The sequence below is a fragment of the Nocardia sp. bgisy134 genome (genome assembly GCF_057708325.1).
Map to the genome: position 1 here is coordinate 1 of NZ_JBYIRW010000023.1, position 115,343 is coordinate 115,343.

Annotated in this window: 91 protein-coding genes; 38 read left to right on the top strand and 53 right to left on the bottom strand. The window is 68.8% G+C overall.

Annotated features, from left to right (window positions below; genetic code table 11):
- Positions 1-221: 221 nt before the first annotated feature.
- Positions 222-1,625: a lipase family protein gene (locus AC3ERS_RS31255; RefSeq protein WP_431971724.1), complete on the top strand. Its 1,404-nt coding sequence runs from the start codon at positions 222-224 to the stop codon at positions 1,623-1,625.
- Between the two features lie 56 nt (positions 1,626-1,681).
- Entirely contained in the window at positions 1,682-2,722 is a 1,041-nt protein-coding gene (locus AC3ERS_RS31260; RefSeq protein ID WP_431971725.1) for a fused (3R)-hydroxyacyl-ACP dehydratase subunits HadA/HadB, read from the top strand.
- Positions 2,723-2,728: 6 nt separating this feature from the next.
- Here AC3ERS_RS31260 and AC3ERS_RS31265 read toward each other — a convergent pair whose 3' ends face one another.
- On the bottom strand, positions 2,729-4,015 hold the full coding sequence (locus AC3ERS_RS31265; protein WP_431971726.1) for a hypothetical protein: 1,287 nt from the start codon (positions 4,013-4,015) through the stop codon (positions 2,729-2,731).
- A gap of 400 nt (positions 4,016-4,415) precedes the next feature.
- On the opposite strand from AC3ERS_RS31265, the gene AC3ERS_RS31270 reads away from it, so the two are divergent.
- Positions 4,416-5,273, top strand: coding sequence for a helix-turn-helix domain-containing protein (locus AC3ERS_RS31270; protein WP_431971821.1), 858 nt, complete (start codon positions 4,416-4,418; stop codon positions 5,271-5,273).
- A 306-nt stretch (positions 5,274-5,579) separates the two neighbouring features.
- Here AC3ERS_RS31270 and AC3ERS_RS31275 read toward each other — a convergent pair whose 3' ends face one another.
- On the bottom strand, positions 5,580-7,685 hold the full coding sequence (locus tag AC3ERS_RS31275; protein WP_431971727.1) for an AMP-binding protein: 2,106 nt from the start codon (positions 7,683-7,685) through the stop codon (positions 5,580-5,582).
- 463 nt (positions 7,686-8,148) lie between these two features.
- On the opposite strand from AC3ERS_RS31275, the gene AC3ERS_RS31280 reads away from it, so the two are divergent.
- Entirely contained in the window at positions 8,149-8,796 is a 648-nt protein-coding gene (locus AC3ERS_RS31280; protein WP_431971728.1) for a TetR/AcrR family transcriptional regulator, read from the top strand.
- Positions 8,793-9,395: an Rv1733c family protein gene (locus AC3ERS_RS31285; protein ID WP_431971729.1), complete on the top strand. Its 603-nt coding sequence runs from the start codon at positions 8,793-8,795 to the stop codon at positions 9,393-9,395. The genes AC3ERS_RS31280 and AC3ERS_RS31285 overlap by 4 nt, the downstream gene beginning before the upstream one ends.
- A 278-nt stretch (positions 9,396-9,673) precedes the next feature.
- Here AC3ERS_RS31285 and AC3ERS_RS31290 read toward each other — a convergent pair whose 3' ends face one another.
- Entirely contained in the window at positions 9,674-11,224 is a 1,551-nt protein-coding gene (locus tag AC3ERS_RS31290; protein WP_431971730.1) for an acyl-CoA carboxylase subunit beta, read from the bottom strand.
- A 430-nt stretch (positions 11,225-11,654) separates the two neighbouring features.
- On the opposite strand from AC3ERS_RS31290, the gene AC3ERS_RS31295 reads away from it, so the two are divergent.
- From AC3ERS_RS31295 to AC3ERS_RS31310, 4 genes are all read left to right on the top strand, one after another.
- Positions 11,655-12,632 (top strand): RsbRD N-terminal domain-containing protein, encoded by a 978-nt coding sequence (locus tag AC3ERS_RS31295; protein WP_488186875.1) that lies wholly within the window; start codon positions 11,655-11,657, stop codon positions 12,630-12,632.
- 57 nt (positions 12,633-12,689) lie between these two features.
- A complete protein-coding gene (locus AC3ERS_RS31300; RefSeq protein WP_431971732.1) occupies positions 12,690-13,640 on the top strand; it encodes an acyl-ACP desaturase in 951 nt (316 codons plus the stop codon).
- Positions 13,637-14,686 carry an alpha/beta hydrolase gene (locus AC3ERS_RS31305; RefSeq protein WP_431971733.1) on the top strand — a complete coding sequence of 350 codons (1,050 nt, stop codon included), beginning with the start codon at positions 13,637-13,639 and terminating at the stop codon, positions 14,684-14,686. Before AC3ERS_RS31300 ends, AC3ERS_RS31305 begins: the two co-directional genes overlap by 4 nt.
- Positions 14,687-14,827: 141 nt before the next feature.
- Entirely contained in the window at positions 14,828-15,850 is a 1,023-nt protein-coding gene (locus AC3ERS_RS31310; protein WP_431971734.1) for an LLM class flavin-dependent oxidoreductase, read from the top strand.
- Here AC3ERS_RS31310 and AC3ERS_RS31315 read toward each other — a convergent pair.
- The gene (locus AC3ERS_RS31315; protein ID WP_431971735.1) at positions 15,810-16,778 is read right to left on the bottom strand and encodes an FAS1-like dehydratase domain-containing protein; all 969 of its coding nucleotides are present in this window, start codon (positions 16,776-16,778) and stop codon (positions 15,810-15,812) included. The genes AC3ERS_RS31310 and AC3ERS_RS31315 overlap by 41 nt on opposite strands.
- A gap of 512 nt (positions 16,779-17,290) precedes the next feature.
- Here AC3ERS_RS31315 and AC3ERS_RS31320 point away from each other — a divergent pair.
- Positions 17,291-18,487: an esterase/lipase family protein gene (locus AC3ERS_RS31320; protein ID WP_431971736.1), complete on the top strand. Its 1,197-nt coding sequence runs from the start codon at positions 17,291-17,293 to the stop codon at positions 18,485-18,487.
- 120 nt (positions 18,488-18,607) lie between these two features.
- Here AC3ERS_RS31320 and AC3ERS_RS31325 read toward each other — a convergent pair whose 3' ends face one another.
- Together AC3ERS_RS31325 and AC3ERS_RS31330 are read right to left on the bottom strand one after the other, a co-directional pair.
- Entirely contained in the window at positions 18,608-19,648 is a 1,041-nt protein-coding gene (locus AC3ERS_RS31325) for an endonuclease/exonuclease/phosphatase family protein (protein ID WP_431971737.1), read from the bottom strand.
- Between the two features lie 62 nt (positions 19,649-19,710).
- Entirely contained in the window at positions 19,711-20,919 is a 1,209-nt protein-coding gene (locus AC3ERS_RS31330; RefSeq protein WP_431971738.1) for a S8 family peptidase, read from the bottom strand.
- 52 nt (positions 20,920-20,971) lie between these two features.
- Here AC3ERS_RS31330 and AC3ERS_RS31335 point away from each other — a divergent pair, with 52 nt between their 5' ends.
- Positions 20,972-21,175, top strand: coding sequence for an aldolase/citrate lyase family protein (locus AC3ERS_RS31335; RefSeq protein WP_431971739.1), 204 nt, complete (start codon positions 20,972-20,974; stop codon positions 21,173-21,175).
- Here AC3ERS_RS31335 and nicT read toward each other — a convergent pair.
- The 17 genes from nicT to AC3ERS_RS31420 all read right to left on the bottom strand — a co-directional run bounded on the left by nicT (position 21,138) and on the right by AC3ERS_RS31420 (position 36,595).
- Positions 21,138-22,301 carry a Nickel transporter NicT gene (gene nicT, locus AC3ERS_RS31340; RefSeq protein WP_431971740.1) on the bottom strand — a complete coding sequence of 388 codons (1,164 nt, stop codon included), beginning with the start codon at positions 22,299-22,301 and terminating at the stop codon, positions 21,138-21,140. The genes AC3ERS_RS31335 and nicT overlap by 38 nt on opposite strands.
- Positions 22,302-22,311: 10 nt before the next feature.
- Entirely contained in the window at positions 22,312-23,022 is a 711-nt protein-coding gene (locus AC3ERS_RS31345; protein WP_431971822.1) for a DUF6390 family protein, read from the bottom strand.
- A gap of 88 nt (positions 23,023-23,110) precedes the next feature.
- Positions 23,111-24,187 carry a hydrogenase expression/formation protein HypE gene (gene hypE / locus AC3ERS_RS31350; protein ID WP_431971741.1) on the bottom strand — a complete coding sequence of 359 codons (1,077 nt, stop codon included), beginning with the start codon at positions 24,185-24,187 and terminating at the stop codon, positions 23,111-23,113.
- Positions 24,180-25,292, bottom strand: a complete 1,113-nt coding sequence (gene hypD / locus AC3ERS_RS31355) for a hydrogenase formation protein HypD (protein ID WP_431971742.1) — start codon at positions 25,290-25,292, stop codon at positions 24,180-24,182. Before hypD ends, hypE begins: the two co-directional genes overlap by 8 nt.
- Positions 25,289-25,615 (bottom strand): HypC/HybG/HupF family hydrogenase formation chaperone, encoded by a 327-nt coding sequence (locus AC3ERS_RS31360; RefSeq protein WP_431971743.1) that lies wholly within the window; start codon positions 25,613-25,615, stop codon positions 25,289-25,291. Before AC3ERS_RS31360 ends, hypD begins: the two co-directional genes overlap by 4 nt.
- An 18-nt stretch (positions 25,616-25,633) precedes the next feature.
- Positions 25,634-27,946, bottom strand: coding sequence for a carbamoyltransferase HypF (gene hypF, locus AC3ERS_RS31365; protein WP_431971744.1), 2,313 nt, complete (start codon positions 27,944-27,946; stop codon positions 25,634-25,636).
- Complete coding sequence (locus tag AC3ERS_RS31370) at positions 27,946-28,188, bottom strand: HypC/HybG/HupF family hydrogenase formation chaperone (protein WP_431971745.1); 243 nt, start codon at positions 28,186-28,188, stop codon at positions 27,946-27,948. Before AC3ERS_RS31370 ends, hypF begins: the two co-directional genes overlap by 1 nt.
- A gap of 3 nt (positions 28,189-28,191) precedes the next feature.
- The gene (locus AC3ERS_RS31375; protein ID WP_431971746.1) at positions 28,192-28,653 is read right to left on the bottom strand and encodes a hydrogenase maturation protease; all 462 of its coding nucleotides are present in this window, start codon (positions 28,651-28,653) and stop codon (positions 28,192-28,194) included.
- A 110-nt stretch (positions 28,654-28,763) separates the two neighbouring features.
- On the bottom strand, positions 28,764-28,883 hold the full coding sequence (locus tag AC3ERS_RS31380; RefSeq protein WP_431971747.1) for a DUF6893 family small protein: 120 nt from the start codon (positions 28,881-28,883) through the stop codon (positions 28,764-28,766).
- 15 nt (positions 28,884-28,898) lie between these two features.
- Positions 28,899-30,251: a hypothetical protein gene (locus AC3ERS_RS31385; RefSeq protein ID WP_431971748.1), complete on the bottom strand. Its 1,353-nt coding sequence runs from the start codon at positions 30,249-30,251 to the stop codon at positions 28,899-28,901.
- A complete protein-coding gene (locus tag AC3ERS_RS31390) occupies positions 30,248-30,895 on the bottom strand; it encodes a DUF6084 family protein (RefSeq protein WP_431971749.1) in 648 nt (215 codons plus the stop codon). The genes AC3ERS_RS31385 and AC3ERS_RS31390 overlap by 4 nt, the downstream gene beginning before the upstream one ends.
- Positions 30,892-31,524 (bottom strand): DUF5947 family protein, encoded by a 633-nt coding sequence (locus AC3ERS_RS31395; RefSeq protein ID WP_431971750.1) that lies wholly within the window; start codon positions 31,522-31,524, stop codon positions 30,892-30,894. The genes AC3ERS_RS31390 and AC3ERS_RS31395 overlap by 4 nt, the downstream gene beginning before the upstream one ends.
- Positions 31,521-32,450, bottom strand: a complete 930-nt coding sequence (locus tag AC3ERS_RS31400; RefSeq protein WP_431971751.1) for a NifU family protein — start codon at positions 32,448-32,450, stop codon at positions 31,521-31,523. Before AC3ERS_RS31400 ends, AC3ERS_RS31395 begins: the two co-directional genes overlap by 4 nt.
- A 3-nt stretch (positions 32,451-32,453) precedes the next feature.
- Positions 32,454-34,250 (bottom strand): nickel-dependent hydrogenase large subunit, encoded by a 1,797-nt coding sequence (locus tag AC3ERS_RS31405; RefSeq protein WP_431971752.1) that lies wholly within the window; start codon positions 34,248-34,250, stop codon positions 32,454-32,456.
- A gap of 10 nt (positions 34,251-34,260) precedes the next feature.
- Complete coding sequence (locus tag AC3ERS_RS31410) at positions 34,261-35,316, bottom strand: NADH-quinone oxidoreductase subunit B family protein (RefSeq protein WP_431971753.1); 1,056 nt, start codon at positions 35,314-35,316, stop codon at positions 34,261-34,263.
- Between the two features lie 83 nt (positions 35,317-35,399).
- Complete coding sequence (gene hypB / locus AC3ERS_RS31415) at positions 35,400-36,263, bottom strand: hydrogenase nickel incorporation protein HypB (protein WP_431971754.1); 864 nt, start codon at positions 36,261-36,263, stop codon at positions 35,400-35,402.
- A complete protein-coding gene (locus AC3ERS_RS31420; protein ID WP_431971755.1) occupies positions 36,221-36,595 on the bottom strand; it encodes a hydrogenase maturation nickel metallochaperone HypA/HybF in 375 nt (124 codons plus the stop codon). Before AC3ERS_RS31420 ends, hypB begins: the two co-directional genes overlap by 43 nt.
- Positions 36,596-36,789: 194 nt before the next feature.
- Between AC3ERS_RS31420 and adh the strand changes: the two genes are divergently transcribed.
- From adh to AC3ERS_RS31435, 3 genes are all read left to right on the top strand, one after another.
- Positions 36,790-38,307 carry an aldehyde dehydrogenase gene (gene adh, locus AC3ERS_RS31425; RefSeq protein WP_431971756.1) on the top strand — a complete coding sequence of 506 codons (1,518 nt, stop codon included), beginning with the start codon at positions 36,790-36,792 and terminating at the stop codon, positions 38,305-38,307.
- Entirely contained in the window at positions 38,307-38,729 is a 423-nt protein-coding gene (locus AC3ERS_RS31430; protein WP_431971757.1) for a DUF779 domain-containing protein, read from the top strand. The genes adh and AC3ERS_RS31430 overlap by 1 nt, the downstream gene beginning before the upstream one ends.
- A gap of 203 nt (positions 38,730-38,932) precedes the next feature.
- Entirely contained in the window at positions 38,933-40,150 is a 1,218-nt protein-coding gene (locus tag AC3ERS_RS31435; RefSeq protein WP_431971758.1) for a transcriptional regulator, read from the top strand.
- Positions 40,151-40,443: 293 nt separating this feature from the next.
- On the opposite strand, the gene AC3ERS_RS31440 is transcribed toward AC3ERS_RS31435, so the two are convergent.
- Positions 40,444-40,635, bottom strand: a complete 192-nt coding sequence (locus tag AC3ERS_RS31440; RefSeq protein ID WP_431971759.1) for a hypothetical protein — start codon at positions 40,633-40,635, stop codon at positions 40,444-40,446.
- A gap of 170 nt (positions 40,636-40,805) precedes the next feature.
- On the opposite strand from AC3ERS_RS31440, the gene AC3ERS_RS31445 reads away from it, so the two are divergent.
- Positions 40,806-43,787, top strand: coding sequence for a tetratricopeptide repeat protein (locus tag AC3ERS_RS31445; protein ID WP_431971760.1), 2,982 nt, complete (start codon positions 40,806-40,808; stop codon positions 43,785-43,787).
- 209 nt (positions 43,788-43,996) lie between these two features.
- Here AC3ERS_RS31445 and AC3ERS_RS31450 read toward each other — a convergent pair whose 3' ends face one another.
- Positions 43,997-44,932, bottom strand: coding sequence for a helix-turn-helix domain-containing protein (locus tag AC3ERS_RS31450; RefSeq protein ID WP_431971761.1), 936 nt, complete (start codon positions 44,930-44,932; stop codon positions 43,997-43,999).
- Between the two features lie 71 nt (positions 44,933-45,003).
- On the opposite strand from AC3ERS_RS31450, the gene AC3ERS_RS31455 reads away from it, so the two are divergent.
- Positions 45,004-45,663: a maleylpyruvate isomerase family mycothiol-dependent enzyme gene (locus tag AC3ERS_RS31455; RefSeq protein WP_431971762.1), complete on the top strand. Its 660-nt coding sequence runs from the start codon at positions 45,004-45,006 to the stop codon at positions 45,661-45,663.
- A gap of 167 nt (positions 45,664-45,830) precedes the next feature.
- On the top strand, positions 45,831-46,907 hold the full coding sequence (locus tag AC3ERS_RS31460; protein ID WP_431971823.1) for an alpha/beta hydrolase: 1,077 nt from the start codon (positions 45,831-45,833) through the stop codon (positions 46,905-46,907).
- Between the two features lie 38 nt (positions 46,908-46,945).
- Here AC3ERS_RS31460 and AC3ERS_RS31465 read toward each other — a convergent pair whose 3' ends face one another.
- On the bottom strand, positions 46,946-47,542 hold the full coding sequence (locus AC3ERS_RS31465) for a carboxymuconolactone decarboxylase family protein (protein WP_431971763.1): 597 nt from the start codon (positions 47,540-47,542) through the stop codon (positions 46,946-46,948).
- 39 nt (positions 47,543-47,581) lie between these two features.
- On the opposite strand from AC3ERS_RS31465, the gene AC3ERS_RS31470 reads away from it, so the two are divergent.
- Positions 47,582-47,929: a winged helix-turn-helix transcriptional regulator gene (locus AC3ERS_RS31470; RefSeq protein WP_431971764.1), complete on the top strand. Its 348-nt coding sequence runs from the start codon at positions 47,582-47,584 to the stop codon at positions 47,927-47,929.
- A 33-nt stretch (positions 47,930-47,962) separates the two neighbouring features.
- Here AC3ERS_RS31470 and AC3ERS_RS31475 read toward each other — a convergent pair whose 3' ends face one another.
- Positions 47,963-48,658, bottom strand: coding sequence for an NAD(P)-dependent oxidoreductase (locus tag AC3ERS_RS31475; RefSeq protein ID WP_431971765.1), 696 nt, complete (start codon positions 48,656-48,658; stop codon positions 47,963-47,965).
- Between the two features lie 182 nt (positions 48,659-48,840).
- Here AC3ERS_RS31475 and AC3ERS_RS31480 point away from each other — a divergent pair, with 182 nt between their 5' ends.
- Complete coding sequence (locus AC3ERS_RS31480) at positions 48,841-49,737, top strand: RNA polymerase sigma-70 factor (protein WP_431971766.1); 897 nt, start codon at positions 48,841-48,843, stop codon at positions 49,735-49,737.
- Positions 49,738-50,264: 527 nt separating this feature from the next.
- On the opposite strand, the gene AC3ERS_RS31485 is transcribed toward AC3ERS_RS31480, so the two are convergent.
- Positions 50,265-51,038, bottom strand: a complete 774-nt coding sequence (locus AC3ERS_RS31485) for a TIGR03084 family metal-binding protein (protein ID WP_431971767.1) — start codon at positions 51,036-51,038, stop codon at positions 50,265-50,267.
- Between the two features lie 277 nt (positions 51,039-51,315).
- Here AC3ERS_RS31485 and AC3ERS_RS31490 point away from each other — a divergent pair, with 277 nt between their 5' ends.
- The gene (locus AC3ERS_RS31490; RefSeq protein ID WP_431971768.1) at positions 51,316-51,948 is read left to right on the top strand and encodes a maleylpyruvate isomerase N-terminal domain-containing protein; all 633 of its coding nucleotides are present in this window, start codon (positions 51,316-51,318) and stop codon (positions 51,946-51,948) included.
- A gap of 58 nt (positions 51,949-52,006) precedes the next feature.
- Here the strand turns inward: AC3ERS_RS31490 and AC3ERS_RS31495 are convergent, their stop codons facing one another.
- Entirely contained in the window at positions 52,007-52,771 is a 765-nt protein-coding gene (locus tag AC3ERS_RS31495) for an SDR family oxidoreductase (protein WP_431971769.1), read from the bottom strand.
- A gap of 157 nt (positions 52,772-52,928) precedes the next feature.
- Between AC3ERS_RS31495 and AC3ERS_RS31500 the strand changes: the two genes are divergently transcribed.
- From AC3ERS_RS31500 to AC3ERS_RS31550, 11 genes are all read left to right on the top strand, one after another.
- Positions 52,929-53,822, top strand: coding sequence for a helix-turn-helix transcriptional regulator (locus AC3ERS_RS31500; protein ID WP_431971770.1), 894 nt, complete (start codon positions 52,929-52,931; stop codon positions 53,820-53,822).
- Between the two features lie 98 nt (positions 53,823-53,920).
- Positions 53,921-54,346, top strand: a complete 426-nt coding sequence (locus tag AC3ERS_RS31505) for a hypothetical protein (protein WP_431971771.1) — start codon at positions 53,921-53,923, stop codon at positions 54,344-54,346.
- 261 nt (positions 54,347-54,607) lie between these two features.
- On the top strand, positions 54,608-55,282 hold the full coding sequence (locus AC3ERS_RS31510) for a SnoaL-like polyketide cyclase (protein ID WP_067834173.1): 675 nt from the start codon (positions 54,608-54,610) through the stop codon (positions 55,280-55,282).
- Positions 55,283-55,631: 349 nt separating this feature from the next.
- Entirely contained in the window at positions 55,632-55,916 is a 285-nt protein-coding gene (locus AC3ERS_RS31515; protein ID WP_431971772.1) for an acyl carrier protein, read from the top strand.
- On the top strand, positions 55,913-57,043 hold the full coding sequence (locus tag AC3ERS_RS31520; protein ID WP_431971773.1) for an acyl-CoA dehydrogenase family protein: 1,131 nt from the start codon (positions 55,913-55,915) through the stop codon (positions 57,041-57,043). Before AC3ERS_RS31515 ends, AC3ERS_RS31520 begins: the two co-directional genes overlap by 4 nt.
- 5 nt (positions 57,044-57,048) lie before the next feature.
- Complete coding sequence (locus AC3ERS_RS31525) at positions 57,049-58,065, top strand: 3-oxoacyl-ACP synthase (protein ID WP_431971774.1); 1,017 nt, start codon at positions 57,049-57,051, stop codon at positions 58,063-58,065.
- A complete protein-coding gene (locus AC3ERS_RS31530) occupies positions 58,053-60,923 on the top strand; it encodes an HAD-IIIC family phosphatase (RefSeq protein WP_431971775.1) in 2,871 nt (956 codons plus the stop codon). The genes AC3ERS_RS31525 and AC3ERS_RS31530 overlap by 13 nt, the downstream gene beginning before the upstream one ends.
- Positions 60,920-65,284 carry a condensation domain-containing protein gene (locus AC3ERS_RS31535; protein ID WP_431971776.1) on the top strand — a complete coding sequence of 1,455 codons (4,365 nt, stop codon included), beginning with the start codon at positions 60,920-60,922 and terminating at the stop codon, positions 65,282-65,284. Before AC3ERS_RS31530 ends, AC3ERS_RS31535 begins: the two co-directional genes overlap by 4 nt.
- On the top strand, positions 65,281-66,135 hold the full coding sequence (locus AC3ERS_RS31540; protein ID WP_431971777.1) for a 3-hydroxyacyl-CoA dehydrogenase family protein: 855 nt from the start codon (positions 65,281-65,283) through the stop codon (positions 66,133-66,135). Before AC3ERS_RS31535 ends, AC3ERS_RS31540 begins: the two co-directional genes overlap by 4 nt.
- Positions 66,122-71,107, top strand: a complete 4,986-nt coding sequence (locus AC3ERS_RS31545) for an amino acid adenylation domain-containing protein (RefSeq protein WP_431971778.1) — start codon at positions 66,122-66,124, stop codon at positions 71,105-71,107. The genes AC3ERS_RS31540 and AC3ERS_RS31545 overlap by 14 nt, the downstream gene beginning before the upstream one ends.
- Positions 71,104-75,558 carry a non-ribosomal peptide synthetase gene (locus tag AC3ERS_RS31550; protein WP_431971779.1) on the top strand — a complete coding sequence of 1,485 codons (4,455 nt, stop codon included), beginning with the start codon at positions 71,104-71,106 and terminating at the stop codon, positions 75,556-75,558. The genes AC3ERS_RS31545 and AC3ERS_RS31550 overlap by 4 nt, the downstream gene beginning before the upstream one ends.
- On the opposite strand, the gene AC3ERS_RS31555 is transcribed toward AC3ERS_RS31550, so the two are convergent.
- Positions 75,512-75,958, bottom strand: coding sequence for an SRPBCC family protein (locus tag AC3ERS_RS31555; RefSeq protein ID WP_431971780.1), 447 nt, complete (start codon positions 75,956-75,958; stop codon positions 75,512-75,514). The two genes, AC3ERS_RS31550 and AC3ERS_RS31555, sit on opposite strands and share 47 nt — an antisense overlap.
- A 252-nt stretch (positions 75,959-76,210) precedes the next feature.
- Between AC3ERS_RS31555 and AC3ERS_RS31560 the strand changes: the two genes are divergently transcribed.
- The 3 genes from AC3ERS_RS31560 to AC3ERS_RS31570 all read left to right on the top strand — a co-directional run bounded on the left by AC3ERS_RS31560 (position 76,211) and on the right by AC3ERS_RS31570 (position 79,075).
- A complete protein-coding gene (locus AC3ERS_RS31560; protein ID WP_431971781.1) occupies positions 76,211-77,155 on the top strand; it encodes an RNA polymerase sigma-70 factor in 945 nt (314 codons plus the stop codon).
- A gap of 81 nt (positions 77,156-77,236) precedes the next feature.
- On the top strand, positions 77,237-78,427 hold the full coding sequence (locus tag AC3ERS_RS31565) for an NAD(P)/FAD-dependent oxidoreductase (RefSeq protein WP_431971782.1): 1,191 nt from the start codon (positions 77,237-77,239) through the stop codon (positions 78,425-78,427).
- Between the two features lie 447 nt (positions 78,428-78,874).
- Positions 78,875-79,075: an ATP-grasp domain-containing protein gene (locus tag AC3ERS_RS31570; protein WP_431971783.1), complete on the top strand. Its 201-nt coding sequence runs from the start codon at positions 78,875-78,877 to the stop codon at positions 79,073-79,075.
- 51 nt (positions 79,076-79,126) lie between these two features.
- On the opposite strand, the gene AC3ERS_RS31575 is transcribed toward AC3ERS_RS31570, so the two are convergent.
- The 18 genes from AC3ERS_RS31575 to AC3ERS_RS31660 form a co-directional block, all read right to left on the bottom strand.
- Positions 79,127-80,734 (bottom strand): AMP-binding protein, encoded by a 1,608-nt coding sequence (locus tag AC3ERS_RS31575; protein WP_431971784.1) that lies wholly within the window; start codon positions 80,732-80,734, stop codon positions 79,127-79,129.
- Between the two features lie 215 nt (positions 80,735-80,949).
- Positions 80,950-83,301 carry an arylsulfatase gene (locus tag AC3ERS_RS31580; RefSeq protein ID WP_431971785.1) on the bottom strand — a complete coding sequence of 784 codons (2,352 nt, stop codon included), beginning with the start codon at positions 83,299-83,301 and terminating at the stop codon, positions 80,950-80,952.
- Between the two features lie 222 nt (positions 83,302-83,523).
- Positions 83,524-85,941 carry an ATP-binding cassette domain-containing protein gene (locus AC3ERS_RS31585; protein ID WP_431971786.1) on the bottom strand — a complete coding sequence of 806 codons (2,418 nt, stop codon included), beginning with the start codon at positions 85,939-85,941 and terminating at the stop codon, positions 83,524-83,526.
- A 226-nt stretch (positions 85,942-86,167) separates the two neighbouring features.
- A complete protein-coding gene (locus AC3ERS_RS31590; RefSeq protein ID WP_431971787.1) occupies positions 86,168-86,578 on the bottom strand; it encodes a VOC family protein in 411 nt (136 codons plus the stop codon).
- A gap of 5 nt (positions 86,579-86,583) precedes the next feature.
- On the bottom strand, positions 86,584-87,027 hold the full coding sequence (locus tag AC3ERS_RS31595) for a helix-turn-helix transcriptional regulator (RefSeq protein WP_431971788.1): 444 nt from the start codon (positions 87,025-87,027) through the stop codon (positions 86,584-86,586).
- 88 nt (positions 87,028-87,115) lie between these two features.
- Positions 87,116-87,895, bottom strand: a complete 780-nt coding sequence (locus AC3ERS_RS31600; protein WP_431971789.1) for an SDR family NAD(P)-dependent oxidoreductase — start codon at positions 87,893-87,895, stop codon at positions 87,116-87,118.
- On the bottom strand, positions 87,892-88,845 hold the full coding sequence (locus AC3ERS_RS31605) for a diacylglycerol/lipid kinase family protein (RefSeq protein WP_431971790.1): 954 nt from the start codon (positions 88,843-88,845) through the stop codon (positions 87,892-87,894). Before AC3ERS_RS31605 ends, AC3ERS_RS31600 begins: the two co-directional genes overlap by 4 nt.
- The gene (locus tag AC3ERS_RS31610; RefSeq protein ID WP_431971791.1) at positions 88,830-89,567 is read right to left on the bottom strand and encodes an HAD family hydrolase; all 738 of its coding nucleotides are present in this window, start codon (positions 89,565-89,567) and stop codon (positions 88,830-88,832) included. The genes AC3ERS_RS31605 and AC3ERS_RS31610 overlap by 16 nt, the downstream gene beginning before the upstream one ends.
- Positions 89,564-90,964 carry a nucleotidyltransferase domain-containing protein gene (locus AC3ERS_RS31615; RefSeq protein ID WP_431971792.1) on the bottom strand — a complete coding sequence of 467 codons (1,401 nt, stop codon included), beginning with the start codon at positions 90,962-90,964 and terminating at the stop codon, positions 89,564-89,566. Before AC3ERS_RS31615 ends, AC3ERS_RS31610 begins: the two co-directional genes overlap by 4 nt.
- A complete protein-coding gene (locus tag AC3ERS_RS31620; protein WP_431971793.1) occupies positions 90,961-92,253 on the bottom strand; it encodes an aminotransferase class I/II-fold pyridoxal phosphate-dependent enzyme in 1,293 nt (430 codons plus the stop codon). Before AC3ERS_RS31620 ends, AC3ERS_RS31615 begins: the two co-directional genes overlap by 4 nt.
- 104 nt (positions 92,254-92,357) lie before the next feature.
- Positions 92,358-95,099, bottom strand: coding sequence for a PEP/pyruvate-binding domain-containing protein (locus tag AC3ERS_RS31625; protein WP_431971794.1), 2,742 nt, complete (start codon positions 95,097-95,099; stop codon positions 92,358-92,360).
- A 61-nt stretch (positions 95,100-95,160) separates the two neighbouring features.
- Positions 95,161-96,546 carry a cytochrome P450 gene (locus tag AC3ERS_RS31630; protein WP_431971795.1) on the bottom strand — a complete coding sequence of 462 codons (1,386 nt, stop codon included), beginning with the start codon at positions 96,544-96,546 and terminating at the stop codon, positions 95,161-95,163.
- A complete protein-coding gene (locus AC3ERS_RS31635) occupies positions 96,543-98,264 on the bottom strand; it encodes a fatty acyl-AMP ligase (RefSeq protein ID WP_431971796.1) in 1,722 nt (573 codons plus the stop codon). The genes AC3ERS_RS31630 and AC3ERS_RS31635 overlap by 4 nt, the downstream gene beginning before the upstream one ends.
- Positions 98,261-98,512, bottom strand: a complete 252-nt coding sequence (locus tag AC3ERS_RS31640) for an acyl carrier protein (protein ID WP_431971797.1) — start codon at positions 98,510-98,512, stop codon at positions 98,261-98,263. The genes AC3ERS_RS31635 and AC3ERS_RS31640 overlap by 4 nt, the downstream gene beginning before the upstream one ends.
- Positions 98,509-99,354 (bottom strand): hypothetical protein, encoded by an 846-nt coding sequence (locus AC3ERS_RS31645; protein ID WP_431971798.1) that lies wholly within the window; start codon positions 99,352-99,354, stop codon positions 98,509-98,511. The genes AC3ERS_RS31640 and AC3ERS_RS31645 overlap by 4 nt, the downstream gene beginning before the upstream one ends.
- Positions 99,351-105,347, bottom strand: coding sequence for an aminotransferase class III-fold pyridoxal phosphate-dependent enzyme (locus AC3ERS_RS31650; protein ID WP_431971799.1), 5,997 nt, complete (start codon positions 105,345-105,347; stop codon positions 99,351-99,353). Before AC3ERS_RS31650 ends, AC3ERS_RS31645 begins: the two co-directional genes overlap by 4 nt.
- A 4-nt stretch (positions 105,348-105,351) precedes the next feature.
- The gene (locus tag AC3ERS_RS31655) at positions 105,352-105,609 is read right to left on the bottom strand and encodes an acyl carrier protein (RefSeq protein WP_431971800.1); all 258 of its coding nucleotides are present in this window, start codon (positions 105,607-105,609) and stop codon (positions 105,352-105,354) included.
- Positions 105,610-106,577: 968 nt separating this feature from the next.
- Positions 106,578-107,135 carry a hypothetical protein gene (locus AC3ERS_RS31660; RefSeq protein ID WP_431971801.1) on the bottom strand — a complete coding sequence of 186 codons (558 nt, stop codon included), beginning with the start codon at positions 107,133-107,135 and terminating at the stop codon, positions 106,578-106,580.
- Positions 107,136-107,235: 100 nt separating this feature from the next.
- Between AC3ERS_RS31660 and AC3ERS_RS31665 the strand changes: the two genes are divergently transcribed.
- A complete protein-coding gene (locus tag AC3ERS_RS31665; RefSeq protein ID WP_431971802.1) occupies positions 107,236-108,057 on the top strand; it encodes a helix-turn-helix transcriptional regulator in 822 nt (273 codons plus the stop codon).
- 108 nt (positions 108,058-108,165) lie between these two features.
- Here AC3ERS_RS31665 and AC3ERS_RS31670 read toward each other — a convergent pair whose 3' ends face one another.
- Together AC3ERS_RS31670 and AC3ERS_RS31675 are read right to left on the bottom strand one after the other, a co-directional pair.
- Positions 108,166-109,314 carry an NAD(P)/FAD-dependent oxidoreductase gene (locus AC3ERS_RS31670; RefSeq protein ID WP_431971803.1) on the bottom strand — a complete coding sequence of 383 codons (1,149 nt, stop codon included), beginning with the start codon at positions 109,312-109,314 and terminating at the stop codon, positions 108,166-108,168.
- Between the two features lie 212 nt (positions 109,315-109,526).
- Positions 109,527-110,132, bottom strand: a complete 606-nt coding sequence (locus AC3ERS_RS31675) for a TetR/AcrR family transcriptional regulator (RefSeq protein WP_431971804.1) — start codon at positions 110,130-110,132, stop codon at positions 109,527-109,529.
- Positions 110,133-110,308: 176 nt separating this feature from the next.
- On the opposite strand from AC3ERS_RS31675, the gene AC3ERS_RS31680 reads away from it, so the two are divergent.
- Positions 110,309-110,980, top strand: coding sequence for a hypothetical protein (locus tag AC3ERS_RS31680; RefSeq protein ID WP_431971805.1), 672 nt, complete (start codon positions 110,309-110,311; stop codon positions 110,978-110,980).
- A gap of 226 nt (positions 110,981-111,206) precedes the next feature.
- On the opposite strand, the gene AC3ERS_RS31685 is transcribed toward AC3ERS_RS31680, so the two are convergent.
- Positions 111,207-111,836, bottom strand: coding sequence for an HAD family acid phosphatase (locus AC3ERS_RS31685; protein ID WP_431971806.1), 630 nt, complete (start codon positions 111,834-111,836; stop codon positions 111,207-111,209).
- Between the two features lie 82 nt (positions 111,837-111,918).
- Between AC3ERS_RS31685 and AC3ERS_RS31690 the strand changes: the two genes are divergently transcribed.
- Together AC3ERS_RS31690 and AC3ERS_RS31695 are read left to right on the top strand one after the other, a co-directional pair.
- The gene (locus tag AC3ERS_RS31690) at positions 111,919-112,779 is read left to right on the top strand and encodes a hypothetical protein (RefSeq protein ID WP_431971807.1); all 861 of its coding nucleotides are present in this window, start codon (positions 111,919-111,921) and stop codon (positions 112,777-112,779) included.
- Positions 112,780-112,793: 14 nt separating this feature from the next.
- A complete protein-coding gene (locus AC3ERS_RS31695) occupies positions 112,794-113,000 on the top strand; it encodes a hypothetical protein (RefSeq protein ID WP_431971808.1) in 207 nt (68 codons plus the stop codon).
- A 53-nt stretch (positions 113,001-113,053) separates the two neighbouring features.
- Here AC3ERS_RS31695 and AC3ERS_RS31700 read toward each other — a convergent pair whose 3' ends face one another.
- Together AC3ERS_RS31700 and AC3ERS_RS31705 are read right to left on the bottom strand one after the other, a co-directional pair.
- Positions 113,054-113,776: a helix-turn-helix domain-containing protein gene (locus AC3ERS_RS31700; protein WP_431971809.1), complete on the bottom strand. Its 723-nt coding sequence runs from the start codon at positions 113,774-113,776 to the stop codon at positions 113,054-113,056.
- Positions 113,777-113,922: 146 nt separating this feature from the next.
- Positions 113,923-115,143: a PucR family transcriptional regulator gene (locus AC3ERS_RS31705; RefSeq protein ID WP_431971810.1), complete on the bottom strand. Its 1,221-nt coding sequence runs from the start codon at positions 115,141-115,143 to the stop codon at positions 113,923-113,925.
- Between the last annotated feature and the right edge of the window lie 200 nt (positions 115,144-115,343).

Consider the following 115,343-nt stretch of genomic DNA (forward strand, 5'->3'; position numbering starts at 1 on the left):
ACGGCAACCGAGCCGAATCCACCTCGCGGCGGACCGAATTCGGCTCGGTTGTTGCGATTCGGCGTCATGACACACACAACTCGAGCACGAGCGGACATCCGTCTCGGCGCGTCCGGCTAGCCTGAGTCCCTGGCCCCGGCGCGACAGGGGGCATTTCGGGGTGGAAGGCCGCATCTCCCGGGCGCCAGGCGAACCCGACGTCGCACCCAGAGGCGTGTGCCATGAGATGTTTGCGTGCCCTTTTCCTGACGGTGCTGCTCGCCGGTTCGGTGACGATGGGCCACGCAGCGGCCCAGCCGCCCGCACCGCCCGTGCCGCCGAGCCTGCCCGCACTGCCCGATGTTTCGGGATCGTTGCTGCCCGGCCTGCAGGAGTTGATCGATCGGGTGATCCCGCCGCCCGCGATCGTCACCGCGCCGCGACAGGACGGCGCGGTGCTGGAGACCGCGGGCCTCTCACCGACGCTGGCCGCGCTGCGCGAGGCGGTGCTGCCCGCGCCGGTCGGCGATCCGATCTTCGACGCGTGGCCGCCCGGCCTCGCCGACTACACCGAGGGCCAGATCATCGAGGTTCGGGATGTCACCGCCACGGCGGGGCTGCTGGTGCTGGTGCCGTTCCGCCGAGCGCTGCTGATGAAATACCGCACCACCGACGCGCACGGCAGGCCCTCCTTCGCCACCGCGACACTGGTCGTGCCTCCCGGCGTGTGGACCGGCCCCGGCGATCGCCCGGTGGTGGTGAACAACCTGCCGATCGACGCGCTCGGCCGCGACTGCACACCCGGATACAGCCTGGCCAACGGGTGGACCGACAACACCAGCGTCACCGACTTCATTCCGCCCACAACGCAATTGGCGCTGTTGCGGGGCTACGCGGTGCTGATTCCCGATCACGAGGGTCCCTGGATGGCCTACGCCGAACCGTATGTCGCGGGCCACGCGGTGCTTGATGCCATCCGTGCCGTGCGCAACCTGCTGCCCGAGGAGTTCGGCGCCAGCGGGTTCGGCATGTTCGGCTACTCCGGCGGCGCCATCGCCACGCACGGCGCGGTCAAGCTGATCGCGGACTACGCGCCGGAACTGTCCGAGGTCGTCGTCGGGGCCGCGCTGGGCGGGGTGCCCGCCGACTACGAGATCCTGGCGCGCAGCATGAACGGCAATCTGGCCTCCGCGGTCTTCATGGCCGCGGTGTTCGCCATCGGCAGGGAGCGCCCCGAGATCCTGGGCCGGATGAACAACCTGGCCCAATGGATCGCGACCTCACCGGCGAAAGATCTGTGCGGCAGCGTCTTCGGGGCCGCGGGCGTGCTGATGCTACCCATCGACATCGCCGCCAACTTCGCCGATCCGCTGGATTCGGACTTCGCCGCCGAGATCTACCGGGTGACGCGAATGGAAGGCAGGCGCTCGGCGGTGCCGCTCTACATCTTCAACGGCGACCAGGAGTTCTGGATCCCGGCCGAGGGCGCGCGCAACCTCTATCGCGAGCAGTGCGAGCTGGGGGCTTCCGCGGTCTATCGCGGGGTGTTCGGCGAGCATCTCATCGGCGCGGTGATCGGCTATCCCGAGGCAATGTTGTGGCTCGACGAACGTCTGCGCGGCGCCCCCGCGCGAAACGAGTGCTGACCTGCCACTTCTTTCCTCCGGCGTTGCGCTGATGCGCCGCCACGCGATTAACTGACATGACGCTGTACCTCGACACCCCATCCGCCGCCCAGCAAGCCGAGGCGCTGGTCGGGCGGCATTTCCGGCTCGCCGACCACTACGAAGTCGGCCGCGAGAAGATCAGAGAATTCGCCCAGGCCGTGCAGGACGATCACCCGGCGCACTGGAGCGAGGACGCGGCGGCGGCCCTCGGCTACGACGGTCTCGTCGCGCCGCTGACCTTCCCGGCAATCGTCTGGCTGCAAATGCAGCGAACCCTGTTCGAAACGGAGCTCACCGGCTACGACATCAGCCAGGTGCTGCACACCGAACAGCAGGTGCGGGTGCACCGCCCGATCGTCGCGGGCGACGATCTGGTCAGCGAGTGCTCGTTCGAGTCGTTCCGCCAATTCGGCGCGATGGACATACTGGTCATGCGTAGCCTGCTCCGCGACGGCGCAGGGCGGCCGCTGCAAACCGCGCACAGCACCGTCGTCGCGCAGACCGGCGTCGAGCTGGTCGGCGATCTCGCCGCGACGGTGGCGGGCGTCGTGCAGCCGCCCGCCACGCGGGGCGATACCGGCCGCCCCGGCGCGGCGCGGATGGCCGAGTGCGCCGAAGGCCCGGCGGAGGTCGCGGAAACCAGCGACCGGCCCGGCCGGATTCGCTTCGAGGACCTGCGCGTCGGTGATCGACTGCCCGAGCATCGGGTGGCGCTCTCGCGCGGCGGCCTGGTCAACTACGCGGGCGTCTCCGGCGACACCAATCCCATCCATTTCAGCGACGAAATTGCCAGGGCGGTGGGGTTGCCCGACGTCATCTCGCACGGTCTGCTGACCATGGGCTTCGGCGCGGGATACCTGACGCGGTGGCTCGGTGATCCCGGTGCGGTGGTCGACTACGGCGTGCGCTTCGCCGGATTCGCGCCGGTGCCCGCGGACCGCAACAGCACGATCGAATTCGGCGGGCGCGTCAAGGAATTGGATCCGGTCGAACGCACCGCGACCGTGCTCGTCACCGCCACCTGTGGTGACCGCAAGCTGTTCGGCAGGGCCAGCGCGCGGGTCCGGCTCGCCTGAACCCGCTCAACCTCCCTGCATCCAGATCTGCTTCAGGCGCAGGTGGTTCTCCCACCAGGCCGAGATGGCCGCGGGATCGGAACCGACCGGGGGAGGCGGTGATTCGCCGGGGAACAGGCCGTCGCCGTTCGGCGCGCCGACCGCCGTCGTGGTCGGTACCTCCGGTGTGGCGGCCGGCTCCTGACCCGGCGCCGCGGCTTCTCCACCGGGTGTCGCCGGTCCGTCGTACTGTGTCGGTTCCACTGTCCTCGTATGAGTCTCTGGACGCGGGTCGTTCGGATCGTACGGATCGGCCGGGTCGCCGGGGTCGATAGGCCGCGCGGCCGGACGCGGCGTCGGCCGCCCGGGGTTCTGCGGCGCGGCGGAGGTCGGCGCCTGAATGGTGGACTCGATCACGATCGGCGGTGCGGAGGGGTCGGCCGGGTCCGGCGTGGCAGGGGCCTGGGCCTGGGCGGTCTTGTGGTCCGGTTGGCGTGCCCACACCCCGTTGTCGGTGACGTGGGCGACCGCGATGCCGGACGCGGCGAGCACCGCGGCCGCCGCCGCGCCGACCGGCAGCATGACACCGGCTCGCCGCCGCTCGCGGGTGGCGAGCGCCGTGGCGCCGCTCGGCTCGTGGCCGTGCTCATGTCCGGAATCCTCGGGCAGCTGTGCGGCCGCGATGCGGGCGGCGCCGAGCGCGGCCGCGGTGTGCGGCTCGTCGACGATCTCCGCGGGGACACCGAAGGCGCGCTCGCACTCGCGGCGCAGTTCGGCCGTGACGGGTGCGCCGCACAGCGCGACGCCGTCCAGCGTCAGGCCCTGGGACAGCAGCGCGGGGCGCACGCGGTCGTGCGCTTCGGCCGCGGGATCGGATCCGGCGCGCCACGTGCCCGAGCCGAGAATCCTGGAACGTGCGGCGTCCGTGAGGATGAAGGTCAGATCACGGTCGGCGACCTCGAGTACCAGAATGGTTTCGAATCGGTAGAGACTCGGGACGTCACGGACGAAAGCGAGCAGCGCCGAGCGCACCGAGACCAGCGAGGACGTCCGCCACCGGCCGGTGGCCAGGTGGGTGACGATCGCGCGTCGCTCGTCCACCGTCCGGTACGTCAGCGCTATGTTCTCGATGAGCGAGAGCGTCCGGTCGGCCAGCGCTTCGAGAATCTCAGGGATCGTCTCGGCCACGGTGGCCGCGCCGATCTCCTGTTCCACCTCCTCGAGCGGGGCCGATGATGGTTCGTCCGCTGTCGGATGGGAGAGCAGTACTCCGCGGACCGACCATCGGTCCGCTGAAACGCCAACGGTTGCCATACAGATCACCTCTGCTTACGCGACTCCTGAAGATTCGTCGCGGGCCCGTGCGCCGATGGGTCCGAGACCTGTCCGCTGCTTACTCGATATAGCGGCGGGATGCGCGGAAACGTTAGCTCGCCGGATGCCGCGCCCGGTCCGAGCGCGCTGCGCGGGTCCCAGCCGTGCACGTCCCGCCGGGGTTGCCCCGGCCCGCGAAGCCGTTGCCACGCGTGCCCCGGCCGTCGGCGTGCACAGACAACTGTGCATGTCTTACGCACGACACCAGCCTATGCCCTGGAGAGTCGGCACGAAATCATGGCAAACTCGGTGAATGCGTGCTCCGGAAGTGCGACATGCGGCCGAATCTCCTTTTCCAGGAAAGCATCCCGGCGTCGGCGATGGCCCGACGGTGTTGCGGATGCTGCTCGGCGGGCGGTTGCGGCGATTACGCGAGGCCGCGGGCATCTCACGCGAGGACGCGGGCGAGTCGATCCGCGGCTCGCACTCCAAGATCAGCCGCTTGGAGCTGGGGCGCACCGGATTCCGCGAACGGGATCTGGTGGATCTGCTCACGCTCTACGGGGTGGCAGACCCGACCGAGCGGGAGGAGTTCCTCGCGCTCGCCCGCCAGGCCAACGCCTCCGGCTGGTGGCATCGTGACAACGACTGGTTGCCCAAATGGTTCGACACCTACCTCGGGCTCGAACAGGCGACCAGGTTGATCCGCTGCTACGAGCCGAGAGCCGTACCCGAACTGCTCCAGACCGCCGACTACGCGCGGGCGCTGCTGTCGCTGGCGCACCCGAACGAGTCGTTCGCCGCGATCGAACGCCGGGTGGCGTTGCGTATGCGCCGTCAGCACATCCTCACCAAGCCGGAGCCGCCGCGGATCTGGCTGATCGTGGAGGAGGCGGCGTTGCGCAGGCGCATCGGCGGTTCCGCGGTCTGGCTCGAGCAGCTCGACCGGCTGCTCGCGGCGGTCGACCAACCCAACATCACCCTGCAGGTGCTCGCCGACCACGTCGGCGGACCCGCGCTGGCCGACGGCGCGTTCACCATGCTGCGGTTCACCGAGGCCGACCTGCCCGACATCGTCTACCTCCAGCAACTGACCGGCGCGCTGTACCTGGACAAGGAATCCGACCTGGCCGCGTATCGCGCCGTCGCGAATCTGCTCTCGGTGCACGCCGCGCCGCCCCAGTACACGCGCGGTTTGCTGGAAGCGCTGCGCGACCGTCAACCGCCGACCGTGGACCAGCCGACCGGATCGGTCTAGCCCGGCTGCCGCGCGGGCGCGACCGAGCGGCAGCCGAGACGAGCAGACCGCCCCGGCGGTGCGACGGTGTTGGGAGCGATGTCACGCCGACCGGGACGGTCTGCCACAGCGGCTCCGGTACTTGTCGCGCGGCAGGCCGCTGCGGGTCGGCCTGCGCCGGAGCCGTCCCGGCGAGCATAGCCACGGGCTCGGTGGACCGGCAGGTCGGCGAGCGGAATCTGGGGCATGCCCAGCCGCGGCCACGTAGCGCGTTGAATTCTCACAACGCCGCGCCGGAGGTCCGGCCGCGCCCGCGTTCGCCGGACGTCAGAACGAGCCCGGCGCGATCGTCCCGATGATCGGATGCGGCGCCGCGTCCTCGGCGCCGCCGGTGAGCAGGCGCTTGAGGATCTTGCCGGTCTCGCCGCGGGGCAGCGCGTTGAGGAAGGTCACGTCGCGCGGCACCGAGAAGCGGCTCAGCCGATTGCGGATGTAGTTCCGGACCATATCCGAATCCAGGCCCGCCCCTTCGCGTTTCACCACGAAGGCGGCCAGGCGCTGGCCGTACTCGCGATCGGGAACCCCGACCACCGCGACCTCGCGGACCTGCGGCAGATAGGCCAGCGCCTCCTCGACCGGGCGCGGGAAGACGTTCTCGCCGCCGGAGATGATCATCTCGTCATCGCGGCCCGCGATGAACAGCTTGCCCGTGGCGTCGAGGAAGCCGAGGTCGCCGGTGTCGAGCATGCCGTCGGCCTCGTCCGGCGGCGCGGCGTTGACGTAGCCGTCGAAGAGCATGTGGTTGCTGACGAAGATATGCCCCGTCGCGCCGACGGGCAGCGGCTTGCGGTCCGGGCCGAGCACCGCCACCTTGGTGCCGAGCGGCGGCTTGCCCGCGGTGGTCGGCGCGGCGCGCAGGTCGGTGGGATCGGCGATGGTCGCCCAGGACACCTCGGTGGAGCCGTACACGTTGTAGAGGACGTCACCGTAGGTGTCCATGAAGTCGAGCACGGTGCTGGCGGCGAGCGGCGCGCCGCAGCTGGCGACCACCCGCAGGCTCGAGGTGTCGTAGCGGGCGCGCACGTGCGCGGGCAGCTCCAGGATGCGGTGGACCATGATCGGCACCGCGATGAACGTGCTCACCCGGTGTTCGGCGATCAGGCGCAGGCAGTCCTCGGCGTCGAACTGCGCGGGAAGCACGACGGTGGAGCGCAGCGCGGTGCTCAGCTGTAGCGCGGCCAGCCCCCAGGTGTGGAACAGCGGCGCGGGGATGAGCATCGTCTCGTCCATCCGCAGCGGAATGCGCGACAGCAGCGCGGCGATGGTGCTGAAGCCCTTGGCGTGTGGGCGGCGCGCGCCCTTCGGGGTGCCGGAGGTCCCCGAGGTCAGCACGATGAGCTTGCCGGGATGCGAGGGCTTGCGAAAGTTGTTCTGCCCCATGGCCGCGAGATCGTCGAGGGTCGTTCGCCCCGGCACCGGCTTGGTCCGGTCGGTCGCGTAGCGCGGCAGATCGGCGTGCAGGTACTGCACGAGATGGTCGAATTCGCCGTCCACGAACAGCGCGGTGAGCTTGTCGCGCTGCACGACCTCCTCGATGCGCCGGGCGGGCAGGCCGGTGTTCAACAGGGCGACGTCGATGCCGAGCTTGCCCGCGGCGACCATGATCTCCACCATGCCGCCGTGGTTGCGCGCGAGCAGGCCGATGGCATCGCCTGCTCGCAGCCCGAGCGTGGCCATGGCGCCCGCGATGGCGTGGGTGCGCTCGTGCATCTCGTCGAAGGTGCGTGCGCCGTGCGCGTCGATGAGTGCCGTGCGCCCCGGTGCGAACGCGGCCGCGGCGGCGTAGCCGCCCGCCAGGTTGAATCCCCATTCCGAGAGCCTGCGCAGCTGTTTGAGGCCGAGGTCGGGCCGGTGGGCGCGCAGTACGCCGGTGGTCATCATCTGCCTGGCCACCTCGGCGCGGCGGCGGACGGGGGAGTTCTCGCCATTGACCACGACCGAGGTCGCCGCGCCGCGCACCAGATCGGCGATCCGGCGCAGGCCGCGCTCGGTCCAGGCGATGATCGCGCCGTTGCCCGCGTCCGCGACGGACGGATGGATGCGGCCGGGGCCGAAGAAGGTGACCGAGATGCGGGTGCGTTCCTCGGTGCCGCGCAGCCGGATCGAGGCGAAGCTGCCCAGCGTCGGGCTGACCAGCTCGAGGCTTTCGTACCACCGCCCGATGCGTAGCTGGATCACCTGGGTGCGGACGCCGACCCGGGCGGTGCCGACCCGGAAGCGCAGCATCTGGTGTCCGCCAGCGGATTCCAGCGGTTCGCACGCGCCGATTCCGGGAAAGACGCGGGGATAGGTCTGCGGCTCGCGGAGCAGGTCCCACACCGCCTGGCGGGGGATCGGAAATTCCGCGGTCACATCGATGACGTCGGTAACCACTGGCTTGCAATTCTCGTCGGCCGGTTCGAACAGCTCGGGTCGGCGGAGATTTCATTTGTAGCTCCCGGCGCAATCTTGGTCAAGAGTCCGGTGTTTGGCCTGGTGGTCGACTGTTTTCTCGCCTATTAACAAGCGAATTCGGCTGTGGTCGAACACAACTCGAAGCGGCGCGACGGCTTTCTGAGACGGCAATTCCCGAGATGCACACGGGGTGGATTTCCGGGCAATTTTGGACAGCTTTGTGAGAACTCATAACCGGGCGGCGTGAATCGCGGGCGTTTCCCCGGGTCGCCCCGTGTTCGCGTCCGGTGGTGGTCGCCGCGCAAGCGAACGCCGGGCGCCCTCGCCGTCGGGTGGGGCGGTTCCGGGCGCTCGTCCGCGGGTGGTGCCCGGGTATGAGGTCGGGGTTCGCGATCCCGGGGAAACTAATGTCCCAACGGGACAATATTGATAGGATGGGTTCATGGGCACCGGCGACGACGTCGACCTGGACGGCCGCAGGCTGCGCACCCGCCGCAGCCGCGAGGCGCTGTCGCGGGCCGCGTTCGATCTGCTGACCGAGCGCGGTCTGGTCGCGGTGAGCGTGGAGGACATCGCCGAGCGGGCCGGCGTCACCCGGCGCACCTTCAGCCGCCACTTCCCGTCCATCGAGGCGGCCATTCTCGGCGACATCGACCAGGACATGCATCTGCTGAACGAAGCGCTGGCCTGCCGCCCCGCCCACGAGCCGCCGCTGCGGGCCTATCGCCACGCGGTGCACGACTGGCTGACCGCCGAATACACCGGGGTGCGGGCCGGGCTGCTGACCCGGCGGTGGGCCCTGTTCCAGCGCTTCGACGACGAACCGGCCCTGCTGGCCGGCTATCAACGCATCCGCAACGAGGGCCAGCGCGAATCGGTACGAATCCTGGCCGCGCGCCTCGGCGTGGACCCGGCGGAGGATCTGCGCCCGGCGACGGTCGTCGCGGCCTGCTCCGGGCTCATCGTCGCGGCCTTGCAGACCTGGGCCGCGGGGGTCGACCCGGACGGCCTGCCCGACCTCATCGAGGGCTTCTTCGACACCCTCGCCGGGTTGGCCACCGACATCGAGTACGAGGAGTCAGCGTCATGACCAGGGAGCGCCCGGTCGGATCGGCGGGCATCGTGCGCCGGACCTGCCGACGGATGGGATGGGACCGCAATCCGATGCGCCGCCGCGAGGACCGGCTCCAATCCGGGGTCGGCATGCTGCTGACGCTGTTGTTCTTCGTCGTCGTCCCGGTGGTGGCGATCGTGCTCGGCGGTCGGGTCTACGAGACGGAAACCCTTGCCACCGAAAGCCGTATCGCCGAGCTGCATCGCGTCGACGCCACTGTGATCGAGGTGGGCAAGGCGCCGCTGTACGCGCCGATCACGCCCGCGCGGGTGTCCTGGGTGGACGGCCAGAATGTCGCGCACGTCGAGGACTACCGCTCCAGCACACTGGTGAAACCCGGTGCCACCGTGAGCATCTGGCTCGACCCGAGTGGCCGGGTGGTGGAGCCGCCGTCGGAGACCCAGGCGCTGAGCCGCGCGGTGCTGATGTCGGGCGCGGTGTCATGCGCGGTGCTGGTGTGCTTCGCGACCGGGTACTACCTGCTGCGCGCGAGTTTGGACCGCAGGCGTGCGCGCCGGTGGGAAACCGAATGGGCGACGGTGGGACTCACCTGGGGCGGTCGCGGCGCGGTCTGAGTCCTTCCCTGTCGCAGGCATGAATTCCGTTGCGAGAGGTGCGATCCGGCGAGCGGGGCGTCCGGCGCGATGAAGTGCGGCGTGCCCGCCGGGTAAGGGTAGGGAACAAACCTCGGCAGGCACGCCACTGTGTCCGGCCGCTGCGCGGCGAACGAGGGCCGGACACGAATCCGAGGTTAGGCGATGGGATCACCCGATGTCGTCGTATGGACGAACATCCGGCGATCCCACGACCCATCACCGGATGTGTTGTGAGACAGCACAACCGGCGTATTCGGCTAGACGGGGAAGAGGCTGTGCTTGCGCGGATTGTGCTTCGGCTTGGGATCCTTGTCGCGCAGCAGCCGCAGCGCCTTGCGGATCTCCAGGCGGGTCTGCGAGGGCTCGATCACCGCGTCGATGTAGCCGCGCTCGGCGGCGATCCACGGCGTCGCCATGGTGGCGTTGTAGAAATCGATCATCTGCTCGCGAACGGCCGCGCGCTGCTCGGCGGGCGTCGCCTCCAGCTGCCTGCGCCCGATGATGCCGACCATGCTCTCGGCGCCCATCACGGCGATCCTGGCGGTCGGCCAGGCCAGGCTGATGTCGGCGCCGAGCTGCTTGCAGCCCATCACCGCGTAGCCGCCGCCGTAGGCCTTGCGGGTCACCACCGTCACGACCGGCACGGTGGCCTCGATCACCGCGCGGAAGAACCGGCCGCCGCGCTTGATGACGCCGCTGCGCTCCTCCTCGATGCCTGGCAGCACGCCGGGGGTGTCCACGACGAACACCAGCGGCAGGCCGTAGGCGTTGCACAGGCGGATGAAGTGGGTGGCCTTGTCGGAGCACCGCGCGTCGAGGGCGCCGCCCAGCACCATCGGCTGGTTGGCGATCACGCCGACGCTGCGGCCGTCGACCCGCGCGAAGCCGGTGATGAGGTTCTGCGCGGTGCCCGCGCTGACCTCGTGGAAGCCGCCGTCGTCGAAGATGCGCACGAGGATGTCGTGCATGTCGTAGCCGACCTTGTCCGAGTCCGGGATGATCGAGTCCAGCTCGAGATCGTGCTTGGTCATCTCCGGCTCGAGCCCCGGGTTGACGACCGGCGGCTGCTCCAGGCAGCTGGAGGGCAGGTAGCCGAGGTACTCGCGCACCCAGTCGAAGGCGGCGCGCTCGCTGTCCGCGACGTGGTGCACGGTGCCGTTGGTCGCCTGCACGGCCGCGCCGCCGAGTTCTTCGGCGCTCACGCTCTCGCCGGTGACCGCCTTGATGACCTCGGGGCCGGTGACGAACATGTAGGACTTGTCGGTCGCGACCAGCACGTCCATGTTGACCGGGCCGTACACCGAACCGGCGGCGCATTTGCCGAGCATGATCGCCACCTGCGGCACGAAGCCCGACAGGTCCTCCTGGCGGCGGCACATCAGCGCGTACCAGGCCAGCGAGGCGACCGCGTCCTGGATCCGGGCGCCGCCCGAATCGTTGATCGCGATCACGGGGCAGGCGTTCTCGTAGGCGAACTCCATGGCCGCGGCCACCTTGCGGCCGAACATCTCGCCGACCGAGCCGCCGTGCACGGTCTGATCGTGCGCGATCACCACGACCGGCCTGCCCTCGATGTAGCCGCGGCCGGTCACCACGCCGTCGCCGTACATCGCGTTGCCGGAGCCGGGCTGGCGCATGAGCGCGCCCATCTCCACGAAGGTGCCGGGGTCGAGCAGCATCCGGACGCGCTCCCGGGCGCTGGGGATCTCCTTGGCCTTGCGTTTCGCGATCCCTGCCTCGCCTGCGGGCTCCTCGGCGAGCTCCAGGATGCCCCGGAGCTGCTCCAGTTTTTCTCGCGTACCGGTCATATGTCTGGGTAGTCCTTCCCACTCGACGTTGCGCCCGGTCCGCGGTACGGAGGCGCGGCGCTCGATGCTATCGGTGATGAGACGCCCGGCACACTCCGGCCACCCTTCTCACACGACAACTCGCAGCGGGCTTCGCCGCGCGCTTGGTCGGATGTCCTATCGTTCCCGCGACGCGCGGGGTTACGCGTCCGAGCGCAATTGCCGACCGGTCCGGAAAATATTCTGCGCGCCCGTGCGTCCCGAGCCCGTGACATTTTCATCCGGCACCGTTCGGGTCGGTCGGAGCAACCATGCCGTGCGACGGTCGTCGCGCGAAAAGCCGTGATCTGCTTGTGATTACGCCCAACTCCTCCTGTGCGATCTGATGAAAAGCCCGGAACTCGGTAACGCGCCGGGATATCGGCGCGATCGCCGCTATTGTTCGACAGTCATGGCGGGCACACAGGCCGGTTCGGGCTTCAAGACTCTGCGTACCAAGCTAGTGGAACACCTGAGATATCCGGCGCGCGGAGTGCCTCCCGGTGATCTCGCGACGATAACGCGGAGTTGTCTCGCCGAGGCGATGGAGGTACTCGATCCCGGCGCATTTCCGGCACCTCCGGAACCCGCGGAGATCGCCGGAACCGCAATTCGCTGGGCGCGCGAGGGCATCGGGCTGGAAACGGTGCTCGAGGCGTATCACGACGGGATTCGCTCCGGGCTGGAATTCCTCGCCGCGCAGGCGGGCGACGGCGACTCCGACCAGGTGATGGCCGGGGCCACCCTGATCGTCCGTGCGCTGGAGATGGTCACGGTGGCGGCCTCGGCGGCCTACGTCGAGGAGCATCGGCTGGTCGCCAAGGAGCATCAGACCGCGGCCCAGACCCTCGTCTCGGCGCTGTTGAGCGGGCACGGCGTGGCCCAGCTCGCCCGGCAGACCGGCATCGCCCTCGCACCGGCTTACCAGGTGGTAGCGGTGTCCATCCCGCAGCACGGCGACGAACTGCGCCCCGGCGGCGGGGCGACGGCCGGGCGCCGCAAGCTGCGCAGAGTGCAGGCCGCCCTCGCCAATCCGCTGGGCTCGCGAGCGCTGTCGCTGTTGTCCACCGAAGGCGGCACCGTGCTGGTGCCGATCGACGAGGCGTCCGCGCTGACGCCCCTGGCGATGACGGCCGAGGTGCTCGAGGTGGTGAGCGAGGCCGCCGAGGTTCCGCTGACGGCGACCGTCACCGCCGGAGCCCGTTGCCGCATACCGGAATTGGCCGGGCGTGCACACGATCTGCTCGGCCGGATCCGCGCGGCGAACCGCCCTCCCGGCCTGTATCCGTTGGCCGATCTGGGGGAATCGATCGGTTGTGACTCGCCCCAGCAGGCCGACGGGACGGCAGTCACCTCCCCCAACAAACGGCGAATGGGGCGTTCGGCCTGAGTTTTCGGCCCTATCGTCGAAGGCGCCTCGACCTTCGAGGCGGGCAAGGAGTGACCAGTGACCACCGCGTCGACCGATCTGGACCTGCTGCGCGAGTTGGAACCGGTCGCCGAGCGGCTGCTCGACGACCATCTCCGCAAGGCGAAGGACTGGAATCCGCACGACTACGTGCCGTGGGACGACGGCCGCAATTTCGCGGCGCTCGGCGGAATCGATTGGGAGCCAGGACAATCCACACTGTCCGAGGTCGCCCGGGTCGCGATGATCACGAATCTGCTCACCGAGGACAACCTGCCCTCCTATCACCGGGAGATCTCGGAATCCTTTTCGCTGGACGGCGCCTGGGGCACCTGGGTGGGCCGGTGGACCGCCGAGGAGAATCGGCACGCGATCGTGATGCGCGATTATCTGGTGGTCACCCGCGCGGTGGATCCCGTTGCGCTGGAAGCGGCGCGGATGCAGCACATGACCGCCGGTATCGCGAAACCCGTGAAGGGGCCGCAATTTCTGCGTTCGGTGGCGTATGTGACATTGCAGGAATTGGCGACCAGAATCAGCCACAGGAATACCGGGAGCGCGTGCGATGAACCCATCGCGGAGCGTATGCTGCAACGAATCGCGTCCGACGAGAACTTGCATATGATCTTCTACCGGAACCTGAGCGCCGCGGCGCTCGACCTCACGCCCAATGCGATGCTGCGTGCCATCACCGACATCGTCACCCAGTTCCAGATGCCCGGCCTGACCCAGCCCGGCTTCCGCCGCAACGCCGTGCTGCTCGCCAAACACGGCATCTACGATCTGCGACAGCACCTGGACGTGGTGATACGCCCCGTGCTGCGTGCCTGGAACGTCTTCGATCGCACCGATCTGTCCGGGGACGGCGAGCGAGCCCGCGACGAACTGCACGCCTACCTCGAGGACCTGGAGGCGCGGGCGCGCCGTTTCGAGGAACAGCGGGAACGCGCCGCCGCCCGCCGAGCGGAGGGAGCCGCCGCGATCTCATGAGACGAGTGTCGATCACCGCGGCGGCGCTGGCCCTCATCGCCGCCGCGACCACCGCGCCCGTGCTCGGCGAGGTGCTCAGCGCACCCGCGGGCTCCGCGGCCGCGCCGACCCAGCCGCCCGCCGTCGATCCGAAGATGACCAGAACCGGTCTGCTGACCATCGAGACCGTCGGTCCCCGCCGCGACCGCCTGCACATCGCCTCGGCCGCGATGCGGAGGGTCATCGTCGTCGACGTCCTGCGCGGGTCGGGCGAGGGGCCGCGGCCCACGCTGTACCTGCTCGACGGGGTCGACGGCGAGCCGACCTCCGGCTGGCTCACCAAGGGCGGCGCCGAGCAGTTCTTCGCGGACAAGCCGGTCGACGTGGTGCTCACCACCGGCGGCACCGGCAGCATGTACAGCGACTGGCAGCGCCACGACGCCGCGCTCGGCCTCAACCGCTGGGAGACCTTCCTCACCGAGGAGTTGCCGCCGATCGTGGAATCACTGCTCAAGGCCGACGGCCGCCGCGCGATCGCAGGCGTCTCCATGGGCGCGCAGGCGGCGATGATGCTCGCGCAACGCCATCCCGGCCACTACCTGGCGGTCGCGGGGATGAGCGGCTGCTACTCCACCGCCGATCCGCTCGGTCACGCGGTCACCACCATCACGGTGGCCTCGCGCGGCGGCAACGCGGAAAACCTCTGGGGCCCACCGAGTTCCCCGGAATGGGTGGCGCACGACAGCCTGCTCGGCGCGGACCGGCTGCGCGGCACCGCCATCTATCTGTCCGCCGCCTCCGGCGCCCCCACCGGCGCCGATCTGGCCGCGGTGGCGGCGGCGCCGTCGGTCGTCGACGCGCTGCGCCTCGCCGGGGGAGGCGCAGCGCTCGAGGCGGGCGCCCGCGCGTGCACCGAGCGCTTCGCCGCCCGGCTCGCCGAACTGCGGATTCCCGCCGAGATCGAGTACTCGGACGCGGGCATGCACACCTGGCCGGATTTCGAGGCTCAGCTACCGCGCGCGTGGCGGGTGCTGGCGGAGGCGCTTGGGGTGCCTCGAGCTGGCTGAGTGTGCCCCGAGTCGGCTGAGTGTGCCCCGAGTTGACTGAGCGTGCCCCGAGTTGACTGAGTGTGCCCCGAGTTGACTGAGCGTGCCCCGGTGGCTGAGCGCCGCCGGAATGGGCGAGCGGCGGGCGCGTTGAGAAGAGATATGACCGCAGCACTGCCCTCCGTCCGCTTCTCCATCCTGGACCGCTCGCGGGTGCGGCGCGGGCAGTCGCACCCGGCGGCGCTGCGCGAGACAGTCGAGTTCGCGCGGCTGGCCGAGGAGTGGGGCTATCATCGGTTCTGGGTGTCCGAGCATCACAGCGTGCCCGGCGTCGCCGGGTCGGCGCCCACCGTGCTCGCCGCTGCCGCGGCGGCCGCGAGCTCGCGCATCCGGATCGGCACCGGCGGGGTGATGCTGCCGAACCATCAGCCGCTGGTCGTCGCCGAGCAGTTCGGGGTGCTGGAATCGCTGTATCCCGGTCGCATCGATATGGGCCTCGGCCGGTCGGTCGGCTTCACCGACGGGGTCCGCCGCGCGCTGGGGCACGACAAAGCCGACGCCGACGATTTCGACGATCAGCTCGCCGCGGTGCTCGACTACTTCGCGCACGGCAAGCACGGCGTGCATGCGTGGCCCGCCGAGGGCCTGCGGGTGCCTGCGTTCCTGCTGGCCACCGGCTCCGGTGCGGATCGCGCCGCCCGATTCGGGCTGCCGCTGGTCGTCGCGGCGGTGGCCGGAACCGATCGGATGGTCGAGGCGATCGATCGGTACCGCGCGGGATTCCGCGAAACAGCCTGGGGGAGTGCGCCGTACGTGGTGGTGTCGGGAACGGTCCTGATCGCCGACAGCACCGAGGAGGCGCGACGGCTGCTGCTGCCCGAAGCCTGGGCAGGAGCTTGGTCGCGGACCCGAGGTGAATTCCCGGCCTTGCTGCCGCCGGAGGAGATCGAGTCGGCGCCGATGACCGAGCGCGAGCGTCGCATGGTCGCGGAATCGATGCGGGATCAGATCCACGGCACCGAGGACGAGGTCGCCGAGGCGCTCGAGCAGCTGGTCACGCGGACCGGAGCGGACGAGATCCTCGTGCACACCAGCACCTACGACCGCGTCGCGCGCCTCGAATCGCACCGGCGGCTGGCCCGGCTCACCGGTTTGCTTCCCGCGGCGGGGCGCAGGGCGGCTTAGCCGCAGACGCCTCGCGCTCGAACCGCGCCTCGGCGGCGGCGTACCCGAACAGCCGACGGCCCTCGCAGCGCAGGTCCACGGCCAGGGTGGCGGTGCGGTGGCGCCGGTCCAGCCCGGTGACCCGGCCGCGGAGGGCCAGGCGCACGCGGTGGCCGGGCCGGATCCGCAGGCCGTGGACGCCGGGTGCGACCTGGGTGCGCAGCCGGGTGAGGGCGGCGGGATCACCGAGCCAGTCGGTGAGATATCCGGTGGCGAGCCCGAGTTCGTACATCCCCGGCGCCTCCGCGCTCGACAGGCCGGTCACCGCGGCGTATTCCGCGAGGTCCGCCGCGGCGACCTCGAGCAGCTGGACCGGAAGTTCGTCGCCGACGCCGAGGGAAGCGAAATCAACTGCGGTGCACGGCATTCGGTCGGGTACGGGAGGTGGGGCCGTCTCGATCGGGCTCCGGTCGGCGAAGGTCTCCGCGACCGACGACGCGGCTGCTGCGGTGCGCGCCCGCCCGAGCAGCGTCGTCGTCCCGGTCTGCCGCGCGTGACCGTCCTGATCGACGAGCGCGCTCCGGATCGTGAGCACCTCGTAGTCGGAGAAGTATCGCGAGGATTCGACGTGCACCCGGCAGTCCAGGTGATCGCCCGCCACCAGTGGCCCGGCCAGGTCGAGCACGTGGTCGGCGTGCAGGACGCGCGCCGCTGCGGGGCCGGTGCACGCGGCATCGAGCAATTCCCGGTGCACGTGGCCGAGGAATACCGCGGAGAAAGTCGGGGGAGCGACGAGGCCGGAGAAACCGAGTCGATGCGCGGCGTCCTCGCGCAGATGCGCCGGATGGAAATTGCGGACGGCGCGGGCGAATTCGCGAATTGTCGTGGAGCGCACCACACAGCGCGACGATGATCCGTTGCGAGACAGGGGTGTGACGAGGTCGTTCATATTTGCTCCCATATTGCTCGTCCGTCGAGGATCGTCGGTGGGTCAGGCGGGTGTGCCGAAAGGGGAAGCTGGCACGCGCTCGGAAAGACCGTGTCCAGCATGGTATCTCCAGTGATCGGCCATCGAGTGGCCCTCGATGGCGTTGAAACGTCGCTCCATGATTGCGCGGGATCGGCCCGATACCTCGTGATGGTGGCGATATCTGGAGATCTCATCGTTGGGCGACCGCCCGATTGGAGGGTTGCACGCCTGATCGGGAGGCATACCGGAAATTCGTCCTGCGGCTCCGCTATCGATCCGGCGAAAGCCTGCCCGGCGCGGACTGTGCACGTTCCCTATGGCCGTGGCGAACGCTTCGTGAAGTGTCCAGATACCCGTTCGCAGTGTGGGTTTCGCCGTTCATCCGGTCCTAGCGTTGGCGCAGTTTCGGCCCCGCCGACCGACACGGCGGCGCTGCGAACCGAAGGACCCGCGAACGAGGGGACGACGTCGTTCCTACCGAAAGGCATTCGATGAAACGAAGTACCTGCGGCCGTGCGCTCGGCGCCGCGGCGGTGTCGATCGTCTCGGTGCTCGCCATGAGCTTCACCGGCGTAGCAGCCCAGGCCGACCCGGCGCCCGCGCCGACCGAACAGGCCCTTGCGGAGCTCATCGCCGCGGGCCGCGTGGCGACGCCGGTCGCCGGGCCGGGTGGGTCCGGTTCGGCGTGCACCTCCGGCAGCGGTGCGGGTTCGGGCAACGGCTCGGGTAACTGCTACGGCGGATCGGGAAGCAGCTCCGGATCGTCCGGCGGATTCGCCAGCGACACAGTCGGTTACGGCCCGTCGAAGACTTCCTGGGTCGAGGCGTTCGGCTACGGCTTGGCGAACCCCGACGTCGCCCCGCCCGGCGCCAACGACTGGAAATGCAAGCCGACGGCCGAACACCCGCGCCCCGTGGTGCTACTGCACGGCACCTGGATGAACGCCTACAACGGCTTCGCGTTCATGGGCCAGCCGATCAAGGACGCCGGTTTCTGCACCTTCACCTTCAACTACGGCCGAGCCAACCTGCTCGAGGGCGGCGGTCTCGGGTCGGTGCTGCCCGGCGTGATGGGCACCGGCTACATCCAGGACTCCGCCAAGCAGCTCGCCACCTTCGTCGACCGGGTGCTCGCGGCCACCGGCGCCTCGGAGGTCGACATCGTCGCCCATTCGCAGGGCGGCTCGATGGCCAACTGGTACACCAAGTTCGAGGGCGGCGCCGCCAAGGTGCAGAACCTGGTCACCTACGGCGCCACCCATCACGGCACCAGCCTGGACGGTATCGGTGCGCTGGGCCGGGCGATCAACAACCTCGGCATCGACATCCTGGGTTTCATCGAGATCTTCGTCGGGCATGCCGGCATCCAGCAGACGATCGGATCGGATTTCGTCAACAAGCTCAACGCGAACGGCGACACCGTGCCCGGCGTGGACTACACGATCGTGGGCACCCGCTACGACGAGGTCACCAACCCCTACGAGCTGACCTTCCTGCGAGCGGGCCCCGGCGCGACGGTGCACAACATCACCCTGCAGGACGGATGCGAGCAGGACCTCTCCGACCACCTCATGATGATGTACTCGCCGCGGGCGCTGTCGATCGCCTTGCGCACCTTGGATCCGGTGGGGCATCCGCAGCTCGAATGCGCGCCCAACCCCTGGCTGATCGGAGGTGGCGGCCGATGATCTGATGACCGGCCGGCGCTCGGGGATGGCAACCCGACGCCCGCCACCGCGCCCACCGAGCCGGTAACGCATGCACCGTCGCTCGGTGGGTTTCGGCTGTCCCGGCGTCCTCGGTCGTGCTCAGCGCTGTGCGCGCAGGTATTGGGTCCCGTCGTCGATGCCGAATTCGATCCACATAGGCAGGTGGTCGCTCATCCGGTAGGTGCGCCAGTCCTTGAAGCTGCGACCGGGACGTTCGGCGCGCTCGCCCGCGTAGTCGGCTTCCTGGTCGAGGGTGTAGACGTGGCGGTAGAAATCGAACACGCCCGCGCGACCCGTGGGTTGGAGGGCGGTGAGTTTCTCGTAATAGGCGATCTGGTCGTAGTGCCTGTCCTTGGCGACATTGCTGCCCGGAACCGCCTGCAGTTCGTCGGGGACCAGGAACCCGGCATCGGTGATCGCCCGCATGGTGACGTCACGACGGTTGAAGATGTTGAAATCGCCCAGTATCAGCACATTTCCCGGGCGCGGCGGCTGCCCGGGCTCGTATTGCGGGGCGCCCGACAGCCCGCGCGCGTTCTTCGCGATCAGCTTCGCCAGTGCGGTGATCTCCCGCAGTCGCCGCGGATCGTCGGCGGTGCCCGTGCCGTAGTAGATGTGCACGGTCGCCAGCGTCAGATACGCCCAGCCCGCGCGGAAACTCGCCACGTACGGCGACCGCGCGAACTGCACCACGTCGTCCGTCGCGCCCGCTGGCTCGGGCAACACCAGTTCCGCGGCGAGCCCGGTGAAATCCACCTTGCGCCGGTCGAACAGATACGCCATCCGTTCGGTGTTGCCCGATCGCCCCAGCGTCACATCGGTGACCAGGAAATCCCACCAACTCCCCAGATGCCGCCGGATTCGCTGGAGCGGATACAGCCCGTCGCGCACTTCCTGCACCGCCACCAGATCGAAGCGACTCATGATCTCGGCGAGATAGAAATACGACTCCACGGGCCGGAAACCGTACTTGCCTGAGTCGAACTCGCGAATGTTCCACGTCGCCAGCAACAGCGAGTCGGTCGCCGACCGCGCGGGCACCTCCGCTGCCAACCCCTCCCGAAGCCGCAACAGCCCGTCGATCACGCGACCACGCGCTCCCGCGTCGGTGATGTGCTTCAAGTCGGTGTAGTTCGGCACAACGGCCTCCCCTCAGGGCGCCTCGGAACGACGAGGGCGTTCGGGCCGGGACACCGCGCGGGCTATGCCTGCGGTGCGTGCACCAGTCCGGCGCCGACGTCGGCCGGATCGGTATCGGGGGACAGGTCGTCGAAGCGAGCATCGCCGATCAGCTTCGCCTGCAGGAAGATCGGTGCGAGTTGCCCCTGAGCGGTGAGCTTCTCCGCCCACAGTGCCGCGACGCCCGCCGCGTGCGGAGTGGCCATGCTGGTACCGCTCATCGTCGCCGTACCCCCACCGACTCCGGCGCTGATCACCCCGACTCCCGGCGCTGACACCGTCGCCCGCGTGTTGGAGAAGGGCGCGACGGTGAGACGTCCGGGGGTGCCGCCGAGTGCGCCGACGGCGATGATGCCTGCCGCCGCGGCGGGCGGTGCGACACTGATCTCGAACGGCGGCCGCTTGTCCCTGCCGCTTTCGTTCCCGGTGGCGGCGACCACCGTGGGCTGTCCGACACCGGCGTTGAGGAATTCGATCAGCTTCTCGAAGAGCTTCACATTCGCCGTGTACGCGTCGAGCGCTGCCGATGTGGCCACGGGTATCGACACACCGCGCTCGTTGACGAGCTTCTCGACGAACCCGGGGAAGTCGATGCCCAGCGACATCGAGATCACGTGCGCGCCGTTGTCCCGCGCCCAGATCATCGCCTCGGCGAGCATGTCGCTTCCGCCGCCGTTCGGGCCGAGTACCTTGCCGATCAGCGCCCTGGTGATCCCCTTGGCGACGCCGATCCGGAGGCCGTTTACGTCGCGGCCGAAAATCGTTCCCGCACAGTGCGTGCCGTGGCCGTCCTTGTCGTTCGCGCTGCCGCCGCCGGTGAAGTCGTTGGTGATCAATTCGACGCCGGAGAAGGCCGAATGCGACGAGTCGATGCCCGTATCGAGGACCGCCACCGTGATCCCCGCGCCGGTGAAGGGCGAGGTGGTGGCTCCGACGGCCCTAACGCCCCAGGTCGCCCTGCCCGCCTCGGCGGCTTCGCCCGCCGCCCGTTCGGTCGGTTCGACGAGCTTCATGGGCATCGCGGGGCAGAAGCCGATCACGGTCGGATCGTTCACGACCGTGCGCAGCCGCTCGCCGCTCGCGCCTTCGTCGATATCGATCGTGATGTCAGCTCCCGCGTCCATGGGTATGGCCGCCGCGCCTGCGTTCAGGTCACGCAGCACCGAGCGCGCGGGCGCGCGGAGAACGACGAGCTTCTCTTCCGCGAGAAGATGCGCTTTTCGCTTGGTCATGATGGCTCCCCGAGTGGACGAGATGGGTGGTCGATGACGAAAAGCCTGGTCCGTGCGGGCACGGAAGGCGCGAGTAGCCGACTACTCGTTTTCCGGCGCCGACGCCCTGATCCTCGACCTCGAGGACTCGGTGCCGCTCGCCGAGAAGGCCGAGGCCCGCGGTACCGTGGCTGCCACCATCGACCGCCTCCGCCGACGGCGTCCGTCGGCCGAGGGTGTCATCGCGCTGGCGGAGGCGATGTCGGCTCACGCGTGACGGGACAGGCCACACGGTCGGCAGGGGTGGGCGCACCGATCGCCCACCTCTGCTCGATCCGTCCGTAGCGCCATACCAGCAGCGCCGCCGCCCAGGTGGCGACGAACAGCCCGACCACGACATAGCCGAGGACGGTGAGGTCGAGTCCGGTGATCCAGCCCCAGAAACCGCCGGACCAGCCTCGTTGTTCGGCGAGCAGGCCGAGCAGTTCGACGGTGCCGACGAGCAGCGCCACCGTCACCGACAGCGCGGTGACGGTGATGTTGTAGTAGACCTTGCGGACGGGTTCGGCGAAGGCCCATCCGTAGGCGAAGTTCATGAACGTCCCGTCGACGGTGTCCAGCAGGCTCATTCCGGCGGCGAACAGGACGGGCAGGCAGAGGATCGCGTACCAGGGCAGCCCGGCGGCGGCGCTCGTTCCGGCGAGTACCAGCAGCGCGACCTCGGTGGCGGTGTCGAATCCGACTCCGAAGAGCAGGCCCACCGGGTACATCTGCCACGGTCTGGTGATCGCCTTCAGCACCGGCCCGAGGAATCGGTTCATGAATCCCCGTTTGTCGAGCTGGTTTTCGAGTTCCGCCGCGTCGTATTCCCCGGCCCGGGCGCGCTGCAGGACACGGATGACGCCGATCAGCACGGCGATGTTGACGATGGCGATGAGGTACAGGAACGTGCCGGAGACTGTGGTGCCGAACAGTCCGGTGTAGTGCTGCAACCCGGAGGACTCGTCCTCGATGGGGCCCGCGAGCGCCCTGATCCCGATCGACAACAGGAACGCGAGTCCGAACACGACGGTCGAATGGCCGAGCGAGAAGAAGAATCCCACCGAGAGCGGCCGCTGCCCGTCGCCCATCAGCTTGCGGGTGGTGTTGTCGATCGCGGCGATGTGATCGGCGTCGAAGGCGTGGCGCAAACCGAGCGCGTAGGCGGTCAGGCCGACACCGAGTCCGAGTGTCTGCCCGCCGATGTCGAGATTCCGCGGGACGACGAAAGCGATCAGGGTGATCCAGCCGATCAGGTGCAATGCCGCGATCACGGCGAACATGCCTGCGACGCCGAACCATTCGGAGCGGGTCAGCGCGTGTCGTACGACGTCGAGGCGGGATCGTCCGGAGGAGCGAGTCATCGCGGCGCCACTACTTTCGGGACAGCCTGTCGTTCGTCACGCGCAGCTGGCGAGCCGTGCTGTCGGCGAGCACGTCGACTTGGTTCGCCTCCAGCGGTCCGCACAGCCGATCCCAGTGGAGCGCTACGAGATCGTGCGCGCGCACCTGCGGCGCGGGAGAGTAACCGTCGACCCACACCGGGATCTGCCGTGGCTGCGGCGCGGACAGCGCGAGCCGATGTCCGTCCCATTCCAGGCGGCGCGCCAGCACCGTGAGCTCGTCCCCGGTCCGGGCCGCGACCGCTCCCCAGGTGATGCGGCAGTTGTCGAGCACGCGCACGGGGTGTTCGTCGTGTCCTCGCCCGAGCAGCCGGGTCCACGGATAGACGCCGAAGACGTGGAAGCAGTGGTTGGCGGCGGCTTCGGGCGCCAGGTCCGGCGTCAGATGCGCCCAATAGTGACCGGCGACCGGCTCGATGACGGACAGGAGCTCCGCGAGGAACTCCGCCGAATCCAGGCCCGCGCCGATTCCGCCTCCGAGCCAATACGATTCGACGAGCCGACGGTCCAGCGGGTCGTCGATTCCGGTCAGCCGCGACATCACCCGAAGGTACGGCCACGCGCCGGAGAACTGGCGCGCCATCGCCCTGACCGCCGCGGGCGGCAGGGTGGCCATCGGTGCGGTCTCGGCGGGTCCGCAATAGCCGAGCGCGTTGGGCGCGTGGGCGTATCGGGCGAACATCTCGGTACCGTCGATGCCACCCGCGTCGCGTCCGGTGCGCCCGCCGCCTTCCGTCGTCTCGGCTACCGGTGCCGGATCATGGCCCATGTCAACAGATTCGCGGCAGCTGCTCGCCGGCCGGGAGGTCGACCACGCGGGTGCCGCCCAGCGCCGTGCGGGCGACCACCATGCCCGGGTGCTCCTCCACGCAGACCCCGATCGCCTCGGCGCGTCCGCCCAGCGGGTGCCCGCGCATGGCCTCGAGGACCCGCTCGGCGTCCTCCGGCGCGACGAAGGCGATCAGTTTGCCCTCGTTCGCGACGTACAGGGGATCCAGGCCGAGTAGTCCGCAGGCATCGCGAACCGGCGCGGAGACAGGGATCTTCCGCTCGTCCAACGAGATGCCGACCTGCGCCACCCCCGCGATCTCGTTCAGCGTCGCGCCCACCCCGCCGCGCGTCGGATCCCGCAGCACGTGCACGTCGGCCCCGGTGGCCAGCATCGCCGCGACCAAGCCGTGCAGCGGCGCGGTGTCGCTGCACACCGTGGTGCCGAACTCCAAGCCTTCGCGACAGCTCAGCACCGCCACGCCGTGCAGTCCGATCTCCCCGCTGACCAGGACCGCGTCGCCGGGCCGTGCGCGCTGCGGGCGGATGTCGACTCCGTCGTCGATCAGCCCGATACCCGCGGTGTTGACGTAGACGCCGTCGCCGTGGCCCGCGTCGACGACCTTGGTGTCGCCGGTGACCAGTTTGACGCCCGCCCCGAGGGCCGCGGTGCCCATGGCCGCCGCGATGCGGGCGATGTCGGCCAGCGCGGTGCCTTCCTCGAGAATGAACGCGGTCGACAGCACCATCGGCCTGGCGCCGGACATCGCCAGGTCGTTGACGGTGCCGTTGACGGCGAGCTCGCCGATCGAACCGCCGGGGAACTCCATCGGCTTCACCACGAACGAATCGGTGGTGAACGCCAACCGGGCGCCGCCGAGCGTGACGACCGCCGAATCGCCGAACCCCGCTTCGGCCGCCGACCCGAACGCGGGCAGGAACAGATGCTCGATCAGTTCGCCCGACATCGCCCCGCCTCCGCCGTGCCCCATCACGATGGTGGGCGAATCCCGCAGCGGCATCGGACAGACCCAGCCGTCCATGTCGATGGCCGCGGGCGGCTCGGTCTCGTCAAGCATGAGCGGCCTCCGCGGGTAGGTCGAGCCGCCGGTACAGGTAGTAGGCGGCGCACGCGCCCTCGGACGAGACCATGGTGGCGCCCAAGGGATTCCGTGGCGTGCACTGCTTGCCGAAGGCGGCGCATTCGTGCGGCTTGATCAAGCCCTGCAGCACCTCGCCGGACCGGCAGATAGAGGATTCCTCGGTATGCAGATCGTCGACGGAGAATCGCTGCTCGGCGTCGTACTCGCGGTAGCGCTCGGACAGCCGCCAGCCGCTGCCGGGAATGACGCCGATGCCGCGCCAGGCCCGGTCGGTGCGCTCGAAGACGTCCTCGAGCATCGCCTTGGCGGCCGGGTTGCCCGCCGCGGCCACCGCGCGCGGATAGGCGTTCTCCACCTCGTGCCGCCCGGACTCCAGCTGGATCACCGTCCGGCGGATGCCCTCCAGGATGTCGAGCGGTTCGAAACCGGTGACCACCACGGGAACCCGATACTTCTCGGCCAGCGGCGGGTACTCGCCGGTGCCCATCACGGTGCACACGTGACCGGCGGCGAGGAACGCCTGCACCCGGCAGGCGGGCGATTCCATGATCGCCGCGATGGCCGGTGGCACCAGCACGTGCGAGACCAGCAGCGAGAAGTTGGGCACGCCGAGCCGTTTGGCCTGATACACGGTCATGGCGTTGGCGGGCGCGGTGGTCTCGAAGCCGATGCCGAAGAACACCACCTGCCGGTCCGGGTTCGCGCGAGCCAGTTCGAGCGCGTCGAGCGGTGAGTAGACCACGCGCACGTCGCCGCCTTCGCTCTTGACCCGGAACAGGTCCTTGGAACTGCCGGGCACGCGCAGCATGTCGCCGAACGAGCAGAAGATCACGCCCGGCCGCGCGGCGATCTCGAGCGCCTTGTCGATCACCTCGAGCGGTGTGACGCAGACCGGGCAGCCGGGGCCGTGGATCATCTCGATCTGGTCGGGCAGCAGCTGATCGATCCCGTGCCGGATGATCGAATGCGTCTGTCCGCCACAGACCTCCATGATCGACCAGCGTCTGGTCGTGACGGCGCGTATCCGGTCGAGCAGGCCTTTGGCGAGCTGGGGATCGCTGAATTCGTCGAGGTATTTCACGACGTCACCTCCGGATCGTCTCGCTGTGGGGTCGTTTCGGGATTCTCGACTCCGGCCTGCTTCGCGGCGATGGCGAAACCGTCGCCGAACTCCTCGTTGAGCACACCGAGGTGTTCGAATTCGGCCAGGGTCTGCAGCGCGGACTGCTCGTCCAGGCGCTGGATCGCGAATCCGACGTGGACGACGACGTAGTCACCGACCGCCGCGTCCGGTATGTATTGCAGGCATACGTCTTTGTGCACGCCGCCGAAGTCGACGACCGACATCATCGTGCCGTCTCGCTCGTGCAGGCTGAGCACCTTTCCGGGAACCGCCAGGCACATCGTCGCTTCTCCTTCCGCTCATCCCGCTCCGATGGCGAGTAGCTGGCCGAACGCGAGGCCGCCGTCGTTCGGCGGCAGCCTGCGATGACACAGGACTTGAAAGCCGTTCTCCCGCAGCAATCTCCGCGTCGCGGAGAACAGCAGCGCGTTCTGGAACACCCCGCCCGACAGGGCGACCGGCAGCGACGCCGTTCCGTATTCGACGGCGAGGGCCAGAATCAGGCGCGCGACCGCCGCGTGGAAGCGCGCGCCGATGACATCGGCCGGTACCCCGGCCCGCACATCGGCCACGACCGCGGCGATCACCGGCGCGGGGTCGATCGCGGTGACGCCGCGATCGCGCGGGGCATCGATCGCCGGGACAGCGAACTCGTAGAGCCCTGTTCCGGGATCCGCACCGCGGGACAACCCCTCCAACTCGATCGCCGCTTGGGCCTCGTAATCCACTTCGTGGCGCACCCCGGCCAGCGAGGAGACCGCGTCGAAGAGCCTGCCCATGCTCGAGGTCGGGACACATCCGAAACCGGTGTCCAACTGGTGCGCCAGCACCTTTCGCTCCCCGGCCGGGCACGCACGCACCGAGGGGATGTCCTCGGTCCAGTCGATGCCCGCGGCGCGCAAGTGCGCCAGGGCCATGCGGTAGGGCCGCCGGACGCTCAGGTCGCCACCGGCGAGGGGGACGTAGCGCAGATGAGCGAGCCGCCGGTATCCCTTGTAGCCAGCGGCAAGGACCTCGGCGCCCCAGATCGCCCCGTCCGGCCCGAACCCGGTGCCGTCGAAGGCGATTCCGAGCACGGTCGCGGCGGGGTCGAGACCGTTCTCGCCCATCACCGCGGCGATGTGGGCGTGATGGTGCTGCACCGTCCGTAGCGGACGCCCGTCCGCGTGCTGCTCGGCCCACGCGGTGGATCGATACCGTGGATGGGCGTCGGCGGCCAGCTGGATCGGCCGCACGGCGGTGAGCTCCTCGAGATGCCGCTCGGCCTCGGTGAACGCGCGCAGCGTCGCCAGATCGTCCATGTCGCCGATGTGCTGGCTCAGCCACGCGTAGCGGCCGTCGGCCACCGCGCAGGTGTTCTTCAGATCGGCGCCGACCGCGAGGGTGGGCGGCATCGGCGCGGGCAACGCGAGAGGTAATGGCGCGTATCCGCGCGAGCGGCGCACGGGTAGTTCGACGCCGTCGACCAGCCGCACCACCGAATCGTCACAGGGCACGATGATGCGCCGGTTGTGCGACAGCCACGCGTCGGCGAGGCCGACCAGACGTTCGCGCGCGTCGGCGTCGTCGTGGCAGATCGGTTCGCCGCCGAGGTTTCCCGAGGTCATCACCAATGCCCGCGGTCCTGGCGGATCACCGGGCAGCCCGAACAACAGCAGGTGCAGTGGTGAGTAGGCGATCATCACGCCGAGATCGGGATTGCGCGGGGCCACCGACGGAGCCGGGGCCGGGATTGCCTCGGAGACAGGTGATTTCGCATCGGTCCGGCGGCGCGGCAGCAGGACGATCGGCCGGGCGGGGCCGGTCAGCAAGCCGGCGGCGGTGTCGTCGACCTCGACGATCGCGCGCGCGGTCGCCAAGTCCGGCGCCATGATCGCGAACGGTTTGTCGCCGCGCCGCTTCCGGCGGCGCAGCTCGGCCACGGCGTCCTCGTTCGCCGCGTCGCAGGCCAGGTGATATCCGCCGATGCCTTTGACCGCGAGAATTCCACCGCGGCGCAACAACTCTCGTGCCGCGGCGATCGGCTCCCCCGCGCCCGGACCGGTATAGCCGAGGGTCGGGCCGCAGCCGGGACAGGCGATCGGCTGCGCGTGGAAACGACGATCCGCGGGATCGGCGTATTCGCGAGCGCACGCGTCGCACATGGGGAACTCGGCCATCGACGTCCGGTCGCGGTCGTAGGGCAGGCTCGCGATGATGGTGAATCGGGGGCCGCAGTTGGTGCAGTTCACGAAGGGGTGCCGGTAGCGGCGGTTGGCCGGATCGCGGAGTTCGTCGGCGCATTCGGCGCAGATCGCCACATCCGGTGAGGCCAGCGTGCGTCCGCCGCCGTCGCGGGTGGTGTCGGCGATGTGGAAACCGGTGCCGCCGCGCACCGGCGTCTCGGTCGATTCGAGGGATTCGACGACGGCCAGCGGCGGCGGGTGCCAGCGGACGCGGCGCTCGAACTCGTCCAGATCCCGTGCGGCGCCCTCGACCTCGATGACGACCCCGGAGCTGTCGTTGGACACGCGGCCGGTCAGCGACAGCTCGGCCGCCGTCGTATAGACGAACGGCCGGAATCCGACGCCCTGCACCACGCCGCGGACCAGGATCCGCCGCCGGGTCCGCATCACGGCTCCTCCCCGCGCCCGAGCAAGTTCAGACCCGCGAGCGCCTCGGCCGCGCCCGCCTCGTCGGTCTTCTCGACCGCGAAACCCATATGGATGATCACCCAGTCGCCCGCGCCGACCGAGCCCTCGTCGAGCATGCCGATGTTCACTTTGCGCGTCTCACCCGAGACGTCGACCAGGGCGATCTGACCGTGGTAGCCCTCGGCCAGTTGCACGACCCGGCCCGGAATTCCGAGGCACATCGGTCACACCTCCTGTCGATCGAGCAGCTCCGCCACGACCGAATCGACGGCGCTGGCCGCGGGCGCGAGCGCCGCCTCGACCAGATCGGTGAGACCGATCCCCTCCGCCACCGAGACGACCTGGCAGCCGACGATCACCGTGCGTGGCACCGTGCCGCCGAGCGTCCTGACCATCGAGAACACGGCCTCGGGGTTCATGGCGTGGGCGTCGAGCTGGGTGAGGGGGTCGTTCGTCTCGTCGGCGCGGAACACCTCGACCCGGCCGGGAGCGCCCCGATCGGGTAGCGCGTCGACGAGCACCAGCGCGTCCCAGTCGTCGAGCAGGTCGTAGGCGAGGTGCATGCCTCGGATCCCGTAGTCGGTGATGCGCACGCTCGGCTCACGGTGGGGCGGCAGTCGCCGCACCACCGCAGGGCCGAATCCGTCGTCGCTCAGGAAGATGTTTCCGATCCCGGCGACCAGCACCTTCGTCGTCTCACCCCTCCTTTACCCGGTCGGCGCCGTCGCGCCACCGACTTCGGTGGCGCCCACGTCGCCGGTGGCAGTCTCGTCCGGTCGATGTGTCCTCCCGATCGCTACATGTGGCGGATCTTCAGATACCGCCGGATATCCGGTATCGACCGCAGCCCGATGAGGGCGAACACCGCGGCGATCGCCGCGAGGATGACGACCGCGATCACTCCTACCGTTTCCATGGCCGACCCTTCCTTTCATTTCCGTTGGTCTTGCTCGGACGGTCTGTCCAGCGGCTCGATCTCGTCGGGCGCGAAGTAGAGGTAACGGCCGTACCACTCGTGCAGGTCGGCGGCGGGGTCGTTGTCGATGACCACCCCGACGTGCACGTCGCCGTCGACGTCTTCGTGCACCGACACCACCCGCGCCGTCTCGCCGTCGTAGAACAGGTCGTGGGCGTCGGCGCGCCGGGACGGATGCAGACGGACCCGGCTGCCGCGGTGCACCAGCACGCCCGCGACGACGACGGCGTCGGATTCGGGTCGGACGGCGTTGTCGGCCGAGGGATCCCACCAGTCGACACCGTCGGGAACCTCGGGAAGCACACGCGGCCGGTCCGCGGGCTCGCGCAGCACCCCGTGCAGCCGATCCAGCTGCTCGGGAGTGGTGGCGTCGCAGCGGTCGACGATCCGCGCGGCCAGTGGATCGGTGGCGCGCGCCTGGTCCTTCTCCTCGTCGGTCAAGGTCATCACGCGCAGCGTCAGGATCTCGTCGATCTCGGTCGAGTCGAACAGCGGACCCTCGCTCTGTTCGGCGATCTGCGGGTGGTCGTAGAGGATGATCGGCGAGACGAGCAGCAGGCTCCGGTCACCATCCGGCCCGGCGAGGACCGGGAAGCATCGGTGGTGGCCGCACTGCTCGGCGGCCGCGGCCGCTTCCGGCGGGGGCTCCAGCAAGGACACGAACTCGCCGCCCTCCAGCTCCGCGATCACGTGAGCGCCGAGCAACGAGCACGCGAGCGCGTCCTGCTTGTCCCGGGGCGCGGCGGCGATATTGCGCACCGTGATCGTCACGCGGCGGCAGCCCGCCACGTGGTCGACCGACAGCTCGAGCAGGCCGTCGATCGGCTCGCGGGTGCGAACGAGCCTGCCCGCGTGAGCGCCCGCGGCATCGTGCACTTCCTCGACATCGACACCGCCCGCGACGTGCACCCGAAACACCGTGTGCTCCAACGGCATCGGTCCGTAGTCGATCTCGTGTTCCACGCCCTCGTCCCAGCTCACCAAGGTGCGGCCGTCGACGTCGAGCTCGGCGACCGGACTGCCGTGCCGGTCTTCGACCGTGCGCCGCTGCAATTGCAGGAACCGGACGGCGAGGCCGAGCGTGGCGGCGTCGCCCGCGACGACGGGGAACTGCGCCCGCAGCATCGGGTCCTCGCCGAGCCCGGCCTCGGCGGCGCCCTCCGGGCCAAGTACGCCGAATTGCCAGCGGCACTGGTTCTTTCGAGAGTTCGCCCGATACGGGTACAGCAGGTATCCCTCGTACAGCACCGCGTCGGCGACCGCGCGTGCCCTTGCGCGCGCGGACCGGACAGATCGTCCCGTGGTCATGTCGCGTCCCGAGCGGTCGTGAGGAGTTTGGTCACCGCGTCGTCGTAGCCGAGCAGGCCGCGTTCGGATTTGTAGGCCGACAAGGCGTCGAGCGTCTCGCGGGACAAGCGGATCCAGTCGGAGTTGGGGAAGTGCGCGGCCATCAGGTCGTGCCACACCGAGACCGGCATGTCGAAGGTGTCCTCGCGATCCCACGGCACCTGCTGCACCGCGAAACCGCCCTCGCCCCTGATGAATACGGTGCCGCTGAACAGAAACCGCAGCGGCACCGTGCCGTCGCGCAACGCGTGCAGGTACTTCGATCCCGCGACCTCGAAGTCGTAGGTGCACTGCATCGGCAGATCCACTTCCGCGCCCCCGGTGAAGCCAGGAATCGTTGTCGCGCAGTGCATCCAGAGAAAGGTGCGCTGCGTGTCCTCCCATCGTTCGCGCGTGCCGAAGAGGTCCGTCAGCCCGGCTGCTTCCTCGTCGGTGTAGGAACGGCGGCGCGGTTCGATCCTGACCTGCGCCCGCAGCGCGATGGCGTGCACGGGCTCCTCGGCCAGCGCCGCGATGCCGACGCGCGCCGACAGTATCGGCGTCACCGCGTACGGCTCGGGCTTGATGCCGAGCACGGCGAAGGTGATCGAATAGGCCGGGCTCATCGCGCACCGCCCGTTCGCGCCCGCGCCGTCATCGTGGCGAAGAACTCCTCGATGTACCGGTGCGCCTCTTGGCCGCCGTCGAATCCGCGCCACAGCAGCCGCATCCGGCCGACGAACTCGTAGCACGCATCGATGGGCAACAGCAGACAGGCGCCGGGACCGCCGCGGTGCGGCATCCGGATCAGCAGCGCCTCGACATCGTCGGCCGCGACGTCGAGCTGCGGGTGGCGCTCCAGGATCGCGTGCCACCGCGGCAACGGAAGTTCGGACTCGGTCGCGCCTGCCGGGCCGGGATAGAAGGCGACGGTGCGCCCGAGCGAGGAGTTGCGGAAGAAGAAGGCCAGTCCGACCGGGATCTCGAGTCCGTCCCACTCCGCTTGGTCGACGACCACGTCCGGGAACGCCAGGTAGCGATCCGGCACCGCCCGATAACGCAGGTCCGCCGCGCTGTCGGTGAACAGCAGATAGCAGCCGCGGCATACGCACATGAGCTGCCTGCCCTCGATGCTCACCACGTGCTGGTGCGGCTCATGAATGGGTTCGGCGCACATCTCGCAACGCTCACCGGCCGGGACCGGAGTCGGTCGCGGCGCGGTGAGACGTCGCAGCACGCCGAACGGGGACGTCATCCGGCCACCTCCGCCGGAATCGCCACCGACAGCTCGCCCGATCGCACCAGCACCGGCAACGGTTCGAGGTGCCCGTCGCCGTCGACGCGCGCGCCTGCGTGGACCGCGTCGAAATGCGCCCCGCACGATGGACACCGCAGCACGGCGTCGCCCACGGGGAAGCCGAGGCGGCGATGCAGCGCCGCGCCAGCCATGGAACCGTCGCAGGCCGCACACCGGTCGCGGTAGACGAACAGCTCGTCACCGACCCGGCAGGCCAGCACCGCGACCCCGGCCACCGCGAATCCGCCGACTTCACCCGGCCCGATCTCGTCGAGCTCGGGCACGGCGATCCAGCTGCCCTGGTGCTGACTGTGCACGCGCGTGAACAACGACTCCGCCGCGATCACGCCCGAGCCGGACGCCGGTTCGGCCGCGACCACTTCGATCGCCGTGATCTCCGGCGCCGCGGCGCGCACCGCGTCTTCCACGGCCAGCTCCAACGTCACCGACGACGACGGGCAGCTGCGGCAGCTGCCCGCGAACTCGAGTTGCACGACACCGTCCTCGATGCCGCGCAGCTCGACGTCGCCACCATGGGAGCCGAGGTAGGGCCGCACACTGTCGAGCGCGGCGCGCACCCGTGTCGTCACGTCGTGCGGATGCAGTCCGTGCACCAACAGCAGGCTCGCGACCAGGTCGTCTCCGGTGAGCCGTTCGATCGCCGCGTCGTCGAGCAGGTCGATGATGCGCTCCAGGCCCGCGCCGTAGAGGTCGGCGACCTCGCGGACCAGTTGCTCGGCCCGCTCCCTGGCCGCGACGCCGCCCACGGAGCTCGATTCGAGCAGGGTCTCGATGCGCTCGCCTGCGTCACGCCAGCGAGCGTCATCGAGTGCTGCCCCGTCGTGTCCGTTCACAGTGCCCATCTCTTCTCGCGGGCGCGTCATCGGCTACTCCGCGGTGAGCGACTGAGTGGGGGAGTGCACCGTCTCCAGCGTCTTTCCTTTGCCGAGGTACATGTGCACGCCGCACGGCAGGCACGGATCGAAACTGCGCACGGTGCGCATGATGTCGATGCCCTTGAAATGCTCCCTGTCGTTCTCCTCGAAGATCGACTGGCCCTGTACCGCGTCCTCGTACGGCCCCGGCGTGCCGAAGCTGTCCCGCGGGCTCGCGTTCCACGGCGTCGGCGGATACGGGTGGTAGTTGGCGATCTTGCCGTCCCTGATCACCATGTGATGGGAGAGGACCCCGCGCACGGCCTCGGTGAAACCGCAGCCGATGCTCTCGTCGGGAACCTCGAACGTCTCCCAGGTCTTGGTCTTCCCGGCGCGGATCTCCTCGATCGCCTTCTCGGCGAAATGCAGCGCGCACGCCGCCGCGTAGGCCTGGAAGTAGGTCCGGGCGCGGTCGCGTTCGATGGTGTTGCTGCCCGCCGCCGGGATCTTCCATTCGAGCTCGACCGGTCCCTTCAGGGCGGTCTTGGGCAGGTTGATCTGCACGCTGTGCCCGGTCGACTTCACGTAGCCGATGTCGACCAGCCCGGCCAGCGCCGTGACCCACAGCCGCGCCAGCGGTCCGCCGCCGGTGTCCAGCGCCAGATGGTCGGTGCCGTCGAACCAGCGCGGTGACATCACCCAGCTGTACTTGTCCTCCAGGTCGCGCTTCTGCGGCTTGGGGTTGGTGTGCTGGTTCCACGGGTGGCGCCGATCCACCGGATTGCCGAGCGGATCGGTCTTCACGAACATCTCCTGATCGGACCAGTCGTCGTAATACGAACTGCCCAAAAGGATTCGGATGCCGAGGTTGATGTCGACCAGGCTGGTGGTGAGCAGCTTGCCGTCCACCACGATGCCGGGGGACACGAACATCTTGCGACCCCAGTCCTCCATGTCCTTGTACGCGAAGTTGCATGCCGCCGGGTCCTGGAACGAACCCCAGCACCCGAGCATCGTGCGGCGCAGGCCCACCTTGTCGTAGCCGGGCAGCGCCTCGTAGAAGAAGTCGAACAGATCGTCGTGCATCGGCACGGCCTTCTTCATGAACTCCACGTAGCGCATCAGACGCGTCGTGTAGTCGGTCATCAGCTGGATGGTGGCGACGGTGCCGACGCCACCGGGATACAGCGTCGATGGATGCACGTGCCTGCCTTCCATCAGGCAGAACATCTCCCGCGTGTACCGGCTGACCTGAAGCGCCTCGCGGTAGAAATCACCGCTGAACGGGTTGAGGGCCCGCATGATGTCGGCGATCGTCCGGTATCCGTGCGCGTCCGCGTGCGGAGCCTCGGTGCGCTCGGCGCGGGCCAGCACGCCGGGGTTGGTCTCGGAGACCATTTTCTCGCAGAAGTCCACGCCGACCAGGTTCTCCTGGAAGATGTTGTGGTCGAACATGTATTCGGCGGCCTCGCCCATGTTGACTATCCACTCGCCGAGGTTCGGCGGCTTCACCCCGTAGGCCATGTTCTGGCAGTAACACGAGCAGGTGGCGTGGTTGTCACCGCAGATACCGCAGATGCGGCTGGTGATGAAGTGGGCGTCGCGCGGGTCCTTGCCCTTCATGAAGATGGAGTAGCCGCGGAAGATCGACGAGGTGCTGTGGCACTCCACGACCTGCTGATTCTCGAAATCGATCTTGGTGTAGATACCAAGGCTGCCGACGATCCGGGTGATCGGATCCCACGCCATCTCGACGAGGGCGTTCGGGTCGATCTTGCGGTGCGACGGCTCCGGAACGATCTGAGTCATCGAAGTCCTCCTACCACGTGCGGGTCGCGCCGGATTCCAGCTTTTCGCCGCGGTGTCGCCAGCGCGGCTCCTTGTCCACAGTGCGGCCGGTGACGTGCCGCAGGCTTCGGATCACCGATCCGTACAGTCCCGAGGTCATCGACGAGAACTTGCCACCGGGTGGCTCGTCCATGAACGGCATGAACTTGTCCGGGAAACCGGGCATGGTGCAGCCGATGCAGATGCCGCCGACGTTGGGGCATCCGCCGATGCCGCTCATCCAACCTCGTTTGGGCACATTGCATTTCACGACCGGGCCCCAGCAGCCGAGCTTCACGATGCACTTCGGCGATCCGTACTCGGTGGCGAAATCTCCCTGCTCGTAGTACCCGGCGCGATCGCAGCCCTCGTGGACGGTCGCGCCGAACAGCCACTTGGGCCGCAACGCTTCGTCGAGCGGGATCATCGGCGCCTGGCCCGTTGCCATGTAGAGCAGGTAGGTCAGGGTCTCGGAGAGGTTGTCCGGTTGGATCGGGCAGCCCGGCACGCACACGATCGGAATACCGGCCTTGCTCTTCCACTCCCACCCGAGATAGTCCGGCACGCCCATCGCACCCGTCGGGTTTCCGGCCATCGCGTGGATGCCGCCGTAGGTAGCGCAGGTGCCCGCGGCCACCACGGCTGTGGCCTTCGGGGCGAGGCGATCCACCCATTCGCTGGTCGTCATCGGCTGGTTGGTATCGGGGTTGTTGCCGAACCCGCACCAGTAGCCCTCGGTGTGGAGCTGCTCGTTGGGGATCGATCCCTCGACCACGAGGACGAACGGTTCCAGTTCGCCGCGGTCGGCTTTGAAGAACCATTCGAGGAAATCGTCGGCCCCACCGGCCGGACCGCATTCGAAATCGATCAGCGGCCAATGGACGGCGACCTTGGGGAGACCTGGGAGCGCACCCAGAGCTATCTCCTCGATGCTGGGCTGGGCAGCGGCAGTCAGCGCCACCGAGTCACCGTCACAACTGAGGCCGGCATTGATCCAGAGAACGTGGATCAACGTATCTTCGGCTTTGACTGCTTCCTGAGTAGGCATCAAATGCCACCTTTCGAAGCTGGAGCGCCGTACAGACGTCTCAGTGGTAAGACCGTACGGAATGTGACACTCGTCACGTCAGTCTAGGCGGGGGTTGTAGCTTCCTCAAGGGAGGCGGACGGCGGGGACAACTGCCCCGAAATCCACGCGTACCAGCTAGGCAAGCCCTCGCCCGTGATCGCGGACACCGGCAGAATCGGCACGCCGGGATTGATCGAGTGCGCGTACTCCGCGCACCGGGTGAGATCGAAATCGACGTAGGGAATCAGGTCGATTTTGTTGACGACCACCAAATCGGCGGCCGCGAACATGTGTGGATATTTCAGCGGCTTGTCGGTGCCCTCGGTCACCGAGAACACCACGACTTTGGCGAGTTCTCCCAAATCGAACAGCGCGGGGCACACCAGGTTCCCGACATTCTCGATGAACAGCAGCGTGCCCGGCGCGGGGTCGAGCTCGTCCAGCGCGTGCCGCAACATTTCGGCATCCAAATGGCAACCCGAGCCCGTGTTGATCTGCACGACCCGGCACCCGGTCGCCTTGATGCGCTCGGCGTCCAGCAACGTCTCCTGGTCGCCTTCGATCACCGCGACGGGGCGATCGTCCAGATCGCCGAGGGTGCGCTCGAGCAGCGTCGTCTTGCCCGCGCCCGGCGAGCTGGTGATGTTCAGGGCCACGATGCCGCTGCGGCGCAGCCGTTCTCTGTTGTGCTGCGCCAGCCGATCGTTCTTGGCGAGCACCTTCTGCTCCAAGGTCACCGTCTCGGTGACCGGCACGTGCACGTGGTCCGCGTGGTCGTGATCGTGGCCGTGCGGGTCGTCGTGCTCGTGGTAGTGGCCATGGCCCTGATGGTGCTCGTGGTGGTGCTGATCGTGCTCGTGCGGCTGGTCGCGGAGGACCGTGATCATGGCCGCCGAATCGCCGCCGCATCCGCAGGTTGCGCACATGGTTCGCTCACCTCCATCGTTCGTATTCGAAGCTCCCGCCCGGATCTGACCTCGACGTCGGCGCTGCCGCACGGACAGAGCAGAATCAGGTCGGCGAGGTCGAAATCGGCGCCGCAAGACCGGCAGACCGCGGTGCCGGGCACCGTCTGGATGACGAGCGCCGCACCGTCCGCCTCGGTCCCTTCGGTCGCCAGCTCGAAGCAGAACCGCATCGCCTCGGGCACAATCGCGCACAGCGCTCCGACTTCCACGGTGACGCTGTGTACCCGTCGGCCCGCCGCATGCTCGCACACGGCGTCGACGACACTCTGAGTTATCGCCATTTCGTGCATCGTGGCCTCGGCTTTTCGGAGTTGGCCTCATTCGAGGCTACTCCGCAGCACATCGCGCCTGCGTCGTAACGGAGAATCCTTCGCGTGGCGGCGGGCGGCGCGGTTCAACCTTGTCTCAACCCACGCGCGCGAGAGTGATCCGCACCACGACATGTCGTGTGATCCGATCCGTGACTCAGCGAGGAGTATCAGCCATGACCTACGCCAAGCCCGGTGCCGAAGGCAGCGTCGTCGACTACGCGCGCCGCTACGACAACTTCATCGGGGGCGAGTGGACCGCGCCGGTGGAGGGCCGCTATTTCGAGAACCCGTCGCCGGTGGACGGCGAGGTGTTCTGCGAGGTGGCGCGGTCGACCGCGCCCGATATCGAGCTGGCGCTCGACGCCGCGCACCGTGCCGCCGACGCCTGGGGCGCGACCTCGACCACCCAGCGCGCGAATCTCCTCAACAAGATCGCCGACCGGATCGAGGAGAATCTCGAGTCGCTCGCGGTCGCCGAGACCTGGGACAACGGCAAGCCCGTCCGCGAAACCCTGGCCGCCGATCTGCCGTTGGCGGTCGATCACTTCCGCTACTTCGCCGGGGCGATCCGCGCCCAGGAGGGCAGCATCTCCGAAATCGACGCCGACACCATCGCTTACCACTTCCAGGAGCCACTGGGCGTGGTCGGTCAGATCATCCCGTGGAACTTCCCGATCCTGATGGCGGTGTGGAAGCTCGCGCCCGCGCTGGCGGCGGGAAACTGCGTGGTGCTCAAGCCCGCCGAGCAGACGCCCGCGTCGATCATGAAGGTCGTCGAGCTCATCGCGGACCTGCTGCCGCCGGGTGTTCTCAACGTGGTCAACGGTTTCGGCGTGGAGGCGGGCAAGCCGCTCGCGTCCAATGCGCGGGTGGCCAAGGTGGCGTTCACCGGTGAGACCACCACGGGCCGGCTGATCATGCAGTACGCGAGCGAGAACATCATTCCCGTCACGCTCGAGCTCGGTGGCAAGAGCCCCAACATCTTCCTGCCCGACGTGGCCGCCGCGGACGACGAGTTCCTGGACAAGGCGGTCGAGGGTTTCGTGATGTTCGCGCTCAACCAGGGCGAGGTGTGCACGTGCCCGTCGCGGGCGCTGGTGCACCGCTCGATCTTCGACGAATTCATGGGCCGCTGCGTGGCGCGCACCAAGGCCATCAAGGGCGGCAATCCGCTCGACGAGAGCACCATGATCGGCGCGCAGGCCAGCAACGACCAGTACGAGAAGATCCTGTCCTACATCGACATCGGCAAGCAGGAAGGCGCCGAACTGCTCACCGGCGGCGGGCCGCGCAAGGTGGAGGAGTTCGCGGGCGGTTACTACATCGAGCCGACGATCTTCCAGGGCCGCAACGACATGCGGATCTTCCAGGAGGAAATCTTCGGTCCCGTGGTGTCGGTGACGGCGTTCGACTCCGTCGACGAGGCGCTCACCATCGCCAACGACACCCTGTACGGGCTCGGCGCCGGGGTGTGGACGCGTGACGGCAACACCGCCTACCGGCTCGGCCGCGGCATCAAGGCGGGCCGGGTGTGGACGAACTGCTACCACGCCTACCCGGCGCACGCCGCGTTCGGCGGCTACAAGAAGTCCGGCATCGGCCGCGAGAACCACCGGATGATGCTGGACCACTACCAGCAGACGAAGAACCTGCTCGTCAGCTATTCGACCGCGAAGGCCGGGTTGTTCTGATGCCCGACCGCGTCGAGCGGGTCGGGCTGACCGAACGCGCGGAAGCGTTGCTGCGCACGCTGATCGAGCGGCACGGCCCGGTCATGTTCCACCAGTCGGGCGGGTGCTGCGACGGGAGTGCGCCGATGTGCTACCCGCGCGGCGACTTTCGCGTCGGAGCGTCGGACGTGCTGCTCGGCGTCCTGCCGATGGCGACGCCGTTCTGGATGAGCGCCGATCAGTTCCGCTATTGGCGTCACACCCATCTCACCGTGGACCTGGTGAGCGGGCGCGGCGGCGGGTTCTCGCTGGAAGCGCCCGAGGGCGTGCGGTTCCTGATCCGCTCGCGGTTGTTCACCGACGCCGAGACCGCGGCGCTGGAGGCGCAGCCGCCACCGCCGCGCGGCGCGGATTCGACGGCGCCGGACGCCGCGAACTCCTAGCGAAGACAACGCGCCCGGCTCCGGCATCGGCCTCGTCGCCAGTGCCGGAGCCGGGCGCGCGACCGCCTTTCCCCGACCTCCGGTATTCGCGGCGCGCGCGGGTTACCCTCGGTGCGGCGAGGATCGCGGCTTCCTGCGGCCGTGCGAGGACGAACGCAGCGAGGAACCGCGGACGGCCGAGGACGGAGGGAAGCAGTCGCGAGATGGCAGGACACGACTCCCTCTCGCAGCGCCGCGCCGCGTTGGAAAAGGAATGGGCGCGCTGGGTGCCCGCCCGCGCGGCGGCCGCGGGGATCGACAGCTCCCAGCTGCGCGGCGAAGTGGCCCAGTCCTGGATGAGATCCCGGCGCACCGTCGATCCCGAACTGAACTGCGCTCCCGCCGCCGGTGACGACGTGGGCAGGCGCTGGGCCGAATCCCCACTGCGCGCGCCGATGTCGGAACTGTCCGACCACCTGCACGCCATCACCCACGATTCCGATTTCGTCGCCGCCGTCACCGACGAGGACGGCACCATCCTGTGGTCACACGGCGGGGCGGTGATGCGCAGGCGCGCCGAACGCGTCGGCTTTGCGCCGGGCGGTCGATGGGACGAGACCCACATGGGCACCAACGCACTGTCGCTCACGCTGCGCACCGGGCAGCCGAGCAGTGTGTTCGCCGCGGAGCATCTGGTGGCCGCACTGCACGAGTGGGTCTGCTACTGCGCGCCGATCCGCGGCGCGGACGGACGGCAGCTCGGGGTGCTCGACCTGTCCACCACGTGGGACCGGTCGCACCCGCTCGCCATGTCGACCGTGCGGACCTTGGCCACCGCCATCGAGGCGAAATTGCAGCAGAACAGGCGGGCACTCGCGCCCGGCCCCAGGCTCACCTGTCTCGGCGGCGCCGAACTGATGCGCGAAGACAAACGAATCCCACTGCGACGCAGACATTTCGAGATTCTGACCTTGCTCGCGCTGGAACCCGACGGTTTCACGCCGGAGCGATTGCAGCTGGCAATCTACGGCGACCGCGCGCCCGCGGCGAGCACCGTGAAGGCCGACGTCTCCCATCTGCGCCGCACCGCGGTCGGCGACATCACCAGCCGAATCTACCGATTGGCGACCCCGCTCTCGTGCGACGCCGCCGACGTCCTCGCCGCGCTGGCGGCCGGGGACACCGCCACCGCGGTCCGGTTGTATCGCGGTCCCTTGCTTCCCGGTTCGCAGACACCCGGCATCGTCGAATGGCGCGAGTACCTGGAGGTCGGCGTCCGCACCGCGGTCCTGGCCTCGGACGACCCCGCGCTGGCGCTGCGATACGGCGAGAAAGCCCTCACGGACAGCGAGATTCACGAGCACGCCTGCCGTCTGCTACCCGCCGCCGACGCGCGGCGCGCGATCGCGACCGCTCGCCTGCGCGCGGCGACGCGCAGCTGAGCCGCACCGGCGTGGCCGCGTCACATTCGACGCGGTCGGCTACATGCCGGAAATGAACGTACTGTGCGCCATCGGCGACTACAGCACACAGAGCGACCAGCCGATCGTGAAGAACGTGAAGGTGACCGTGCAACCATCCGGCTGACCGGTTTCCCGGTGTTCTTTCGAAAGCTGCCGCATGGCACGACCAATGGTTGCGCGGTGGTGTGTATCGCTTGTCGGACAATGCCTGCCAGGTCTTCGGCGAGTCGTCCCGGCACTGACGCCGCTGGACCGGTCGTATGCGACTCTGTTCAGAGGATCGCGCAGGTGGTGATGGTGAGCATGAGGAGAGTCAGGGTGGCGCCGAAGCCGACGCCTCCGGCGCGGATCGCCGCCCACACGGTGGCTCCGTCCGCCTTGGCGAGCAGGGCGGCCACCATGCCCGCGACGAGGGCGCTCGAGACCGCGGAGGTCATCAGCAAGGCTTTCGTGATGAGCGACATGGCTTTCCGTTCGGGAGAGTGGTGAAAGTGCTGGTCTCCATACAGCCCGCGGACGTCGATGATCACCAGCCGCCGAAGCCGGATCCGTGCGGCCGTGCCCAGGTCGGCGGCGGTTTCCCGGGTTTGCGACTCGTACCGAGTCGGGCCGAGCCGGATCGGGGACCGCGCCGGTGAGCGACGGGGATTCTGCGCGGGCGGTATTCCTCGCCAGATGGCGCGAATTGCATGCGGCGGCAGGGGCGCCGTCGCCGACCGCGATGGCGCGGGCGATCGGCGGTGCGGTCCCGGTCAACACCTTGTCGGGCTGGTTCCACGCGGACGACGACGTGGTCGTCGTGCCGCGCGACGAACGCGGATTCGAGACCGTGCTGCGCTATCTGTACGGCAGGTCCGGGCGAGTGCCCGCCGGCCGTGCCCTGGATGGGCGAACGCTGTCGAGCTGGCAGCAGCTGCGCCGCGACGCGCGCAAGCGCGCTGTCACTCCGGGCCCGGTCGAGCCGGAGGACGATCCGGTGCGCTCACTCGTGCCGACATCGCGTCCCGTCGTGACGAGCGCGTTGCGCAGGGATGTCGCGGCGCTGCTCGGCCGAGACGATGCGCTGGAGCGGATTCTGCGCCTCGCGGACCGGGACAGTCCGTCGCGGATCGTCACCGTCGACGGAATGGCAGGCGTTGGGAAGACGGCATTGGCCACGCGCGCGGCGCATCGGCTGGCGCCCGCCTTCCCCGACGGCCGGTATTTCGTGGAACTGCACGCGCACACTCCGGGCCACAGCGCTGTCGACCCCGACGACGTGCTGGCACGGCTGCTGATCGGCATGGGCATGGACCCCGGGAGCATTCCGGAGAGTTTGCCCGGCAGGCGCGACCTGTGGCGAGATCGCTCCAGCGACAAGCGCATTCTGCTCGTACTGGACGACGCACGAGACGTCCACCAGATCGAACCCTTGCTTCCGACGGGCGGCGGGTGCTTCACGCTGGTGACCAGTCGCAGACGGCTGGTCGCGCTCGACGGAGCGACGCCGCTTCCCCTGTCCTTGCTCGAACCGGAGCCCGCGGCGGAGCTGTTCGCCGCGATGGCGAACCGGGAGCGGCGCGCGGACGCCGACGCCGCGGCGGTACGGCGCATCGTGGCGCTGTGCGGGTACTTGCCGCTGGCGATCGTGTTGCTCGCCGGTCGTGTCGCGCATCATCCCGCCTGGAGCATCGCCGAGCTGGCCGAGGAGTTCGCGGCGTTCGACAACGGCCGATTGGACGAACTCGATGTCGGCGACCGCGCCGTGCGGATCGCGTTCACGATGTCCTACGACCGTCTACCCGCTCGACGGCAGCAGTTGTTCCGATGGCTCGGCCTGCACCCCGGCAGCGAGCTCGATGTCGCCGCGGCGTCGGCGTTGTGGGACTGCGCACCCGGCCAGGCGCGTCGCGAATTGGAAGCCCTGTATGCCGACCACCTGCTCGAGGCGACAGTTCGCGGCCGCTACCGATCTCACGACCTGCTCAGGGAATACGCACGCACGCTGTGCGCCACGGAATCGGCCGAGGTGATCGACCGAGCCTTGTCCGGACTGCTCGGCTACTTCGAGTCCCGCTCGGCGGCCGCGAGCCGGCTCCTGACCCGTTTGCATCAACCCACGACGACATCCGTCGAGCCTGCGCAGCGTGCCGAATCGGGCCCGGAATTCGACGACGAGCGCGCCGCTTTGGCGTGGATGCGACTCGAGCGCGCCAACCTATTGGCCTGCCTCGACCTCGCGGCGTCGAAGTACCCGCGCAGGGTCGCGATGCTGGCCGCGTCCCTGGCGAGTCTGGTCGAACGGGACGGACCATGGGGCGAAGCGGTCCGGCTGCACCGACTGGCGGTGGAGACAGCGCGTCGGCTGCGTGATCGGTCCGCGGAAGCCGATGCGCTCGACAGTCTCGGTGTCGTCTACCGGTTCACTGGCCGGTACCCCGAATCGGCGGACGCGCATCGAGCGGCGCTCGCAATCTATCGCGAGCTGGGACACCGTCATGGTGAAGCCAACGCGCTCAACAACTTCGGGGCCACACGCTGGTTCTCGGACGATCAGGACTACGCGGAGGCCGCCGAACTGCACGGCCGAGCATTGACGATCTATCGCGAAACAGGCCACCGCTGCGGTGAGGCGTCCGCGCTCAACAGCCTCGCCATCGTGCACCGGGCCGGAGGTCGTCACGCCCAGGCCGCGGAGTTGCACGAAGCGGCTCTGGCGATCTACGCGGAGCTCGGCGACCGACGGGGGATGGCGGGCGTTCTACAGGGTCTCGGCATCGTGGCGAGACTGACCGGCGATCACGGCGAAGCATCGCGCTTGCACGAAGAGGCGCTGCGTTATTACCGCCTGCTCGGTGACCGTTACGGCGAAGCCACCGCACTGAACAATCGGGGAGTCGCCATCAGACTGACCGGCGACTCGACCGCGGCCTTGGAGCTGCACACGCAGAGCAGATCGCTCTATCGAGACGTCGGTGTGCGTCTCGGTGAGGCCTACGCGCTCCTGCAACTCGGGATGGCCTACGCCGCGCTCGGCGATCACCGCGCGGCGAACGGGCATCTCGAGCAAGCATCCGAGCTCTATCGTGACCTGGCACATCCGGAAGGTCGAGCCGACGCGGCGAACGGTCTCGGAGTCGTCGCGCGGTCGGTCGGGAATTACCGTGCGGCAAGGGATCTCCACGAGCAGGCGCTGCGGATCTGCCGCGATCTCGGCTATCGGCACGCCGAGGCCGAGGCGCTCGCCGAGCTCGGCTCGGTGCACGTGGCGACAGCGGAGTACGCCGACGCGGCCGCCCGCTTCGACGAGTCGCTGCGCATCTTCACAGAACTCGGCGACGCGTTCGGCCACGCGACGGTCTCGAACAAGCTCGGCGCGCTGTTCACCGCGATCGGTGTGCACGAACAAGCCGCGGCGCACTACGCCGAAGCGCTCGAGCTCGGTCACCGAACCGGCGGACGCCTCGAGGAGGCCCGAGCCCTGGAAGGTCTCGCCCGCAGCCGATTCGCACTCGGCGATCGAGCACGAGCGGTGGACGATCTGCGTGCCGCCGTCGAAATCTACCGGCGTGCAGGGGTGCCCGAAGCCGCCTCGGCGGCAACCTTTCTCGCGTCGATTACCGGCGATGCGGAGTAAGCCGTCGATAGCCCGGCCGATAGCGGGCGTAATGCCAGGCGGTTCCGGTGAACAAGCCGCCGTTCGACTTTTCGGGCGAGTCGGTCATGGTGGCCTTTCCTGGAGAGGTTGTCAGCTGCTTGCGAGTTCGTGGGTCGGTGGCGTGCGGTGACCTTCTCGGTCGGCGACCCTCTCGCCGTGCCTGTCGATCGGGGTAGGTTGTCGAGACCTCACGGCACCGGCGCCGCAGGGCTGGTTGCTCGTTCGAGCGCCCGGTACAGCCAGTAATGGGCGGCTCCGGCGGTGGTTTCTCCGGTGATGTCGGTGGTGAGCTTCCAGTACCGGTGGATGCGCGGATCGGTGTCGTTGCCGCCGTGCAGCATTCGCTGCCGGAAGCGCGGTGTGTCGCGTTCGCGGCGCGCGGTGGCGTGGGCGGCGAGGAATTGATCGAGCTCGGCTCCCGGCCGCGGTTCGACGTGGCCGACGACCAGTGGCCCTGCGATCGCACAGGCTTCGGCGACTCCGGTCAGTAGTTCTCGCTTGTCGTGGATGCCAGTGGGGTCGGGCCGCCAGAGCTGGCGTGACATCGCGGGCGCCGCCGCCGGATCGCTGGTGACGGTGACGAGTTCGGCGTAGGCGACGACTTGACGGGGAGTCGGATCGGTCGGCGGGGCCGGGATGTTCATGCCCACGAACCCGTCGAACATGTCCGACGGCAGGGGAGCGAGCACTCGTCGCCAGAATCCGACGAGGCCGTCGTAGGCGGTGTGGCGGTCGTGCACGGTGGCGAGCAGTGCCAAGCGCGCGGCTCGTCGCATCGGTGGTGCGTCCTCGACGGCGACCAGCGAGGCCCGCCGCCATCGCAGTGCGCCCAATTCGGTGTCGAGCGCGGTCCGTTCGGCGGCCACGGCCTCGGTGATCGACACGGCGTCGGTGAGGACGCCGACGATCGTGGTGAGACTCAGGCCGAGACCGCGAAGCCTGCGCACCAACAGCACCCGATCGACCGTGGTCACCGGATCGAACAGCCGGTGGCCGCCCGAGCTGCGGTGCGGCTGGAGTATGCCTTCGTCGCAGTAGAAGCGCAGGGTGCGGACGGGCACGCCGGTCTTCTGGGACAACATTCCGATGCTCACCAAGCCGTCACGGCGCGTGTTCTCGGTCACAATCGCTGGAACCTCCACCCCACTGGAATTCCTACCGTACTGGAACGTCCACCGGGAGAAGGAGAATGCGAATGGCCGCCTACGAACCGATGACCACCGAGCAGATCTGGCTGGCTGTCGCCACCGAGCGCGCGACCATGGTCGAACTGCTGACGTCGCTGCCGGAAGCGGCCTGGGACCACGCGTCCCTGTGCGCGGACTGGCGGGTGCGTGATGTCGTCGCGCACGTGATCCTGTCCGCCCGGCCGAATCTCGGCTCGATCCTGGTCAATCTGATTCGCGCCCGCGGCGATCTCCATCGGCTGATCCGCGACACCGCCGTTCGTCACGCGCAGCGCCGCACGACCGCGCAGTTGCTCGCCGAGCTGAGCGACAGCATCGACACACGGGTCGCGGCTCTCGGCACGACCCCGGCCGACCGGCTGATGGATGTGCTCGTGCACGGCCAGGACATCGCCGTCCCACTCGGCATCGCGCGGGTTATGCCGGTCGCCGCCGCGCGATCGGCCATCGAACGCGTCTGGGTGATGGGTTCCCCGTTCCATGCCCGCGAGAAGTTCGCCGGCTACCGGCTCGTGGCCACCGACGACGAGTGGGCCGTCGGTGACGGACCGGTGATCGAGGGGTCCTCGACGGCCTTGCTGCTGCTGGTGACCGGTCGCGAGGCTGCGCTGGATCAGCTCACCGGGGAAGGGGTGGCACGGTTGACCTCGGAGCGCAAATTGCTCTAGCGATAGGTCCGGTCGGAGGTGCATCGTAGAAATTACGGAATTCGAGTCGCCACGCACCGAGGAAGGTCGTCGTGAGCAAAAGCGAGAGCGAACGGGTGATCGAGTCGACGCGTCCCACTCCAGGGCGCGCGACCATCGACGAGCTGCCGCCGCTGCCTGCGGAGGCTGTGTCCGTCGTCGACCGGCTCGTGGCGCGGATCGGCAGGCGGCTGTTGCATGCGCCGTCTTGGCTTCGGCTGCGCCTGTCGGGGAGGCCGCAGGTCCGCATCGATGGCCAAGAGCTCGATCCGGGGATCCAGCTCGCGCTGCGACTGCTGGAGCTGCGTGGCGTCGCGACGCTCGTTCCGGATTTGCGGCGGGGCCGACCCGATGTCACCGACGCGCGCGCGAGCGTTCGGCACACGGCGGCGGCGTTCACGCTCGACAGGACCGAGGTCGGCGGCGTCCGGGATATCGAGATCGAGGGCGCCGACGGTCCGCTGCGCGCACGGCACTACCGGCCGTTCCCGTCGGGCACCTCCGGCGCGCCGCCTCTGCTGGTGTTCTTCCACGGCGGCGGGTACGTGCTGGGCGACGTGAACACCCACGACGAGCCGTGCCGCATGCTGTGCCGTTACGCCGAGGTGCAGGTTCTGTCCGTCGACTATCGGCTCGCACCCGAGCATCCGTTCCCGGCCGGGGTCGACGACGCGCTGGCCGCATTCCGGTGGGCTGTCGCGCACGCGTCGGCACTCGGCGCCGACCCGGAGCGCATCGCAGTCGGCGGAGACAGCGCCGGTGCGACCTTGTGTGCCGCGATCGCTCAGGTCACCACGCGCCAGGGCGGCCCGGTCCCCGCGCTGCAACTCCTGCTGTACCCCTCGATCGATCTCACAGAGGCCCGGACCACCTCTGATGAACTGTTCGCCGAAGGCTTCTATCTGACCGACGACGATCGGCAGTGGTGCCGTGGGCACTACCTGTCGGGGCCGGGGAACGCCGACGGTTCCGACTCGCGCACCTCACCCGCGTTGGCCGAAGATCTGTCCGGTCTGCCACCGGCCATCCTTATCTCCGCGGCCTTCGACCCCTTGCGCGACGAGGACGAGGCCTATGCCGCCGCACTGCGCGCCGCCGGGAATCGGGTTGTGCTGCAACGCGCTCCGGGATTGATTCACGGTTTCCTCAACATGACGGTAGTGCCGAGCGCGCGTGACGCCGTCTTGCAGATCGCCGGAATGCTCCGCGCGGGACTCGGAGCGTAGGGGGTATCTCTTCGACACGGCCGAGCGTCGACTCCCCGCTACTCTGGACCCGCGCCTTCCTTTTCCATCCCTACCAACGCGGCGATCGACTCGGTGCCGGGTTCGGGAGGCAGGCGGAGCGCCCTGACGGCGAATGAGATGGCGTGGTACCAACCGCAGATCAGGACCAGCTCGAGCGCGGCATCTTCATCGGTGACGGCGGCCAGGTTCGCCCAGGTCTCGTCGGAGAGATCGAAGGTCGCATGGAGCTCGTCGACCGCTTCGAGCACGGCACGGTCAGTCGCGTCCCAGCAGGCGTCCGCGGGCTTTCCGGTCGCGAGGGACCTGAGCTGTGCGGCGTCGAGTCCCGCCTTCTCGGCGACGCCCGCGACGTGCACGGCCCATTCGTAGTCGGCGCCACACAGCGCGGTCGTCCGGTCGATGACCAGCTCGCGCTGGCGGAGGGTGAGAGCGGAGCGCCGGGAGAAGTAATAGCTTCCCCAGCCCGCGATGGAGCGAGCGAGCTCCGGCCGCCGTGCCCACACCCGGAACAGCTGGATGGGTGAATGCCCGAGGAGCTCGAGAGCTGCGCCGGCTTCTTCGTCGTACGGCGGTGAGAGCGGTTCGATTCGTGGTTGCTTCGATTTCAGAGGCATTAACACATGCTAGCTTTGATGCTTCGGAAAGGGAAGCAGATGACAGGACCAACACCACTCCCCGGCCGCAAGGTCCGCGGCTCACGCACGGGCCGCCCGATCATGGCGCTCCTCGACCTCCTGGGCCGGCGCTGGGCGCTGCGAGTCCTGTGGGAGCTACGAGACGACTCGACTCCAACCTTCCGTCAACTACAGCAGCGATGCGACGGCGTCTCCTCGAGCGTCCTGGCAGACAGGCTTCGTGAGCTTGGGCAGGCCGACCTCGTCGAGCACGCCGGCGAGGGCTACCTGCTCACCGGACAGGGCAGGACCCTTCTCGAATGTCTCGCCCAGCTCGACGCGTGGGCCGCTGACTGGCGACCCAAGGCAGCGGACTGGCAGCCGTGACAACCCGCCCGTGTCGCTGCGCCGAAACCGTCCTTACTGTCGGGCCAGTGCTTCGCGACGAATCCACCGGAACAGCGTGGGGTTGTCTACGGTGGTGATGACGCCGACCGCTGTGCGCAGGTAGCGGTCGTCGTCCAGCACGGCCAGCAGACTCGCCGCCAGATCCACACGGGCGGTGAACCGTCCGTCGGCGTGGCCTTCGACGACGGTGTAGTCGGTGACCGACGGCAGGTGGTAGAGCCCACTCGGGCGCACGATCGTCCAGTCCAGATCGGTGGCGCGGATCAGCGTTTCCATTCGCCGCATGTCGTCATAGAGGGTTTTGCCCAGCACCCGCGTCACATACGGGAGCAGCACCCGGTTGAACAGGATCCCACCGTCGGAGTACGGGTGTGGATCGACCCCGCTGGAGCTGACCACGGCGAGCCGACGCACCCGATGCCGCTGCATCGCCGCGACGATATTGGCCACACCACGCGAATAGGTGCTGATCGGTTCCTTCCCGGCGGGTACCCCGAGCGTCGACAGCACCGCATCCCGCTGCGCCACGGCGGCATCGACGGCCGCAGGATCGAGCACGTCGGCGCCCACCACCTCGAGCCGATCGTGGTGCAGCGGAAACGATTTCGGCTGCCGGGTGACCGCAGTGACCTGATGCCCGGCAGCCAGTGCCTGACCGGTCAGCAGACGACCGGTGGGACCATTGGCGCCGAAGACGGTGATACGCATGACGGTTGTCCTTCCTAGAAGCTGGAGAAGGGTAGTGGGGCGAACACAAGTGCCCGGCAGCCGCGCACCTGTGACGGCGCGGCCCTGTGACGAGCACCACCACGTCCGGGTGTCACACAGCGGTCGGTGCTCGCTACTGATGCATGACATCGTCGACGAAGCCCGGCAGACAGGACCACACCATGAGCGACGGCGAACGCACCGCCCCCGCCACCGAGACCTTCGTCGCCCACCGCAACCTGCTGTTCACCATTGCCTATGAGATGCTCGGCTCAGCCGCCGACGCCGAGGACGTCCTGCAGGAGACCTGGCTGCAATGGGCAGCCGTCGATCTCGGCACGGTGCGCGATCAACGCGCCTTCCTGGTCAAGATCACCTCCCGGCAGGCGATCCGGCGACTGCGCACCCTGGGCCGCCGCCGGGAGTCCTACGTCGGCCCCTGGCTGCCCGAGCCGCTGCTCACCACGCCCGACGTCGCCGAGGACGTCGAGCTGGCCGACAACCTCTCGATGGCGATGCTGCTGGTGCTCGAAACGCTCGCCCCGACCGAGCGAGCGGTATTCGTGCTGCGCGAAGTGTTCGGCATCGCCTACGACGAGATCGCGCACACCGTGGCCAAAAGCCCGGCCGCGGTCCGCCAGATCGCCCATCGCGCTCGCGCACACGTCGCCGCGCGCCGGCCGCGCGGAGCCGTGACTGCGGTCGAGGCCCGGCAAGCGCTCGGAGCGTTCCAACGAGCAGTCGAAACCGGCGATCTACAGAGCCTGCTCGACATCCTGTCGCCGGATGTCGTCTTCCTGGGCGACGGCGGCGGAGTCAAGCAGGCAACGCTGCGGCCCATCGTGGGCGCCGATCGCGTGCTACGTGTGGTGAGCGGCGGCACGGGCTGGATGGGTGGGCCTGCCTCGGCCGAACCCGCTCACGTCAACGGCTGGCCTGCACTGGTCATCCGACTCGACGGAGAGATCGACGGCGTCGTCGCGGTGCGGATCGACAACGGCCTGGTCACCGGGCTCTACTACGTGCGCAACCCCCACAAGCTCGAGCACCTTCACCGGGAAACCGCACTGGACCGTTGACACCCAGGACGACCGGCCCGAAGCCGTCGTCGCACCGATGCTGCTGTCCAGGCGCGGTACCCAGGCGAGTGGAATGGGGGCACGGTCCACGTTGTGGTCGGGTTCGGTCTGGCATTCGGCCTTATCGGACCTGCGGCGGTATCCGTTCTGCTCGCAAATTCACTGCCAGCTCCAGCATCGCAACCGCCGGTCCCGGTGCCTGGGCCACCGCCCCCTCCCCGGGCCCAGAACCCACGCCTGCCGCATAGGGACTGAGTGATATCGCGACCGTTCCTCATTCCGAGTTCCGTGTGCGGCGCCCACGTCATCGGGTCGGCGGCTCACAAAGGCCACCTGATCACCGGACCCGGTGAACGTTCCCGGTCGGAGTGCGGTACTGGCCTGCCGGAAGATCAACAGCCCGAAAACATCTCAGGCCACTACTCGCCGTCGACGGTGCGAGCTCATGCCGATGTGCGCACGGGCTGCACTCTTCGAGCCGATTGGACCTTCAACGTCTGGATCAGTGGCTCAGGGACCCAACCTTTTCAGAGGAAAACGCGAGCGATCTCCAGCCACTTCCGTGCGTCTTCGCCGACCGCCGCGAGGTCGGTCTCGGCCAGTGGCCTGCGTTGGGTGACTCGAAGGCAGAAGTCGAGGGCACTGCCTCGCACCCGTTGCCCGGCATCTTCTGGACCCGAGACCCAGGTCTGGCCGTCGGGACCGGTCAGCTCGACACGAAACGGCTCTGCCGGAGTAGGCAATTGGGCCGCGTAGAACGACAGCTCTCGCCCTACGACTCCCAAGGAGGCCACATGCCGCAGCCGACCCGTCGGACGGCGCGAGACACCCAGCGCATCGAAAACGTCCTGCCCGTGAGCCCACGTCTCCATCAGTCGAAGCGGCACCATCAGCGCGGCGGTCAACTGCGAGCCGTACCACGGAAACCCATGGTCCAGTGGAACATCACGCAGCGCCGCCGCCACCTCGGTTCGACCGGCACGCCATTGTTCCAGCAGTACCGATCGCGGTTTCGCAGCTCCCGCGGCAGCGTCGAGATCAGCGTATCGACTGCCTGCGGCTTCGGCCTGCTTCAGCACGGCGCCGAACGCCTCCGGGGTTCGTATCGCGATGAGAACGTTCGCATCAGCAGCAGCAAGATGAGCGATCTGGTGGGCGATCGTCCACCCCACTGCCGGCGTGTCCTTGGACCAGTCGGCCTGCGCTGACACCAAGGCGTCGAGCTCATCTCCTTCAGCCACCAAGTCGGGCAGAGCCCGATCGCGCTCCACATCGGACGTATCAAGACCGTAATCCAACATCCAGTATCACCTTCACGCGCATGGTCGAACATGATCACCACCAAGATAGACGCCGACCGTGCCACACAGCCGGCGCATCTGGAAATGCCGCATATCGGTCGTTCGAGAATGCGGCGTCCGCCAATTTCTCTCTTCCGCACGGTCGGGCGTTGACTCCCCGTCGCGGCTCGTATTCTGTGGTGGGAAGAAGACGAGGGAGCGAAATGTACTCGGCGGTCGAATCTTTCACGTTCGAGCTATCAGTGATCACCTCACAAGTCGTCGAAGGGCAGCGGAATTGATCGCGATCAGAGACGCCTACCTCGAGGCAGCGGCGTCGGCGGCGGCGCTGCTCGGGGATCCAGCGGTGGCCGCGGCGTGGGACCGGCCCAGCGCGTTGCGGGAATTCAGCGTGCACGGGCTCGCAGGCCATCTGGGGTCGCAGGTCCTGCACGTGTCCCGGCTGCTGGAGACCGAGGCTCCGGACGAGAAGCCGCTGACGGTTGCCGAGTTCTTCGCCGGGGCTTCCGCGTTCGACGCCGAGGTGGACGCGGAGATCAGCGTGCGCATCCGGCACGGCGGTGAGGCCGCGGCGGTCGAGGGTGCGAAACCCTTGGTCGGCGAAGTCGAATCGGCGATCGCTCAGCAGCGGGTGGCGCTGGCGGCCGAACCGGCCGACCGGGTCGTCGAATTCGTCGGAAAGGCGATGCTTCTCGACGATTTCCTGCTGACACGCCTGATGGAGATCGTCGTGCACTCCGACGATCTGGCGGTGAGCGTCGACATCACGACGCCACCGTTCCCACCGCAGGTCTTCGAACCGGTGCTGGACCTGCTGTCGCGACTCGCGGTGGTTCGACACGGACAGCAGGCTGTGCTGCGCGCACTGAGCCGAGCCGAACGCGCCCCCGGAACAATCGCAGCCATCTGAGCCTGTGTCGAAATCAGGAGCAACGCTGCTCGCGGGCGCGCAAGGCCACCGGTGCGGCTCAGTACGGCATATCCACCGGCAGCACGGCGAGCTGGGCGATATTGACCCCTGACCGCCGACTGGCGACGAAGGCGACGATCTCGGCGATATCGTCCGGCGACATCATCGTCACCGTGCCCGCCATCTCGGTCAGCTGCGCGGCGAAGTCCGGGTCGGCGACCTGACCGCCGATCTCGGTGCCGGTCATCCCCGGTTCGACCGCGCTGACGCGAATCCCCTTCGGCCCCAGATCGGTACGCAAGTTGCGAACCAGGTGGCTGACGGCCGCCTTGGTGGCGAAGTACACGCTGTAGCCGGGGTAGGCGACCTGGGCGCCCAGCGAGGAGATCGCGACGAGGTCCACCTGGCCGCCCCGTTCGGCCGCGGTGAGCAGCGCGGGCAGGAAGGCATCGACGGTGTGCAGCACGCCGTTGAGGTTGACTTCGATCTGGTGCTGCCACAGGTCGGTGCGCCGGGCTTGCGGTAGGGCGGGCTGCATGACACCGGCATTGGGCACCAGCAGATCCACCGTCCCCAGCGCCCGATCGATCTGCTCCGCCGCGTTCGCCAGGGCGGTCGGATCGGTGACATCGGCGGCGATCGCGAGCGCGGTGCCGCCCGTGGCGGCGATCTCCTCGGCCAGGTCGGCGATGCGGTCCTTGCGCCGGGCCAGCAGCGCCACCGAGGCGCCTGCGGCGGCCAGCTTGCGCGCCGTCGCGGCGCCGATGCCGGAGGACGCACCGGTGACGACGGCGACGCGTCCGGCGAGAGGCTGAGTGGTCATATTTCGCTCCGTTCGATTCGGCCCGGCCAGTGCCGGTGACATCGCCATCGTGTCGCCGGGCGACCAGGGCGAACCAGGTCCGCCGTGAACGCGGGTCCGGTGTGCCTGGGTCCGGCAGTACCAGGCTGGCCCGTCGGGCGTGGCCGATAATCGGCTCATGAGCAGAAACCGGGAACTCGGCGAATTCCTGCGCAATCAGCGCGCCCGACGGATGCCCGAACCGGGCGCGGTCTGGTCGGGCACCCGCCGGGTGGCCGGAATGCGGCGCGAGGAGGTGGCGCAATCGGCCGGGGTGAGCGTCGACTACTACGTGCGGCTCGAACAGGGCCGGATCGGCGCCGTCTCCGAGGAAGTGCTCGACGCGGTCGCCGGTGCGCTACGGCTGACCGATACCGAACGCGCACACCTGTTCCGGCTGGCCGCCCGTCGGCGGTCCGCGCCGGGCCGGGAACACCGCGCCCGGATCGATCCCGGTCTGCAACGCCTGCTCGACTCGTGGCCGACAACGCCCGCGCACATTCTCGACCACCGGATGAACGTGGTGGCCGCCAACGACCTGTGTCTCGGCCTCTTCGCCGGTGCGGGCTGGGACCTGACCGGTGAATCCAACGGCGCGCGACTGGTATTCCTCGATCCAGCCGCCCGCGAGTTCTATCTCGAATGGGCCGAGAAGGCGGAAGGGATCGTCACCTACCTGCGGCTGGCCGCGGGCCGTCATCCCGGTGACACCGAATTGTCGGCTCTCGTAGGTGAACTCGCCGTCGCGAGCCCCGAGTTCGCGACCTTGTGGGCGGCGCACCTGGTGGCGGAGAAGGGCAGCGGGACGATGCGGGTGCGCCATCCCGTGGTCGGGGTGATCACGCTGCTGTTCCACGGTTTCCCGGTGCCCGGCGACACCGATCTCACCTTGGTCACCTTCACCCCGGCCACGGCCGCCGACGAAGAGGCGATCCGCCTGCTCGGCAGCTGGACCGCACCGCAGCCGTCACCGGACGAGCGGGAATCGGCTGTAGCGGAAGCCGATCCGGCCGTGCGACGCGACATCGGCTAGTGCTGCGTTCCTCGGCGGCCGCGCGGATGCGGCGTGTGATCGAACTCTTCGTGGAGGCGAATTCGATCCGGGAATCCGAAGCGGACACTATGGTTCCGATGCGTGATTCGTACTTCTGGGACGGAATGTCGATACTGTCGTCGCTGTGCCGGGAGAGTCGCGAAGCGGAATCTTTCTCGGAATGGGCGGGTTTCCGTGAGCGGATCGTCGCGCTGATCCGGTCGAATGGATGGGCGTTCCACAACTACATCGAGACCACCGCGGACAAGGCGCGCGGTTCCGGTGCTGATGGTTGGGCGAGTTGGTCCGCGGCGTGTGAATTGCGGTCCGCGGTGCAGTTCGTGCTGGACGAACTCGGTGGTCCGGCACTGTTCTACGCCGGTGGCTACGACGTCGAGTTGCTGGAGGAGGCCGACGAGAGCTTCAGGGAGCAGGCTTCGTGGGTGGCGCCGGGGCCGGGGTATCGCCCTCCGGCGGGCACCCCGGACAGTCACTGGTGGTGGCTTCTACCGCGGTTTCCGTGAGCATCCCGCTTGCGAATACTGCGCTCCTCCAAGGCATCCCGTGTTCGTGCGGGAAGACCAGCGAAGCTCTCCGACGTGTCGGTGGATTCTCCGCAACCTTGCACGATGATGCCCCGCTATACAGACTTGCACGAATTGCACACGAATATTGCAGGTGCCCAACAGCATTCGCGATCCGCGATGCTTCGCGCCGCCGCGACAACTTATCGACCGACTGTTACGGTCTTCGCGTCCAATAGCTTCAACGGGATGAGAACCGAAATGACAGTTGACGCAACTGATTCGACACCCACGGACGAAACGCCGCTGTGGTTGCAGGGCCGGGATGCCGTGGTCGCGGCCGCCGCGGCCGAGGATTGGCGCGACGGCGCACCGGACTACCGGCTGACCGATGAGATCGTGCCGCGGGAGCGGATCACCGAACACGCACCGGGATCGCTGGAAGCGATCGTCGAGGATCTGGTGCGGGTCTTCGAGATGGAGGTCTCGCACAAGAAGGATCCGGCGACATGGGTGTCGCTGGTGGCCGAGCACTACCGCGGCCGTGTGAACGGCGGCCCCTGGCAGGATGCGGAGGAATTCGCGCGGATCGGGAGCTACAACATCCTGATCGGCGACAACCCCTACTATGAGGCCGCAGCCGAGACCTTCGAAAGCTCACACAAGATCTTCCACACCGCCTTCCCGAACGGCTTCTTCTGGGAGGTGCTGGAGGTGCTGTCCGGCCCGCCCACCGTCAGCTTCCGCTGGCGGCACTGGGGCAGCTACGACGGCCCGTACCGGGAGCACCAGCCCACCGGAGCGACGATCGAGATGTTCGGCGTCACGATTGCCAGGGTCAGTGAGGATCTGCGCATCCTCGAGCTCGAGCATTTCTACGACAACAACCAGCTGCTGAGCCCACTGGCCCACGGCTGCCCGGTTTCCAAGTCCTGACCGCGCCTTCCGGATCGGGCGTGACGCTGAGCTCGTTCCGGGAGTTCAGGATTCGCGGCGCGGCGGCAGCTCCGCCCGCCGAGTAGGTCGGCACCCGGCTCACGTTCTCCGCGCTGTCGCAACTCGCGGTGGTCCGACACGGCCAGCCGGGCGTCGCGGCCGAAAGCCGTTGGTCTCCAGCGTAAGACGGACTCGAGCGTGCTATGTGCCATCGAGTGTGCACGCGCGGCAGCAAATCCGATCCCGGGGCACCGGTGGCAGACGAATTGGGGGCATTCGCGACTTACCTCCAGCCGGTAGCTTTCCGACCGGATATCCGGCGGTGATATCCGGCGAGGACGGTCAACAGATGAGCGACGAAGGCACCCCACCACATCCGGAGTTGGTGGAGCGGCTGGTACGGCATTTCAGCGCGGTCACGGCGACCCGGCTCGGACCGGACGATGACTACTTCGGTATGGGCCTGGTTAATTCGCTGCGGGCACTGGAGATCGTCGCCTATCTCGAGCGCACCTTCGACTTCGAGATCGATATCGACGATCTGGATCTGGACAATTTCCGGACCGCGCGGCGGGCCGCCGCGTTCGTCACCCGCAAGTGCGGGACCACCGCCGACCTCGGTGCGGACAGGTGAGCGAACTACCGGCATTGCTGCATCGCGCCGCCGCGGGCGCGGCCGAATGGGACAGCACGGGGATGCCCCGCGAGATGGTCGCCGCCGCAGCGGAGGCGGGCGTGCTCGGCATGGATCGACCGGCGCGCTACGGCGGTCGCGGCGCGGATGCGCTGGCAATCGGCCGGGCGGCCGCCGCGTTGGGCGCGGTGTGCACGTCGCTGCGCTCGCTGTTCACGGTGCAGGGCATGGTCGCCGCGACGGTCGATCGCTGGGGCGCCGCCGAGCAGCGCACGCGCTGGCTGCCCGCGTTGACGGGTGGTGAGTTGGTCGCTGGACTCGCGGCAACGGAAGCTGTTGCAGGCAGCAATCTTTCGGGAATTGCAACTCGGTTCACCGGTGCGGGGCCCGAGCGCTGCGTGTCGGGCCGCAAGATGTGGGTCACCTTCGGGGCGCTGGCGGATGTGGTGCTGGTGGCGGGACGATCCGACGACGGCCCGGTCGCCGCGCTAGTGGAGACGGACCAGCCCGGCGTGCACGTCGAACCGGTCACCGATCAGCTGGGCATGCGAGGCGCGCGCATCGCGCATCTGACCTTCGACGCGGCGCGGGTGCCCGCCGAGAACGTCCTCGCCCGACCGGGTTTCGGCCTGTCTCACGTGCTGGGAACCGCACTCGACCACGGCAGGTACACGATCGCGTGGGGCTGCACGGGAATGGCGCGGGCATGCCTCACCGATGCCGCGGCGCACGCGCGCGACCGGATCCAGAGCGATGTCCGGCTTGCCGACCACCAGTCGGTGCGCGCCATGCTCGGGCGCAGCTGGGTGGACGTGGAGGGCGCGGAGGCGCTGTGCACCCGTGCGGCGCGCGACCGTGACGACCGCGAGCCGACCGCGCAGCTCGCCACCATCGCCGCGAAATACGCCGCAGCGGCGGCAGCGGCGGCGGCGAGTGACCGCGCGGTGCAGATACTGGGCGCCGCGGGCTGTGCCCCCGGCAGCCGGGCGGGGCGCTTCTATCGCGACGCCAAGATCATGCAGATCATCGAAGGCGCCCGCGAGGTCGCCGAACAGGATCTGGGTGAGTTCGTGCTGCGGTCCGTCGGGGAATCCCGCGCCGCGTCGGCTGTAGTGGCCGGGAGGTGACGGTGATGCCCGCGATCACAATCGGTCCGGTGTCGACCGCTTTTCCCGAATCCACCGTCGCGGTAGCCGATCTCGGCGAGCTGTCGGAACTGCCGCCCGCTCGGCGCGCGCACGCGCTGTCCCTCGGCATCGACACCGTGCGCTGCGCCGAGGGCGACGCGGAACACGACCTCGCCGCCGAGGCGGCCCGCGACGCCCTCGAACGCGCGGGAGTGACGGCAAGCGAACTCGACGCATTGCTGGTCGTCGGCGGCCGCGCACCGCGCTACCTGCTCGCCTCCGAGGCCACGCGTCTGCAACATCGGCTGGGCGCGGATCGCGCCTTCGTCACCGGGGTCGGCGAGCTCGGATGCGTGTCGATCTCGGCCGCCTTCACCCTTGCCGCGGCGCTGCTCCGTGGTGACGAACGCTGCCGCACGGTACTCGTCGTGGCCGCCGCGACCGCGCCGACACGATTCCGCTACCGCGCGCCGATGACGATCCTCGGCGACGGAGCCGCGGCCGTGGTGCTCGGCACCGGGCGCGGCGGCCGTTATCAGCTGGTCGACCACGAGGTGCGCAGCGACGGCCGCTACGCGGACCTGTTCCGCATCGACTACCGCGATGTGCGTTGGCAACAGTGGCGCGAGACCTGTACCGACGAGACCGCCTACAGCTTCCGGCTCGCTGTCGAGAGCCGCAAACGTCTCACGGCGATGAATGCCGACGTGCTGTCCCGCAATGGATTACGGCTCGCCGATATGGGTTCGGTGGTGATGCAGAATCTGTCGGCAGGCGCGTTCGCCTTCTGGGAGGAGGCGCTCGGCATCGGCATCGATCCGGCCTGTCGGCGCAATCTCGCCGGATTCGGCCACCTCGGCTCGATGGACATGCTCGTCAACCTCGACCTCGCGGCGCGGACGCGCGCACCGGGGGACCACGTGCTGCTGCTGAACAGCAGTCCGGTCGCCGCCTGGAGCACCAGCCTGCTGCGCCGTCTGCCCGACCACGATCTCGAAGGGGCGTCGTCGTGCACGCGATAGTGAAATGCCTGGTCTGGGATCTGGACGACACGCTGTGGGACGGTGTGGTGCTGGAGGGCGACGCCCACGCGCCGCGTCCGGAAGCCCGCAGGGCTCTTCGACTGCTCGACGAACGCGGCATCGTGCACGCGATCGCGAGCCGCGGCGAGCCCGCTCCGGCTTTGGCGCATCTCTCGGCGCACGGGCTGGAGGAGATGTTCTGCGCGACGCAGATCGGCTGGGACGCCAAATCCGAAGCGGTGCGCCGGATCTCCGAGACGCTCAACATCGGGCTGGACGCCATCGCCTTCGTCGACAACGATCCGGTCGAACGCGCCGAGGTGGCGTCCGCGCTGCCGCAGGTCCGCTGCTACGCCGCCGAGGATCTGTCGATGCTGCCCGGGCTCGCGGAGTTCCGCCCGGCGGTCGTCACCCGGGACGCGCGCGAACGCAGGCAGCGCTACCGCGCCGAAGCGCGTCGACGCACCAGCGAGCAGTCCTTCGCCGGTTCGAATGCCGAATTCCTGCTCGGCCTCGGGCTGGTGATGACCGTGCGCCGGGCCCGCGAGGCGGATCTCGAACGCGCACACGAACTCACGGTGCGCACCCACCAGCTGAACACGACCGGCCGTACTTTCGACATCGAGCAGCTGCGCGAGCTGAGCGCCTCCGCCACGCACGAAGTGCTGATCGCGACGTTGCGAGATCGGTTCGGCGAGTACGGCGCGATCGGGCTCGTCGTCACCGAATTCCGTGGCCAGGACTCGGTGCTGGTGCTGATGCTCATGTCCTGCCGGGTGATGTCGCGCGGGGTCGGCGGCGCGCTGCTGGCGCACCTGATCGACCGGGCGAGCGCACGCGGACAGCGTTGCGTCGCGGAATTCGTGCCGACCAAGGTCAATCGGGTCATGCTCGTGACGCTGCGCTTCGCTGGATTCGTTGTGCTGGAACAAGACCCGGAACGCGTGCTGCTCGGCCACGACCGACGAACCGCGGTGCCGAACACCGCCCACGTGCTCGTGCGCTCGGCGGATGCGCCGACGCCGCCGGGCGATCTGATCAGCGGTCTGCTGCGCCGGGTCGCCGAGTTCCCGGATCGGATCGCGCTGATCTCCGGCGGCGAGACCCTCACCTATCGCGAACTCGACCGCCGCACAGCCGATCTCGCCGGACGCCTGGTCGGGGCGGGGGTACGTCCCGGCGACGTGGTGCTGTGTCTGCTGCGGCAGGACGCGTGGACGGTGGTGGCGATGCTGGCCGCGCTGCGCGCCGGAGCGGCCTGGTGTCTCGTCGAGCCGGGGCGGGCGAGCGCACAACTGTGCGCGCTTGTCGACGACTTGCGTTGCAACACGGTAATTTTCGACGAACGCGCGCCACACACCTCGTGCGACGAGGTGGAGGCGTTGCTCGCGCCCGCGTCGAACCGGCCCGTTCTGGTTCCGCTGGGCGCGACCTCGCCGACCGGCCCGCTGCCCGCACCCCCGCCCGCGACGGCGCCCGCCTACGTCATCACCACCTCGGGATCGACCGGCGCTCCCAAGGCCGTCGTGGTCAGCCGCGGCAACCTCGCCGCGATGATCTCCGGACGCGACTATCCATGCACCGAAGGCGAATTGGTCACCCTGTCGACCTGTCCGCTCACCGCGGACGCCGCCTTGCTGTTCGGTCCGTGGGCGCTCACCCGGGGTGGCACCGTGGTGGTGCCGACCCACCGGGAACTGCTGGACGCCGCAGCGATCGGTGCGCTCGCGGCCCGGTATCGGGTCAGCCATCTCGTCGCGACGCCGTCCTACTACCGGCTGCTGCTGCCCCGGCTGGCCGAAGCGCCCGCCGCGCCGACGGTGGTCGCCCTCGCGGGGGAGACGCTGTCCCCGTCGCTGGCCGCCCGGCATCGCGAACTGCTTCCCTGCACCGTGCTGATGAACGAGTACGGCCCCACCGAGGCGACCGTGACCTGCGTGTGGCACGTCGTCACTGATGCCGCGACCGTGCCCATCGGAAAACCGCTGCCCGGCAATACCGCGCGGGTGCTCGGACCGGAGCTGACGGCCCTGACCGACGGCGACGTCGGCGAACTGTATGTCGGCGGTGATCAGATCACCCTCGGCTACGCCGCGCGTCCCGGGCTGACCGCCACCCGTTTCGTCGCCGACCCATACGCCGCCGAGCCCGGCGCGAGGATGTATCGCACCGGCGATCTCGGGCGGCTCACCGCCGTCGGGAACATCGACTACCTCGGCCGCGCCGACGGTCAGGTGCAGATCCGCGGCGCGCGGGTGGAGCGCCATGCGGTGGAGGCGGTGCTGGAGACCCACCCTGGGGTCGCGCACGCGGTGACGGTGGTCCGCACCGGCCGCGACGAGATCGCCGAACTCGTCGCGTTCGTCGTGCCCGGCGCCGACACCACACCGCCTGGTCGCCGAGAGCTGGCTCGGCACTGCGCCGAACGGCTGTCGCCGTTGGAGGTGCCGAGCCGTTTCGTACCAATCGACACGATTCCGATCGCCGTGGCGGGCAAGCTCGACGAAGCCGCCCTGCTGGCTCGGGCCGACGATCCGCCGCTGCCTGGGCCGTCGCGCCACGACTGGACGCCAGGGCAACGCGAGGTGGCCGAATTGTGGTCCACCGCCCTCGAACACGGCGACTTCGATCTCGACGACTCGTTCTTCGAGGTCGGCGGCAACTCGCACCGGGTGGTCATGCTGCATCTGCTGCTGGAGCAGCACCGTCCGGGTCTGGTCCGGGTCGGGCAGCTGTTCGATCTGCGCACGATCCGCGACCAGGCCGACGCGCTCGCGGCGAGCGTCACCGTGGCCGCCGCACTCGCGGAGTCCGCCGCATCTTCCGTACCCGTCTCCACTCGAGCCTTCGAGCTGTGACCCCTCAGGAGCACGCCTTGCCGGACCCCGGCACCCATGACATCGCCTTCGCGCGTGACACCGACATCGCGATCGTCGGCATCGGCGCGCGTTTCCCGGACGCCGCCGACCTCGCGGAATTCCGGGCCAACCTGGCCGCGGGCCGCGATTCGGTGGGGCCGATGTCGCCCGAACGGATCGCCGCCACCGGCCTGGACGACACTGTCACGTACCTGCCGATGGGGCACCTCGCCGAGATCGACGGCTTCGACTATCGCTTCTTCGGTCTCTCACGCCGGGAGGCGTGCGTCACCGATCCGCAGCAGCGGCTCGCCCTGGTGCTGGCCCAGCGCGCGATCGAGGACGCCGGATACACCACGGACCGCCTGTCCCGGGCGGTCACCGCCGTCGCGCTCAGCGCCGCGCAGTCGAGCTATCACTCCGCCGCGGTCGATCCGGGTCCGTTGAGCCTGCTTGGCAACGCCACCTTCGCGGGCCCGGCGCGGATCGCGCACCGGTTCGGATTCACCGGCGCCTGCTTCGGCGTCGACAGCGGCTGCAACAGCGCGCTCGTCGCGGTGCACCAGGCCTGCCGCGAATTGCGCTGCGGTGACGCGGATTACGCACTGGCGGGCGGTGTCACCGTGCGGGTGCACGGCTCCCCGTCCTGGGGTGGGGTGACCTTCTCCGAGATCATGTCGCCCAGCGGCGTCTGCCGCGCTTTCGATGCCGACGCCGACGGCACCGTGAACGGCGAGGGCGGCGCGATACTACTGCTCACCACGGTGGGCAGGGCCCTGGCCGACCGCGCCCCGATCCACGCCGTGATCCGCGGCAGCGCGACCCGGCACAACGGAGCGGCCGCCGCCACCATCAGCACCCCGAGCGCCACCGCCCAGAGCGCCGTGATCGCCAAGGCGTGGGAGGCCGCCGGACTCGACCCGCGCGACGCCGGCTACCTCGAAACCCACGGCTCGGGCACGCGGCTCGGTGACGCGGTGGAGCTGGAATCGATCGGCACCGTCTTCGGCGGCGGTCCCGGCCTGCCCATCGGCTCGGTGAAGACGAACATCGGTCATCTCGATCACGCCTCGGGCATCGCTGGTCTGGTCAAGGCGGTGCTGAGCGTGTCGGAGGCGCAGCTGTTCCCTTCGCTGCACTTCACCCGTCCGACCGGCGGATTCGACCTGGCGGCCGCGGGCATCGAAGTGCTGACCGAGAGCCGTCCGTGGACCGGTGACGCGGTGCGCGCCGCCGGAGTCAGCTCGTTCAGCCTGGGTGGCAGCATCGCGCACTGCGTGGTGTCTCAGGCTCCGCCCGCTCCCACCGAGCCCCCGTCGCGCCGCGCCCGGCTGATCGGCGTCTCCGCGCGCACACCCGAGGCGCTGAGCGAGCTGTGCGTCCGGCTCGCCGAGGCGGTGCGCATCACCGACGCCTCGCTGCACCAAGTGGCCGCGACACTCACACTCGGTCGCGACCATTACGAGCACCGAGTCGCCGTGATCGCCTCGGACACAGCGCAACTCGCCGAGGCGCTGGACAAGGCCGCGGTGCGCGTGCACCGCGCGCCGACCGCGCCGCGTGTGGTGCTGTTGCTGTCTCCCGACGCCGTCCCGGTCGCACCGGCACAGGCCGATACCGCCGCGGGGCAGCCCACCGGTTTGCCCGCCGAGTTGCCCGCCACGGGCGCGACCGCGACGGTGCTCGCCGGGCAGCTCGCGGTGCACGAGCGGCTCAGCGCCTGCGGAATCCCGCTGGCGGCACTGCTGAGCGCGGGATCGTCACGATTCGCCGCCCGGTATCTGCTCGGCTCCCGCGAACGGATCGACCCGGCCGAACTCGCCGCCGCGCCGCCCACCATCGACGGCGATCGGCTGCTCGGCGCGGTACGGACCCTCATGGCCGAGGGGCCGGTGGTGTTCGTGGAACCGAGCCCGGACGGCAAGCTGGCCGCGCTCATCGCCGATGCCGTGCCGGAAGCCGAGATCGTCTCCGCCGCAACCGATACCGCCGATCTGGACGAACTGCTCGGCCGGTTGTACGAATACGGTGTCGATCTCGACTGGTCGGCCGTCGCGCCCGTCCGTGCCCGGCGGGTGCGGTTGCCGGGGCATCCGATGCGCGAATCCCGCTGCTGGGTCGATCTGCCCCGTACCCAGGCACCCGCCCCCGCGCTTGCCGCGCCCACCACGTCGCACGACCACTCCGATCCGGTGCGCTGGTTGCGCCGAACCCTCGCCGAACTGCTGTACACCGATGACGAGATCGACGAGGACGCCGACTATTTCGCCCTCGGCGGCAATTCGCTGATCGCGGTACAGCTGGTGGACCGGATCGAGGAGACCTACGGTTTCCGGCCGAAACTGCTCGACGTCTACGAGCGCCCGCGGCTGGCCGACTTCGCCGAACTCCTCACCACCGGGCGCGCGGGCGACGGCGAGCGCGCGCCGATTCCGGCGCTGGTCGCCCACGACGAACCCGTCATGTCCTCGGGGCAGGAACGGATGTGGTTCCACCACCAGTTCGATCCGCGCACGACCCTGTACAACTACCCGGTCGTCCAGCTGCTGCGCGGACCGATCGACCTGGACGCGCTGCACGGCACCTTCGACGACCTGGTCGAGCGCCACGAGACCCTGCGGTACAACTTCGCCGAAGTGGACGGCGCCGCGGTGCTGCGCATCCGCGATCGGCTGGACGACTACTTCCGGCGCGTCGACGTCTCCGCCGAACCCGATCCGCTCGCCGCTGCCCGCGCCCTCGTGCACGCCGCCGCCACCGAACCGTTCGACCTCGCCGAAGACGCCCTGCTGCGGGTAGTGCTCATCACCGTGGGGCCGGATACCCATGTGCTGCAACTGACCTGCCATCACGCCGTCACCGACGGTGCGACGCCGACGATCCTCGGCCGCGAACTGCCGGAGCTGTACGCCGCACGGCGCGAGGGCCGTCCGCACCGCCTGCCTCCGCTGCCCATCCGCTACCGCGACTACGCGGCCTGGCATCGCGCGCTGCTGGCGAGTTCGGCGCTCGACCACGAACTCGACTACTGGCGCAGCACACTCGCCGACGCGCCAGTGCTGCGGCTGCCCACAGATTTCCCACGACCTGCCCGCAAAACCTATGTCGGCGACCTGTATCCGTTCACCATTCCGGCAGCGCTGCTCACCGATCTGCGTGCGCTGGCGGGCCGCGAATCGGTGTCGCTGTTCGTCGTCCTGCTCAGCGCGTTCTATCTGACCCTCGCGCGGTACAGCGGGCAACGCGACATCGTCGTCGGCACACCGACCACCGGACGCGGCCGACGCGAATTCCAGGATCTGATCGGCTATTTCAACAGCACGGTCGCCTTGCGCGCCGACTTCACCGCCGATGCGGCGCTACCGGATCTGCTGACCCGGGTGCGCTCGGTGGTCTTCGGTGCGCTCGAACACCAGGAGATCCCCTTCGACCGCGTGGTGAACGCCTTGGCGCCGCAGCGTGACCTGTCGCGGACCCCGCTGTTCGATGTGCTCTACATCCACCAGGTGACGCCACGGATGGAGCGGATCGACGAGGCGGGCGCGGAACTGTTCGATCTCGATCACGCCGCGGGCAACGAATTCGGCGGATTGCCCACCGGCACGGCGAAATTCGACCTCACGCTGGTGACTTTCGAATACACCGACGACGTCCCGCGCGATATCGGCGCGTGCCTCGAATTCAGCACCGAGCTGTTCACCACACAGACGGCGGCCGCGCTCGGCGACGCCTTCCTGGAGATCCTGACGGCGATGACGGCGAACACCGCCGCGCCGCCGATCGAGGCGCTGGTCACCGGACCGCAGCGGGACTCGGACGCGACGACGTCGATTCCCACCGATCGTCCACGCACTGAGGACGCCGCATACCACCACGAAACCATTACGTGCGCAATCGATCTAGCGAGGGATGAGGCGGAGCGCTACGACGCCGCGCTGTTCGACGCCTACGCCGTGCTGCTCGGCTGGTACAGCGGTGGTGACCGGCTGCGCATCGGCCTGCCTGATGCACCAGAGGGTTCGCGGGACGTCGTCGTGACCGTCCGCCCGGACACCACATGGCGAAACCTGCGTGACAATCCGCCAGCATCGGTCACCGGCACAGCGCCACTGCGGTACCTCGGCAGCGCGCCGGTCACCCTGGGAGACAACGGGATCGAACTCGCTGTCTCGTGGACGCGCCACCCCGCCGAGCTGCATCTACACTACGCGGCCGAGCTGTTCGACCGGTCCTCGGCCGAGGCCATCGCCGACGACCTCGTCGCGCTCGCGAGGGCGGCGCTCGACAGACCGGACGAGCCGGTGCACGACACCGTGCTCGGCATCGAAGCATTCATGGACGAACAGGAGATCCACCCGTGACCGCACAGCATCGGGTCGGCGTGGTCGGCGCGGGCACAATGGGCGCGGGCATCGCTCAGTGCGTGGCCGAGGCGGGTATGCCCGTCACCGTGGTCGATCCCGACCCCGCGGCCGCCGAACGCGCGCGACGCAGTATCCGCGCGGCGCTGCGTTCGAGCGTGCTGCTCGGCCGGGGTCCGCGCCCGGGCGAGATCTCCGAGATCATCGACCGTATCCGGTGGTCGCAGCGCGTCGAGGATCTGCGCGATGCCACTTTGGTCATCGAATCCGTCACGGAGCGAGTCGAACTCAAGTACCGAGTGTTCGCCGAACTGGACCGGACGTGCCCACCCTCGGCCGTGTTCGCCTCGGGCACCTCGGCCATCTCGATCGCGGACCTGGCCGCCCGCACCGGCCGGCCGGAGCGGATGCTCGGACTGCATTTCATGAATCCCGCGCCGCTGACCGAGGCGGTGGAGGTGATCACCACCGCGCGCACCGCGCCCGGCACCCTGGCCACCGCGCTCGACTTCCTCGGCGCACTCGGCAAGCGCGGCATCGTGGTGGGCGACGGTCCCGGATTCGTCATCAACCGGGTGCTCATGCTCGCCATCGCCGAGGCCGCCGCGATCACCGAATCCGGTACCGACGCCGCCACGGTCGACGCCTTGTTCGAAGGCTGCCTCGGGCATCGAATGGGACCCTTGCGCACCGCGGATCTGATCGGCCTCGACAACGTGGCCGACACCCTCGCCGTGCTGCGAGATGCCACCGGCGACGGTCGCTATCGCGTGCCGGACGCGCTGGCCGGGCTCGTCAGAGACGGACATCTGGGCCGCAAGTCGGGAAGGGGATTCCATGCCTACCCGTGAGATGAGCGCACTCGACTACCCGCTGGAGCAGCCGCCGGGACTCGGTCCGCTCGCTCGGCGCAGCGGGGGCGGAACAGCGGCGGTCGTGCTGGCCGCGCTGGCGGTGTACACCCATCGCCGCACGGGCGCGGCCGAGGTGACCGTCGGTTACCGGTCCGGTACGACCGCGGTCGAGATCCGCGTGACGGTGATGGCGCGGCACGACTTCCGCGCCATCACCGCACAGGTCGGTGCGCTGCTGCGGCAGCGTATGTCCGGCGCAGCCGAAAGGGATTGTCCGACCGCCGTTCACGACGACGACGGCTGGCGGATCGGTATGCCCGACGCCGAGTTGCCGGTGTTCACACGGCTTTTCGCCCGACTCGGCGCCGCACCCGCGACCCCGATCGCCCGCGTCGATCTCACCACCGACGAGGAACGCGCGCGCATCATGCGCCGCGGCGGCCCGGCACGCGTCGGGGACCCGCACGCCACCACATTGACCGGTTTCGAGTCGGTCGCACGCCGGTCGCCCGATGCGATCGCGCTGGTGTGCGGCGCGGAATCGGTCACCTACGGTGAGCTGGACGCGCGCTCGAATCGTCTGGCGCGCAGCCTGATCCGGCAGGGAGTCGCCCCCGACACCGTGGTGGGTGTGGCGATGGCGCGGTCGGTCGAGGCGATCGTCGCGGTGTACGCGGTGCTGAAAGCAGGGGGCGTCTATCTGCCGCTGGAACCGGATCATCCGGCCGAGCGGCTGGACCGCATCCTGACGGTGGCCCGGCCGGTGCTGGTGCTGAGCACACGGCACGACGGATTCATCACCGACGCCGCGCCAGTCCACTACCTCGGCGAACCGGATGACACGGCCGACGACGGCACACCACTGCGTTACACCGAGCGACACGCTCCACTGCGCCCAGGCAATCTCGCGTATCTGATGTTCACTTCCGGCTCGACCGGTGTGCCCAAGGGCGTCGCGGTGCCACACTCCGCGGTGGTGGATCACCTGCGGTGGATGAGCGAGCACATCGGCCTCGACGAGACCGACACAGTGCTACAGAAGACACCGGTCACCTTCGACGTCTCGATCTGGGAGCTGTTCTGGCCCTTGGGTATCGGAGCGACGCTGGCCATCGCGCCGCCGTCGGCGCACACCGACCCGGCCGAACTGACCCGGGTGATCGCCGCGCACACGGTGACCACCCTCCAGTTCGTGCCCTCCACACTGAGCAATCACCTCAACGTGGTGTCCGGCTTCCCTGCCTGCGTTCGCCGCGTGCTGACCATCGGGGAAACCCTCACACTTGCCCTGGCGCAGCGCTTCGGCGCGGCCACCCCCGCGCGCCTGCACAACCTTTACGGGCCGACCGAGGCCACCGGCGCGGTCACGGGATATCCGGTGAGCGTGCGGGATTCGGTGTCGATCTCGATCGGATCGGTCGCGTCGAACACGCGGGCGTATGTGCTCGACGCCCGGCTACGCCTCGTCCCCGACGGGCTGCCCGGCGAACTGTATCTGGCGGGCACGCAACTGGCGCGGTGCTATCACGGCGATCCCGCCCGCACGGCAGACCGCTTCGTCGCCGATCCCTTCGCGCCCGGCGCGCGGCTGTACCGCACCGGCGACATCGTGCGCTGGAACGCGGCGACCGAACTGCTGGAATATCAGGGACGAGCCGATTTCCAGGTCAAACGCCACGGCGTGCGCATCGAACTCGGCGAGGTGGAGGCCGCGCTCTCGGCGTGCGCCACGGTCGCCCAGGCGGTGGCGACGCTGCGTTCCGACGGCAGGCTGCTCGGTTACGTCGTCCCGGTGGCCGGTGCCGTCTGCGCCGCGGACACACTGCGCACGGAGCTGTCCCGCACCCTGCCCGCGGCCATGATCCCCGACGACATCGTCGTGCTCGACGCGTTCCCCGCCACGGCGGCGGGCAAGGTGGACCGGGCGGCGCTGCCCGAACCGGCGCCGTGGCACACGCCGTACCGTGCGCCGTCGACACCGGTGGAGCGGACCGTGACCGAGGTGTTCGCGCAGGTGCTCGGCCGGGAGCGGGTGGGCGTCGACGAATCGTTCTTCGCCATGGGTGGCGACAGCGTCATGTCCATTCTCCTTGTCTCCCGGGCGAAGTCGCGGGGCGTGTACTTCACCCCCGCACAAGTCTTCGAACAGCGCACGGTCGCCGGACTGGCCGCGGTCGCCACCACCGGTGCGCCCGAGCGGCGTGTGCTCGCCGAACTTCCAGGTGGCGGTGTGGGGGAGATGCCGCCGACTCCGGCCGTGCTCGCGCTGATCGAGCGCGCCGAATCCGGCGGTGTGTCGTTCGATCGGTACGCCCAGCACATGGTGCTGGATCTGCCCGCGGGCATCACCGCGACCACGCTGCGGCGCGTGCTCAGAGCAGTGGTCGACCAGCACGACATGCTCCGCGCGCGGCTGTACCGCGACGCAGGCGGCGAGTGGCGGCTGTTCGCCGACGCCCCCGAATCCTTCGAACCGGCTACGGTACTGAGCCGCGTCGACATCTCGGACGCCGACGACGCCGAAGTGGCGGCGACCTTCACCCGCGAGACAGAAACCGCGATCGACCGCCTCGATCCGGCGAACGGAGCCGTGCTGCACTGTGTCTGGCTCGATCGCGGTGCGGGAGAACACGGTGGTCTCCTCGTTGTGGTGATCCACCACATCGCGGTGGACGGCGTCTCCTGGCGCATCCTGATCCCGGACTTCGTCGCGGCGTGGGCGCAAGTGGAGTCGGGCCGGTCGCCGCGCCTGCCCGCTCGGGGCACCTCCGTGCGACGGTGGGCGCACGCGCTGCGCGAAAAGGCCGACGACGCACAGCATCTCGCCGAGGTCGATCAGTGGCGAGCGTTGCTGCGCGGGCCCGATCCGCTGTTCACCGATCGTCCACTCGACCCGCGTATCGATGTGTCGTCCACGATGCGTCGCATTGTCCTCGAATTCGACGAGGCGACGACCTCCGCCGTCGTGACGGCATTGCCGCCGCGCTACGGCACGGACACCAACACCATCCTGCTGACCGCGGTGACCGTCGCGATGGTCGCGTGGCGCGGCGATCACTGCCCGGTGGTCCCCATCCGGATGGAATCCCACGGCAGGCATACCGATTTCGTACCCGGCGCCGATCTCTCACGCACGGTCGGCTGGTTCACCGCCGCCTACCCGTGCCGCTTCGATCTGGAAGGAATCGACACCGCAGACGCGATCGAGGGCGGATCCGCCCTCGCCGATGCGGTGAAAACCGTGAAGGAACAGATGCTTTCGGTGCCCGGAGGCGGCATCGGCTATGGACCGCTGCGCTACTTCGGCACGGGCGCCGACCTGCCCGCCGAGACCACGCAACTGTCCTTCACCTATCTGGGCGCGGTCTCCGCGGCGAACGGCCCGTGGCTGCCCGCCGCGCTCACGAACGCGCCGCATCCGGTCGACTCCGGACTGCCTGCCGACGCGTCCCTCGCGATCGACACCGCCGTGCTCGGCGATCGGCTCACGGCGGGCTTCTCCTTCCCCGACAGCCTGATCGGACCCGACCGCGTTCGCGCCTTCGCCGACCTGTTCGGGACGGTAATGCGCACCCTCGCGCGGCACGCGGCCGATCCCGCCGCGGGCGGGTGGACACCCTCGGATTTCGCGCCCGCCGGTCTGCGTCAGTCCGAGATCGACCGCTGGGAGCGCCGCTACGGCCGGTTGTCCGATATCCGAGCCCTCACACCGATCCAGGAGAAATTCGCCGCACTCGCACCCTCGGACCCCGCCGCGCCGGAGATCCACACTCTCCAGGTGGTGCTGACCTGCACGGGAATCCCCGATCTCGCACGGTTGCGCGCCGCAGCCCAGCACGTCGTCGACCGGCACTCGTCGCTGCGGGCCGCTTTCGTCCGCGACGGTGGCGGCCGGTGGCGTCAGCTCGTCACCGCGGCAGCGCCGATCGAGGTCAGGGAAGTCGACCTACGCGAGCACGGTACAGACCCGGACGACATCCTGGCCGAGGAACAGGTGCGCCCGTTCGACCTGGAGACGCCGCCGCTCATCCGGTTCCTGCTGATCCGGACAGCAGAGCGACGATGGGTGCTGTCGGTGACCAACCATCGGCTCCTGCTCGACGGCTGGTCCGCGCCGATCCTGATGCGAAACCTGTTGAGCGCCTTCGCGCTCGACGCGGACGCGCCCGGCGACGTGGACGACGGATTCGCCACGTTCCTGCGCTGGCGGGCCGCGCAAGACCGCGAACCCGCCGCCGCGGCGTGGCGGGCTGCCCTGGACGATCTCGCCGCGCCGACCCTCGTCGCCGCGCCGGGCGCCGCACCGCGCGATCCGGCGCGGTCCCACGCCGAACACGTCGTGGCGCTGACGGCCGAGCGGACCGCCGCGCTGTCCCGCTTCGCCGCCGCCTGCGGCGTCACGCTGAACACCGTCCTGCAGTACGCGTGGGCGTCGGTGCTGGGGGATCTCACCGGCAACGACGACGTCGTGTTCGGCACGGTGGTCTCCGGGCGGCCCGCGAGCATCCCCGGCATCGACGCCATGGTCGGCTCGTTCATCAACACCGTCCCGGTGCGGGTGCGCCGCCGCCACGACCAGCCGATCGGCGCGCGATTGCGCGCGGTGCAAGCCGAACAGGCGGCGCTGCTCGACCATCACCATCTCGGCCTGGCCGAGATCGAAGACGCGGCAGGCGTTCCCGTGCGCGGCTGGTTCGACACCCTGCTGGTCTTCGAGTCGTATCCGGTCGATATCGCGCCGACCCCCATCACGGTGGGTGACCTGGTGCTGACCGACCTGCGGTCGCGGGAGATCACCCTGTTCCCGCTCACCGCGACCGTGTGGCCGCGCGAACAGCTGACGGTGGCACTGAACTGGCACCGCGATCTGCTCGCCGACGATATGCCGCGCCGGGTGATCACCCGGCTGGAAGCCGAACTCGAACGGCTCGCGACCCTGCCCGCCGACGGCGCGAACGGAGTGAAATGACACAGACGCCGGATCGCCGGACCGACTACCCACTGACCGTCGCGCAGCAGGAGATCTGGGCCTACACCACCCTGTACGGAGCCGATCATCGCTATCTCGTCGACGGTTACGTCCACCTGCGCGGCCGCATCGATCCCAGCCTGTTCGAGCGCGCGCTGCGGAGTGTGGTGGCCGCCGCCGAGACCATGCGCGTCCGGCTCGACACCGAGGGCCCGGAACCACGGCAAGTGGTCGAGGAGTGTGCCGAATGGCCTTTGCGCCGAGGCGATTTCGGTGACGAATCCGATCCCGTCGCGGCGGCGCTCGGGTACCTGCGCGCCGCGCCGCCCTCCTTCGACCTGAACGTCGCACCGCTCTTCGAACACCATTTGCTGGATCTCGGTGCGGCGGGCCAGCTCTGGGGCATCCGCGCCCACCACATCGTCTTCGACGGCGGCGCGTCGCTGGCTTTCATCCGGGCGGTGGCCCGCGCGTACACCGCGTTGCTCGCCGGCGAACCCGCGCCGAACGTCGCGGATACCGTCGCCGCGTACGTCGAGCAGGATCAGCGGTATCGCGCCTCGCGCCGATTCGCCGACGACCGCGCGTTCTGGTCCGGACGGCTGGCCGGGTTGCCCGACGCTCCGATGTTCGCCCACCCGCCCGTCGCCACCGGTGCGCCCGGCCCCCTCCGGCATTCCGGTTGTCCAGCCGACGACGAGTGGCGGGAATTCATCGGCGCCGCAGAACGATTCGGCGTCGAATGGCCCGCGCTGCTGGCCGCCACCACCGCGCTTCTGCTGCACGCCGACTCGGGTGCGCGGACCGTGGTCCTCGGCCTGCCGGTACCGGCCAAACGATCCTGGCGCGCGCTCGGCATGACCTCGAACGTCGTCGGGCTACGACTCGAGGTCGACCCCGGCGCGTCCATCGGCGCGCTCGCCAGGGCGGCGCAGACGGAGCTGCGAACGGTGCTGCGCCACCAGCACTATCGGCGATTCGACCTGCTCGCCGACGGTGCCTCACCGGGCGGCGACCATCGGATCACCGGCCCTACGCTCAACATCCTGCCGATTCCCCCGGACATCCACTTCGGTGACGTGCTCGCCACTCTGATCCCGGTATCCACCGGATCCACCGAGGCATTCGGCATCGGCGTCTACCTCGGCGAGGGTCCGCCGCGCATCGATATGGACACCACCGCTGATCGGTGCGATGCGGCGGCACTGGCGAGCCTGCACAGCCGCTTCCTGACCGCCATGAAGGAGGTCGCCGCAGCCGCGGCGGACACACCCGCCGGGCGGCTCACAAGGACACCTCCCGTTGTCTCGCGCAGCCCGCACGAGGATCCGATGGGCGCCACCGAGCGCGGTATCGCGGAGGTCTTCCATTCGGTCGCGCGCAGGTTCCCCGAACGCAACGCACTCTGGTACGAGGGGAAGCACATCACCTACCGCGAATTGGCGCTTCACGCGGAACGATTCGCCTACCATCTCGCGTCTCGGCACGGCGTCCGCCTCGGCACGCCGGTCGGTGTGCGACTGCCGCGCACTCCGGAGATGGTCGTCGCGACGCTGGCGCTCATGCGGCTCGGCGCGATCTGCGTCCCGCTGCACGAGCAGGATCCGCCCGACCGTGTCGCGTGGACGCTGGCACACACCGGCGCCGAACTCGTCCTCGACGACAATGCGCTGGTGCGCGCCGTGGCGCGGTCCGACGGGCCGGTCCTGACCACACCGGTCGACTCGGTGCCCGCCGACGCGGCGGCCTGGCTGATGTTCACCTCGGGGTCGACCGGCGCGCCGAAAGGCGTGCTCGCCACGCACCGCGCGATGGTGACGCGCGCGATCGACCGAATCGCCGCAGGCCCGGAATACGCACGGATGCTGATGCATTCGCCGTACGCCTGGGACATGGTCGTCTGGGAACTCTGGATGCCGCTGTTGCAGGGGCACACCGCGGTCATCGCGACACCGGACCGGCTCGGGGCCGAGGACTTCCGTCACGTCCTGCGGGCGGGGGAGGTGACCGCGATGCTGTTGGCGGCCGGGCTTTTTCAGGTACTGGTCGACGACATCCCGGAAAGCCTCGCGCGGCTGCGCACGTTGTCGAGCGCCGGTGACATCCTGGCTCTCGATACCGTGCGGGCGATGCGCGCGGCGGCTCCCGGCATCTCCATCGTCAACATCTTCGGGCCGGTGGAGGCGACCGCGTACGCCACCGCCTATTCGATTCCGAGCGGACCGCTGCCCGACGAGGCGATTCCGGTGGGCCGAGCGGTGGACCACACCGAGGTACTCGTTCTCGACGCGTTGCTGCGGCCGGTGCCGCCGGGCATGGTCGGTGAGATCTATTTGACCGGCGCGGGCCTGGCGCGGGGATATCACCGGATGCCCGGCCGCACCGCGAAGGCTTTCACCGCCAATCCTTTCGGCGCACCGGGATCACGGATGTATCGCACCGGCGATCAGGGCAGCTGGGGCGCCGACGGCGCGGTGCGGTTCCTCGGCCGGGGTGACCGGCAGGTCAAGGTCAACGGCATCCGCGTGGAGCCAGGCGAGATCGAACACGCGATCCGCGCCGTGCCCGGGGTCACCGCGGCGGTTGTCACGGCGCATCGGATGGCGGCGGGCAAGACCTTGGTCGCCCACGTCGTCGCCGCCGAGCCGATCGACACCGCAGTCCTGCGGACCCGGCTCGCACGAGTCCTGCCGGCCTACCTGCTGCCCGCCGTGATCGTGCAGATTCCCGCGCTGCCGCTCACCGTCAACGGCAAGATCGACCGCCAAGCGCTGACCATGCCCGCCTCGGCGGCCGCGGATCCGCCGCGGACACCCCGCCAGCAGATCCTGGCCGGGCTCTTCGCCGATGCCATCGGACAGCAGCGGATCGGCGTGACAGACGACTTCTTCCGTATCGGCGGAAACTCGTTGGCGGCGATCCGGCTCGCTGCGTCGGCGAGCCGGGCCTTCGGCGTCGTCGTGAGCCTGCGCGATCTGCTCGAGGCACCCACCGTCGCCGCGCTGGAACGGCGCATCGCCGAGCGCGACGGTGATCCCACCGCCATCGACCGAGAACCGGCGGGCATCGCGTATCGGGAGAGCGACGGTAGCGCCTCCGCGCCGGACGCCGCGCTTCCGCTCGCGCCGAGCCAGCAGCGGCTGTGGACGGTCAACTATCTCAGCGAGGGCGCGGCCGACTATTTGATGCCCGCCGCCGTGGATCTCATCGGGCAACTAGACCACGCGGCCGTGCGGGCGGCCGTCGGCGATGTGGTGCGCAGGCACGAGATACTGCGGACCACACTGCCTTTCACCGCTGCCGGGCCGGTCCAGCGGGTCGCGGCCTTCGACCCGGACCACGTCGACTACCGCGAGGTCACCGACGTCGAGGACCTGAACCGGTCGCTGGAACGGGAGATCGCCCGCGGTTTCACGCTGCTCACCGAGGCGCCGATCCGGGTGCGGCTGTACCGGCTGACGCCCGGCCATCACGTCCTGCTCGTGGTGCTGCATCACTGCGCGGGCGACGCCGAGTCGCTGGCGCTGCTGCTGCGCGAACTCGAATTCGCCTACCTCGCACGCGCCGAGGGTGCGGCGCCCGGCTGGCCGACGCCCCCGGTCCAGTTCGCCGATTACGCCCGGTGGCTGCGCGACCACGCTGGCGATCCCGCCGACGACCGGTCCGCCCAAGCTCGGTACTGGCGTGACACGCTCGCCGGATTGGAATACAGCCCGCCGTTGGCCGTCGACCACCCGAGGACGACCGCCGAGGGATATCCGGCCGCGGCACTGCCGTTCACCCTCGACGCGTCCGCCCACGCCGGTGTGCTGGACACCGCCCGCCGCTGCGGTGCGACCACCTACGCCGTCCTGCACGCCGCCCTGGTGTACGCGCTCACCGACCTGGGCGCCGGGCCCGATCTGGTCATCGGCACGGCGCTGAGCGGACGCGATCGCCCCGAACTCGACACGATGCTCGGCTGCGCCGCCGACATCGTGCTGATCCGCGCCGACCGCACCACCGCACCCACCGCAAGGCAACTGATCGACCAGATCCGCGATCGAGTCCTGGACGCCCACGAGAACAAGCGATACCCGTTCGAGCGATCCGTCGCCGCACACACCGGCCCCGACCGGCCGCTGCCCCAGATCGTCACCACCTTCTTCCGCGACATCCCGGTGGCGGGCCGCGCCGGGGACATCGAGGTCCAACTGCGCGAATTACCGCCCCAGCGAGCCGAATTCGAGATCCTGATCCAACTCAGAGAGACCGTCGGCGCCCGCGGTGAACCGGACGGCATCCACGGCGAGATCCGCTACGCCGCACCACTGTGGAATCCCGCGACCATCACCGCGCTCGCCCACGGCCTGCACTCCGCGCTCACCGCACTGTGCACCGACCTCGACAACGACCCCGGCGACCCTATGCTCCGACCTGGTCGAGCACCTCGTGGAGTTGTGACAGGGTGATCGTCCAGCCCCGCTCCATGACGTTGCGGGCCATCTGCTGTCGGCGGTCGGAGATATCGAAGCCTGTCTGCGTCAGCAGAAGTCGCGTGCCACGGCCCTGCGGCCGGATCACCCAGTCGACCACCCACCGCGCGGGATACCGAGCCCGCAGATCGACCCAGCTGAGGGTCAGTTGCTCACTCTGCCGTACCGCCAGGACCTCGCATGCGATCTTGCCGGTCGGTTGCGTAGGTACCACGAAAATGAAATGCGTTCCGACCGAGGCGCCGAACCCGATCGAACGCATCAACCATCGCTCGAGCAGATCCGGCTCGGTCAGTGCCCGCCACACGGCGCCCGGCGGCTGCGGGAAGAAGCGCCCGATCTCGACCGCGGCGGGATTCAACTCCGAATCGGACATCACCGGCGCGCTGTCTCGGCGAGGTTCCCGTGCGGGGCGAAAAGGTCGTACATGGTTGCTCCCGTCACTGGGCATCTTCGGCGAACTTCGCCTTCGGCTCCGCTGCGAGCCGCAGTTCCGGCTTCTCACGATTCACGATCCCAGGCCTGAGTAACGTTTGCCTCACCGATCGAGGACGCTGCAGCACGATTGCGCGCCGGGCGATCGGGGGCAGGGTGGACGGGGGCTGGGCGCATGGCCGAGTATGGAGCGATGCCGCTCAGTACGCGGGAAGCCGATCTGTTCGAGGGCTGCCGGGGTCGCCTGGAGGCGATCGCCTACCGGTTGCTGGGGTCGGCCGGCGATGCCGAGGACGCGGTGCAGGACACGTATCTGCGGTGGCATGCGGCCGACCGGGAACGGATCGAGACGCCCGAGGCGTGGCTGACGAAGGTGCTCACCAATGTGTGCCTCAATCAGCTCACCTCGGCGCGTGCCAAGCGAGAAACCTATGTGGGGCAATGGCTTCCGGAGCCGGTCCTGACCGGCGACTCGATGCTCGGTCCGGCCGACACCGTCGAGCAGCGCGAGTCGGTCTCGCTCGCGATGCTCACCCTCATGGAGCGGCTGTCGCCCAACGAGCGCGTGGTGTACGTGCTGCGTGAGGCGTTCGGTCACTCGCATCGTGAGATCGCGGAGATCCTCGATCTGACCGAGTCGAACTGTCAGCAGGTCTACCGGCGTGCCAAGCAGCATGTCACCACCGGCCGGTCCCGCACCGAGGTCGACGCGGCCGCCGCGCGGAAGCTCGTCGAGGAATTCCTCGCCGCGGCGCTCAGCGGCGACACCGAGCCGCTGATCCGGATGCTCACCGACGACGCGGTCGGCATCGCCGACGGCGGTGGCCGGGTCGCGGCCCGCAAGACCCCGGTCATCGGTGCGCTCGGTGTCGCGCGATACCTGCGCGGCCTGTTCCGGCCGACCGAGGCCAAGCGAGCCATCGTCGGCGGCCGCCCAGTCGCCTACGCCGCCGTCGTCAACGGCGGTCCCGCCGTGTTGTTCGAGGTCGATGGTCGGGTCGTCGGCGTCGTCTGCCTCGATGCGACCGCCGACGGTGTCGAGGCGATCCACCTCCAGGTCAACCCCGACAAACTGGGACGCATCACCCGCCAGTGGGCGGCGGAGGCTTCGCGCCGCCCCCTCGCGCAGGTCTGGTGACTCACATCACACCCTTTCCCTGTCAGGGATCGCGCGGCTGTCCGGTTCAGGAGGTGAGCGCAACCCAGATAGGAGCAAGCCATGAAGCACCGCATTGTCGTCCTCGGAGCCGGATACGGCGGCGGGACCGCCGCCGGTCGCCTCGCCAGGCGATTGCACCGCGACGACGTCGAGATCACCCTCGTCAACGGCGACGCCGAATTCGTCGAACGGGTGCGTATGCACCAGCTCGCGAGCGGGCAGGATCTGCCGCGTCGCTCGCTGCGTGACGTCTACGCGGGCACCGGCGTGCAGGTCAAGACGGCGTGGGTCGCCGCGGTCGACGTGGACCGCAAGACCGTCGATCTCACCGGCGAGAGCGGCGCCGAGACCCTCGGCTACGACACCCTCGTGTACGCCCTCGGGAGCACCGTCGCCGACCACGGCGTCCCCGGTGTGGCCGAGTACGCCCACAACGTCGCGGGGAAGCAGGCCGCGCTGCGACTGCGGGCGCGCCTGACCGAGCTGGCGCCGGGCGGGACCGTGCTGGTCGTCGGCGGCGGCCTGACCGGTATCGAAGCGGCCACCGAGATCGCCGAGGCCCATCCCGACCTCGAGGTGGCGATCGCGGCCCGCGGCGGGGTCGGCGACTGGCTCAGCGAGAAGGCCCAGCGCCACCTGCGCGGCACCTTCGACCGACTGGGGATCACGGTCCACGAGCATGCCGACATCACGCGGGTGGAAGCGAACAGTGTGGTCACCGCGGCAGCGGGGGAGATCCCGGCGCAGGTGACCGTGTGGACCGCGGGTTTCACCGTGCACCCGATTGCGGCAGCCACCACCCTGGAGGTGTCCGATACCGGGCGGATCGTCGTCGACGGCACCATGCGCTCGATCTCGCATCCGGATGTGTATGCCGTCGGCGACGCCGCATTCGCCGAAGGAGTGGGCGGTAAGCCACTGCGGATGGCCTGCGCCACCGCCAGCCCTATGGCGTGGCAGGCCGCCGACGCTCTCGCCGCGCGCTTGACCGGTCGCAAGATTCCCGAGACCCCGATCGGCTATACCCTGCAGTGCGTCAGCCTCGGACGCCGCGACGGCATCGTGCAGCGCGTGACCCCCGATGATCAGGTCACACCCACCGTCATCACGGGCCGGATCGCCGCTCGCATCAAGGAATTCATCTGCGCGGGCGCGGCTTGGAGCGTCTCCCACCCGACCGTGCTGATGCCGAGCCGCCGTCGACACCTCGCGGCAACCGGCGCGGCGGAGACTCGGTTCGTCACGGCGTGACGCGGACCGATGGCCTGGTGCGCCGAACTCCCTGCATTCGGCGCACCGGGCAAGACGAAGCGTCGCCGACGACGTCGCGGAAATCCGCAGGGCGCGCGATCGTCTCGTGACAACGACGGCGAATTGTGGCTTTGTGGACCATATCTCGCCTGCTTGCGTTACTTTTCGGTGATGACACGCACCCGGGTGCGTTCGGAGCGATGACCGATGACGCGCGCCCCGAATTTCCCAGCCCCCACCGCAATCACGCCACGTATCGGCTCATGGGCGCTGGGGCCAGCACCGTGCTTCTCGTTCTCGCGGTCCTCGCCGACGCGCTTGATGATGGTGCATGATCGAGGAGGTGATGATCACCACCGCGTTCTTGCAGCACGCCGGATCGGGTCCGATGCGGCACGAGGAGCCGCTGCTGGCCGAAGGTCTGGGGCGGCGCGGTATTCCCGTCCAGTGTCCGCAATCACCGCATACCACGGTTCCGGAAATGCGCCGAGGGCGTACGGCATCGACTTCGGCGTGCTGGCTACTGGCGAAACGGCACTGATCGAGGCCAATGACGGCTACGCACTCGGCGCGTACGACATAGCCGCCGACCTGTACACCGAGTTGGTGGTGCAGCGGTGGAGTGAGTTGCTGAGCCACGCAGGCTGATGAGATGCGACCACCGGTGCTGTCTCGAGCGGCACGCGGCTGCGGATCGTCCTATCCGGCCGCGACCTCAGCTGCCCACCGATAGTCGGCCTTGCCTGCGGGGGTGCGTTCGACCTCGTCCACCACGACGATCGAGCGCGGTATTTTGTATCCGGCCAGCGACTTTCGGCAGTGCTGCTGAACTTCGTCCAGTTCCAGCGGGGGCGCGTCCGGGTAGGTCGCGATGACGGCGGCGACCTTCTGGCCCATGCGCTCGTCGGGCACGGGGACCACGAGGGCGTCGGCGATCGACGGGTGGGCGTGCAGGGCGGCCTCGACCTCTTCGGCGAAGACCTTCTCGCCGCCGGTGTTGATGCACTGCGAACCGCGTCCGAGAAACACGATGGTGCCGTCGGCCTCGACGCGACCCATATCGCCGAGTACGGACATGCGCGTGCCGTCGGCGCGGGTGCGGAAGGTGCGGGCGGACTTCTCCTCGTCCTTGTAGTAGCCGAGCGGGACGTTGCCGACGCGGGCGATGTAGCCGATCTGGTCGCTGCCCGGCGGGATGTCGGCGAGGTCCTCGTCGACGAGCAGCATTGTCGGCGAGGGCGGCATGCGCAGATTGCCTTGTTCGTCGACGGTGAAGGCGCCGTCGTTGCCGGATTCCGAGGCCCCGAAGTTGTCCCGCAGCAGCAGATCCGGCTTGACCGCGAGCATGCGTTCGCGCACCCCGACCGACCAGATCGCGCCGCCCGAGGTGATCGAGAACAGCGAGCCGAAGTCGATCTCGCCCTTGCGGCGCTCCATCTCGTCGACCAGCGGCAGCCCCATGCCGTCGCCGACGATGAGGATAACCTGGAGTTTCTCCTGCTCGATCGCTTCGACGACGCGCCGCGAATCGAAGTCGCGCATCAGGACGACACGGGCGCCGAGGGTGAAGAAGGTGAACAGCGAGTACAGCGCGGCACCGTGCATCAGCGGCGCGGCGATCAGGAAGGACAGCTCCGGGAATTCTTTTGCAGCGCTGGCGATCTCGGCGAGGTCCTGGCGGGGACTGGCACCGTAGGGGTTGCCGCCGGAGAGGGGCTTGCGGAAGAAGTCGTCGTGCCGCCACATCACGCCCTTCGGATAGCCGGTGGTGCCACCCGTGTAGAGCACGTACAGCTCGTCTCCGGTGCGAGGCGCGAACTCCGCTGCGGGGGATAAGGTTTCGGCATCGGCGAACGGCACCACGGCGATCGAGCGCTCGGCCGCGGCGGAGCGCAATTCGCCGTCGATCTCGCCGACCACGATCACGGTCCGCAGCAACGGGCACGCCGCGAGGAGCCCTGCCAGCGTCCGCTGGTGCTCGGGCAGTTCGACGATCACGGCGACGGAGTCCGAATTGGTGAAGATGTACTCGAGCTCGGCGGGTGTGTACCGGTAGTTGACGTTGATCGGCACGGCGCGAATCTCGAGCAGGCCGAGCAGGGAGGTGACGTGCTCGACGCTGTTCTTCAGGAACAGCGACACGTGGTCCCCCGCGCCGATGCCCGCCCGCGACAGCAGCGCAGCCACCTTGTCGGCTTCGGTGCCGAGCTGAGCGTAGGTGATGTGCTCGCCCTCGTAGGTCAGCGCGATCCGGTCGGGGACGGCGGCCGCGACCGTCTCGAAGACATCGGCCAGATTGAACTGCAAATCCACTCCTCGTAGACCGTCGGCATGGCCCACGCGCACCCTATGAACGCGTTCTACTCCCACGTCGGCTGTGTCCTCGACCAGGCATGATCAACCGAGCTTCGGCGACACGAGTCGACGTGGGCAACTGTAGAACATGTTCTAAAAGTTGGGAAGCTTTCGAGCCGCTCGACAGGACGGCCGCCCCCGGGGCCGGGGGCGGCCGGGAACGCGGGTCAGTCTCTGGAGAACGCCGCCGCGAGCTCCCGCTCGACATCGATGTACGGGGTGCCCGAGGTATCGACGACGACCTTGGCGACGGCGCCGCCGGTGAACGGGTACGGCGCCGTGTACGCGCTCGATACCGACTGCCCGCCGTTGCGCCCCACGGCGATTCCGCCGCCCGCCAGTCCGAAGGTGCCCGGGTGGGTGCGCATTTCGGGCCGGGACGCGACGACGGCGTCATCGATGAACAGCGAGAGCTCCCCGAGCGGCGTGTGGCTGCCGTCGACGGTGCCGTTGCGCTCGTAACGGACGCCGAAGACGTGGCTGCCCAGCGGCACCGGATCAGGCGCGGACACCCGCTGCTCGTCTTCGCCCATGAAGTTGTAGATGTAGTGCAACCGGCCGTCCTGGACGAACAGGACGTGACCGCCGTGGCCCGCACCCTGCTTGAACAGCACGCCCTCGGCCGAAGGGGAGTGGATGGCGACTTCGGCCAGCACCGAATAGGACTGGCCGCGCATCTCGACACCCGCCCCGATGCCGACCTCGGCGGTGTCCGGGTAGTACGTGAAATTCGTCCGGTCCACCACCAGGTAGGGACGCCATCGCCCCAACATCTCCATGATGTTGAGATCGGCCAGCGGCAGCCCGTTGTACTTCGCGGCCTCGGAGAACCAGAGCGCCTTCAGTTCTTCCAGCTTCTCCGGGTTCTCTGCGGCCAGATCGCGGTTCTGGCTGCGGTCCCGCTCGATGTGGTAGAGCTCCCAGCGGTCCTGGTCGAAGTGGCTCCAGCCGGACGGGGTCGCGGCGTGCACGGTGTTGGCGAACCAGCCCTGATGCCAGATGCCCCTGGTGCCGAGCATTGTGTAGAACTGCGTGTCCTTGCCCGTCTCGGCCTTCGGATCGGTCAGTGCCGCCGCAAAACTCATGCCTTCCAGCGGCTGCTGTGGGATGCCCTTGACGGTGTCGGGCGGGGTAATGCCGAGCAGTTCGTAGACGGTCGGTGTCACGTCGCAGACGTTGATGTAGGTGTCGCACACCGTGCCATGGGCGCGAATTCCCTTGGGCCAGGAGACGATCGCGGGATCGGCGATGCCGCCCTCGTGCGAGGCGTAACGCTTGTAGAGCTTGTAGGGCGTGTTGAACGCCATCGCCCAGCCGATCGGATAGTGGTTGTAGGTCTGCGGGCCGCCGAGCTGGTCGTAGAACCGCATGCTCTCTTCGACGGTGTCGATGTAGCCGTTGAAGAACTTCACCTCGTTGACCGAGCCGTTGGGTCCGCCTTCGCCGCTCGCGCCGTTGTCGGAGATCACCACGACGATGGTGTTGTCCAACTGTCCCGACTCTTCGAGATAGTCGAGGATCCGTCCGATCTGATCGTCGGTGTAGCTCTGGAAACCGGCGAACACCTCGGCCATTCGGGCGAACAGCCGCCTCTCCTCCGTGTTCAGCGAGTCCCACGGGCGCACGGTGTCCAGCAGCGGCCACGGTTCGCCGCTGGGGCCTTTGGCGCTGAGATACGGGTTCACCGGAGACATTTCGGTGTCGGCCGGGACGATGCCCATCCGCTTCTGGTTCTCCAGCACGATGTCGCGGTACGCCTCGTAGCCCATGTCGAAGCGACCGGCGTAGCGGTCGGCCCACTCCGCGAACACGTGATGGGGTGCGTGGCCCGCTCCCGGGCAGACGTAGGAGAACCACGGCTTGTCGGGTGCGATGACCTTGGCGTCGCGGATGAACTCGATGGTCTTGTCCGCGATGTCCTTCGACAGGTGGTAGCCGTCCTCGGGGGTCGCGGGCGGCGCGGTGCTGTGGTTGTCGTAGACCAGCTCCGGGTACCACTGGTCGGTCTCGCCGCCCATGAATCCGTAGAAGCGTTCGAAGCCCCGGCTCAGCGGCCAATGTCGTTTGGTGGACGCCAGATTCGACTCCTCGAGCGGCGTCAGGTGCCACTTGCCGACGCAGTAGGTGTTCCAGCCCCGTTCGGCCAGCACCTCCGAGAGCAGTGCGGTCTCGAACGGAATCCGGCCGCTGCAATTCGGGAAGCCGTCGGTGAATTCCTCGATCGTCGCCATGCCGACGGAGGTGGCGTTGCGTCCGGTGAGCAATGACGCGCGCGTCGGCGAACAGAGCGCGGTCGTGTGGAACTGCGACAGCCGCACGCCGCGCTCGGCGATCCGCGTCATGTTCGGCATGTCGACCAGGCCGCCGAAGCAGTCCCAGGTGGCGATGCCGACGTCGTCCCAGACGATGTAGAGCACATTGGGCGCCCCCTCCGGCGCGGTCGGTGCCGCGAACGGGCCCCAATCCGGGGTGGAGTCGCGAATGTCCAGCTCGATCTTGCCCTTGAAATCGGTCGCCATCGCGCACCCCGATCGTGGTTGGGAGATTGCTGTCGACATGCTGGGTTGGAGAATAACTCGCGTGGCGCCGCGCCAGAGGCGGAAAAGCACCGACTCGATGAGGTATCGGCAACTATTCAGTTACGGACCTGTCGGCGGGGCGGCGCTCATTCGATCGGCGGCTGTGCCGCCCAGTCCTGACCCGGGTGCGCACGGTGCCTCCACCGCGCGCACCCGCGAGGGTCAGGCGCCGACGTAGTCCGCGAGGTGTTCGCCGGTGAGGGTGGAGCGGGTGGCGACGAGGTCGGCGGGCGTGCCCTCGAAGACGATCTTGCCGCCGTCGTGGCCTGCGCCGGGGCCGAGGTCGATGATCCAGTCGGCGTGCGCCATGACCGCCTGGTGGTGCTCGATGACGATGACCGACTTGCCGGAGTCGACGAGACGGTCGAGCAGGCCGAGCAGGTTCTCGACGTCGGCGAGATGCAGGCCGGTGGTCGGCTCGTCGAGAACGTAGACGCCGCCCTTGTCGGCCATGTGGGTGGCCAGCTTCAGCCGCTGCCGTTCGCCGCCCGAGAGGGTGGTGAGCGGCTGACCCAGGCTGAGGTAGCCGAGCCCGACGTCGGCGAGCCGGTCGAGGATGGCGTGTGCGGCCGGGATCCGCGCCTCGCCCGAGCCGAAGAACTCCTCGGCCTCGGTCACCGACATCGCGAGCACCTCGCTGATGTCGCGGCCGCCGAGGCGGTATTCCAGCACCGCGGGCTGGAACCGCTTGCCCTCGCAGTCCTCGCAGGGAGTCTCGACTCCCGCCATCATGCCCAGATCGGTGTAGATGACGCCCGCGCCGTTGCAGGTGGGACACGCCCCTTCGGAATTGGCGCTGAACAGCGCGGGCTTCACCCCGTTGGCCTTGGCGAACGCCTTGCGGATCGGTTCGAGCAGCCCGGTGTAGGTCGCCGGATTGCTGCGCCGCGAGCCGCGGATCGGCGCCTGATCGACCGACATCACGCCCTCGGACGCGGGGATGGATCCGTGGATCAGCGAGCTCTTGCCGGAACCGGCGACGCCGGTGACGACGACCAGCACGCCGAGCGGGATGTCGACGTCGACGTCCCGCAGATTGTTCGCGGTGGCGCCGCGGATGGCCAGCGTGCCGGTGTGCTCGCGCACCTCCTGCTTGAGCGACGCCCGGTCGTCGAGATGGCGGCCGGTGACGGTGTCGCTGGACCGCAGTCCCTCGAGGGTGCCCTCGTAGCAGATGGTGCCGCCCGCCGAACCGGCGCCGGGGCCGAGATCGACCACGTGGTCGGCGATCGCGATCGCCTCCGGCTTGTGCTCGACGACGAGCACGGTGTTGCCCTTGTCCCGCAGCCGCAGCAGCAGGTTGTTCATCCGCTGGATGTCGTGCGGATGCAGGCCGATGGTCGGCTCGTCGAAGACGTAGGTGACGTCGGTGAGCGACGAGCCGAGGTGCCGAATCATCTTGACGCGCTGCGCTTCTCCGCCCGACAGCGTGCCCGCGGGACGGTTCAGCGAGAGGTAGCCGAGCCCGATCTCCACGAACGAGTCGAGGGTGTGCCCGAGCGCTTCGAGCAGCGGCGCGACCGACGGCTCGTCCAGGCCGCGAACCCACTCGGCGAGATCGCGGATCTCCATCGCGCACGCGTCGGCGATATTGATGCCCGCGATCTTCGAGGCGCGTGCTCCCTCGGCGAGCCGGGTGCCGTCGCATTCGGGGCAGACGGCGAAGGTGACCGCTCGCTCCACGAACGCCCGGATGTGCGGCTGCATCGATTCGGGGTCCTTGGACAGGAAGGACTTCTGCACTTTGGGGATCAGCCCCTCGTAGGTGAGGTTGACGCCGTCGACCTTCACCTTGACCGGTTCCTTGTAGAGGAAGTCGCGCATCTCCTTCTTGGTGTACTTGCGGATCGGCTTGTCGGGGTCGACGAAGCCCGACTCGGCGTAGACCCGCACCGTCCAGAAGCTGTCGGACTTCCAGCCCGGGATGGTGAACGCGCCCTCCGCGAGCGACTTGGAGTCGTCGTAGAGCTGGGTGAGGTCGATGTCGGAGACCGTGCCCCGGCCTTCGCAGCGCGTGCACATGCCGCCGGTGCGGGTGAAGGTGACCTTCTCGGTCTTGGTCTTGCCCTCGCCGCGGTCGACCGTGAGGCCACCGCTGGCCCGGACCGAGGGGACATTGAAGGCGAACGCGCTGGGCGGGCCGATGTGCGGATCCCCGAGCCTGCTGAACAGGATGCGCAGCATCGCGTTGGCGTCGGTGGCGGTGCCGACGGTAGAGCGTGGGTCGCCGCCCATCCGCTGCTGGTCGACGGAGATCGCGGTGGTCAGCCCCTCGAGGACGTCGACCTCGGGCCGCGCCAACGTCGGCATGAAGCCCTGCACGAAGGCGCTGTAGGTCTCGTTGATCAGCCGCTGCGACTCCGCGGCGATCGTGCCGAACACCAGCGAGCTCTTGCCGGAGCCGGAGATGCCGGTGAACACCGTGAGCCTGCGCTTCGGGAGCTCGATGCTGACGTCCCTGAGGTTGTTCACGCGCGCGCCGTGCACGCGGATCAGATCGTGGCTGTCGGCGGCGGGCAGCGCGGGCGATGCGCCCTTCGCCGTGGCCTTTCTGGCGTTCTTCCTCGTGGCCGTGGTCATCGTTTCTCCCTCTGATGCGCGGGGCTGTGTCGCTGTCTGCGTCGACCGGGCTGTGCTCGATCCAAGCAGTTCCGGCGTCGGTTCGGTTTCGTTCAGTGCGCCCGGTCGCGTCGGAAGCGCGGCGCGGCACTCGCCGATGGTCGCCGCGGGCGGTGGCGACCATCGGCGGGCGCGGACTACTTCACGTTGCCGTTCGGGCAGCTCAGGGCCTGGATCTCCGGAAGGATCAGCCCACCTGCTGGATGCGGACCATGTTGCCCGCGGGGTCGCGGAAGGCGCAGTCGCGAACACCGTACGGCTGGTCGGTGGGCTCCTGGACGACCTCGGCGTCGGTGGCCTGCAGCCGCTCGAAAGTGCCGTCGACGTCTTTGGAGGCCAGAAGGATGCTGGCGTAGGTGCCCTTGGCCATCATCTCTTCGATGGCGCGGCGCTCGTCCTCGGTGATGCCGGGGGAGGCGGCGGGCGGGTACAGGACGACGGACGTGCCGGGCTGGTCGACGGGGCCGACCGTGATCCAGCGCATCCCGTTGTATCCGACGTCCTTGCGGACCTCGAAACCGAGGGCGTCGCGGTAGAACGCCAGGGCGGCGTCGGGGTCGTTCTGCGGAAGGAAGCTCGAGTGAATGGTGATGTCCATGCTGATCAGGCTAATTGCGTCCCGGTGGCCGGTGCTTCTCGATTCCTGACCGGTCTGGTGACCTGTTTCGCCACGCACGACGGGATCCCCTCCGTCGACTGTGCCGCCTCGCGCCGATAGACGCTGGGCGGCACACCGACCAACTCGGTGAAGCGCGTGCTGAAGGTGCCGAGCGACGAGCAGCCGACCGCGAAACAGACCTCGGTGACGCTGAGGTCGCCGCGCCGAAGCAGCGCCATGGCGCGCTCGATGCGTCGTGTCATCAGATAGGAGTACGGCGATTCGCCGTAGGCGAGCCGGAACTGGCGACTGAGGTGGCCCGCCGACATGTGCGCGTCGCGGGCGAGCGCCTCGACGTCCAGCGGCTGCGCGTACTCGCGGTCGATCCGGTCGCGGACGCGTCGCAATCGCGCGAGGTCGCGCAGGTCCGTGGCGGGTTTGCTGGTCACCTACGCGATGTTCCCATGTGGCACCGGCGCTGCCTAGAGCGGGCCGCGTCCCAGCGGCCCGCTCGGCGCGGTGATCGAGAAGGCGGCGTCACAGTCCGTAGTAGTCGCGGACCAGCCGCTCGTACACCCGGGCCGGGACCAGCCGCCGGGTCCAGAAGGACAGCCGGACGTCGTTGCCGCAGAGATAGGTCTGGCGCGGCCGCGATGCCTCGAGAATGGTCTGCACCTTCCTGGCGACCGCGGCGGCCGGTTGGCCGTCGGCCAGGTATCCGCTGACGCGCTCGAGCACCGCCCGCCGATCGGCGTCGTATTCCGGCAGCGGGTCCGCGACGCGCACGGCCGATTCGATGATCGGCGTCACCGTCCATCCCGGCGCCAGTACGGACACCGTGATGCCGAATCCGGCCGCCTCCATCCGCATGGCCTCGCCGATCCGTTCCACCGCGGCCTTGGTCGCGGAGTACCAGCCGCCGTACGGTTCGGCGATCGCGCCCGCGCCGGAGCTGACCACGATCGCCCGGCCGCCGCCCTGCGCGCGCATGATCGGCAGGACCGCGCGCAGCACGCGGTGGGTGCCGAGGACGTTGGCGTCGAACAGCGCGGCGGCTTCGTCCGGGTCGGTCTCCTCGACCGAGCCGACGACGCCGTACGCGGCGAAGGTGACCACGGCGTCGATGCGACCGTGCCGCGCGGCCATCTCCTTCACCCAGGCCCGCACTGCCTCGGTGTCGCGAACGTCCACCGTCGCGTGCGCCGGTCCCGGGACGAGGTCGCAGCCCTCGACGGTGTAGCCCGCCCGCGTCAGATGCTCCGTGGTCGCCGCGCCCATACCGTTGGCCGCGCCGGTGATCAGGACGACTCCGGTCACGCCGCACACACCTTCAGCACCCGGGGCAGCACCTCGAGGCGCGCGGATTCGACCAGCATGATCTCGCCGTCCAACTCCAGCGGGGCGGGCCGTTCGGGGCGCAGTTCGACGGTGGTGTCGCGGTGGCAGACCGCCAGCGGCGAGCCCGCGAACGCGCCGCGGTACAGCCCGGCGATCAGGCCGAGGATGCGCAGCCGTCCGGACGCGGCCCAGATGTTCACATCGAACCTGCCGTCGGTGCGAGTCACCGGAGTGTCGTAGTACATCCCGCCCGCGAAGTGCACGCTCTTGAGCACCCCGATATTGGTGATCGGCGCCGTGTGCACCCAGTCGGTGCCGCGCACCTCGAGCCGCAGGGGCCGGTGGGTGGCGATATTGCGCAGCGCGGTGGCGACGATGGCGGCCTCCACGTTCCGTGACTTGAGCCAGGCCAGCGCGCCGGTCGCGTGATTGAACGAATCATTGCCCGCCGCAACGAGTCCCATGCTCGCGTTGAGCAAGAAGTAGCGCACCACGCGAGTGCCGTCGGGCAGGAGCATCGTCGCCTTGCCGACGTCGACGGTCTCCGCGCCCGCCGCGTCGACCCGGACCGCGACGCCCGCGCTCGTCGACTCCGGGCGCAGCGGCTTGTGGAAGTCGTTGGAGCTGCCCAGCCCGATGGCGCCGAGCGCGATGTGCTCCGCGCCGCGGCGCGGCCGATCGGTCTCCGGATCCATGATCGCGTTGAGCACCAGATTGACCATGCCGTCGCCGCCCGCCGCCACGATCACCTCGGGCGCGCCCGCGTCCGGTGTTTCGATCTGGGCGCGCACCAGTTTCACGGCCTGGTCGGCATCGGCGGGCAGTTCGACCGTCATGCCGGGATGCCGCTCCCGTAGCGCGCGCTCCACCGGCTGCCAGCGTTGCAGGGCGGTCCCCGCGTTCGACTGCGGATTCAAGATGACGAGCATGACTTCTCCTCGATGCCCAGCCACTCGCGCAGCCGGGTCCACTCTCCCGTGGTGACCAGACCGGTCCGCGCACACTCCGGCGGCACAGCGGATTCCGTGGCGCCGAGCAGGAAGACCGGGATGCCCGCGCGGGCGGCGGGCGCGTCGTTGGCGGCGTCGTTGCCGATCATCACGCAGTCCGCCGCCGCGAGACCGAGCCGATCGAGCAGTTCGTGATAGAACTCGACCCGCGGCTTCGACCGTCGCATGGTCTCGCCGCTGGTGATGAACGTGAAGACGCCGGGATCGTGCCCGCCCCACCGCAATCGGCTGATTGCGGTGCTCGACGGCCACAGCGGGTTGGTCGCGACGACCTGCGTCACGCCCGCCGCGCGCAACTCGCGCACGGTCGACACCGCCTCCGGTAATGCCGGGAAGCAGCGGCGCAGCCGGACGAAATCGCGATCGGCCAGCCGCTGCAACCGCTTACCCACCAGCTCCGGTGCGATATCCAAGCGATCGGCGAGCAAGCCGACCATGAATTCGGTGTTGGTGCGGTCGGTTTCGTTGCGGCGCACCTCCGGCAGGACGCCGGAGAGCACGCGCAGGAACCGGTGCGGCGGCGTCAGGTCGCGGAAGGCCAACGCCGCCGTCAACGGCATCAGCGTCCGGAAACTGCGCTTGCGCAGACCGACCAGCGTGCCGTCCAGATCCCACAACACGGTGCGATGCGCCGCCGTCATTCCTGACTGTCCAGCACGGCTTGCAGGTCGTCGCGGGTCAACCCCAGCCCCGCGGCGAACTCGTCGATCCCGGGCCTGGCGGCGATCGCCCGCACGCCCGCGCGCTGCACCAGGTCCACGCCGTAGGCCGCACCCAGGTCGAAGACCGTCTTGGCCAGCGCCGCGGGGAACAGCCAGCGGCCGAGATCGCGCTGGAAGACCCGGGTCAACCGATAGGGCGCGGCGACGCGGGCGCCGAGCGCCGAGAGCGCCGTCGGTTCCCGCAGCGAGCTCATCCGCGCCGCCTCCGCGGCGGGCACCAGCAGCAGGTCCGACCACAACCGGCCGAAGCTGGCGCGCTTCTCGTCGGCCAGCGCGGTCATGTTGAACTCGGTGTAGGCCTTCTCGATCCGCGAGGTGTGCGTGGACCGGCTGCGCAGCAGCGCGTGGATGTCGGCGGTCTTGCGGGCGGTGTCGTAGCGGGTGAAGCGATTGATCCTCGGCCGCACCCGGTCGATCAGGGCGGCGAACGACGGGTTCGGCACCAGGCGGTCGGCCAGCGAAAGGGCGTGGTACATCAGGTTTTCGGTACCCGCCTTCGCGATCTCACCCGCGAGCAGGTCGTAGTCGAGATCGGTGGCGTGGCGGGCGAGGTTCCAGATGTCGCCGAGTTCGCGCACCCCGGTCTTGTAGTACGGCAGGTGCACGCCCAGGTGGTGCAGATTGTCCTCGTGCGCCATGGCCCACGCGGGCACGCCGTAGAAGTCGATGCGGCGCACCCGATCCCAGATCGCGCCGTAGTCGATGGTGTACGGGGTCAGCGGGGTGATCAGTCCCCAGTGGGTGCCGACGACCAGCGCGCCGTCGCGCGAGACGAACGAGGGCAGGTGGTGCGACCGCTCGGCCCGCACCTTCGGCGCTTTGCCGAGCAATTCCGAGGTGGCGAAAAGGCCCAGCTCCCGGTAGATCTCGATGGCTGTTTCGACCTGATCGAGCTCGATGAGGATGTCCAGATCGTTCATCCGCTTGTAGCGCGGGTCGTGGTAGATCTCGGTCGAGAAGAGCATCCCCTTGAGCACCACGCACCGCACGCCGCGTTCGTCGAAGCGGCGCAACAACTCCAGCGCCCCGGCCAAGCGCCGGTCGTTGACGGCGCCGATGCGGTCGGTGACGGCGGCGAAGTCCGTACGGACGGAGTCGGGCACGAGATCGTAGAGTTCCTCGGCCTCCAGCCTGCGCTGCACCAGCGGCACCGTCGCGTTGAGCTCGGCCAGCGCGAAGAATTCGGCCCAGTCGGTGACGTCGTGGGCCAGCTTCGCCGTCTCGGCGCGTTCGTCCACGGTGGGCGCCGCCAGCGACGCGTGCACCAGCAGCCGTTCGACCGCGGAACCGCCCGCGGCGATCTGGGTTCCGGTCATACCGCACCCTCCTGTTCTGGATGGAATCCGAAGCTCCTGGCGACGGTCGAGATCTGTTCGAGCGCGAAGTCGAGCTGGTCGCGGGTCAGCGTGGCCATCATCGACACCCGCAAGCGCTGCTGTTCCCGTGGCACCGCGGGGAATTCGACGCCGTTGACGAAGACGCCCGCGCGATGCAGCGCGGCCACCACCTCCGCGACGGCCAGCCGTTGCGGCACCAGGATCGGGATGATGGCGGTCTGCGGATCCACCGCGAAACCCATCCGGCGCAGTTCCCGCGCGAAATAGGCCGTGTTGTCGTGCAACTGGCGAACTCGCGCGGGGTGGGCGTCGATGAAGTCGATCGACGCGAGCACCGCCGCGACCACCGCGGGCGACAGCGAAGCGGAGAACATGTAGGAGCGAGCGAAGAAACGCAGCGTGTCGACGAGGTCTTTGGATCCGGCCACGAAGCCGCCGGTGGTCGCGAACACCTTCGAGAAGGTGCCCATGTACAGCTCCACCGAGCCGTCGCCCAGACCGAAATGCTCGGCGGTGCCGTGGCCGCGCGCGCCGAGCACGCCGGTGCCGTGCGCGTCGTCGATGGCCAGCCAGGCGCCGAACGAATCGCACAGCGCGCGGATCTCCGGCAGCGGTGCGATATCGCCGTCCATCGAGTAGACGCCCTCGACCGCGACCACGATGTTCGCGCCGGGATTCCGCCACCGAATCTGCATCAGGCGATGCCGCAGGTGCCGCAGATCGTTGTGCTGGAACGCCATCGACCTGACCCGGCCGAGCTGGATGCCGTCGTAGAGGCTGGCGTGGCTTTGCTCGTCGTAGAGCAGGGTGTCGCCGTTGCGCAGCAGGCCGGTCACCCAGCCGACGTTCGCCGCGTAGCCGGAGGAGAACACCATCGCCGACTCACAGCCTTTGGTCTCGGCGAGGCGCTCCTCGAGTCGCCGGTGCAGCGAGGTGGTGCCGTTGAGCAACGGCGGCCCGCCATGTCCGACGCCGAACTCCCTGGTCGCCGCGATCGCGGCCTCGATGATCTCCGGTTCGCTGCCGAGCCCGAGATAGTTGTTGGAGCCGAGCATGATCAGCTCGCGGGTCTCGCCGCCGTCGGGATCGCGCACCTGGACGACCGGACCGGCCGGACCGGTGATCTCGCGCAGCACGAAGCCGCTGCCCCTGGCATTCGTGACGTACGGCCGGAATTCCTCGAAGCGCTGTTCGAAGGTGTGCGCCGCGGGATCGAGATAGTGTTCGAGACTGAAATTCTCGCCGTGACCGGCGGATTCGCTCCGCACTCGACCCGTCGCGTGGTCGTCGGTCCTGACGGAATCCGTATGCGATGCCGGCCCACCCGTCGCCCGGCCGCCACCCCTCACGGAATCACTACGTGATGCTGTCGTCATTCTTTGTCCTCGTGCACGATGGTTGCGGTGCCCGCGCGCCCGTCGAGCACCACGCGATCGCCGGTGGCGACCAAGCGGGTGACGCCGGGAACGCCGACGACGGTGGGGATGCCGAGTTCGCGGCCGATGATGGCGGTGTGCGAGAGCACGCTGCCCTTCTCGCTCACCAGTCCGCCCGCGGCGACCATGAGGAAGACCCAGCCCGGGTCGGTCGTCGAGGCGACCAGGATCTGCCCGTCGATCTCCACCTCGGGATCCGGCGTGCCGAGCACCAGCGCCGGCGCCTCGACACGCCCTGGCGCGCAACCGATGCCGCGCAGCACGGTCTGCGCCGTTGCGTCCACTGCCGGATTCGGGGTGTCGAACGCCGGGTCGTCGATGGTCGCCGCGGCGATGCCGGTGGTGACGATCCGGGTGGGCAGTTCGACGGCGCGCCAGCGCTCGTGATCGGCCTTACGGGTGGCGACGATGCGGGCCGCGTCGGTGTCGACGGCGGTGCCGCGGGTCAACGCCGCGATCTCCTCGTAGGTGAGCCAGAAGATGTCGCGCGGGTCGTTCAGCAGGCCCGCGCCGTGCATCTGCTTGCCGAACTCCCGGAACACCCGCTTGACCAGGCCGAACGAACGGCTGCGGCCCAAGCGCATGTTCTCGCGCTGCTTCACGTGCTCGCGGGCGCGGCTCAGCGCGAGACGGAAGGCGACGCGTCGCGGGAAGCTGTCGCGGAACAGCGTGGCCGCGGTGGCCTCGGCCTCGCGACGAATGGCCTTTTCCCGCGCTGCCATTTCGTCGATGTTCTGCCCGCCGCGCAGGTAGTTGCGCAGCATGGGCACCAGGCGCTCGGGATGTTCGCCGAGCGGGTCGGTTTCGAGCTTGAGCTCGTCGACCGTGCGATCGCCGAACAGGGCGATATGGCGCAGGTATGCCGCACGGAACGCGGCGAACTCGCGCTGCTCCAACGTCTTCCACACCGCGTGCGCGTCCAACGGACCCTCGAACAGCGCGCGCAGTGCCGCGTCGTCGCGAATCGTCGCCGTCAGCGCCAATGCCGAGCGCACCGGGTCGACGCTGTCGACACCTTCCTCACCACAGAACAATTCGTTGCGCAGGGTGATCGCCTCGGTCGGCTCCAGCCCCTGGCCCTCGAGCAGCAGCCCCACGACGTGGAACAGCTGCTGGGCCAGGAAGTCGTTGAAGATCTGCACCGAGTACGCGGGCACGAGTTCGTGCAGGCAGCGCTCCATCCACTGCAGCAGCGCCTCCGGATCGCGTTCCCGCTCAGGCGTGTCGGGGGACAGACGCCGGTCGAGGTCGGCGGTGAAGGCGGCCAGCTCGGTGAAGAAGGCTCGCAACCGCTGCGGCAACCGCACCCAGCCCGAGGCGATAATCGCGAAGACCCGCACCCGCAGCGCGTACATCCGCAGCCGCGCCACCCCGCGTTTCGGCGCGGCCGGACGCTGGTAGCGGTTCTCGATGTTGAGGGCGGCCTCCCAGCCCTCGATCGCGAACTCCATGCCGGGAATCTGGAGGAACAGCCGGTACCAATTGCTGATGTTGTAGTAGATCCGTCCGTGCGCGGTGCCGACCAGGTACGGGTACAAGCTCGCCGCATTGCGGTCCACGATCGCGCCCGTCGCGCCGAAATCCCGGTGGCAGGCACGGAAGACCTGCTCGTAAGCGGCGCGCAGGATCGAAAAGGTCAGCGGGCTGGACAATCCCGGATAGGACTCCGCGACATTGACGTTGTCGAAGATCGTTTCGCGCGCCCCCGTCGCGGTGACCGGGCGGGCCTGCAACAAGAACAGCGTGCCGTCCGCGTCGTAGGCCCATTCGACGTCCTGGGGTCCGCCGAAGGCTTCGGCGAGCGCGCCTGCGGTGCGCGCGAGTTCGACGATCCGTTCATCGGTGAGCGCGGGCTCCGCACTGCCGCCCGCGATCTCCGCTACCGCGGTGCCGGAACCCGAGTCGGCGACGACGCGGCTCCGCTTGTCGACGACGGTGCGGGAAACGACCGCGCCCGAGGCGTTGTCGACGAAATACGTATCGCATTCCACCGTGCCCGCCACGACGCCCTCACCGAGACCGAGCGCCGCCGACACCACCGATTCGGCCGGATCGCCGGTCTGCGGATTGCAGCTGAAGACCACGCCGGAGACGGCGCTGTCGACGAGCACCTGCACCAGCACCGCGCAGTCGACGCCGCCGTTGTCCAGGCCGCGATGCGCTCGGTAGAACAGCGAACGCTCCGAATAGGCCGACGCGAGCACCTCCAGAATGGCGCGCGGCACGTCGGACGGCGCCACATTGAGGACCGTATCCAACTGACCCGCGAACGAATCCGTCGCGGAGTCTTCCCCGCTCACGGACGAGCGGACCGCCAGCCGCACCGGGCCGTCGGACCATTCGGCGATCGCCGCGTCGAGTTCGGCCGCGACCTGGTCGGGCAGGGAAACGCCGAGGATCAGGCCGCGGACGGCCGCCGACACCGACCGCAACGACGCGGGGTCGGTGTGGTCGAGGGTGCCGAGCAGGTCGGCGATGCCGTCGGCGGTGGGCGCGAGGATCTCCGCGCACGCCTCGGTGGTGACCACCGCGAACGGCGGCACCCGATAACCGGCCGCCAGCAAGCGACCGAGATTCGCGGCCTTGGCCCCGAATCGCGCGATGTGCTCCGGCGCCGCGTCCGGCCGCGCGGCCAGTGTCGCGGCGGGCACCACCGCGCCGGTGTTCGTTGGGTTCATAGCTCTGTGCCTCTGCGTATCGAAAGACGATGGGGGCGTGCGCCACTCGGGCCGATGACGCTCATCGGGCCGACTCCGCCAGTGCGCCGGCGGCCGAGGCCGCGGTCTCGCGCCGGGTGAGGCGCACCAGCACCGGGTCGGGCGTGTTGGAGATCTCCGGGTTCTCCCGCACCCGAAGGCCGTTGACCAGTTCGATGTCGTAGCGCGCCAGCAGCATCGCCAGACCGACGCGCAGTTCGGTCAGCGCCATGTGCTGGCCGACGCACAGGTGCGCGCCCCAGCCGAACGGGAAGTACCGGAACGGGGGACGAGACCTGGTGCGCTCCTTGGTGAATCGCTCCGGGTCGAAGGTCAGCGGCGAGTCCCAGAATTCGGGGAAGCGGTGGTTGACGAACGGGCTGATCACCACAATCGCCCCCGGCTCCAGGTCGAAACGGTCGAAACTGTCGGCCTCCAGCGCGGTGCGGCTGAATGCCCAGGCGGGCGGGTGCAGTCGCATCGCCTCGTCGATGGACCGGCCGGTCAGCTCCAGCGCGGGCAGCGCCCGCGCGATGCCGGTCTCGCCGAGCGCACCGTCGATCTCGGCCCGCACCCGATCCAGTACCGCCGGATTGCGGCACAGTTCGTAGACGGTCCAGGCCAGCGCGCCGCCGGTGGTCTCGTGCCCGGCCAGCAGGAAGGTGAGCACCTCGTGGCGCAGCTGTTCGTCGTCCATGGCGTGGCCCGCGTCGTCGCGCGCCGCGAGCAGCCGGCTGAGCAGCGAATCGGCCGCACCCGTCGCGGCGGCACGGTGCCCCTGGATGACGTCGTCGACCACCCGGTGCAGCCGGGTCAGCACGCCGTGGAAGCGCCGATTGGCGGGGGTGGGCACACTCGGCGGCAGCTGGATCGGCGCCGACATGTGGTTCATCACCCAGGAGACGCCCTCGCGCACGTCGTCCTCGATCTGCGGCAGCACACCGTCGATGTCGGCGCCCATGACCGCGCGGCACACCACGTCGGCCGCGAACCCCATTACCTCGGGCACCAGATCGAAGGCCGCGCCCTCGGCGGCCCGCGCGTCCAGCCGGTCCAGCATCCGCTGCGCGCAGGCGATCATCAGCGGGATCTCGGTGTCCACGTGCCTGCGCGCGAACGCCGGTTTGATCAACGCGCGCTGGCGTTTCCAGAGTTCGCCGCCGCTGGTCAGGAGACCGGGCCCGAGCAGGTAGTTCAGGCTCTGATAGCTGATGCCCTTGGCGTATTTCGCCGCATTCGTCACCAGCACCTGGTTGATGTGGTCCGGCTCGACCAGCAGGTGCAGCTGCTGGTGCACGAGGCGCAGCCGCACGCTGCCGCCGTGCGCGACGGCCTGCTCGTAGAACAGCGTGAGCGGGTCGGCGCGGTAGTCGAGGTAGGCGCCGAGCGGATGCCGCAGCGCCGGACCGGCGAGCGCGCGAGCCGTCATGCGCCGCCTCCCACGTCGACCAGTTCCGGTTCCCTTCGCTCGAGGAACAGGCGACGGGCTTCCGCGCGCTGCACCTTCCCGCTGGTGGTCTTGGGGATGCTGCGCGGCGGCACCACTCGGACGTCAGCGGCCAGCACCCCGGTCCGCTTGCTCACCGCGACGCGCACCGCGCGCCGCAGCGCGTCGTGTTCGTCAGGGGCGAGCGCGGTTTCGACGATGAGGTGCAGTTCCTCCGACAGACCCGCGGCATCGGCGTGCCCGACCGCCGCGACCCCGCCGAGCCGCACGCCGTCCACCTGTTCGGCGGCGATCTCGAAATCGGTGGGCAGGTAGTTCGCGCCGCGGATGATGATCAGGTCCTTCTGCCTGCCGGTGATGCGCAATTTGCCTGCACGCAGATACCCGATGTCGCCGGTGTCCCACCAGCCGTCGGCGCTCGCCGCCGCGGTGGCGTCGGGGAGCCGGAAGTAGCCGACGGTGGTCGACGGGCCGCGGAACTGGATGCGTCCGACCGTGTCCGGGCCGCACGGTACGCCGTCGCCGTCGACGACGCGCACCTCGGTGCCGAGCACCGGCTCGCCGCAGTCCACGATCTGCATCGCGTCCGGGTCGTCGTTCGGAACATCCAGCACCACACCGCTTCCGGTGAGCGCGCGACGGGAGACCGAGTCGTAGGCGATCGGAGCGTGCGGGCGCGCGACCGTCACGGCCAGCGAAGCCTCCGCCATACCGAAGCAGGGCACCAGCGCGTCCGGTGGAAGGCCCCACGCGCCGAAACGATCCACGAAGCGCTGCACGGTCGGCGGGTGGATCGGCTCCGCGCCGCAGAACAGGAACCGCCAGCTCGACAGATCCACCCCGGCCAATTCCTCGTCGGTCACCCGCGCCGCCGCGTAGCCGTAGGCGAAATTCGGTGCGGCGGTGAAAGTTCCGCCGTACTTGCTGACCGCGCGCAGCCAGTCGCCCGGGCTGCGCAGGAAGCGGCTCGGCGGCATCAGCACGGCATCGATGCCGCGGAACATGGGCGTGAGGAAGCCGCCGATCAGTCCCATGTCGTGGTGCAGCGGCAGCCAGCCCACCCAGGTGTCGCCCGGACCCATCGCCGCGGCGAGCGCGATCTGCTCACAGTTCGCGGCCAGATTGGCGTGGGTGATCTGCACCCCCTTCGGCGTGCCGGTAGAGCCCGAGGTGGCCTGAATGAAGGCGAGGTCACCGGGTTCGGGCAGGCGCGGCGTCAGCGCGGGCCCGTCCGGCGATCCGGCCACCGCGTGCAACGCCGCTCCGTCGATGCCGGTCGCCCCGGCCGGAAGCTGTGCCGCCGCCAGCACCGTCGCGCCCGCGACGACCGCCTTGGGCTCCAGGTAGGCGAGCAGCCGGTGGAACTTGTCGTAGAACAGCTCCGCCGAGCCGAACCCGCCCGGCGTCGCCACCGCCGTCGGCACCGCGCCGAGCGCCAAGGCGCCGAAGAACGCGGTGACGAACTCCGGGGAGGTGGGCAGCGACAGCACCACTCGATCCCCAGCCCGCACCCCGGCATCGGCCAGAGCGGCCGCGGCGCGTCCCGCGGCGAGCGCGAGATCATCGTGCCGCCAGGCGAATTCGTCATCCGTGCCGCGCTCCGGCACGAAAATGGTCGACGGGCCGTCGGCGCCGCGTTCGGCGTTCGCCAGCAGCGCGTGCACGATGCTCGGAAACCGTGGCGCCAGCGGGCCGGTCACGACTCTCCCCGCACGTAGGCGACGATCTCGGCGACCGTATTCAACTGTGCCGCAGCGTCTTCGGGAATCTCGACGTCGAAGGCCCGTTCCAGCTGAATGGTCAGCTCGATGGCGGTCGGCGAGTCCAGTCCGTAGTCGATCAACTGGGCGGCGGCGTCGATGTCGTCGGCCGCCACCCACAGCACCTCGCCGACGATGGCGCGCACCCGCGCCTCGATCTCGGCGGCGGTCTGGGTTCGTGCACTCATCCGAAGAGTTTTCCTTCCGTGACGCAGGCGCGGACGGACTCGTCCAGGTCGACGCCGTCGGCGGTATCGATGCGATGGAAGCTGACCTCCGGGTAGGCGGCGGCCAGGGTGTCGCGCACCCGGAGGTAGCCCTCACGCAGGGCGGTGAGGCGTTCCGCGGTCTCGTGCGCCTCCTTGACGCCGCCTGCGGAGCGCTCCGCGCAGCGGGCGGCCGCCTGCTCGGGCGGGACGTCGAGCCACAGCACGGCATCGGGCAAGGTGGTGCGGAACCGTGCCGCGAATCCCGCGACCGAGGCGGTGATCTCGCGGCCGACCAGGTCGGCGATCTCCGAGAGCAGCTGCCAGATATCGGGGGAGCTGCCGAGTCTGCTGGACTCGGAGTGCTGCCAGGCCAGGATGTCGTCGAAGGTGCCGGGGCGGTGTCGCTCGAGCACCGCGGCGATCTCGGCTTCGCGATCGTGGCCGTTCCACTCGGGGCGAGCGAGTGCCACGTACAGCGGGCCGTAGACCAGCAGCTCGATGAGCGGATGCCGCTCGAAGACGAGGACATCCGGCGCCCAAGTGTCCAGGAAGTGCCGCTCCACCGGACCGAACAGCGTCATCTGCAAGTACATGGCCGTGGCCTTCATCTCCAGGCTGGAGATCTCGTCGCATCCGACGCTGAATGCCTTGAGCTGCTTGGACAGATCGGTGAGCGGGACGTCACGGGTGTTGTGGAAGTCCGGGCAGGTCATCGAAGCGAACGCGGCGTGATCACCGGCCGGGGCCAGCTCGCGCAGCCGCGCCATGACCGAGGACTTGCCGGCGCCGTCGATGCCGACGATGGCGACGCGTCGGGTCATCGGTCGTCCTCCTGCAGCTGGGCCAGCACGGCCTTGGTGATCGCGGCGGGCGCGTCGGTGCCGTCGAGACGGACCCAAGCCAGCTCCTCGGCCAGCTCCTCCAGCGCGTCGTGGCTGCGCTGCTGGAAGTCGAGGAACGCCTTCTCGTCCCCGTAGCCGCTCTCGTAGTCGCTGCGCAACTGCTTGCGCCCCAACGCGTCCTGCGGGCTGACGGTCAGATAGAAGGTGCGGTCCGGCTCCGGGAAGCCCGCCGTGAGCTTGCGCAGCACCGCGGGGTCACCGCCGTGCGCGACCTCGGTGGCGTAGTACTTGTACCAGTACGCGTTCGCGAGGACGATGTCGACGCCGCGCGCGGCGGCCAGGTCGAACGAGAGCTGCATGGCGTGGAACAGGAAGTGCGCGCGGCTCAGCGGCGTGAGCAACTTCAGGTAGCCGTAGATCTCCGAGGGGCTGTTCCACGGCAGTTTCGAGGAGACCTTCGGATCCAGGAAGGCATCCCAGATCGTGACCGCGGCGACGCTGTGTCCTTGAGTTTCGAACTCCGCGGCGATCCGCGCCACCTGGGTGGTCTTGCCCGAGCCGTCGCCCCCCGCGATACAGATCAGGCGTTTGCGTGCGGTCAGTGGTTCATCCCTTCTCGGCGCCGGGCGCGGAGACGCCGGGCGGGTTGGTTCTTCGCGGGGTGCGACGACTTCGGCGGGAGCTTGCGCCTCGGCCGCTGTCGCCGACTCGGATTCGGTTACGCTGTCGTCTTTTTCGGATCCGGCGGGCGCGGAGTCACCCGTCTCGGCCTTGGGCGACGCGCCGGTCTCGGCTGCTGGGGTGGCTACCGCCGCATCGACCTGCGCCGTCGCCGTGTCGAGCACGCTGATCACGCCGGCGCTGCCGTCGACCCGGATCCGCTGGCCCGAGCGCACGGCGGTCGTCGCGCCGGCGACGTTCAGCACCGCGGGAATCCCGTACTCGCGCCCGATGACAGCGGCGTGCGACAGCATTCCGCCCACCTCGGTGACGACTGCGGCCACCAGGCCGAGGGCCGGGGTCCAGCCCGGGTCGGTGAAACGGGTGACCAGAATGTCGCCTTCGCGCAGCTGATCGATATCGGCCAGCGAGGTGATCACTCGTGCGGTGCCCTCGGCGATGCCCGGGCTGCAGCCGAGTCCGGTGAGATCGCCTTCGCCGATCTCGCGCACCGCCCCCACCGTGACTCCGCCGCCGAGTTCGTGCGGCGGCGTCAGATCCCGGTATCCGGCGTATACCGCACGGCGATAAGCGATTCGGGGGGCCAGCTCGGCGATCTCGACGCGACCCGCGACCAGATCGCTCAGCTCGTGGATGCTGAGCTGGAACGCGTCGTCGGCGTACTCGAGGGTGCCCGCCGCGGCCAGCCGGGCGCCCGCCTCCACGACGTAGGCTCGCACGATCGCGTAGCACTGCGAGGAGAATTCCCGCATCCGTTCGCGGGCGACGAGGTAGCGCCGCATCCGCTCGACGTGCTTGTCGACGGACTTAGCGAACTTGACGCGAGTCCTGGTCTTGGCCCGAACCCGGCCGCGCAGCGCGGCCAGCTCGGCCTCGTAGCGCTTGCGCTGCTCCACCAGGGTCACGTCCGGATCGGCGGGCGCGGTGCGGTGTTCGAGCATGACCGCGATCATCGAGCGCACCCGCTCGGGCTCCTCGGACCAGCGGGGGCAGGTCAGATCCAGCTCGGCGTCGGCGTGGAAGCCCTGCTCGGTGACGAATTCCGCCAGCGCCCTTTCCCATTCGACGCTGTCGAGCCCGTGTTCGCTCGCCACCCGGTGCAATGCGACGATGCCGCGCTGCATCTGCATGTGGCTGATCTCGGCGAGACCGCCCATCAGGTCGATGGCCGAGGTCGAACCCTCCGTCGCGGCGTCGACCTTGTCCAGCAGCTGCTTGAAGTCGGTCTGCACGCTCGAGTTGTTGTAGATGGTGGTGAAGTAGGTGCGTTCGGTGAACGCGTGAAAGGTGAGCAGGCAGTCGGTCAGATCGGTGGCGAAGGTGGCGTCATCGGTCTGCGACAGGACACCTACCCGGTCGCGCCAGAGCGCGTGCTTCGCGGGCCATTCCACCGCGAAGGCGTCCACCGCGGCCAGCTGGTCGCGATAGCTTCGCTGGACCGCCAGTGCCGCGGGCAGCGCCTTGGCGATGGTCTTGGCGGAGGTCGGGGTGCGGTGCGGCCCCTCGGGGCCGTAGTCGTTGAGCACGCCGAGGTCGTCGTCGAAGTGCTGCTCGTCGAAGCCGGGAATCTTGAAGAAGCAGTTCTTCACCGCGCTGACATTCCAGTAGGCGCGGCCGTAGTACATGGCCATCCAGTCCGGTTCCACGCCGGGATCGGCGAGCTTCAACCGTTCGAAGAACTGCTGCATCGAATGCTGAAAAGCGTTGTCGTACAGCGAGAACATCATCGGCGTGCAGACGCGCGCCGAGACGCCCCCGTCGCGCAGGTCCGCATCGGAGAACTGATCGATATCGGTCCGCCAGGTGATCGCGGTGATGGCGCGCGCCTGCAGCAGCCACAGCTTGCCCTCGGCGTCGATCGCCCACTCGATGTCCTGCGGGCGGTGCCGGTGCGCCTGCACGGCCAGCATCAATGCGGCCAGCTCGGCGGTGGCGGCCGGCTCCAGCTCGATATCCTCGCCGCCCGCGTCCCGCTCGAGTACCGCGCCGTCGAACAGGCGCAGGGTGTACCGCGTCGGGGTCACTTGACCCGAGACCAGTCGTTCGCCCAGACCGGCGCAGCATTCGACGACCGCGTTTTCCTCGATGCCGGTGAGCGCGTCGATGCTGAAACCCACACCGGCATACCGGGCGTCGACCATCCGCTGCACCAGCACCGCCACCGTGGCCTTCGCCTCGGTGTAGCCGTGCTTGGCCAGGTAGGTGCGGACCCGGTCGTTGTGCACAGAGGCGCGGCACTGTCCGATGTAGTCGCGCAGCGCCGAGACGTCGGTGATGTCCAGATAGGACTCGTACTGTCCGGCGAAGCTGGCGTCGTCGAGATCCTCCAGCACACCGCTGGAGCGAGCGGCGACCGGGAATCCGCCCAGCGTCCGCACCCAGCGGGCCAGGTCGTCGTCGCCGACCGTGTCGAGATCGAGGTCGGCGGGCACCACGAAGCCGGGCGGCACCTCGAAGCCCGCGGCGATCAGTTCGTGCAGGGTGCCGGCCTTGCCGCCGGCTCGCTCGGGAGCGAAATCCGCCGCGCCGAGGAACATCGGCGCGGGTGTCGGGCTGTCGGACACGGTAGTGGCTCCTGTCGGAAGCAGAACCGGGCGCACCTCGTGACGAGCCGCGAGTTCGCGGGCGGCGTGCACGCCCGCGACGGTCAGTCCGCCGTACGACGGACTCGCGGTGCCGGGCTCGAAGCCGAGCAGCACGGTCTCGGCCATACAGGCGTAGACCACGCCGGGAGGCAATCCGGTTTCGGGGAAGGGGGGTGTCTGGCCGAGCGGCAGCGTCATGCGCCCACCGGAGACCAGGGTGATGTTCGGGCGCTCGGCGACGGCGGGATCCACGTCGCCGGGGACCGCCAGATCGCATACCAGCACCGGATGATCCGCGGCCAGCAGATCCGCGGTGACGAGCGGGAGCGCGGAATTGGTCGCGGTGAGCACGACGTGGCAGTCCCGCAGCGCGGCCAGGTCCTCGCTGACCTCGATCACGGCAGGCGCGGCCGAGGTGAGCCGGTCCGCGACCCGGCGCAGGCGTCCGGCCGAGCCCGGCCGTCCCACCAGCGTGATCGCCTCGGCGTGCGGCGCGATCATCTCCGCCATGACCGCGCCGATGTTGCCGAGCGCGCCGAGGATGCCGACGCGCCGTCGCCCCGGTTCGAGCCGGGCGAGCTCACCGACCACCACGTCGTAGGCGCAGGCGGCGGTGAGGGAATTGCCCGAGGTCACCGTGACCGCGTCCTCCACCACATCGCGGGAGGCGTTGGTGACGATAGAGGTGTACCCGCCGAGCCCGATCACGGTGGCGCCCAGCGCGATCGCCTGTTCGACGGCCTCCAGCACCAAGTCGCGCGGCCAGGCGCGGTGGCCGGACCGCTGGCATTCGACGATCTGTTCGGCGGAGATCGGCACCGCGATCAGGCAGACCTCGACCGTGGCGCCGGTGGGGGAGCTGATCAGCTGCCTGGTCAGCTCGAAGGGTTCGGCCACTCCGCGCAGGCGCTCGAACAGCGCGGCGAACTGCGCGTCCGACCACTCGGCCAGTTCCGGCGCGAACCGGCGCAGATCGGCAGGTTCCGGCAGATTCGCGAGGAAGACCACCCGGTTCGGCGCGTCGTAATCCCGCGCCACCTTGGCGGAGCGCCGCTCGGGCAGCGGCTTGCGCTCCGGCACTTGCCAATTCGTGGTCACGGGTGTCGTCAGGTGAGCCAGCAGCGTGGCCATGTCGCCGCGGTGCAGCAGCTCGGCCAGCTCGTCCAAGGCGGATTCCAGGCGGGCCAGCTCGGACTCCGCAAGGAATGCCGACGGCTGCAACCGCAAGGTGGTGGGCGCGGACAGCGTGGGCAGCATCCGGATCCGGTGGGTGTGCAGCAGGTAGCCCGCCACCACGTAGCCGAACATGTCCGGGTCACAGATCTCGCGCAGCAGCGCCGATTCGGGCGCGGGCGGGATCAGTTCGATGCCCTGCAGCAGTCCCCGGCCGCGCACGCCCGCCAGCACTCGCGGCCAGCGCCGCGTGACCGCCTCCAGCCGCGACCGCAGTCGTGCGCCGGTATCGCTGATCCGGATCTGGTTGTCGCGCAACAGATCCAGCGCGGCTTCCGCGACCGCGCAGGACAACTCGTCGTCGGCGAAGGTGGAGGTGTGGTATCGGCCGAAATCCGACACCGACGTGGCGCGGTCGACCAACAGCGCCGAGATCTTCACCAGGCCGCCGCCGAGCGATTTGGACAGCAGGTAGTAGTCCGCGGCCACACCCGACGGCGCCGACGCCAGGAAGGTGCCGGTGCGGCCCATGCCGGATTGGATCTCGTCGAAAACCAATGCGGCCGTGTGCCGGTCGGCCAGTTCACGCAGGGCGCGCAGCGTCTCGGCAGGCACCTCGCGGACCCCGCCCTCGCCCTGGATGGGTTCGGCGAAGATCGCCGCGATCGGCGAGACCGACGTCTGCGACAACACCGGCCGTCCGGCGGCGTTCACGCTGATCCGGCCCACCGGCCGCAGCTCCTGCGCGAAGGCGGCGGATACCTCCTCGGGCGTCCAGGTGTCGAGTTTGCGCCGCTCGGGGCCGGGCACGATCAGGTCCGCGGGCGTATCGGCCTGCTCGGTGAGCGCGAAGGCGCCCGCCGTCTTGCCGTGGAAGGCGTTCGCCAGCGAAACGAAGACGGGGCCCCGCCGTTCGATCTCCTCGACGACGCGCAGCGAGTCTTCGAGAATCGCTGCCGCCGAGCGTGTTTCGTCGTCTTTCTGATCGGCCGCGGTTCTGGTGACCGGACGCACCGCGTGCAGTCCGTCGCGGCGCAGCTGCCGAAGCGTGCGGCGCAGTTCGTCGCGCAACTCGGCCAGTCTGCGCGCGTGCGCGACGGCCGCGTGCCTGATGGCGGCCTCGACCGCGTCGGCGCCGGTGGACCCGAACGTCACCACGTACTCGCGTCCCGTGCTCGCCCCGACCAGGTCGGAAAGCCGATGTGCCAGAAGCGAAGCGCCCGGCCGGACACTGCCCTGTGAGACGAACGGAGTCTGCTGGTTCAACCGTGCGGTGGCCACGCGGACCAGCGCCGGATGGTTGTGCCCGAACAATGCCGCGCCGAAGCCGCCGACCATGTCGAGCACCCGTGTACCGTCCGCGCGGATCAGATGGTCGCCCTCGGCGCCGACGTACACCACGTCCAGGTGACAGGCGCGCAGCAGCCGCGCCAGTCCGGGTCGGTTGTGCCGCGCGAAGTCGTCGAACAACTGCGACGCCTCGACATCCATTCCGGTCGAGGAGATTTCGTGGTCTTGTGCTCTGGGAGCCATGCGGTTATGCCCCGATCCCGGCGCGGTGGCTCGTCTTGTTCGTCACGCACTCGATCACGTCACGCGCGGTGTGCAGCTCGGAGGCCTCCTCGTCGGAGATCTGCACGTCGAACGCGCGCTCCAGTTCGATGATGATCTCGGCCGACCGGACCGAATCCAAGCCATAATCCAGCAACGGCGTATCGAGGTCGATTTCGTCGACACGCAAACCGCTGCGAAACAGCTCTCGGACGCGTTCGGACACCGTGTTCGGGGCGGTCATTCCAGACCTCCGACCGGGCTCGCGCCCGTTGCGCCCGGGAGCTCCTCGATCTCGACCGCGGTGTTTGCCGACACCGTCGAGTACCTGCCTTTTCCCTGGTCAGTGCCGGATGCGGCGACAGCCGAGCCGGTGATCACTTGCCTTCCGATATCGACAACCAAAACTGTTACGCCTCATATCTCGTCACCCTGCACGACTGTCACCGTGCACAGTCGTGCGTTCGACCAATCTCTACACCGCTGATGTGGGCGCTGCAATGCGAAAAGCACTGTCCTACAGTGCATCTCATGCATCGGCAATCTCATGGCTAATGGGCTTCGATTGTTGTGAGCGCAACGTGGCGTCGCCCCGGGAAAATGGGGCATGACGGCATGGTGTCTCGGACAATGAATTCTGCGATTTCTGGTTACAGGTACTCCGTCGGGTGGTGGTCGCGGAGCGGGTTGGAGGAGTTTTCGGAAAGTTCGCTGTTCACGATCGGTTTACCGAATAGATAAAACCGACCCATTGGTACTTTTCGATTGAATCGGGCCATACCAGATTTCGGTGACGAATTCCATACTTGCCAGAAAATTTTTCACTCCGTACAGATGGCGCCGGGTGCTATTGCGCAGCGTGGCAAACTTTTTCGAGTTCTCGAGAATGTGACCGCTCTCATTGCAAGCAGGTAGTGGAATCGGCTATGTGGGGCATCACATCGTTTCCGAGAGTCGATCTTCCGGAGCGCGAGGGATCCCACCGCAGCGCGAACCTCTCCGCTCGGTCGGCTTGCCGTCGCGTCGAGAATTTGGTTCAGTTGGGGGACTGATCATTTGGTACTCGTGCTGGGGGTGCGGCGGGGTGGAGTCGGTAGGCATGGTGGCCGGGGGCGTGGTGTGGCTTCGACCGATGTTGCTGTGGCACATGGTCGTTGTCGACGGCTCGTCGGGTAACCGAGGTGGGGTGGTGGCGGGTCCGGATTGCCCGCACTAATTGCTCGGCCTCACCCAACGGCGTATCGCGTCGATGGTGGTTTCCGGTGAAGTGTTGAAGCAGAACCGCACGCCAGGGGATATCTGGTTGACGGCGTTGACTATTCGTTCGAGCACGAGGGTGTGCTCGAGCGCGCCGCGGATCCCGGCGCCGATCATCACGACGCCGAACGATCTGTCGGTGGCGCACTCTCGCAGCACGGCTTCGGCGGCGTCGGGTTCCGCGGGGACGAGGCATGACACGAGGTCGAACCCGGCGTCGCGCAGCGCCTGCTCGCCCGCGGCGATCCGCGCTGTCAGCGTGGCCTCGTCCAAGCCGGGAATCCGGCTGTAGTCGAGAGCGCCGGGATGCAGGCCGATCGACAGCACGGTGCTGGAGATTCCGGACTCGTTCACTGGCTCGGTTCCTTTCGGTGTCACGGCGAAACCGATCACGCTCAGCGTCGCCAGCAGGGCCACGGCGGCTCCGATCAACGGCATTCGTCGGTTCGTTCGGCCGTCGGGTGCGGCCTCGGCTCGGTCGTGCGCCGTCCGGGCGGTTGTCGTGCCTGTCATGTTCGCAGCGTCGTGGACCGTGCGCCCGGCCACCAGGACCGCCCGGGCATGGGACGGGCGGTACCACCCCGGGCGGTGGATCGCGCGGCACGATAGGAGTATGGACAGAGCCGAATTGGCCGCCGTGCTGCGCACCGCACGCGCCAGGGTCGAACCGGTCGAAGTCGGCCTCCCCGCCGGATCACGTCGGCAGGTGCCGGGGTTGCGGCGGGAGGAGGTCGCGCAGCTGGCGGGCGTCAGCGTCGACTACGTGGTGCGGCTCGAGCAGGGGCGCGGACCGAAACCGTCCACGCAGGTCCTGGGTGCGCTGACCCGAGCGCTGCGACTCGGCGACGACGACCGCAACCTGGTCTTCCGGCTCGCGGGCTCCGAACCGCCGCACGCCGGGCGTGTCCCGATGCAGGTGCGCCCCAGCGTGCTTCGGATCCTCGACCGCATGTCCGACCTGCCCGCGCTGGTGCTGTCCGCCACCTCCGACGTGCTGGCCTGGAACCCGCTCGCCGACGCGCTCCTCGGCGATTTCTCCGCGCTGCCCCCGACGCGGCGCAACCTCATTCGTGAACGGTTCCTCGGCGACGGTGTCGGCCGGGTGCGGCTGTCCGACGAAGACGAGGAGCGGACCGCTGCCCATTGCGTCGGCTGTCTGCGCACCGCGCGAGCCCGCTACCCCGGCGACCCCGGCGTTGCCCGCCTCATCACCGAACTGCGTTCCGGCAGCGTGCGATTCGACGAGCTGTGGCGTGCCGGACAGGCGGGCACGATCAGCGCGACCACCCTCACCATCGAACACCCCGCGCTCGGCAGGCTCACTCTCGACTGCGACACGCTGCTGGTGCCGGAGGTCGACCAAACCGTCGTGGTCTACTCCGCCGCACCCGGCACGCCGGAGGCTGCCGCCCTGGACCTGTTGCGCGTCACATGAGGAAGGGGTGCTGACGACACGGCCGCGTCCTGCGAGCCCGAGTTCCGCCGGCGCCTGGCGCGAAACTCACCCTGTGACACCCGTCGTCGCGTGCGGCGCGCCTGTTCGCTAGGGCCGGTGGTTCGAGCCCGGGAACCAGCGGTCCAGCCGAGCGGCGGCCGAGGCGGCCTTCTCGCGCGCGAGTTCCTCGGAGGGCGCGGAGAACGGCGCGACCGGCGCGGGGCCCGACAGAAAATCCGCGTCGACCTTGCCGACCAGGCCGCCCCCGAACTCGATATGACACACGCCGCGACCTCGGTACCGTTCGGACCAGTCGGACCCGTGCACCGTCGCCGCGATCGCAGCGGCGACGGTATGGGCGGCGTCCTCGGCGAACACTCCCGCTCGCGGGACCGGGGCATCGGCGCAGTCGCCGAGCGCGTAGACGCCCGGGTACGGCGTCTCGAGGGTGTGCGGGTCGACGGCGATCCAGCCGTCCGTGCCGCCTTCGGTCAGCCCGGACGCCGCCACGACGGCGGGCACCCGGTGCTTCGGGATTCCGATGAACAGGTCGTAGGGGAGATCGCCAATGCGGGTCACCGCCACGTGGCGGCTCGGATCGAGAGCGTGGACCAGTCGGCCCGGCGAGTACTGGATGCCGCGGTTGTTCAGTGCCTCGACGAGCGCGGCGGAGGTGTCGGCCGAGACCGGGATCGGTGAGTCCATCGGGCTGATCATGTGAATGCGCGCGTCGACACCGCGCCCGGCAAGCTTCTCGTGCAGGAGCATCGCACCCTCGTAGGGCGCGGGCGGGCACTTGAACGGGACGCTGAGAATGGCGAGGAGCACGTCGCCGCCCTCGAAGTTCGCCAGCCGGTCGCGCAATCGGCACGCGCCCTCGATCGAGTAGTACTCGTATCCGTCTTCGACGAATCCGGGGGTCGCGGTGAGGTCGTATTCGGCCCCGAGCGCCACGACGAGAATGTCGGGTTCGTACTCGGACCGATCGGTGACGACGCGGCGGGTCCGCGGATCGATCGAGGTCACCTCCTCGCGGCGGAACTCGACCCCCGGATGGGCGAGGTCCGCGTACGGAACACGGACGCGCTCCGGCGGAACATCCCGGAAGAGGATCTCGAGTTTGGCGAAGCCGAAGGTGAAGGAGTCGTTCCGGTCGATCAGCACGATCCGGACCTGGTCGTCGGCCAGTGCATGCGACAGGCGGCTGGCCAACTCCAGCCCGCCGAATCCGGCACCGAGAATGAGCACGGTTCGCATGCGCTCATTGTGCTCCCGGTTGCCACGCGTTCGCTGACGAACCGGGGTTTGCGGTCGCATCCGGCCGCCGTGCGGATGCCCCACCAGGCGGTCGATTCGCCTGCCGAGGATGCTGTGTCGTAGCGGCAAGCGGTGCGAGTGCCGGCGCCGAGCCGCGCGGCGGCGGTGCCAAGGCCTTGATAAGCCCTCGGTCGAGAGATCAGGAGACGAGATCAGTCGCTCGAGTCGGAGCCGTAGAGCGCGGACATCCAGATGTTGTAGAGAACGTCCACAACTATTCGCGGGTCGGTGCGGGGTTCGCGTCCGAGGGCTTCCGACAGGTAGCGCTCGTCCATCCACACCAGAGCGCGGGCGGTCTCGTCCGCGTCGAGCGCTTCCGCGGTCCGTCCTCGAGCCTGTTCTTCTCGGATGTGGCGCGCGATGGCGTCGATGAGTCGCTGAACGAGTGCGCGGTAGGCGATTTCGACCTTTTCGTCGCTTCCGGAGGCGTCGGACAGCGCGCGTAGCACCGGGCCGTGGCGGACATAGACGTCGGCCAATCCCTCGAAGGCGGCTCGCGCATCGTTGCGCAGGTCGTTGCCTTGCATCCACCGGTTGGTCATCTCGAAGATCTCGCGGCCGACGTCCTGCACGACGCGCAGGGCGAGGTCGTGCCGGTCCCGGAAGTGCACGTAGAACGCCGGCCGTTTGAGGCCGGTGCGGCTCATGACCGTCTCGACGTTCATCTCGCGGAACGGCCGTTCGCGCAGAAGCTGTTCTGCGGCGTGCAAGATCTCCTGCTCGGACTCTCGCGGATCATGCTTCGGACGTCGGGCCATTGCTACATCGTACGCGACAAACCGAAAAGTTACTTTGTGTCATTGACATATAGTAAGTAAATCGGTGTGGTCCGTTTCATGGTTGATCGAAGTGTTTGCATTGATCGAAGTTCTGATATCGGCCGACGCCAGTGATGAGGTTCCGGCGGTGGGTGGCGGGGCCTAGGCTGACGATCGTGATTCGGGCGGTCTTTGTCATCCCGTTGCTGTGCTGGTTGCTCGCGGCGCGCACGCCGCGCAGCCGGAAGAGGGTGGGCGTGATCCTGGCGGTGATCGCCGCGGCGGAGTTCGCGGTCAGTCTCGGATGGGTGCTGCCTGCTGGGACGATCACGGTGATGGTGCTGTTGGTGACGCTGAATGTGGCTGTCGCGGTATGGGGATTCGTATCCGACCGTGCGGAGACCGCCGAATTGTCGGTGCTGAACCGTATCGGGCGAACGCTGGTGATCGGGTACTGCGTTCTGAGCGTGCTCTGCACGGCCCTCACGGTCGGCGTCATGAAGGGACAGCGGGCCTCGGTGCCGTCCAACGACGCGCTGCTGCCGCTGCCCGAGGGGTTGACCGTGTTGGCGAACACGGACCGGGGTTGCGGCGGGAACTCCTCGACAATCTGTATGCGCGCCTTCGAGATCGGGACCGCGGGCACGGTGCCCGCCGAGGAGGTCAGCGACCGCGTGCGTAGTCACCTCGGGTGGCGGCACGGGTGGTCGCTGTACCACGGGCGCGACGGCGGCTGGTCCGGTTGCCGCGACGAGGGCTGGGTCTTCGATCGAAACAACGTGTGCGTGAGCGTGTTCGACCGCCCTGGCCGGACCGTCGTCTGGTTCGAGAGCGTCGCCTACAACTGACCGCGCCACAGCGCCCGCGGCCCGAGGGGGCCGCGGGCGCGGACTGTGCGGCGCGGACTGTGCGGCGCGGACTGTGCGGCGCGGACTGTACGGCGCGGACTGTGCGGCGCGGACTGTACGATCTCGCACAGCGCGCGGGCTCGGCGATGGGCACGCACGCGGACCGTAGGGCTCCCGCCTCACCGATCTTGTTCGCGGCCACCACCTTTGCGGTCTCTCCTGTCCGTCAGGAGAGCTTGCCGTTGTAGTCGGGCAGTTTGAAGGTCTTCTCGGCATGTCCGCCCGCGAGATCCGAAGGGCTGTTTCCGATGTTCGCGACGATCGTGTACCCGTCGCCCTCGATGTCTATGCGGGCGTTGGTCTTGTATTCCTCGAGCCCCACCGAGCCCGCGGACAGCGTGGTGAGCGGGCTTCCGTAGAGCCCATCCACCGGGTAATCGACGGCGGTCAGATTGGTTTGGGTGTACAGGTTCATCAGCGCGGGACGACCGGTGACGAAAATGATTGCCGCACCTTGCGATTTGGCCCATCGGACCAGCTGCAGAATGGGCGCGATGGCCGGAGTGATGGGGCCCGGGTTGTACTGGGTTTCCAGCGAGGTGTTGTCGATGTCGAGGACGATGGCCGGGCGGGTCGCCCCGGGCAGCCGTCCGGCCAGATAGTCCTTGGCCTGCGCGGCGACCGTCTGCACCTCGGTGATCCACTGCGAATACGGGGGAAGGCCGCCACCGGAGAGCGACGACGAGCCGGTGCCGCCGGAGAGCGACGACGAGCCGGTGTCGGCTTGGGCGACGGACAGCGGTGCGGCGACCGTGATGGTGATGCCGAGGGCGATACCTGCAACAGAGCGTCTCATGACCAGGGGACGTTATCGCGCACGAAACAGACGCGCATGTGTTTCACATCGTGCGGCGTGGAATATCCCGCTCAGTGGGACGGTGGTCGTCGAAGTCGTCGAACGCTACGCCGACGTGGTACGGCTTGTCGGTGATGCGCCGACGAGTGACGTGCCGGGGCACATCACAATCCGGCGCGATCCGGCGACCTCGACGTTGTACCCAGCCTCGATTACGTTGGCGACGTACTGGATTCGAACGCGCCTGTGGGGAGGGGCGCGGTGGACCGGATTTCCGAAGCGCTGGGTGAATGCGACGTGGACCGGCGGGCACACGGCCACTTACGAATACCGGCTGCGCGGGTTCGAAAGCTATGTCTTCCGGTTCGATAGCGGCGCGCTGACAGTGGATCCGGCCGAACCCGGCCCGATCGATGTCTACCTGAGCATCGAACCGGTTACCGCGCTGCTGTTGAACTACGGACGGATCGGCCAAGTCCGGCCTGCGCTGAATGGCCGCGTGCTGGCTTGGGGTCGCAAAACCCTGTCTGGCTCCGGGCTTTTCGCGTCGCTTCCTATCGGCTTGATCGGCATTCCACGGCGAGCGTGCCTAGCCCCTGCGCGAATTGACAGCCACAGTGTGGTTTCCCGATGTCTGTCCTTCGTTCTGGTCTCGTATCCGACGCAGAGCTTGGAGGTCGTTCGCTGCTTCCGGCACATCCATTTCTGCGCGCAGCATCAGAGCCTGGATGCGTGTAGGTGGACCGCGTCGGAAACGTCCGACCGAACGATTCGAAAACAACTGTCGGCGCGATCTGAAGATGACCCCGGCGAGTCGCCTGGCTACGTGAATCGCACGCACCGCAGCTCTTCCCACCACCCGTTCCGTCAATCGGACCAATCCCTTGTGAAAGCCCCTCCGAAAGCGGCTGATGGTTCTGTCCGGGTCGGGCAGGCAGCATGAGAGCGAGGTCCCCAATGAGCATGAAGTTGTGCGGGATAGCGGCCGCCTTCGCTGTCGCACCCGCCATCGCCCTCGGCGCGGGCGTCGCCACCGCCGAGTCACCCACCGTTCCTATGGCGGAGCAGCGGCACGAAGTCATGAACAACTTCTTCGCGCCGGTGTGCCTGCCGACGCTATTGCCCAGCATCAACGCCACGGGATTCTTGATCTGTCTGGCGTAATGCCGGGAGCGTGCCGGCCCGCGTCCAAGTCGCGCCGCGCGCTCGCCGCAATCTCACCGCAGGCGCTGCGCGATCCGATCGGCCGTGTGCAAGACGAGATCCGAGAGCCCCGGCGGCGGGCAGGGCGTCAGGGTCAGGACGGCGACGACCGCCGGTCGATGCATGCCGTCGCTCAGCAGCGGCGCCGCCACGCAACTCATTTCGGGAACGCCCTCGTGGTGGACCGAGATGGCGAATCCGCGGTCGCGCAGGGAGATCGGCAGCCGATGCGACCGCCTCGCCGTGAGCGTCGCCGGGGTGACGGGCTTGTGGTCGGCGACGAGCAGGACGTGCCAGGCCGCGGCGAGCGGCGCGAAGGTCTCCGTCAGGTCCGGCGGCAGTATCCAGCAGTGGGCGCCGCGGGCGGCGGCGGTCACCAATCGACCTTTGCCCCCGTACAGCGCGTAGACGGCGGCCGCGTCCGCCGGACCGACCAGCGCGCGCACGGGATCGGCGGCGGCCTGGCTCAGCAGCGGATCCGGCTGCCAGCAGCGTCCGAGCTGGGCGGCGAGAGGGCCGATGAAGTAGCGCTGATCGATCTGCTGAATGGCCCCGACCGAGACGAGCTGCTCGGCGATGCGGTGGGTGGTGGTCTTGGCGAGTCCGGCGTTCCGGGCCAGCTCGCTCAGCCCGAGTCCGTCGTCGGCCCGGCTCAAGACATCGAGCACAGCGAACGCCCGATCCAGCACACCCTGCTTGTCGTCGCCGCCCGCGACGAGCTCGCGCACATCCGGCATGGAGATAGTGTGCACGCCCCGCCCGGGTTTTCTCATGAGTAGCGGGCTACCCGAAATCGTCCTTTGCTCCGCTTGCGGCGCGACCGGGAACCGTTGCGGAATCGCAACCGGACATTCCCAGCCGCGCCGGGTCGTGAACCCCTGGCTCAGGGAGTGCGGTAGGTGCGCGCCACCAGCGCCGAACGCAGATACCAGAGCCCGGAGGGCTGGGATGGATCGAAACCGGTGAGCTGCCCGATTCGTTTGAGCCGGTAGTCGACGGTGTTCGTGTGCACGTGCAGCACGCGGGCGGTGCGCTGGCGGTTGAGGTTGTTGGCGATGTGCCGCTGCAATGTCTCCAGCAGCTCCGGGTGTTCGTCGAGCGGGTCGAGCAGCGAACCGAGGTATTCCCGGCCCGGGCCAGGGCGGGTCAGCTGGTATTCCAGCGCCAGCTCGTCGAAGCGGTAGAGACCGGCCACCGCTTGCAGGCGCTGCACCATGTCGAGCAGTTCGTGCGCCTGGTCGGCGGCGTTGGGTATCTGTTCCGGCGTTGCCTCGACCAGGGTGGCGGTGATGCCGACCTGGGCGGCCCGGGACAGCTCGGTGATCAGCGCGTCCAACTGCCCTTTGTCGAACGCGACGGACGGTATGAGGATGGTGCCGCCGTCCACGCTGAGCAACGACAGCGCGCTGCTGCCGCACCGGGTGGCCAGTTCGGCCTGGACGCGGCGCAGTTTGCGCCTGGCCACCACCTGCCCGTCCACGGCCGGGTTGCGTTCGTCGCGGTGCTGCGGGATCGCGACCGCGACGACCGCGTACAAGGCAGCGATGGCGATGCCGCACTCGCGCGCCATGGTGGAGGTGCTGTGTCCGCCGAGCAGCGCGGAGGTGAGGGTGTGCACGGCGGTGTGGTGCTCGCTGACCACGGCGCGCAGTTCGCGGACGTAGGCGACCGAGATCGCCGAGGTGATCTGGTCGAGCATTTCCACGACCATCTTCGCGCCGTCGACGAGGTTGCCGTAGTCCTTGGTCGAGGCGTTGGAGACCACCAGATCCAGGCCGATCTTGAAGCCCTCGTGAATCGAGTGATGGATGGTGTCGATCGGCACGCCCTCGCGCGCCCAGCCCGCCGCGGCGTCCTGCAGCCGCTGCAATTTGGCGGGAATGTCCCGTCCGTCGAGCATGCTGACCGCGAACTCGAGGCAGACCCGGGTGATGGTGGTGACGTCGCCGCTGATGGCGTCGCCCGGTAGCGTGCCGCAGGGGACCACGTTCTCGACGAAGTGTCCGACCATCTGGCGCGATAGGCTCCGGACATCCTGCAACGGCGAAGACATCGGTCGGCCGGACAGAGTCAAACTCGGTCTGGCCCCACTGTCGACGGTCATTGGCGACTCCTTCCGCCCCCGGGGGGAAATTGCTGTGCGGCGCATTCACATTAACCGCATGATCAATGGCGCGGAACGATTCGTCGGGTTCTGTGAGATCACGACGGCGCCGAAATCGGACCCTTGTGAGCGCTCACAGGTCATGGGGCGTTGGGGTCCGGGGGGAATGCGGACCGAGGCTTTTGCTGGTCATTTGTTCA

What these genes read in the sequence shown, in the direction of transcription:
- AC3ERS_RS31510 (WP_067834173.1), top strand. Translation starts at nt 54,608, where the DNA reads ATGACAGTTGACGCAACTGATTCGACACCCACGGACGAAACGCCGCTG.
- AC3ERS_RS31485 (WP_431971767.1), bottom strand. Translation starts at nt 51,038, where the DNA reads ATGTTGGATTACGGTCTTGATACGTCCGATGTGGAGCGCGATCGGGCT.
- hypF (WP_431971744.1), bottom strand. Translation starts at nt 27,946, where the DNA reads ATGCGGACCCGGCGGCGGATCCTGGTCCGCGGCGTGGTGCAGGGCGTC.
- nicT (WP_431971740.1), bottom strand. Translation starts at nt 22,301, where the DNA reads ATGACTCGCTCCTCCGGACGATCCCGCCTCGACGTCGTACGACACGCG.
- AC3ERS_RS31255 (WP_431971724.1), top strand. Translation starts at nt 222, where the DNA reads ATGAGATGTTTGCGTGCCCTTTTCCTGACGGTGCTGCTCGCCGGTTCG.
- AC3ERS_RS31660 (WP_431971801.1), bottom strand. Translation starts at nt 107,135, where the DNA reads ATGACAGGCACGACAACCGCCCGGACGGCGCACGACCGAGCCGAGGCC.
- AC3ERS_RS31370 (WP_431971745.1), bottom strand. Translation starts at nt 28,188, where the DNA reads ATGTGCCTCGGAATTCCGGGCCGGGTCGTGCAACTGGCCGAGGGCTAC.
- AC3ERS_RS31630 (WP_431971795.1), bottom strand. Translation starts at nt 96,546, where the DNA reads ATGACGGCTCGCGCGCTCGCCGGTCCGGCGCTGCGGCATCCGCTCGGC.
- AC3ERS_RS31525 (WP_431971774.1), top strand. Translation starts at nt 57,049, where the DNA reads ATGCCCGCGATCACAATCGGTCCGGTGTCGACCGCTTTTCCCGAATCC.
- AC3ERS_RS31685 (WP_431971806.1), bottom strand. Translation starts at nt 111,836, where the DNA reads ATGAGACGCTCTGTTGCAGGTATCGCCCTCGGCATCACCATCACGGTC.
- AC3ERS_RS31385 (WP_431971748.1), bottom strand. Translation starts at nt 30,251, where the DNA reads ATGACCACGGGACGATCTGTCCGGTCCGCGCGCGCAAGGGCACGCGCG.
- AC3ERS_RS31285 (WP_431971729.1), top strand. Translation starts at nt 8,793, where the DNA reads ATGACCAGGGAGCGCCCGGTCGGATCGGCGGGCATCGTGCGCCGGACC.
- AC3ERS_RS31315 (WP_431971735.1), bottom strand. Translation starts at nt 16,778, where the DNA reads ATGAACGACCTCGTCACACCCCTGTCTCGCAACGGATCATCGTCGCGC.
- AC3ERS_RS31700 (WP_431971809.1), bottom strand. Translation starts at nt 113,776, where the DNA reads ATGCCGGATGTGCGCGAGCTCGTCGCGGGCGGCGACGACAAGCAGGGT.
- AC3ERS_RS31475 (WP_431971765.1), bottom strand. Translation starts at nt 48,658, where the DNA reads ATGCGTATCACCGTCTTCGGCGCCAATGGTCCCACCGGTCGTCTGCTG.
- AC3ERS_RS31695 (WP_431971808.1), top strand. Translation starts at nt 112,794, where the DNA reads ATGAGCATGAAGTTGTGCGGGATAGCGGCCGCCTTCGCTGTCGCACCC.
- AC3ERS_RS31440 (WP_431971759.1), bottom strand. Translation starts at nt 40,635, where the DNA reads ATGTCGCTCATCACGAAAGCCTTGCTGATGACCTCCGCGGTCTCGAGC.
- AC3ERS_RS31480 (WP_431971766.1), top strand. Translation starts at nt 48,841, where the DNA reads ATGAGCGACGGCGAACGCACCGCCCCCGCCACCGAGACCTTCGTCGCC.
- AC3ERS_RS31550 (WP_431971779.1), top strand. Translation starts at nt 71,104, where the DNA reads ATGACACAGACGCCGGATCGCCGGACCGACTACCCACTGACCGTCGCG.
- AC3ERS_RS31430 (WP_431971757.1), top strand. Translation starts at nt 38,307, where the DNA reads ATGCCCGACCGCGTCGAGCGGGTCGGGCTGACCGAACGCGCGGAAGCG.
- AC3ERS_RS31320 (WP_431971736.1), top strand. Translation starts at nt 17,291, where the DNA reads ATGAAACGAAGTACCTGCGGCCGTGCGCTCGGCGCCGCGGCGGTGTCG.
- AC3ERS_RS31270 (WP_431971821.1), top strand. Translation starts at nt 4,416, where the DNA reads ATGCTGCTCGGCGGGCGGTTGCGGCGATTACGCGAGGCCGCGGGCATC.
- AC3ERS_RS31360 (WP_431971743.1), bottom strand. Translation starts at nt 25,615, where the DNA reads ATGTGCCTGGCGGTTCCCGGAAAGGTGCTCAGCCTGCACGAGCGAGAC.
- AC3ERS_RS31565 (WP_431971782.1), top strand. Translation starts at nt 77,237, where the DNA reads ATGAAGCACCGCATTGTCGTCCTCGGAGCCGGATACGGCGGCGGGACC.
- AC3ERS_RS31345 (WP_431971822.1), bottom strand. Translation starts at nt 23,022, where the DNA reads ATGTTCGCCCGATACGCCCACGCGCCCAACGCGCTCGGCTATTGCGGA.
- AC3ERS_RS31655 (WP_431971800.1), bottom strand. Translation starts at nt 105,609, where the DNA reads ATGACCGCCCCGAACACGGTGTCCGAACGCGTCCGAGAGCTGTTTCGC.
- AC3ERS_RS31585 (WP_431971786.1), bottom strand. Translation starts at nt 85,941, where the DNA reads ATGACCACGGCCACGAGGAAGAACGCCAGAAAGGCCACGGCGAAGGGC.
- AC3ERS_RS31295 (WP_488186875.1), top strand. Translation starts at nt 11,655, where the DNA reads ATGGCGGGCACACAGGCCGGTTCGGGCTTCAAGACTCTGCGTACCAAG.
- AC3ERS_RS31330 (WP_431971738.1), bottom strand. Translation starts at nt 20,919, where the DNA reads ATGACCAAGCGAAAAGCGCATCTTCTCGCGGAAGAGAAGCTCGTCGTT.
- AC3ERS_RS31265 (WP_431971726.1), bottom strand. Translation starts at nt 4,015, where the DNA reads ATGGCAACCGTTGGCGTTTCAGCGGACCGATGGTCGGTCCGCGGAGTA.
- AC3ERS_RS31580 (WP_431971785.1), bottom strand. Translation starts at nt 83,301, where the DNA reads ATGGCGACCGATTTCAAGGGCAAGATCGAGCTGGACATTCGCGACTCC.
- AC3ERS_RS31560 (WP_431971781.1), top strand. Translation starts at nt 76,211, where the DNA reads ATGCCGCTCAGTACGCGGGAAGCCGATCTGTTCGAGGGCTGCCGGGGT.
- AC3ERS_RS31610 (WP_431971791.1), bottom strand. Translation starts at nt 89,567, where the DNA reads ATGACGGCGGCGCATCGCACCGTGTTGTGGGATCTGGACGGCACGCTG.
- AC3ERS_RS31280 (WP_431971728.1), top strand. Translation starts at nt 8,149, where the DNA reads ATGGGCACCGGCGACGACGTCGACCTGGACGGCCGCAGGCTGCGCACC.
- AC3ERS_RS31405 (WP_431971752.1), bottom strand. Translation starts at nt 34,250, where the DNA reads ATGACTCAGATCGTTCCGGAGCCGTCGCACCGCAAGATCGACCCGAAC.
- AC3ERS_RS31310 (WP_431971734.1), top strand. Translation starts at nt 14,828, where the DNA reads ATGACCGCAGCACTGCCCTCCGTCCGCTTCTCCATCCTGGACCGCTCG.
- AC3ERS_RS31545 (WP_431971778.1), top strand. Translation starts at nt 66,122, where the DNA reads ATGCCTACCCGTGAGATGAGCGCACTCGACTACCCGCTGGAGCAGCCG.
- AC3ERS_RS31290 (WP_431971730.1), bottom strand. Translation starts at nt 11,224, where the DNA reads ATGACCGGTACGCGAGAAAAACTGGAGCAGCTCCGGGGCATCCTGGAG.
- adh (WP_431971756.1), top strand. Translation starts at nt 36,790, where the DNA reads ATGACCTACGCCAAGCCCGGTGCCGAAGGCAGCGTCGTCGACTACGCG.
- AC3ERS_RS31640 (WP_431971797.1), bottom strand. Translation starts at nt 98,512, where the DNA reads ATGAGTGCACGAACCCAGACCGCCGCCGAGATCGAGGCGCGGGTGCGC.
- AC3ERS_RS31670 (WP_431971803.1), bottom strand. Translation starts at nt 109,314, where the DNA reads ATGCGAACCGTGCTCATTCTCGGTGCCGGATTCGGCGGGCTGGAGTTG.
- AC3ERS_RS31305 (WP_431971733.1), top strand. Translation starts at nt 13,637, where the DNA reads ATGAGACGAGTGTCGATCACCGCGGCGGCGCTGGCCCTCATCGCCGCC.
- hypB (WP_431971754.1), bottom strand. Translation starts at nt 36,263, where the DNA reads ATGTGCGCAACCTGCGGATGCGGCGGCGATTCGGCGGCCATGATCACG.
- AC3ERS_RS31650 (WP_431971799.1), bottom strand. Translation starts at nt 105,347, where the DNA reads ATGGCTCCCAGAGCACAAGACCACGAAATCTCCTCGACCGGAATGGAT.
- AC3ERS_RS31515 (WP_431971772.1), top strand. Translation starts at nt 55,632, where the DNA reads ATGAGCGACGAAGGCACCCCACCACATCCGGAGTTGGTGGAGCGGCTG.
- AC3ERS_RS31675 (WP_431971804.1), bottom strand. Translation starts at nt 110,132, where the DNA reads ATGGCCCGACGTCCGAAGCATGATCCGCGAGAGTCCGAGCAGGAGATC.
- AC3ERS_RS31435 (WP_431971758.1), top strand. Translation starts at nt 38,933, where the DNA reads ATGGCAGGACACGACTCCCTCTCGCAGCGCCGCGCCGCGTTGGAAAAG.
- AC3ERS_RS31645 (WP_431971798.1), bottom strand. Translation starts at nt 99,354, where the DNA reads ATGACCCGACGCGTCGCCATCGTCGGCATCGACGGCGCCGGCAAGTCC.
- AC3ERS_RS31470 (WP_431971764.1), top strand. Translation starts at nt 47,582, where the DNA reads ATGACAGGACCAACACCACTCCCCGGCCGCAAGGTCCGCGGCTCACGC.
- AC3ERS_RS31400 (WP_431971751.1), bottom strand. Translation starts at nt 32,450, where the DNA reads ATGACGCGCCCGCGAGAAGAGATGGGCACTGTGAACGGACACGACGGG.
- AC3ERS_RS31590 (WP_431971787.1), bottom strand. Translation starts at nt 86,578, where the DNA reads ATGGACATCACCATTCACTCGAGCTTCCTTCCGCAGAACGACCCCGAC.
- AC3ERS_RS31455 (WP_431971762.1), top strand. Translation starts at nt 45,004, where the DNA reads ATGGCCGCCTACGAACCGATGACCACCGAGCAGATCTGGCTGGCTGTC.
- AC3ERS_RS31505 (WP_431971771.1), top strand. Translation starts at nt 53,921, where the DNA reads ATGCGTGATTCGTACTTCTGGGACGGAATGTCGATACTGTCGTCGCTG.
- AC3ERS_RS31615 (WP_431971792.1), bottom strand. Translation starts at nt 90,964, where the DNA reads ATGACCGGAACCCAGATCGCCGCGGGCGGTTCCGCGGTCGAACGGCTG.
- AC3ERS_RS31705 (WP_431971810.1), bottom strand. Translation starts at nt 115,143, where the DNA reads ATGACCGTCGACAGTGGGGCCAGACCGAGTTTGACTCTGTCCGGCCGA.
- AC3ERS_RS31500 (WP_431971770.1), top strand. Translation starts at nt 52,929, where the DNA reads ATGAGCAGAAACCGGGAACTCGGCGAATTCCTGCGCAATCAGCGCGCC.
- AC3ERS_RS31625 (WP_431971794.1), bottom strand. Translation starts at nt 95,099, where the DNA reads ATGAACCCAACGAACACCGGCGCGGTGGTGCCCGCCGCGACACTGGCC.
- AC3ERS_RS31465 (WP_431971763.1), bottom strand. Translation starts at nt 47,542, where the DNA reads ATGCCTCTGAAATCGAAGCAACCACGAATCGAACCGCTCTCACCGCCG.
- AC3ERS_RS31495 (WP_431971769.1), bottom strand. Translation starts at nt 52,771, where the DNA reads ATGACCACTCAGCCTCTCGCCGGACGCGTCGCCGTCGTCACCGGTGCG.
- AC3ERS_RS31410 (WP_431971753.1), bottom strand. Translation starts at nt 35,316, where the DNA reads ATGCCTACTCAGGAAGCAGTCAAAGCCGAAGATACGTTGATCCACGTT.
- AC3ERS_RS31390 (WP_431971749.1), bottom strand. Translation starts at nt 30,895, where the DNA reads ATGAGCCCGGCCTATTCGATCACCTTCGCCGTGCTCGGCATCAAGCCC.
- AC3ERS_RS31420 (WP_431971755.1), bottom strand. Translation starts at nt 36,595, where the DNA reads ATGCACGAAATGGCGATAACTCAGAGTGTCGTCGACGCCGTGTGCGAG.
- AC3ERS_RS31380 (WP_431971747.1), bottom strand. Translation starts at nt 28,883, where the DNA reads ATGGAAACGGTAGGAGTGATCGCGGTCGTCATCCTCGCGGCGATCGCC.
- AC3ERS_RS31395 (WP_431971750.1), bottom strand. Translation starts at nt 31,524, where the DNA reads ATGACGTCCCCGTTCGGCGTGCTGCGACGTCTCACCGCGCCGCGACCG.
- AC3ERS_RS31665 (WP_431971802.1), top strand. Translation starts at nt 107,236, where the DNA reads ATGGACAGAGCCGAATTGGCCGCCGTGCTGCGCACCGCACGCGCCAGG.
- hypE (WP_431971741.1), bottom strand. Translation starts at nt 24,187, where the DNA reads ATGCTTGACGAGACCGAGCCGCCCGCGGCCATCGACATGGACGGCTGG.
- AC3ERS_RS31260 (WP_431971725.1), top strand. Translation starts at nt 1,682, where the DNA reads ATGACGCTGTACCTCGACACCCCATCCGCCGCCCAGCAAGCCGAGGCG.
- AC3ERS_RS31605 (WP_431971790.1), bottom strand. Translation starts at nt 88,845, where the DNA reads ATGCTCGTCATCTTGAATCCGCAGTCGAACGCGGGGACCGCCCTGCAA.
- AC3ERS_RS31555 (WP_431971780.1), bottom strand. Translation starts at nt 75,958, where the DNA reads ATGTCCGATTCGGAGTTGAATCCCGCCGCGGTCGAGATCGGGCGCTTC.